The following is a 92,572-nucleotide window of genomic DNA, read 5'->3' as shown; positions in this document are numbered from 1 at the left end:
GAAGGGCTTCAGGCGCATCTTCTCTCGCTTCGAGAAGCTCGACGCGATGTTCCTCGGCTTCCTCAGCTTCGTGCTGGTCGCCGACGGTCTTCGCGGTTTGTGTTAACAGGCCCTAGTCCAGTTTCGCGCCCGAAACCCGGATCGCCTCACCGTAGCGCTTGGCCTCGCGCTCCAAATGCTCAGCGAGCTCGGCGGAACTGCCTCCGATCACGTCCAGACCCGCGCCCTGCAACGCCGCGACAACCTCGGGGTCGCGCAGCGCTGCGTTGATTGCTTCGTTGAGCGCCTGCACAACTGGAGGCCCCGTGCCCGCCCGAGCCAGAACCGCGTGCCAAGACGCGGACGTGAAGCCCGCCAATCCGCTTTCAGCCAGCGTTGGCACGTGCGGCAGGGAGGCGGAGCGCGTGGTACTCGCCACCGCAATCGCCTTGATCTTCCCGGCCTTCACGTGCGGCACGGCCTGCGGCAGATCGGTGAGCATTGTGTCGACCTGACCCCCGAGCAAATCCTGCATCGCAGGTGCGCCCCCCTTGTAGGGGATATGCATCAGATCGATGCCGAGTTGGCGCCGCAAAAGTTCGAACCCCAGATGGCCCGAGGAGCCATTGCCGAACGAGGCGAAGCTGGCGTCACCTTTGCGCAACTTGGCCCAGGCGACGTACTCCTTGAGGTTAGAGGCGGGGACCTTGGGCGACGCGACCAGAAGGTGAGGATTCGCCGCGGCCAACGTGACCGGGACGAAATCGCGCACTGGGTCGTACCCTGGCTTGGCAAGCAACTGTGGCATGATGACGAAGCTCGCCGCCACCAGCAACAGGGTATTGCCATCCGCCGGTGCAGCGAGTGCGGCCTGACTGCCAATGACGGTGCCACCTCCCGGCTTGTTGTCGACGATGACCCGCCGGCCCAGACTGGTGTCGAGCCGCTCACCGACTTTGCGCGCGATCAGGTCGCTGGCTCCCCCGGCGCTGCAAGGGACGATGATGCGCAGAGGCGGTGTCTGCGCCAGCGCTGATTCCCCAACGCCGGCAAGCGACGCGGCAGAGAGCAACACTCGTCGGCGCGTGAATTTCATCATGTCCATTGGTCCATTTCCTTTGTTCATCGCTCAAACCTCGAAGTGATCGGTTCACAGAGACGTCCGCCGCGAAGCACGCGCGTCGCTACGGCTGGCACTAGAAGGATCGATGGCCGCTCATGTCGGTCTCACACATACGGTTGCGCAACTGCCCCTTGAAAATCGCGCATGCCAGCAGGTCGTCCACGCGCCTCGATCGTCGTGGCCTGGGAGAGGTGACCTTTGGGCTTGTCCAGCAGCGTGGAGGTGATTTGCTCTTTCATATCATTCCCCTCAGTGGCTTGTTTTCGGAGGTAACGCCCACGTTCAGCACGTGCGCATTGAGTCTTTCTAAGGCAGCTGCGAGCGAAAAATGCGCAGTTCAGTGCGACGAGTACGCATGAGTCAACCTTCGCCCTGATCGCGCCATCGACGGCGGCTCAGCTCTGTGGGGTGCGACGCTCTGCAGGCACTGTGGCGGACGGGTCGGCCTGCAGGACCGCAGCGACCGCGTTCGCACCTTGCTCGATCAGAACGTTCTTACCGAGCCCATCGGCAAATCGACTGGCGGTTCAAGAGCAGTTGCGGTACATGGTCGTCAATCGGCCTTCGCACCTGAAACGCGTACCACCTCCGCCCATTTTTGGGTTTCAGCGGCAATGTAGGCGGCGAACTCTGCTGGTGTGTCAGTAAGCACCGTCACTCCGACCTGAGCGAGGCGTGACTTGACAGCTTGCTCCTGGATGGCAGCCCGCATCACGGTATTCAGTTTGTCGATGACAGGCTTCGGCGTGCCAGCGGGAGCCACGACTCCGAACCAGGGTGTGGCTGCGAATCCGGGAACGCCGGACTCCGCTACCGTCGGCACATCCGGTACCGCATTGATGCGTTGCATCTCCGCGACAGCGATTGCGCGCAAGGCGCCCGAGCGCACGTGCGGCAGACTGGTCGTGGTGTTGTCAAACATGAAAGCAATGTGCCCAGCCAATAAATCGTTCAATGCCGGCGCACTGCCTTTGTAAGGCGCGTGAGTCGCTTGCAGACCAGTTCGTTGCTTGAGCAGTTCCATCGCCAAGTGCCCGCTCGACGCGTTGCCTTGCGATCCGAAGCTCGCCTTGCTCGGATTGGCCTTGAGGTAGGCCAGCAAATCCTGCAAGTTCTTCACCGGCAGACTGGGATGAACGACCAACAGCAGCGGTGCCGCCGCAAGGCGCGTGACCGGCGCGAAGGCCGTCTTCGGATCGAATGGCAATGAGGCATACAACGCGCCATTCACCGCCACGGGCCCCGGCGCCGTTACCAGCAGCGTGTAGCCATCGGGAACGGTCTTCGCAACGAGATCGGCTGCAAAGTTGCCATTGGCGCCAGGGCGATTCTCCACGACGATGGGCTGGGCAAGTGCCTGCTGCGCGCTCTCGGCTACTGCCCGGGCCAATTGGTCGGCCGTGCCACCTGCAGGGTAGCTGACGATCAGGCGGATAGGCCGCGTCGGGAATGTCGGTGATTGTCCGTATGCCAAAGACGTCTCCAACACGCCACAGGCCCCTGACAGCGCGAAGAGAACGGCTCGGCGCGTGGCCGACGCAACGGAGGGTGCGCGGGGCGCAGTTTTGTGCATGAGCTTTCCTTCCTTCAATGATGTGGGGCGGGCCGCACCTTGGATCGATCCCCCACGTTGCTCTCTTGAAAAATCAGACTGCGCCCGCACGCCGGGAGTCCCACCAATTGAGCTGGATGCATCAGGGCAACGCCCCCAGATGAAGCGACCAAGTACTTCGAGCCTTTATATATCTTGTACTATATCACCGTCAATATCAAGGCAGTCACACCGTCGCGCAAGCTTCCGACGCGGCGGACTGCATGTTTTAGCGATCAGCCAGCGTTGGCATACAGATCGATCTACTCCACTTTGCGCACGGACCCGGCCCTGCAGCATCCAGGCGAGGGTGCGTCGAAGCGGTTGACGACCGCAGTGCTTCGAGACGCCCCCTGCCACACAGATCCCGCGTCACGCGACGGCGGCAAACTCCATCCATTACCCTGCGCCCGGCTCGCCTTTCACATAGAGCCCAGGAGGCGACGACGCGGCGGACAACCAACCATCACTTCCTCGAAGCGAGGGGGATGAACATCTTGCGGCGGGCATCTCATCTTGGAGCCTGCAGCAACGAAAAATCACTTCCTAGCGCCCCTGCCCAAGGCCATGGCCACGGCGTGTCGCCTTTCCCTGGGTCGCCCGGACCCGATGCGAATCCAGCGGGTCTGAGCGAATGCACCGGCTTTTATTTCGTGCAGCAGCGGCGCGGCAAATGGTTCATGGGGGTCACGTAGTCCGTGTCGCTACAAAGAGCGTAGAGGCTCATTCAGACAAGCCGTCGCCCGATGTCACAACACTCTGACTAGTGTGCCGGTGAAGGAGGCGGCAACCAGGATGCTATGGCTTTTTCGGCGAGCACGACCATAAGGTATGTCGCCATGCCAAGCACCGACAAGGCGAACAGCGCCGCGAACGCGAGCGGTGTATTGATCTGTGACGTTGCGCTTAGCAACAGGAATCCGAGCCCCTCGCTCGATCCAACGAACTCTCCTATCACCGCTCCGATTACCGCCAGCGTGACCGCCACCTTTGCACCGGTCATCACGAAGGGCAGCGAGGCGGGGAAGCGGACCTTCGCGAAGACCTGCCAACGCGACGCACGCAGGCTACGCGCCAATTCGAGCAATTCCTTGGGTGTGGACTGAAGGCCGGCGGCCGTATCGACAAGAATGGGAAAGAACGCCACAAGCCAAGCGATAGCCAGTTTCGATTCCATTCCGGTGCCGAGCCACACCAGCAGCACGGGCGCTAGCGCAACCTTCGGCACCGACTGCAGAGCCACCAGCAACGGATAGAACATCAGGTTCACCCAGCGGAAAGTCGATACAGCCACTGCCAGAGGTATACCGAACAGCAGTGCAAGGCCAAAGCCGTAGAGCGTCGCCTTCAAGGTCACCCAACCTTCCTCGGCCAGCGTGCTCCAATGTTGTGCGACCGAGGCGGCGACTTGCAGCGGAGTAGGTAGAACGGCAACAGGCAGTGACCAAGTGACGCATATGCCGTGCCAAATCAGAATTACCGCGAGAATGCCGATGAGCGGGTACACCATGCGCTGGATCGACAGCGTATTCAGCGACATCACATGCCCCCCGTCACCAGTGCCAACGTCGGCGCTTCTTCATCCTCGATCACCCCAAGTGCGAGACCTGCCTCGCGCTCCGCCCGCAGAAAGGGCTCGTCGAAGCGCATACTACGCTTTCGACTCCTGCCCAGCGCTGGCCTGATCTGACATGCCACGCGCGCCGGACGTCGACTAAAGACAAGGACTTTGTCTGCTAGATAGACGGCTTCTGAGATCGAGTGCGTCACGAAAAGCACGGCGGCTCCAGTCTCCTTTCGCACATCGAGCAGGAGATCGTTCATGTCAAGACGCGTCAGTTCGTCGAGCGCGCCAAACGGCTCGTCCATCAAAAGCAGCTTCGGCTGATGGATGAGCGCGCGGCAGAGCGAAACGCGCTGCTGCATGCCTCCGGACAGTTGATGAGGACGTGCGTTCTCAAAGCCGGACAAACCAACGAGGCTCAACAATTCACCGGCGCGCCTCTTGGCTTGCGCATCGTTGGCGTGCAGGATTTCCATCGGGAACAGAACGTTATCCATCACGTTGCGCCAGGGCATGAGGCCTGGCGCCTGAAAAACGAAGCCGTAGTCTCCGTAAGGGCCGTCCACCTCCCGCCCAGCCACGCAGATGCGTCCCGAAGTCTTAGGAATCAGGCCGGCGACGATGCGCAGCAACGTCGTCTTACCGCAACCGCTTGGGCCCAGGAGAGATACGAACTCACCCTCGTCAAAGGTAAAACTGGCCTCGTCTAGCGCGACAAGGTCCTCGCGGGCCGACGGGCCCAACTCCTTGGCAGGAAAGACTTTCCGTGCCCTTTCGATCACTCCGAATGTCACAAACACCTCCAATGTTGATCAGCCCGAGTACGTCCGTGAACGCCCGGGTTACCCCGGTAGACCTACTGCGATACCTAGTGATATATTAACAACTATCAAACAGATGGCAAGCAAAACTCGTTCCAACTAAGGGCTGAGAGCGCTTTTTCTTGAGCTCGCGACAGGCGCGGCACTGAAGCCACCATCTGCCCTGTCGTTTCTGGTGAAGCGCATGGCGACAGCACTTGGGTGAGAGATCTTTCTCGCCTTCAGCCAGTTGTCGAGCAGCGCTCGGACCGCAGGAGTTCTCTCAACAGCCGCATTCACGACGAAGGAAAATCATGAAGATCTATGCAGCCATCCTGACCGCAGCGCTCTTGTATGCCGCGCCGGTTCATGCCCAAACTCTCGCAGCCGCCGCGGACAAAGAGGTCAAGTTCGCGCTCGACTTCATTCCGTTGGGCCGACATGCTCCCTGGTACGTCGCGCTGTCGAAAGGCTACTTCAAGGAGGAGAAACTCAACGTCACCATCCTTCCCACTAAAGGCACCGCGGATGCGGTTCGCTACGTTGAGTCAGGCTTGGCGGAACTCGGCTTCATCGACATACCCAGCTTGGTGGCCGCTGGCAGCGGTGCATCCTCGGTCAGGATCGTTGCGGGCGTCTATCAGAAGGCACCTTACTGTGTCTTCACGCTTGATCCGGGCGCCAATGTGACTTCGCCGAAGGGAATGGTCGGGTTGGAGATCGGCTCCAGCAGCGCTTCGTTCATGCCGCGCCTGTTTTCAGCATTCATGAAGCTGAACAATCTTGACCCAACGACGCTGAAGATCGTCAACATCGATGGCGCGGCACGCGTCCCAATGCTCGTATCACGCAAGGTTCAGGCGATCGATCAGTTTGCGATGGGTGAGCCTTCGATCCGGCGAGCTGCGAACGGTGCGACTCCCAAATGCTTGCTGCTGGCCGATCACGGGCTTGACATCTACGCGAACAGCATCGGGGTGAAGGCGGAGTTCCTCAAGAGCAACCCTGAAGCAGTGCGTGGTTTCGTTCGCGCGGCGTTGCGCGGGTGGAAGGACGCCCTGGCCAATCCCGAAGAGGCAGCGCGCATTCAAACGCAATACCTCAAGGCGCTGGATCCGACCGTCATCGTCGGGGAGTTGAAGATCCTCCGATCGATCGCGATCTCCCCAGAGGTCCATCAACGTGGCTTCGGCACGATCTCGCCTGAAAAGCTCAAGCGTTCGGTCGACTTCATCAATCAGAACATCGACGTACCGGGCGGGCCCGTGAATGCGGATCGGATCTTCGTCGACGGCTTCCTGCCCCGCACCCCGATCATGCCCTGATTGCGTAGGACAAGCACTGTTCGTCCTGCACTTGAAGGCAGCCCAAGTCTGGTGCAGAACGGCCGTCCGCCGCTGCTGAAGCTGGCCCGCTTACGTTGACTAGTGCATCTATGTAGGTCTTAACAGGATGAGGCGTCAGGCGTCGGCGCAGCCATGCCGCATCGACTGGATTTGTTACCCCGAAGGCCTCTGGCGCGAAGGGGCGAAAGCAACGTACGCCGCGATGCTCAAAGGTGAGTTTCATCCGTTCGGCGACCAGCTCTTTGGGGAATTGACCGAAGACACTTTCGCCCGGCTCCGGAACAAGCGCATCTAGGTAAACAGCGTGACGAATGCGATCGGACATCCGATCGGCCGCACCCGATGTCGTGAGGCCGCCGAAGCTGTGGCCGACCAGGATGATGTCAGACAGCTCTTCACATTCGATCACACGCACGATGTCGTCGACGAATGTGGCAATACCGGTCTCGGGTGTGAGGAGGTGCTCGCGCTCACCCATGCCGGTTTGCGTTGGAGTGAACACCGCGTGGCCCTCGGCGCGCAGGCGGCGAGCCACTTCGCGCCAACACCAGCCGCCGTGGAACCCACCGTGTACCAGCACATAGGTCTTCGCCTTGGCACCACCTGACTGGTCCGTGGTTGCGCACCCTGCAGCCAACGCCGCTGAAGACGCTATAAAAGCTCTCCGATCTACCATGTCTGCCTCCTTGCTCTCTGCCCTCGCGGGCGTCTAGATAACTCTCTTGCTCGCCAGTGCTGTTCGCTCAGCGTCACCGAGGCCGAGCAACCCGCCGAAGACTTCATCGTTGTGCTCGCCCAGTGCCGCCCCCAGCCACTGGATGTCGCCGGGTGTTTCGGACAGCTTGGGAAAAACGCCTGGCACCGACAGCGGCCCGATCCTGGACGGCAGCTTGCGGATCGCCTCCCGTGCCTGGTACTGCGGATCGCCGAAGATGTCCTCGATGCTGTAGATGAGACCAGCTGGCACGCCTGCGGCGGTGCAGCGCTCGACCACTTGGCGTGCATCCAAGCCACCAGTCCAGGCCGCGACGATTCCGTTGACGTCGTCGCGCGCCGCCACACGCTGCGCCATCGTGGCGAGCCGATCCGGCGCCATGAGTTCCGTCTGCTCCATCGCGCTGGCCAGACGCTCGAACATGGCGTCGTTCGAGCAGGCAATGGCGACCCACTGCCCATCCCTGGACCGGTAATGGCTGTGCGGACAGATGTAGACGGTATCCGCACCGTTGCGCTCGCGCACGGTACCGAACTGCTCGTATGCTGGGACGATCTCGTCCAGCGCGCGAAAGACGGATTCGAACAGCGCAAGGTCGACCACCTGCCCCTCGCCCGTGCGCTCGCGAGCGTGCAGAGCGATCAGCGCTCCGATGGCCGCCTGCATGCCGGACATATAGTCGGCTAACGAGGTCGAACCGGGAACGACCGGGACACGCCCCGGCTCGCCGGCAAGATAGGCCAGTCCGGAGAATGCGTGCGCGATGCGGGCGAAGCCCGGGTGGTTGCGCATGGGACCGTCCTGGCCATAGGCCGAGATGCGAACCAGTACGATCCCAGGTTTGAGCTTGTGCAGTTCCTCGTAGCCCAACCCCCACTTCTCCAGGGTGCCCGGACGGAAGTTCTCGACCACCACGTCGCACTTCGCAGCCAGCGCGCGTAGCAGGTCGCGGCCAGCCTGCTGGCGCAGGTCCAGCGTGACGCACTTCTTGTTGCGGCTCTCGGAGAGCCAGACGAGCGTATCGCCGCAGTCCGTGCGGGTGCCTAGCCGCCGCAGGGAATCCCCGGCGCCTGGCGGCTCCACCTTGATCACCTCCGCACCGAACTCACCGAGGATCGTTGCGCAGTGTGGACCTGCAACGAAGGTTCCCAGATCGAGGACGCGGATGCCTTCAAGTGCTTTCATGGGTGCCCCAAGGTTCAAGCTGCGACACGCGCCAGGATTTCGTTGGCGAGGTTCACATGCATGATGTCGATCATGTCGCCGCGCGCGTCCTTCACTGCGCCCTTGCCCGCACTTGCGGCATTCGCCGTCAGTTGCAGAACCTCGCGCGCCCATGTCACCTGCTCCGCAGATGGAGAGAACACCTCGGTGATCGCCGCGAGCTGGTCCGGATGAATGGCCATCTTCCCGGCGAACCCGAGGGCGAGCGCCCGCCGCGCGGCGGCTCGCAGGCCTTCACTGTCCTTGATGGCGGTGAACGGCCCATCCACCGGCGTCAGGCCATAGGCCCGGCTGGCATTGGCGATGCGCGCCATCGCGAAATGCCACTGATCATTCCAATGCACCTGCCTGTGGCCGTCGGCACCGGCGTCCGTCAGCACGGCGTAGTCGGCCGAAGGTGCGCCCACGACCCGCTGGAACTTGCCCAGGTCGCGCTGGTAGTCCCCCGCGCCGAACACCAGCGAGCACAGGCGCTCGCTCGCGCCTGCGATGTCCTCGACATGGGCCAAACCGCGGGCGGTCTCGATGAGTGCATCGATGCGCACCGGGCGCTCGCGTCCGCTGGCCTTCTCGGCGGCGCGAAGGAGCACCTCCGCGGCGCGCACGTCGTCGGCCGATGAGCATTTCGGCACGAGGATGCTGTCTAGCCGCGGACAGGACTCGACGAGGTCCAGAATCTCGCGACAGCCCCATGAGGTGTCCAGCCCGTTGACACGGACGGCCACCTTCCGGGCTCCCCAGTCGAGCCCGTTCAGGGCCTGGATTGCCAGCGCACGCGCCTGCTGCTTGAACTCCGGCGCCACCGCGTCCTCCAGGTCGAGAAAGACCGCATCTGCCGACGATTGCGCTGCCTTTTCCAGATAGCGCGCGGTGGTGGCGGGCGCGGCGAGCAGCGTACGCTCGCGTTTGTGTGGTTGATCCAGCTTCATGAGTAGACGTTTGCTCCATGTCGTGAGGACTGCATTACCTGCGGCCGTGTGGCGCCGCTGGCGCGGTGGCTGCGCGGTTCGATGCCCAGGATGCCGGCGATCTCGATGGACGCGGCGATGATGTCGTCGGAATCGACGCCGGTTTCGACCTGCATCTCGGCCAGCATGCCGATCAGGTCCTCGGTCGGGTAGTTGCCGATCGCGCCGAGCGCGGCCGGCATGGCAATACCCCCACCGATGCCGCAGATGGCGCTTTCCAGCCAGGTCACGCCGGCGTCGAGTGCGGCCAGGACGTTGGCCGTCGCCATGCCCGAGAGGTTGTGCACGTGATAGCCGAACTGCGCATCGGGGAAGCGCTCGATCAGGCGCCGGAACAACCGGTTCACATGGACTGGGTCCTCCATGCCCAGGGAACCTGCCAGGTAGTACCGACGGATGCCCCCGGCATGCAGCCGGGCGACGATGGCCATCACTTCGTCCTCGGCAATCAGCCCCTCGTAGGCGCACCAGAAAGCCATGCCCAGGGCCATGAGGAACGGGATGCCCGCTCGCTCGGCCACCCGAAAGCTCAGCAGCGCCTGCTCGACCACCTGCTGCATGTCCATGTTCTGGTTCTTGCGCGTGTAGGTGGCGCTAACCGTGAGCAACCCCAGCATCTCGCCTACACCGGCCTTGGCAGCGCGCTCTGCGCCGCGCGCATTGGGCACCAGCCCACGGTAGACCACGCCGGGCTTGCGCCGGATGCGGCTGAAGACTTCCTCCGCGTCTTGCAGGAACGGCACGACCCTGGGGCTGGTGAAGCTCGACACCTCGATGATCGGCAGCCCGGTCTCGCTCAGCCGGTCGATGATGCGCACCTTGTCAGCGGTATCGACCCAGCGCGCGAATCCCTGCAGGCCGTCACGGGGGCCGACCTCCGCAATGCGAATGTTCTTCGGCAGATCAAGCATGGGTGTGAGGTCCGCTGAGGTCGGTGGCGAGATTGCGAGGGGCAGGATCAGGCATTGCCTTGCTCCTCCAGCGCGAATTCCTCACCTTCGGGCAGTTCGCCCAAGAAGATGCGCTTGACGTTCTCGTTGTCCAGCAAGTCCGATGCCCTGCCCATGTACGCCACACGGCCCAGGTGCATGACGTAGCCGAAGTCGGACACGTTCAGCGCCCGCGAGGCCTTCTGCTCGACCATGACGGTGGTCATGCCCTGGCTGCGCAGCGTCAGCAGGCGCTCGAACACGATCTCGACGTACTTGGGCGACAGGCCCAGCGAAGGCTCGTCCAGCAGGATCACTTTGGGCGAGGTCATCAGCGCGCGCCCGATGGCCAGCATCTGCTGCTCCCCGCCGCTCATCGTCCCGGCCGCCTGCTTCATGCGCTGCGCCAGCACCGGGAAGAGCGTGGTCACGCGGTCCAGCGCCTCCTCAATCACGGCGCGCTTGCCATGCAGCGTGTGGGCGCCGACCGCCAGGTTGTCGGCCACCGTCATCTCCGGCACGACGATGCGCCCCTGAGGTACGTAGGCAATACCGCGGCTGATCCGCGTGTAGGCGGGCTCGGCCGTGATATCCACGCCGCCGGCCCAGATGCTGCCCTCCCAGCACCGCAGCAGCCCGGTGGCCGCCTTGATGGCCGTGGACTTGCCAGCGCCGTTGGAGCCGATGATGGTTGTCAGAGCGCCGGGGCTGAATGCCATCGTCGCCGACTTGAGCACGGGGATGTCCCCGTAGCCGGTGACGACACTGCGCAACTCAAGGGGTGATGCGGAGGTTGCAGTCACGTCGCGGACCTCAGCGCTTGTCCCACGCCGGGGCGGGCAGTTTGGACTCGGCCGTCTTCAGCTCCTCGGGCCAGATGATCTCGCGCTTGCCGTTCTGGACTTGCACCAGCAGACCCCGCACGCCGACCTGCATATAGGTTTTCGGATCGACCTTGTGGTGCCCCATGACGGTGTCCAGCTCCAGCGTCGTGAGCTTCTCGCGCACCTTCTCCGTTGCGGTGGAGCCGGCGGCCTTGACCGCCGCCTCCAACACCGTGCCGGCGACGAAGCCGAAGGCCGAGTAGTAGCCCGGCTGCGCGCCGTACTTGGCCAGGTAGGCTTTGACGAACTCGGCGTTGCCTGCGGTGCGCAGCGACGACTCGTATAGCGACAGGCCCAGCGCGTACTCGGCGTCCTTGCCGGCGGATTTGATGAAGTCGTCCTGGGACACTCCGTTGGCGACGAAGAACTTCGGGCTGTAGTTCGCGGCGTGGAACTGCTTGACCGTCTCGATGGCCTCATTGGGATACAGCAGGCCGACCCACAGGTCAGGCTGCACTTGCCTCCCTTTGGCGATCTGGCTGGAGAAGTCCGTGGTGCCTGCGGGGAAGTATTCGGACAGCACGACCTTCACGCCGCTGCGCTCGGCCTCCGCGCGCAGGACCTTGTCGATGTCGCGCGCGGCCGCGTAGTCGCGCGAGACCAGCGCCATGGTCTTGATGTTGTACTTCTTAAGCAGCGGCGTCACGCCGTCGGCGTAGGAGGAGATGCGCGCCGCGGTCTGGAACACATACTGGAAGCCGCGCGACTGGATGGCTTCGGCGGCGCCGCCTCCATTGATCATGACGATCTTGTGCTTCTCCGCCACTGCCGAGCCCGCGGCCGCCTGCGCGGAGCCGAGCGAGGACATCACGAAGTCGACCTTGTCGTTGGTGATCAGGCGCTCGTACAGGCGCGCCGACGTGGCCGGGTCGGAGCGGTCGTCGTACACCACGAATTCGATCTTCTTGCCCTGCAGTCCGCCGCGAGCATTGGCCTGCTCGCGCCAAACCTCCAGGGCCTTGAAGTACGGGTCGGCGGATTCCGCGAGGTTGCCCGTTTGGGACAGGGCGACGCCGATCTTGACCACTCCCTGCGACCATGCGGAAGTACATAGAGAGGCCGCCATGGCGGCGGCGGCCGCAATCACAAAGCGCTTCATCTTTCGTCTCCTTTGCCTGCTCAGGCTTGTTGAAAACTAGAAATACGCCTCGAGCACCTTCGGCTCGTTGCGCACGGCTTGGGGGTCGCCCCCTGCGATCAACGCGCCTTCCGCGAGGACGAACACGTGCTGGCACTCGGACATCACGATCCGCATCTCGTGGTCGATGAAAAAGACGGTGATACCCTGCGCGCACAGGGACTTCAGATGGTCCACGATACGGTTCTGCAGCCGCGGGTTGATGCCCGCGAAGGGTTCGTCCAGCAGCAGGATCTTCGGATCGAGCATCAGCGCGCGCGCGATCTCCACGAGCTTGCGCTGGCCATAGGACAACTCGGAGCCCCACTTGCCCGCGATCGGCGTGATCTCCAGGAATTCCATCAGCTCCTGTGCTAGCGCGATCGCCGCACGGTCGTCGATGCCGCGGGCAACCGCCACCAGGTTCTCCAGCACGGTCATTTCCGAGAACAGCCGGCTGATCTGGAACGTGCGCGCCACGCCAATGCCACAGATGGCGGCCGCGGACAGGCCCGCGATATCCCGACCGTCCACGAAAACCCTGCCCTCATCGGGCCGCAACACCCCGGCGATGATGTTGAATAGCGTCGACTTGCCGGACCCGTTGGGCCCGATGACGCCGGTGATGGAACCACGCTGGACGCTCAGGCTGACGTCGCTGAGCGCGATGCGCCCGGCGAAGCGCTTGCTGACGCCCTCGACACGAAGAATCGGCTCGGTGCTCATGCTGCCTCTCCCTTGGCCTGCGCCGGCCTCTGTGCCTGGGCCTCTGCTCTCGATTCCACCTGAATCTTGGCCTGGGACTGGGCCAGCCGGCGGAACAGCGAACGACCGGGTGCCAGCCAGCCGCGCTTCATGCCCAAGCTCACGAACCCGCGCGGCGAGTACAGCACCGACGCGAGGATCACCACGCCGATGGCCGCCAGGTAGATCTGCGGGTAGCTGGCCCATAGCAGCTCGCTGACAACCGACAGCACGATCGCGCCGAACAAAGGCCCGAGAACCGTGCCCATGCCGCCCAGCAGCACGATCGCGATGGTCGTGAGCTCGATGTTGGGCGAGAAGGCCGTTGGCGGGTCGATCAGGCCCAGGTATGTGGCATACAGGCTGCCGACGAGGGTCGGCGCGAATGCGGACGCCACGAATGCGCCGACCTTCAGCTGGGTCGTCCGGATGCCCAGCGCCTGCGCCGCGTCCTCATCCTCCCGGATCGACAGCAGCTTGAGGCCGAGCCTGGAGTTGTCCAAGCGCCACGTCGCCAGAATCATGGCCGCTCCGAGCGCCAGCAGCACAAAATACAGCGGCCGCTGGTCGTCCATCGGTGCCAGATAGATTCCGGTACCACCTCCGGTGATGGAATCGAAGCCGAGGGCAAACGCTTCCAGCACGCGCGCCAGGCCGAACATGCCGATCGCGAAGTACGGTCCCTTGAGACGCAGCATCGCGCCGCCCAGCGGCAGAGCGAGCAGCACGCCAGATATTCCCGCTATGCCCGCAGCCGCATACCAAGGCATACCCCACTTCGTCATGAGCAGGCTTCCCACGTAGGCGCCCACGCCGAAGAAGCTGACCTGCCCGAAATGCGTATAGCCCGCATAGCCGCCGATGAGGTTCCACGAATACGCCAGCACCATGAAGACCAATAGCTGGATCGTGAACGAGACGGCGTAGCTCGAGCCCAGGAAAGGGATCGCCAGGGCTGCCGCAGCGATCGCGACGAGAACGGCGGGCAGAAGATGCCTTTTCATACGCGCACCCCCGCACCGAAGAGTCCCCGCGGCCTGAACAGCAGCATGCCCAGCATGATGAGGAACAACAGCGCGGAGCCGATCACCGCCCCCGAGAAATAGCCGCCGAAGACCTCGACCAGGCCGAGCAGTAGCGCGGCCAACAGCGCGCCGGGATAACTGCCCATGCCGCCGACGATCACCACGGCAAAGCCCTTGATGAGAAAGCGCGTACCCAGTTGCGCATCGACAGCGAACGTCGGAGCGATCAGCACGCCAGCCAGACCTGCCATGCCCGCGCCAAGCGCGAAGGTCGCAAGCCGCACCTTCTTCACGTCGATGCCTGAGATCTCCGCCAGTTCAGGCGCCTGCGAGACCGTTCGAACCGCCCGCCCGAACCGCGTGGCTGAGAGAAACCACCAGATCGCGAGGCTGACGCCCAGGGCAACGACGAACGACACCAGGCGCGACAACGAAACGTTGTGCCCAAGTAGCGTGATGGAGCCACTCAAGACGCCAGGCATGCCTATGTAGCCACCGCCCCACACCAGGATGGCGGCATTCACCAGAATGGTCGAGATTGCGTAGGTGGCCAGCAGTGACATGATCGGCGGCATGCCCTCGAGCTTGCGCAAAACCATGTTCTGCATCAGCCATCCCAGCATCGCCATCGCAAAGGGCAAGGTCACCACAGCAGCCCAGAAAGGCAGCTTCAGTGTCGTGACCATGCTCACGGCCGCCAGCGCGGAGATCGCCACCAGCTCACCGTGGGCGAAGTTGATCACCCGCATCACGCCGAAGATCAGATTCAGGCCGCATGCGATGAGGGCGTAGATCCCGCCCAGCAGAATGCCGCCGACCAACAACTCTATGACTGGCATCAAAGCCTCCTTAGGCCCTTGCGCTGATCACCCAGCGTTGCATCGCAGCGCGGGACACAACGGCGAGGCGCAATACGGACCAAAACTATTTCGCGCGTCACGGTATGCGCGCTCCCAACATCAGCTGGACAGGCGAATGCCCGCGCGGGCCGCGGCCGCAATCCCATGCATTGCCGCTCGGGCCGGCGTTGCCACGCAGCCGCAGGCCGCAGCGAAGTGCCAGATCGCGCTTGCACTCTTGCGCGGAGGTACGCGGACACAGTGCGCCGATCCAGGAAGTCTTCTTCGATCACAGGCCTCTCTCAGCCTGCTTAGTCCACCTTCGCACCGGACAACTTGACGGCGCGCGCGAACTTCACGGTCTCTTCCTGGATGAGCCGACCAAAGGCTGCGGGCTGCATCGTCTTGGCTTCGCCACCCAGCGTCGCGAGCTGGCTGCGAATCTCAGGCTTGTGCCACGCGTTGTCGATGGCCTTGTGAAGGATCGCGATGACGTCCGCTGGCGTCCCCTTGGGAGCCACGATGCCGACCCAGGCCCGGACATCGAAGCTGGTCTTGGTCTGCTCGGCGATCGTGGGAATCTGTGGGGTGAGTGCCGAACGCTCACCGGTCGTCACGCCCAGTACGCGCAGCTTGCCCGCCTGGGCCATCGGCAGCACGGCAGGTCCCGTGTCGATGGTCATAGGAACCTGACCGGCCATGACGTCGTTGATTGCAGGACTGCTGCCCCGGTACGGCACATGGACGAGAAACAAGCCGAACTGGTTCTTGATCAGCTCCATCGTGAGATGGCTTGTGACACCGTTGCCCGCAGAGGCGTATTCGTACTTGCCCGGCGACCTTTTCACGATCTGCATGAGCCCGTTGAAGTCCTGAGCTTCGAACGACGGATTGACGGCCAGGTACAGCGGCAGCGACGCCAGCAGCGTGACCGGGTCGAAGTCGCGCTCCACGCTGTAGGGCAGCTTGGGATACAGACTCGGGTTGACGGCCAGGGGCCCACTGGAGCTCACTAACAGCGTGTAGCCGTCGGCCGGCGACCGTGCCACCTCCTGCGTGCCGTTGATACCGCCCGCCCCGGGCTTGTTGTCCACGATGACGGCTTGCCCCAGCGAGTCCTGCAATTGCTTTGCGACGATGCGGGCGATGACGTCGGTCGCCTGTCCCGGCGGAAAGCCCACGACCAGACGGATCGGCTTAGTTGGGTATCCAGCCGACATCGCAGCCTGAGGCACCAAAGCGCAGGCGGCGATCGCAATGCCGCCTAGCATTCCCATGAGCCGGGAAGCGCGTTTGAAGAAATCCATGTTCTTGTCTCCTTTTCAATCTTGGGTATCAGTCGTCGATGGCGTGACCCCACTTGGGCACGAGCACCGTTCGCTCGAAACTGATGACTTCGGTTCCGTCGCTCTTCAGTCCCACCGTGCGCACGGTCACAATGCCCTGCGTGGGTCGCGAGGCCGACTCGCGCTTGCCGAGAACCGTGGACTCCGCATACAGCGTGTCGCCGACGAACACCGGAGCGGTGAGCTTGATGTCGTTCCAGCCCAGGTTGCCGATGGCCTTCTGACTGACGTCGCTCACGCTCATGCCTACCACCACCGACAGCGTCAGGCAGCTGTTGACGAGCGCCTTGCCGAATTCGGATTTCGCCGCATAGGCGTTGTCAAAATGCAGCGGATGGGTGTTCATCGTCAGCAGGGTGAACCAGATGTTGTCGTTCTCGGTCAGCGTCCGTCCCGGCCGGTGCTCGTAGACGTGGCCAACCTCGAAGTCCTCGTAGTAGCGGCCGAAGCTCTCGCGGAAGCGGTTGGGCGCGATCTGTTGAGCGGTCTTGCTCATGGGTTTCCTTTCGAAGATGAAGAGAGGGTGTCGCCTCGGACAAGCAGGTCCTGGTGCTCGCCAAGGTCCGGCGGCTGCAAGACAGGACGACTGGGCTCGTCGGCGAAGTGGATGGGTGAGCCCACGTGCAACAGCCCGCGCTCGTCGTGCAGCAACATGCCGCGTTCGCGCGCGCCGGGGTCCGCGTAGGCCTCCGGCAGGGTTCGCACGGCGCCGAAGCACACGTCCAGCGTCGCCAGGTGCGCTTCCCAGTCAGCCAGCGTGCGGCTCGCGAAGGCGGCCTGCAGGAACTCGACGACCGGCGCCTGGTGCGGCCCAGGTCCGCCGAGGGCCGTGGCCGCCAGGTCGTCGCGGCCCAGGTCGCGCAGCAGCGCGTGCACGAACTTGTCTTCCTGACCGGCCAGCGAGATGTACCGGCCATCCCGGGTTCCATAGACCCGGTAGAACGCCGAGCCGCCGGTCGTGCGCTCGTGCGCCGGGACCGGTTGCCGGGCTTCGGCGAAGGTCGGGCCGAGAACGTTCAGACAAGCGCCCATCATGGAATCGAGCATGGCGATGTCCAGGTAGTCGCCGCGGCCCGTCTGCTCGCGCCGCAGCAACGCCATCAGAACGCCGCTCAGCCCATGCAATCCGGCGAGCACATCGGCGACCGGAATCGCCGGCATTGCCGGGCGGCCTTGAGCATCCGTGGAAAGGCTCAGAGCGCCGCTCATGGCCTCCACAGCCAGGTCGTGCGCTGGTCGTGTGGCGTACTCGCCCGTCTGGCCGAAGGCACTGATGGAGCAGTAGACCAGCCGCGGATTGCGCGCCCGCAGCGTCGCCGCATCAAAGCCCAGGCGCTGCATCACGCCAGGCCGAAACGACTCGACGAAGACGTCGGCCGTATCGCACAGCGCCAGCAGCTCATCCCTGCCCCGATCCGTCTTGAGATCGAGGCAAACGCTGCGCTTACCGCGGTTCAGGTTGCGGAAGAAAACCGTGTGGCCATCCTGTTGCAAGCCGATGCCACGACCCGGATCGCCGCCCGGCGCTTCGACCTTGATGACCTCGGCGCCGTGGTCGGCCAGGGCCAGCGTCAGGTACGGCCCCGGCAGAAAGGACGAGAGGTCCAGGACGCGAAGGCCTTCAAGCTTCATGGTCCTTGCGCTCCACCGAGACTGACGGCACGAGGTCGGCGTTGTCCGCACCGAGCGGGGAACACACCCGCTGATCAAGACGCTCGCCATTGAACCGCAGCGGATTAGCCAACATTCGCAGGTCGGGTCGCTCGGGGTGTGGCACGGCGCGCACCATGCCCGAGGCGCGCACCTCGGGGCTGTCCAGCGCTTCATTCAGCGTTCGCACCGCGGCCACCGGCAGCACGCCGCCCAAGCGCTGGAGCCAGCTCGCGGTCGTGGCCTTACGGAACTCCACATCCAACTCAGCCGTGAGCTGCTCCCGGTGTTCGAAGCGCCTGCCGGGCGTGGCGAACTCGTCGCGCTCAGCCAAATCCCGGCGACCCATCTCGTCGAGCAGGGCAAGCCAGAACTTCTGCGTCATGCACATCACGAACACCCAGCCGTCCGTCGTGGGAAACGTCTGCACGGGCGCCACCGAGTAGTGCGCGCTGCGCGGCTGGCGCTGGGACACGGCACCCTCGTTGAGGTACCACGTGGCCGCGTAGCCCAGCTGGTGGAGCGCAACGTCGAACAGGCACGTATCGACATCGCAGCCCTTGCCCGTCTGCTTCGCATGCACCAGAGCGCCCAGCAAGCCCACCGTCATCGTGAGACCCGTCACGTGGTCGACCATCGATGGCGCACCGAAGCGCGATGGCGGACCATCCGGCTCGCCGGTCAGGTGCATCAGGCCGGTTTCCGCCTGCATCAGGTAGTCGTAGCCAGGCCACGCGGCACGGTCGCTGTCGCGGCCATAGGCCGAGATGTGCGCGCAGACGAGAGTCGGCTTGATCTTGCCCAGCGAGGCGTAGTCCAACCCCAGGGCGGCCGGCAGGTCGCCACGCAGGTTGTTGACCACCACGTCAGTGGTGGCGACGAGGGACTCGAAGGCGCGGCGGCCCGCTTCGGACTTCAGGTCCAGCGCGATGCTTCGCTTGTTGAGGTTCCAGGTCTCGAAGTACTGGCTGTCGCCGCTGCCAAGATGGTAGGGCCCCGTGTGGCGCGCGGGGTCGCCCCCGATGGTGGCGTTCTCCACCTTGATGACGTCGGCCCCCATGTCCGCCAGGAACATGGTCCCGTAGGGACCGGCGCCGAACTGCTCGACCGCGAGGACGCGGATACCTGCAAGTGGCTTCATGCTCATGCAACCAGATTGCGCTTGATCCACTGCTTGGCGATGATGATGCGCTGCATCTCGTTCGTGCCTTCGCCGATGCACGTCAGCGGCGCATCGCGGTACAGGCGCTCGATGTCGTATTCCTTGGAGTAGCCGTAGGCGCCGTGGATGCGCATCGACTCGATGCTGTTCTCCAGTGCGGCCTCCGAGGCGAAGTACTTGGCCATGCCCGCTTCCATCTCGCAGCGCTCGCCGCGGTCGAACGCCGCCGCCGCGTCCAGCGTCAGCAGACGGGCCGCTCGGGCGCGGGTCGCCATCTCGCCGAGCTTCAATGCGATCGCCTGGTGCTCGTGGATCGGCTTGCCAAAGGTCTTGCGCACCTGCGCGTACTCGCCCCCCAGGCGCAGCGCCCCCTCGGCGATTCCGACGCCGCGCGAGGCGACGTTGATGCGGCCCAACTCCAGCCCGCCGGTGGCTTGAAAAAAGCCCTGCCCCTCGACACCGCCGATCAGGTGGTCGGCGGAGATGCGGTAGTTGTCGAAGACCAGCTCGGCCGAATCGATGGCCTTGTATCCGAGCTTCTCCAGCTTGCGGCCCACCGTGAAGCCGTCGCGCTTGGGCGCGATGAACAGGCTCATGCCCTTGTAGCGCGGCTGCGCCTCGGAATCGGTCTTGACCAGCAGCGCGAAGCACGAGCCCTCGATGCCGTTGCTGATCCAGGTCTTTGTGCCGTTGATCACGTAGTGGTCACCGTCGCGGCGCGCCGTCATGCGAATGCCTTGTAGGTCCGTTCCGGCATCGGGCTCGGTCAGCGCCAAACCACCGCGCACCTCGCCGCTCGCCAGCTTCGGCAGCCACTCCTGTTTCTGGTCTTCGGTGCCGAACTTCTCGATCGCCAGCGCCAGCATCAGATGCGAGTTGAAGATGCCCGTGATCGACATCCAGTACGACGAGATGTGCATCACGATCTTGGCGTAGGTGCTGGCCGACAGGCCCAGACCACCGTATCCCTGGCTGACCGTCGCTCCGAACAGTCCGAGCGCCTTCATCTCCTCGACGATCTCCGCGGGCCATTCGTCTGCGTGGTCGAACTTTTTCACGTTGGGGATCACGGACTTCTTGACCCAGCGGTCGATGGCGTCCAGGAGTTGCGCTTCGTCAGCGGTATCGATCGAGCTCATGCTTCACCTATAAAAACTAAAACAGCCGCGATTATTGTCCGTACAACTTTTCATGTCCAGAGCTTCTCCATAAGTAGTTATCCGTAGAGATCAGTGTAAGCCGTTGCTATACTTGTACGCATATCTAGGAGACGACTTTCCGATGAAAGCACTGCCGACCCAAGTAGATGACGAGCTCGCCTTCCTTGCCAGCCTTGTCCCGCTGGAAGGTGCCAACGTGGTGGAGGTGGGCTGCGGGGCCGCGGACTTCGCGCGCAAGCTCGTCGCGAGCTATGCACACGCGCATGTCACGGGCGTCGAGATCGACGAACGTCAGCATGCAAAGAACCTTGCGCAGGAAACACCGCACCTGCGTTTCGTTCTGGGCGGTGGCCAGCAGTTGCCGCTGCCGTCGGAAAAGTTCGGTGTGGGGTTGATGCTCAAGTCACTGCACCATGTGCCGCACGACTCCATGGACCGCGCCCTGCAGGAGATGGCCCGCGTCCTGGAGCCGCATGGCGTCCTGTACGTTTCCGAACCTGTGTTCGAAGGCCCGTTCAACGAGATCGTGCGTCTTTTTCACGACGAGCAGGTAGTGCGCGCGCAGGCGCAGGCCGCGCTCGACCGCGCGGCTGCAGCACCCGAATGGGAGCAAGTCGTGGACCACCGGTTCATGACGCCTCTGTTCTTCCTCGACTTCGAGAGCTTCGAGCGCAGGATCATCGCGGCGACCTACCAGGACCACCGGCTGGCTCCTGACCTGCTCGCCCTGGTACGCCAGCGCTTCGAGGCCCACATGACCCCCGACGGCGCCCGCTTCGTACGACCGATGCGGGTGCGCCTGCTTCGCAAGACCGCTGTTGGGTGAGCAGCTTCGCAGCGGCGCCGGCCCTGCCAGGCGCAGGCGCAGGCGCCCAGATCACAACCTGGGGCATGGTGCGGCCATGCCCCAGCTCGACATTCAAGGAGAATATCAATGCAGCATCTCGAAGGAAAAGTCGCAGTGATCACCGGCGCGACCGGGGGCATCGGACTCGGTGTGGCGCGCCAGTACGTCGCCGAGGGAGCGACGGTGGTCGTGAGCGGACGGGACGAAGCCAAGTGCGCGCAGGTCGCCGAGGAGCTGCGCGCTCTGGGCGGCACGGCTAGCTTCTTTAGGGGAAACGTGCTCTCGCGCGACGACATGGTCGCGCTCGCGGAGCATGCCGTGAATACGCACGGCAAGCTGGACATCATGGTGGCCAGCGCGGCAGGCATTCCGCCACGAGAGACCGCGGCTCCTCACGTGCGCGGCATCTTCAACGAGCTGCAGGTCGATGGCGTGATCGACGTGGTGTCCAAGTCGATCGCCGCGAAGCTCAACCCGCTCCACGCTGCCCTGCCCCACATGATCGAGCACCAGACCGGCAGTTGCATCTTCATCACCTCCGAGGGCGGCCGCTCGCCGACGGCTGGGCAAACCGCCGTGGCCCTGCACAGCGGTGGTCTCGTCATGGCCACCAAGGTGCTCGGCAAGGAGATGGGGAGATACAAGATCCGGGTGAACTGCATCGCCGTCACGCTCGTCGGCGACTCGCCCTCGTGGGACGCGTTCGAGGGCAAGACCCCGCTGACGGATCTCCATCGCGCCCAGTACGAGCGCATCGGCGCCCGGGCACCGCTGGGCATCGCGAATCCGCAGGACATCGGCGCCGTCGCCGTCTTCCTGGGCTCCGACGGCGCAAATTTCATCACCGGGTCGACAGTCAGCCCGACCGGCGGGCTCACGTTCCATTGATGCCGGCAGCCAGTGGCGCAGCATGGAAGCGGCGCCGTTCCTGCCTGCCGAAGCACAGCCACCAGGACTCCTTCAGCGCCTCGCCCTGCGGTGAAGGGCTGGCGCCAAGTCCGGGAACTCGCGAGAGCGGACCCAGAGCCTCTGTTGCGGCGGCCCCACCCGCCGCGGAGCCTCAGCGCCAGCCTGACGCGCACCCGTGGGTGACCCTGTGCGTGACTACGGCGATCCAGGCGCTGGTCAGCATGGCAGCCCTGGCCATGCCAGTTCTCGCAGCGCTGGTCGGATTGTCCGTGGGCGGCATGCCCAGCATCCTGGCCGGAGTGTTCGCCGCAGCGATGTACCTGGGGGCCACCATCGCCACGCTCGTGGCGGGTCCACTGATCGCTCGCTGGGGCGCGATCCGTGTCAACCAGGTCGGCCTGGGCCTGTGTGCGGCCGGCTTGGCGCTGGGTGCCGTGGGAATCCTGCCGGGTATGCTAGCCGGGGCCTTCATCATCGGGCTCGGGTACGGCCCGATCACGCCCGCGAGTTCGCACCTGCGCGTTCGGTCGGCCCCGCCGGCACGGATGTCGCTCGTCTTCTCAATCAAGCAGACGGGCGTGCCATTGGGTGGGCTGCTGGCCGGCGCGATCGCACCCAGCCTGGGGCTTGCAACCTTGCAACCGACTGGGGGGGGGCGCCTGTCGCGCCGGCGGGACCTTGCGTCCTGCTTGCCGCCATCTCGCAGCCGCTGCACCGCCGGCTGGCTGGCGACAAAGCTGTGGGCTCGCGCATTCAGTGGCGCGCGGTCCTCGACCCGATCGCGATAGTCATCCGGCACACCACACTCCGGCGGCTGGCCTTGTGCTCGCAGTTGTTCACGGTCGCCCAGTTGCTGGTCGCGGCGTACTCCGTCACTTACCTGCACGAGACACTGGGCATGGACCTGGTCGTAGCAGGCGCCATTCTTTCCGCGGCCCAGGCCGGCGGGGTCGCCGGCCGCATCGCGTGGGGATACGTCTGCGACATCTGGCTGGGCGCGCGCAACACCATCATCACGCTGGCAGCGTTGATGGCGCTGGGCGCGTTCACCATGGCCGCACTGCAAACGACGCCCCCCTTCTGGTTCGTCGCCCTGGTCATGCTGGCATTTGGCACGGCCGCGATCGGCTGGAACGGTGTCTATCTGGCCGAGGTGGCCAGGGCGGCACCGCCCGGCGCAGCAGGTGTGGCCACGAGCGACACGCTAGGTTTCACGTTCCTGGCCAATGTGCTGGCGCCGATCGGGATAAGCCTGATCGCGCAGTACTTCGGCGGATTGAGAACGGCCTATGCGCTCCTGGGCGTTCCGCTACTGATCACCTGCGCTCTGTTCATTCGCATCAAGGTGGCGTCGTCCTCGGAGCTGTCGAAGCGCTGACAAGCAAGCGCCGTCGATGTCAGCGTCCGAGCCATCGCTGTGCAACTCCCGCAGGGACTGTCGGTCGTCTAGTTGCTCACCCGCATCGATCAATCTCCGAGCACCCACTGCGTCGAATTCTCTCGACGGGCGCACAACCACTTGTACGGATCAGAAGAGTAAACTGAGACAACACCCGTTCCGACGGGATGAATCCTTCGTGAGAACCATGACAACAAGCAAAAATCTCGAAACAGCAAGCCAGGACGAAACGATGCCGAAGAGGGCATCCGGTAGTCCGTTGTACATGCAAGTCCTGGAGACCTTGAGACGCAACATCCTCGACGGCGTTTTCGAAGTGGGCGGCACCTTGCCCACCGAAGCAGAGCTCAGCACGACGTTCGGGGTCAGCCGACACACGATCCGGGAAGCCCTGCGCCAACTGCGTGCGGACGGTCTTGTCACCTCACGGCAGGGCTCGGGGTCCACTGTCGCAAGCAGCGCATCTCCCGAAGCCTTCGTGCATGAGGTTGACGCGATTTCCGACCTCATCCAGTACGCGGCCTCAATGACCTTTCGCGTCGATGGCACTGAAGTCGTTGAAGCCGAGGGCGAACTCGCCGCAAGCCTGCAAACGCCTCCTGGAACAAAGTGGCTGCGCATCGAGGGCGTACGGCACGCCACCCTGGATGAGCATCTGGTGTGTGCCACGACAGTCTACGTTCCAATGGAATATGCGACGGTGAACCGGCTGGTGGGCCGCACCACCACGGCCATCTATGAGTTGATCGAGGGGTTGTTTGGCGTTCGCATCGTCGAGGTCGAGCAAACCGTTCGTGCGCGCACCATTCCCCAGGCGTTCGCGGCAGCACTTGAGGTCGACCCGGATAGCACGGTCATTGAAGTCGTTCGCATCTACCGCCTTCAGTCCGGCAAGATCGCCGAGGTCGCAGTGAACCTCTACCGCCCCGAACGCTTCAAGCTTTCCATGAAGCTGAGAAAGCGCGGCTAGGCGTCGGCGCTCACTTTGCCGATCCCATCCGCGCCTTTTATCTGCTCGGCGGCGCACCCACGCCGCCCGCGAGCGGTTGCGGCTAGACAATCGATTCGTCGGCAGACAGCAGCGACGGCGTGATCAACCGACGCGTAAACAGGAGCCGCTCCAGCAGCGTGTCCTTGTGCGACTGCATCTGGCGAAGCTTCTGCAGATCCTGCTCCAGCCGTGCCGGATCAGACGAGTGATAGATCAGCCGCTTGTTCTCACTCGCCTGCGGGGATGCGATCTCGACGAAGACCTTGCGACGGGCCTCGGAGTACTTGTCCAGAACGTCCGCCCCGACTGCGCCGCTCATCACGGCACCCAAGGCCTCATACAAGACGAAGGTGTCGAACAGCCCGGAGGTCAAGCCCAAGCCGCCTGTCGGGTTGGTTGCGTGCGCTGCATCTCCTGCCAGCAACACACGGCCGACGCGATAGCGTGGCGCCGAGCGTTGATGCATCCGATAGGGCGAGTGCTGGACAAGTTCGTAGTCCTTCGCCCCAGGAAGCAGCACACGCATCACCTCCGGCATGCGCTCCAACACCGATTCTTCCGGCAGGTCGGCGCCTTCACAGTAGGTGCATCGCCACAGGCCCGTGTCATCGATCTTCGCGATGATGGCGCCATAGACGTCGTCGATCAGCAGCGTGGATCGCGCATAGCCATGCTGCTCGAAGTCGTAGCGAATGTTCGTCGCCACAAAGCGCTCCGGCCATGTGGTGCCCTCAAAAGGCAGATCCAGAAGCGTTCGCACCGCACTCCGGGCGCCGTCGGCACCAATCAACCACGCACCCCGAAAACTGACGGCAGAGCCGGCCGTCTCGGCATGGACCGTGACGCCTGCGTCGTCCTGCTCCAGTCCCGAAACTGTCGTGTTCCAATGGATCTTGAAGTTCGGCATGGCCTGCAACCTAGCCAACACAATTTCGGCCAGCTTGTTCTGTCCAAGGTGCAGGTTGTAAGGATGCGCGGTGTAGTCCGCGAGGGGCTCCAGACTCCACTCGATTCGTTCGCGCGTCTTGTGCACGAGGTAACAGTAGTCCTGCTTCCTGAAGCCGATCTGCTCGGCCTCCTCGAGCACACCCAGGCGCTCGAGGCCGTTCAGCACAGACCAGTGATAAACCATCGCCCTCGGCGAAGCCGCGATCGCCGGCCCAGCCTCCAGGAGCTCAACCTGAATTCCCTGCTTTGCCAGGCCCAGCGCATTCAGCAGGCCAACAGGCCCTGCGCCCACGACTAGTACTCGATCTCTGTCCACTGTCATCTCCAGAAGAATATGGCCGATCGACTCTCGGCCCTTGCCACACCATCAACGCTACCAAGCCCCAATGCGATCCAGAAACTCCGGTGCATCGGAGCCCTTCTCTCAGCCCTCAATCGCGAAACCGCGCTTGGGCACCAGAACCGTTCGTTCAAAACTGATGACAGGCGTGCCATCTGCCTTCATGCCGACGGTCTTTACCGTCACGATGCCCTGGGTTGGGCGAGATGCTGATTCCCGTTTCGAAAGCACGGTCGACTCCGCGTGGAGAGTGTCTCCGACGAAGACAGATGCGACGAGCTTGATATCGTTCCAGCCCAGGTTGCCAATCGCCTTCTGACTGACATCGCTGACACTCATAGCCATAGGCACCATGGACTTGCATCGACTCGATGCTGTTCTCAAGCGCCGCTTCGGAGGAGAAGTACTTGGCCATGCCTGCTTCCATGTCGCATCGCTCGCCGCGGTCGAAGGAGGCCGCAGCATCCAGCGTCAGCAGCCGCACTGCCCGCGCTCGGGTTGCCATCTCACCCAGCTTCAGTGCGATCGCCTGGTGCTCGTGAATCGCCTTGCCAAAGGTCTTCCACTGCTGCGCATATTCCGTTGCCAAGCGAAGCGCGCCTTCCGCGATGCCAACACCGCGCGAGGCAACGTTGATGCGACCAAGCTCGAGACCACCCGTTGCCTGATAGAAGCCCTGCCCCTCGATGCCGCCGATCAGATGCTCGACGCCAAGACGGTAGTCCTCCGCCACGAGCTCGCCGAAGTCTATGGCCTTGTAGCCCAGCTTTTCCAGCTTACGGGTGGACTTGAAGCCTTCACCCTTGGGCGCGATGAACAGGCTCATGCCCTTGTGGCGGGGATCGGCCCGAGGATTGGTCTTGACCAGCAGCGCAAAGCACGAGCCGTGCACGGAGTTCGTGATCCAAGTTTTCGTGTCATTGATGACGAACTCGTCGCCTTCACGACGGGCCGTCATGCGGATGCCCTGCAGGTCCGTGCCGGCATCCGGTTCGGTGAGAGCCAGACCGCCACGAATTTCGCCCGAAGCGAGCTTGGGCAGCCAGTGCTGCTTCTGCGCTTCGGTGCCGAACTTCTCGATCGCCAATGCCAGCATCAGATGCGAGTTGAAGATGCCGGTGATCGCCATCCAGTACGACGAGATCCGCATCACGATCTTCGCGTAAGTGCTTGCGGGCAGACCGAGCCCACCGTACTCCTGGCTCACCGTGGCCCCGAAGAGGCCCAGCTCCTTCATCTCCTCGACGATCCTTTCCGGCCAGACATCTGCGTGGTCGAACTCCTTCGCAGCAGGCGCCACCGAACGCTCGATCCAGCGATCGATTGCATCCAGCAGTTCAGCTTCTTCCGTGGGAGTCGGGTGGGTCATGGGTTCAAAGATGTCAAAGAAGGCAGCAGCATCGAGAACCATCTCTCGGTCTCTACCTGCCTTTGTCGATATTTTGTACGTACATCTTCTCAATGTCCACCTAAACAACCACGGAATTACCCTATTTTTGAAAGAGACTGGTCCATCAAGCCGTCGACAAGTTGTACGTAGTACTATTCACGCCGTATGACTGAATCCACGGCATCAGAATTGACTTGGGATCGCGCCTGGCGCCGCCGCGCCGCTCACGCCGGCGGATGCAACCCACAAGTCGTCACCGGCCCATGTGTTGACTGGGATGCGCCGACCGTTGGACTTTTCCCGCGACATATGGCGCTGCCAAGATGAGCGCGCCAACAGTCGTTACCGCCGAAGACCTGGACCTGACTCGATGGATACGAGCCGGCGACACCGTGTGGTGCGGGCAAGGCGTCGCTGAGCCTTTGACGCTGACCCGCGCTCTGGTGAGCCAGGCCTGGCGCATCGGCCCCTCGAGCGCAGTTCTGGGCATGCTCAACAGCACAACCTTTGAGGATGCTGACCCGCAATTCCTGCGCCTGCAGGGCTACGGAGGAATCGGAAACGCGAGAGGCCTGGTGGATCGCGGCCGACTGGACGTCATTCCAGCTCACTACTCGCAACTTGCACCCCTGGTCGACGCCGGCATCCTGCGCTGCGATGTGGTGCTCCTGCAGCTCTCGCCAGCAGGCCCAAATGGGGCATACAGCCTTGGGGTGGCACACGATCACCTGGCGCTGCTGGCCAGTCGCGCGAGAGTCGTCATTGCCGAAATCAACGACCAGATGCCCTGGACGTTCGGGAGTGAAGCTGCGATGTCCCGCATTCCGCTCACGGCCATCGTCAGAACGTCACGCGGCCTCCCGACGGTGAGCAGCGCGCCTGTTGGCCACATCGAAAGAGAGATCGCCAGGCATGCCGCAGGTTTCATCGGCGATCGTGCGGTTGTCCAGCCCGGCGTCGGCAACGTCCCCAACGCCATTCTTGAGAGGCTCCGTGATCGCAAGGACCTCGGCATACACGCCGGCTTGATTGGCGATGCCGTTCTCGAGCTGATGCAGGCCGGCGCCGTCACCAATGCGTTCAAGGAGATCGACATCGGGCGGACCACAACGGGCCTCGCAGCAGGAAGCGCTGAGCTTTACAGGCAGATTCACATGAACGACCGGTTCGTGCTGCGCGACCCGTCTCACACACACAAGCACTGCGCCCTTGCCCGCCTCTCGCGACTGCATGCCGTCAACTCGGCCGTGGAAGTCGATCTCACCGGCCAGATCAACGCCGAAGTGGCGGCGTCCTCCTACGTAGGAGCTGTTGGAGGTCAGGTCGACTTCGCGCGAGCCGCGCTGGCATCAGCGGGCGGGCGATCTATCATCGCGCTGGGGTCGCGCACGCGAACCGGGCGCAGCCGGATCGTTGTTCGACTGACCGACTCGGCCGTCACGACACCGAGAAGCGATGCCGATGTCATCGTCACCGAATGGGGCGCGGCGCAGTTGCGCGGTCAGCCGATTCGCGCGCGGATGCAACGCATGATCGATATCGCCCATCCCGATGACCGCGAACGCCTGGCGCAGGAAGCTCAGTTGTAGCGCCATACCCCCCTCCCTACTCCTTGTCATTCCAAGCTGTCGTCTCATGCCCCTCTCCCAACCCGCCTCGCTCTCCGCCGTCCGCTGTCTTCTTTTCGTTCCGGGCCATCGCCCCGATCGCTATCCAAAGGCCGTGGCCTCAGGCGCCGATGCGATCTGTATCGACTTGGAGGACGCCGTTGCGCCCGCACTCAAGGACGAGGCTCGCAACTCAGCGCTTGAGTTCATAGCGAACCGCTCTGCCACGAGCCCCTTTGTGTATCTGCGCATCAACGGACTTCGCACTGCCGCAGGCCTGCGCGATCTGCTGACGCTGGCCACCTGCAGCAGGCTTCCCGATGCCGTGCTCCTGCCTAAGACTCAAGGGGTCGACGAGATCCGGCTTGCAAACGAAGTCGTCAATGAAGTGCGCGCGGGTCGCTCCGCTTCGTGGATTCCGCTGTTTGAAAGCGCAATCGGCATGGCTCAAGCCGGTGCAATCGCGCAAGCCGCACCAGGCGTCGGCGCCCTCATGTTCGGCGGAGCCGACTACAGCGCGGACGTCGGCGCGTCCTTCGAGTGGGAACCGCTGTTGTTGGCACGTCAGCAGCTTGTTCAGGCGGCGGCAACTTCACAGTGCCCGGCCATTGACGTGCCTTACCTCGACATCAACGACTCGGACGGCCTGTCGCGCGAATCCCGCCGCGCAGCCGCTCTCGGATTCAGTTGCAAGGCCGCCATCCATCCCGCTCAGGTGAGTGTTATCCAGGCAGCATTCACGCCGACGGCCGAGCAAGTGGAGCGCGCGTCCCGCATTGTTCAGGCGGCCGCGAAGTCCGATGGCGGAGCGCTGTCTCTTGACGGGACCATGATCGACGCACCGGTGATCGCTTTGGCCCACCGTCTGCTGCTTCGCGCTCGGCAAGCGGCCGCGTAGCGCGCAAAAACTGCAGCCCTGTCCAAGGCCCCGCCGCGCTGCAGCGCGGGGCTTTGGACAGTTGCCGCAGTGGGCTTGCCTCCAGCCAACTAGCTGTTGGCTAGACTCTTTTGAACCAGCCAGCCGTGCAATGCCGCGGCGACCTCATCGCTGTTCTTCTCCAGCATCATTGCATGCCCGTTTCCACGCAGGCCAACCCACTCCAACCGGAGATGCTCGGCCTGCGCGCCTGCCTGCAACAGAAAGTCGACGGCGCCGTGGTTGTCGTGGGCCATCCACGACGCTTCGCCCGTAACCACCACGATAGGAAAGCCGCCCAGATTCGGCAGGCGGCGTGGAGGATCGGCCTGCACCTCACATGCGCGCAGGTCTGAGTCCCCCTGCTCGCGAAGCACGCGCTTCAGCTCAGACGCGCTCTGTGCCGGCGGGTCATAGGTCACCGGTGCGGCCGTCAGCCCCCATTTCAGATCGGTGAATCCACGCTTCACGAATGGCGGGCCAATGGGCTCGATGGCCACGATGCCCCGAATGAGCAATGGCCGCGCATCCGCGATCATCCATCCCGATGGGCCGCCGGCAGAGTGCGTCATGAGAATCGCGGGCCCAATGGCATCCAGCAGTTCAGCACCGCTTCGCCCCATCTCGCGATGGCTGCGTTCAGCGTCCATCATCGCGGGCCCGCCGCTGCACATGAACTGATCCAGCGATGGATCGCCGATGCGGCCGGTGCCGGGCCACTGCGTATGCAGATTCGCGCGTGGCCACCCGTTTGAATCCTTGGGCGCGCTGAAGTGGCTCTCGATGAACTCGTACGGCATCGGGTGCGTCATCGGCCCAAGCAGGTCTGGGTGATACGGTGCGCGTCCGTGGCCGTGCCGATCAACGAGGTACACCGCATAGCCTTGCGAGAGAAACCACCACACCCAGCCCGGTCGGCCATCGGGCGTCATCAGATAGTCCAGACCTTGCCCACCGCCGCCGTGGATCATGACGATCGGCCATGGCTGCGTCAGACGAGCGGGGATGCGGTACTCCACATAGATCTGCCCGTTGACCATCGTGCCTTGCGGCGTCTCGGTGCGGTAGGCGCCTACCCAGATGCCCCCCTCTGCAGCAATTTCAATGGGCCGCGTGGCAGCAGCCAGCAGGTCTTGAGGTTTGAGCGATCGAGTCATGGTGGAAGAAGGCGGCTTGCAATCAGCCTGTAGCATAGAAATAAATGGGTTCTGGCGACTGTGCGTCTCAATCGCAAGGGCCTTTGCCAGAAGCTGCGATCTACCGACTAGGCCTGAAGCCGTGACCAGGCCTGATTCAGCGCGATGCGCTCAAAGCGCTCGATCAGAGCTTGCGCGAAAACCTGAACTTTCGCCGGCTGATGCCGTCGGCTCTGATAGGCGAGATTGATGGTCAGCATCGGCAGGTTCCAGGCCGGCAGAACAGGTACAAGCCGGCCCGCGACGATATCCTCAAGAATGATGTACAGCGGCTGAACCAGTATTCCATGCCCCAGCCTTGCAGCGGTAAGCAGAATCTGCCCATCGTTCGCGTCCAGCACGCTTTCAACGTTTACGCAGACCTTCTCCTCCCCCTTGGAGAAGTGCAGTGCGCGTGGGTCCCTGGACAGCGTATATATCAGAAGATCATGCTTCTTCAACTCCTCCGGATGTCGGGGCACACCACGTCTTGAAAGATAACCAGGAGAAGCCGCCAGCACACGTGGTGTGTCTGCTATCGGGCGCACAGTGATACTGGAGTCGGGCTCGACCTCCCGGGTTCTCACCGCCACATCGATGCCGCTCTCTATGAAGTCGGCATAGCGATTCGCCGCCACGATTTCCACCTGAAGCTTCGGATACTTCTGGCGAAGCATCGGAAGAACAGGCGCGATGTGATTGACGGCGAAGGACAGGGCACTTGTGATGCGCAGCAGACCGATCGGTTCACGGGCCGACGATCGAATCGATTCCTCCGCGTCGCGTACTTCCTCAAGAACGTGGGTGCAGCGCTGGAGAAAGGAATTTCCGGCCTCCGTCAACCAAAGTCGTCGCGTCGTCCGCTCCACAAGTCGTACGCCGAGTCTCTCCTCCAGGTCCACGAGACTTCGGCTTGCTGCGCCATTGGACACGCCGAGTCGTTCTGCCGCTTTTGACAAGCTGCCCAAAGCGGCAATCTCCGCAAACAACTCGAACTGAAACCACCTATCCATGGAACGCAATCCCTCTCACCGCGAACGCCTGAGGAGCCCTGTCACTAATGGATGACCTCGGTCGCCTTCTTTTTGCCCAAACGCGTCCAGAAGCGCCCGCAGCCTCGCAGCAGGTTCGCAAGCCCTTGGGGAAAGAGGTGCATCGCAACGATGAGCATCACGCCGTACACCGCCCACGGCGCAGACTTCGAGATCTGCTCCGAAATGTTCGGGATGAACTGAATGAAGATGGCCCCGAGGATTGCGCCAGGCACGGTTGCGATGCCGCCCACCACGCTGCCCACGAGAAAGCTGATCGACAGATAGACGGTAAAGGTGTCGGGCGCCAGGAACTGAGTGGCGATCGCCCCCAAGGCTCCGCCAATGCCGGCGAACGCGGCGCTGATGCCGAAAGCCACAGACTTGTACATGGCGACATTAACGCCCATCGCAGTAGCAGCCACAGGCTGGTCGCGAATGGCAATCAGCGCTCGTCCAACTCGCCCGTTCAGCAGGTTGATGCCCAGCCAGAACATCACGACTGTCACGGCCAGTGCGAAGACGAACAACCATTGATCCTCGTTCAGGGGCAGTCCGAACGGCACGTGAGGCTTGTCGAGTGCGAGACCCTGAACGCCACCGGTCCACGGCTCAAAGACTCGGTGCTTGAGGATCTGCGGCGTGCTCACGGCCAGCGCGAACGTGGCGAGTGCCAGGTAGAGCCCTTCCAATCGAAGTGCGGGGAGGCCAAACAGAAAGCCCACGACGAGACACACGACGCCCGCCAGAACAACTGCCAGCCAGTAGGGCGTTTGCCATTCGTTGATCATGATCGCGACCGCATAGGCGCCAACAGCGTAGAACGCGCCGTGGCCCAGCGAGATCTGGCCGTTGTATCCCGTCAGCAAGTTGAGGCCGAAAAGCGCGTTGGCGTATGCCAGAACCATCGTCAGCTGAAACAGCCTGTAGTTCGGAAGCGTGTACAGGCCTACTGCCAGTACCGCCAGTACGCATGCGGTCAGGGTCAGCCACTTGCGGGTTCGAGATACGGCTTGCTCTGCGCTGTTCAGCATGGGGACTTTGGATGCGTATGAAGAATTGGTCATAGGTGCCTCTCTCTCTCAGACGCGCGCGACCGAGCGGCGGCCGAAGATCCCTGCGGGTTTGATCATGAGCACTCCGATGATCAGCACCAGCGCAATCGTCAGTCGCAGTTCCGTGCCGATCACATACGCGCCGGCAAGAACCTCCACGATGCCAACTAGCAAGCCACCGCAGACAGCACCCCAGGGGTTCTCGATGCCGCCAAGCAGTGCGCCCGCGAACGCGTAGAGCAGCACGCCCGCCATCATGTTGGGCTCAAGATAGACCGCCGGCGCCATCATCATTCCGGCAACTGCGCCGATTGCGGCGGCCAATCCCCAACCAAGCGTTAGCATCCAGCCCACGCGAATGCCAACCAGGCGACTCGATGCAGGATTTAGCGCGGCGGCACGCAGAGATAGCCCAAGAGGCGTGAATCGCAGGAATGCATAGAGCGCGAGAAGGATGGTCATAGAGACCAATGCCGCGCCAAGTTGATGGCTCGAGATGAAGCGGTTCGCCGGGATCAGTCCTTCAAAGGGCGAAGCGAACTGCTTGACGTCATGCCCCCAGATCAACCCGATCGAGCTGTTGAAGATCACCATGATGCCGATGAAAACCACAACGACCGCCAGCATGGACTTGTCGCCCATGGGCCGAATGACAACCCGCTCGATAGTCGCGCCAAGAACGAAGGAGCCCGCTACCGTGATCACGAACGCCGCCCAGTACGGGACACCTGCGGCCATCAGCGACCACGCAACGTAAGTGCTGAACGTCGCCATTTCGCCCTGAGCAAAGTTGATGAGACGTGTGGCCTGGTAGATCATGACCAGGGCCAGCGCCACGCTGGCGTAGATGCACCCGTTTGCGATTCCAGAGACGATCTGGAGCCAGAAAACGTCGAATGAATTGATTGAACTTTCCATTTATTCTTCTCAATGTCCAAGGTACGAACGTTGGATGGCTTCATCCGAACGAAGCACGTCACTGGGTCCATGCGCGGCAATTTCGCCCGACTCGAGGAGGTAGCCGTATTGGCCAACCTCAAGAGCGATCTTTGCGTTCTGCTCCACCAGCAGCACGCTCACCCCGCGCTCTTTGCAAATGCGGCGGATGATCTCGTAGATCTCGTTCACGACGAGCGGCGCCAGCCCGAATGACGGCTCGTCAAGCAGCATGAGCGTGGGGCGCAGCATCAGTGCACGGCCGATCGCCAGCATCTGTTGCTCGCCGCCGGACAGCGTCCCGGCTTGTTGTCCGAGCCGCTCCTTGAGCCTGGGAAAGTACTGGAGCACGTCCTCCATATCGCGTTCCGCCATCGCCTTGTCGCGCCTCGTTATGCTGCCGAGGCGAAGGTTCTCCAGAACGGAGAGTTCCTTGAAGGTTCCTCGGCCATCGGGCACATGAGCGACGCCTCTGCGGGCGACATCCTCCGTCGAGCGCCCCGTCAGGTCGACGCCATCCAGCACGACCGTTCCCTGTCGGCGAACCATCGAGCAGATCGCGCGGAGGGTCGTCGTCTTGCCCGCACCATTGGCGCCAAGTAGGACGGTGACCGTGCCCTGATCAACGCGCAGGCTCAGGTCATGCAGGACCTTCGACTGACCGTACCAAGCCGAAAGTGCACTCACTTTAAGCAGGTGTGACATGACTTTCCACTCCAAGATACGCTTCAATGACGGCGCGGTCTTCGCGCACCTGGGCCGGTGCGCCCTCCGCGATCTTTTCGCCAAAGTTGAGTACGACGATGTGATCCGAAACGCGCATCAGTAGGCTCATGTGGTGCTCAACGAGAAGCACGGTGATGCCCATGCGCTCGGACACATCGCGAATGCTGTCCCCCAGCGCCTGGAGTTCTTCGTGGTTGAGACCCACGGCGGGTTCATCGAGCAGGAGCAACTGGGGCTTGCTGGCCAGCGCCCGCGCGAACTCCACGCGCTTCTTGAGCCCGAATGGCAGATCAGCGACCACACGGTCGGCATAGGCGCGAAGACCTACGAAGTCACAGAACTCAAGCGCCTGCTGTCGAGTGAGCTGTTCTTCCTTTCTCGCGCCCGGCAGACGAATCGCACTGGCGAGGAAACCAGCATGCGTGCGGCAGTGACTTCCCAACATGACGTTCTCGACAACCGTCAACGTTTCGAACAGAGCCAGGTTCTGAAAGGTGCGCCCGATGCCCAGCTTCGCCACCTCGTGCGGCGGAATCCGCGTCAGCTCACGGCCCTCGTAGAGGATGCTGCCCTCGGTCGGGGAGTACAGCCGCGATAGGCAGTTGAACAGCGTTGTCTTGCCCGCGCCATTGGGGCCAATCAAGCCGACGACCTTTCCCCTCTCGATATCAAAGCTGACATTCCGAAGGGCGTGGATCCCACCGAAACGCACAGATATGCCTCGTACCTGGACGAGCGCGGAGGAAGTCATTGAAGCTCCAGTCATGGCCATGGCTTCACTTGCGCGAGGCTGCCATTGACGGTGCGACCTCGATCACGTCGGAAAAGACAGCCCATTTCTTGCCATCAAATCGCGCCAGCCGAAGTTTGCTGAACCCAGCGTAGTTTTCCGCTGTGTAGTTGAGGGTCACGCCAGGCAGCATTACGGGGAGCTGGACATCCTTGAGCGAGGTCGCTTGTTTAAGAATGTTCGCCCGCGTGAGGTCATCTCCGGCATTCTTCAGGATGACTGCAGCCAACTGCGCGGTGGCGTATCCAGACAGCGTGTAGTAGTCATTCGGATTTTGGTCTGACCACCTCTTGATTACCGAAACGTACTCCATCATTCCAGGGTCGGTGTCCCAAGCGGGATCGCCCAACGACTTGAACGTCGCAATCGAGAGTAGACCGGTCGAGTTTTCCAGCCCCGCCGGCTCGAGCACCGTCGCGATCGATGTCGTGGTGCTGGCGAGGAACTGAGTGGGCTTCCAACCAACTTCTCTTGCTTTCCGAATGGCTTGCGCGGCGAACTTGGCCGTGGTCACATTCACGAAGGTATCAGCACCCGAACCGGCAAGCGCCAGCACCTGGGAGTCGACCGACGGATCGGTCACCTCGTAGCTGGCCTCCTTCACGATCATCTTGTCAGCAAGATCTCCGAGACCAAGCTTGAGGCCGCGCAGAAAGTCCTTGCCGAAATCGTCGTTCTGATACAGCACGGCAATCCGGGCCCCTGGCTTCGTTTCGAGGATGTACCTTGCGTAGACCGATGCCTCGACGTCGAATTGCGGATAGAAGGACGTGGTCCACGGAAATTCCTTCGGGTTGTTCCACTTGGCCGCTCCAGAGCCCACGAGAAGTTGGGGCACGCGTTTCTGATTCAGATAGCGTTGCACCGCAGACTGCGATGCCGTACCCACCGATCCCATCATGGCCAGCACGCCCTGTTGCTCAACCAGTTGACGAGTGGTTTCTGCCGCTTTCGGCGGGCTGTATCCGTCATCCAACGATACAAAATTGATCTTTCGCCCGTTGATTCCACCCTTGTCGTTCAGCGCCTTCCAGAAGGCCACCTGTCCTCGCCCTAGCCCACTCACCGCCGACGCTGGTCCGCTGTAGGGAGAGGTCTGCCCGATCTTGATCTCCGTATCGCTTGCTCCGGTGTCATAGCGCATCTGCGCCCATGCAGAACCGATCAGCAAGCCCACGACTGTCACGCAAAGAATCTTCTTCATCACACCACCGTTATCTGAGTTCGCCAATTTTGTACGTACAACAATAAACCACTCATAGGTGTTTACTCTATGACCCATCTGATGTTGTCCGTATGTTTAGTTCGACACCAGCATCGTTGGCGATGGAAAAGATGCGCCGTCAGGGCGTGCACCGTCGCTCTCAACCCATCGCGATCCGTAGCCGGCGTGCCTGCCCCGAGCCCGACAAACGCGCAGTCAAACCAGAAGCCAGGTGAACAGGCCGCCTGCCGCAAGCTGGCGACACCCAGCAGGTCTCGGCGTCGACCAAGCGCCCGCGCCTAGCGACCGATACCCTTCTCCGACCCGGTCAAGCAAAACATCAAGCTGGGTGCGTCGGCCTCGTCGATGAGACGGACAAGAAATGGACCCGATGCCGAATCAACGCGTGGCATCAGAAGTCACGCCCGCAACAGCCCTGTACGTAACGACCATGGCAGGGCGCCCTGGTATCGCTTTGCCCTACGCGGAAGCAGCAGCCTTGTGCATTGATGAACAGGCCGCAAGCCAGGCACTGCGCCGCATCGCCCCAGACGAGCACATCGGCGACGGCTTCGACACCGAAACTTTGCTTACAACTCCGGCGGCAGCGGAAGACCGTGTAGGCCACAGGCCGCCATGACCGTGTTGCGAAGCAGGCATGCGATGGTCATCGGCCCAACGCCGCCTGGCACGGGGGTGATCGCACCCGCAAGCTCTACCGCTTCATCGAATGCCACGTCGCCGGTCAAGGTCGAAGACCCGTCCGCCCGCGTGACGCGATTGATCCCGACATCAACAACACATGCGCCCGGCTTCAGCCATGAGCCGCGAACCAGTTCCGGATAGCCGACCGCGGCAACGACGATGTCCGCCTGCGAAACCAGTTCCGGGAGGTTCTTGCTGCGCGAATGTGCGATCGTCACCGTGCAGTCTTCCGCCAGCAGAAGCTGAGCCAACGGCTTGCCGACGATATTTGAACGACCGACGACTATGGCGTGAAGCCCAGCCATTGAGCCCAGCGCCTCGCGCAGGAGCCTGATCACGGCCCCCGGGGTGCATGGAATCATGCGAGGCACATCCATGCGAGAGGTGGCCGATGTTCGTGGGATGAAATCCATCCACGTCCTTGAATGGAGCCACCGCCTCGAGGACGACGCGTGAATCGACATGGGGCGGCAGCGGGAGTTGCACCAGAATTCCGTGCACCACCGCGTCGGCATTGAGCTCGGCCACTGTGCGAAGAATCTCTTCCTGACTCGTGTTGGCCGGCAGGCGTATTTCGAAAGAAGCCAGACCCACTTCGTGGGCCTTTCGGGCCTTGTTCCGAACATAGATTTCACTGGCCGGATCATTTCCGACGAGCACGACAGCAAGACCTGGCGTCAGGCCCTCCTGCTCAACAAGCCGACCGACAACGCTTTTGATGTCTGCGCGCAACCTCGCCGCGTGGGCGAGGCCATCGATGATCCTTGCCATCATCGGGCGGCAGGCACAGTACCGGCCAACGATGTCAGGTCAACCTTTCGCTTGTCGGTCTTGAATGGCGCAGGCGCAACGGTTGCGCGAATGGTCTTGGGGGCGCCGCCCGCACCACCATAGATGATGCTTACCTCGGTCCCAGGATCTGACAGCTCAGGATCCACCGTGCACAGCGAGATCATTTTTCGGAAGTGATAGCTGTAGCAGCGCGACGTGGTTGCGCCGACCAGTCGACCTTGGTGCTCGACTCGATCAGACTCCATGCCGCCCAGAAGACCACGCGGCAGCTCCATGTAGTCATGCGGCGTGCCTTGTCGGAACAGGGATGCGTACACATCGACCACGTCATCGTCGTTCCAGACCAGCGTCACCATCCTGCGATGCCCAAGCTCCAACTCCCGAGCGAGCGCTTCTCGGCCAACGAACCCATGGTCGAACTTGATGCTCTTCCCCCACCCAAGCTCTGCGGGACTGCGGTAGTAGGCGCTGATGTCGCCAGTCCAACAACTGCCCAATGGCCGAATGATGTTGAAGATGCTCGGCGCCTTCGCACACAGGAAATCGTGGAACCCCTTCTCGCGCTCGCCAAACAGGGCGGGAATGTAGTCAACCGTCGGCGTCGGAAAACATGCTTCGACATGGTTGACCATCTTGACCCGCCCGCCCAGGCGCTTGATTCCGTAGGCCGCGCCAACATCAAGGATTGCCTGATAGATCTGAACGGCATCTTCCATTCGCCCATGAAGTTCATACCCGACCTCGCCCGACATGCCCTGACGCAGCGCAAGCAGACTCATTCCCTCAATGGAAGTAGGGCGAAATCGCATGAAGCCAATGTCCCGCAGACTTTCTCCCGTCACTGCCTCCATCACGGCGATCGCATTCGGCCCCTGCACCTGCAGGATGAAGCGATCCGGGCCTTCGGAGCCAAAGGAAGCGTCATATGCCCCCTTCTCGAACATGTACTGAGCCCACAAAACACCTGGGCCGCTCGTGAACATGTACTCCTGCTCTGCCAGCTTCATGAGCACGCCTTCGCCCATGACTTTGCCGTCTTCATTGCAGAAGACCGCATGCTTCGCTTGCCCGACTTCAAATTTCGCAAAGCTGTTGATGGCAATGTCCGAGAAGAAGCGCAGAGCGTCCGGCCCTTTGACAATCAGCTTCCCAAGCGGAGACCAGTCGCCGATGTAGCATGTCGTCTTCCACGACATACTTTCGTCGACCCAGTTCGTGTATTCAGAAGGTTCGAATGAAGCGCCGAAGCGCGTGTAGTTGACGGTCTCGTTCCGAACGGGAACCGCAGTTGCGTGAGGCAGGCGATGGGAATCGGGTGGGGCAAACATCTTTATCTCCTTCAACGAAATACGACCGTCTTGCTGCCGTTGAGCAAGATCCGGCGTTCAGCATGCCAGCGCACTGCACGGGCAAGCACGACGCTCTCGACATCCCTACCGATGTTCGTCAGATCCTCCACCGTCATGGCGTGATCGGCGCGCTCGACGTCCTGCTCAATGATCGGGCCCTCATCCAGATCGCCGGTCACGTAGTGCGCGGTGGCGCCGATCAGCTTGACCCCGCGATCACGTGCCTGCTGATATGGGCGGGCACCCTTGAAGCTGGGCAGGAAGGAGTGGTGGATGTTGATCGCGCGCCCCGACATTCTTCGGCACAGTTCATCCGACAGGATTTGCATGTAACGGGCAAGGATCAGAAGCTGGGCCTCTTCCTGCTCGAAGATGCGCATCAGCTCCGATTCGGCAGACTCCTTTGTTTCAGGCCTGACGGGAATGTAGTGGAATGGAATCCCGTAGTTCGAAGCCAGGTCCTCGAAAGCTCGATGGTTCGAAACGATCGCGCGAATGTTGATCGGGAGCAGGCCTGACCGATACCGGAACAACAGATCGTTCAGGCAGTGCCCCAACTGGGAGACCATGATGATTGCCGGCATTCGATCCGTTTCCGGTGCGAAGTTTGCCGTCATCGAAAACTCTTTGCCTACGGCCTCAAAACGCTTGGAAATCTTATTGGGATCGCGATGATCGGTATCCAAAAGCTCGAACTTGATGCGCGAGAAGAAGAGCCCTGTCGACGCATCGTCAAACTGCGCGGCCTCCAATATGGTTGCCCGCTCGTCAAGCAGGAACGCCGTCACGGCGTGGACAATGCCCGGGCGGTCGGGACAGGATAACGTGAGGATGTACTTCATGAGTTCGATGCCGCAATGATTTCCAGAGGATTTGCAAAAAGGGGGCTGTCCAGCTGACCAGGCGATCCGCAGGCTTCGCGGCAGACAGGTCATTTGCATCAAAACGAAGCTGCTGCGTCATCGGAGATCGCTGCCATCCGGAAGCCCGCTGACGCGCGATTGCGGTTGAGCTCACATCCACTGTGGCAACTCGCTTTTGCTCGTTCGCGTTTGCCCAGCTAGATCGCTTTCCTGGGACTGGAATGCCTTGACGGCAAGGCTAATCGCAGAAGATCGACTCATTGATCGCCAAACGAGAAATCACTTTTCCGAGTTGAGGGGCAATGGGGTCGCGGACACTTCATGGCCGGCCGGCACTCTTCTTCCATCCTGCACGTTTTGTGGGGTGCAGCGCATTGCACAGGACGTCGCCTGCGACGCTCTGCCGACCCCCTTGATCCTTCTCGGGCGGCAAAAGGTGAAGCGCTTTCGACTGGTCTCGGGCACCCAACTCCGTGACAAAGTGTTGCCGCGCGCACACCGCCTGAGACTTTGCTCACTTCTACTTCGGCGCGGACACGTGCGCCATGCCACGTGCGTCCTTGCCGCCGTGCAACGCCCGTCCGACGCCACTCGAGCGCGCGTGCAAACAACTCGTCATCGGTGAACTCGCCAAAATCGGGCGCCGGTTGATGATGCCCAAGCGCCTGGTGCCGACAGTCGCTACGGCCCCACAAACCCGAGGCAAGATTCCCACAAAGGCGCCAGATGCTCCTGAAGGTCAGCATGTCACTCGCTACCAGAGGTCACGCCCGCGCGTTTCGCTGATGTAGCTTTGCGGTTCAGCTTATCCGCTAAACCGGGCTTCACTTCGGCGCGAACCGGCTCGCTGGTCAGCCCATTGTCGAAATCGTCGGGGAAGAACTCCTCGACCACGGACCCACCCGCTTCTTCGATTCCTCGAACGCACCCACGGCAAAAACTTGCGTCGCTGCTTCATCCAACGCGCCCTGATCGAAGCCGGAAGCCTGGCGACTCTCGGTTTCTGACCTCGCATTCCATCAGGGACAAGCGGATAAGCAGGCACATCGCCTGACATCAAGGTCCGGATGCATGCCTGCAATCTTCGCCTTCGAGCCGTCATGAAGCGAGAGCTTGGTAGACCGGGGGCGTCCATGCATGGACCTACGCCACGGAATGGGACGCGACCCGCTCCGATGCATCCGCGGGCCAGCGGGCTATGCGCAGACACCTCTGTTTTCACCCAGATCAGTCACGTCCTGCCAGCCCGACGAATGCCCCAGCCGCGTGAAGATGAACACTGCGCGCCCGGCTCTCCGCCCCTGCCGATCGCCCAGGTCCCTCGCGGGCATGAGGGTTCACTCTCTACGACGGGCAAGGGAGATCAAGCGACCTCTTGCGCCACTTGTCCGTACATTAAATCTCTTGAGAGAATGAGTGTCATGTGAATATTGACTTTACATTGCTTACACGCATAAACTTGTACGATCAACTTTTCACGAGGAGACCCCCCATGTCCGATCGAATCCACGGACTTCATCACATCACCCTCTGTACCGCCACGGCCCAGGCGGATACGCACTTGTTCCTGAAGGTGTTGGGAATGACGCTCGTCAAGCAGACCTTGCTATATGACGGCATGGAGCCCATCTACCACCTGTACTTCGCAAATGAGACGGGCACGCCGGGGACGATCACCACGGTCTTTCCCTGGCGCCGTACCGGGCGCAAAGCCCGGACGGGGACGGGTCAGATTTCACTGACCAGCTACTCCGTGCCCAAGGACTCTCTCGACTGGTGGCACGAGCGCCTGGTGAAATTCCAGGTCCCTGTGCAACAAGTCTACGAGCGCTTCGGCCAGAAGGTCCTGCAGTTCAGCCACCCCGAATGCTCGCTCACCTTTGAACTGATCGAAGACCCGACCGATACGCGCCCTGCGTTCCGCTCCAAGCACGTGCCGGCCCAGTTCGCGATCCGAGGCTTCCATTCGTGGACCGTTGCCCTGCGCGACGCCGAAGACATGCACTTCTTCATGAATGAGGGCTGGAACTACTCGCTGCTCGGCCGCGATGGCGCCTTCTCACGCTACCAAGTGGACGGCGGTAGTGCCGCGCACATCATCGACCTGCATCACCAGCCGGACCTTGCCCAAGGCAATTGGTCATATGGCGAGGGCATGGTGCACCACGGCGCCTTCGCCGTGAACAGCCTCGACATTCAAACGCAGGTCAAGGCAGAGGTCGAAGGCTTGGGCTTCACGGATTGCTCCGATCGCAAACACCGAGGCTACTTCGAATCCGTCTACATCCGCACACCCGGTGGTGCGCTCTTCGAGGCGACCCACAGCATCGGCTTCGACGCGGATGAGCCAACGAACAGCATCGGACAAGAACTGCAGGTGTCGCCGCAATTCCGACAACAGCGCGACGAACTCGTCAAGCGCCTCAACGATCCGTATGAAATCTACTAAGCTTGGGTGTGCTGCCGAGGCGTGACAACAAGACGCCACGGCCGCTGGCGCGCCAGAGCAATGAGTGACGAAGCTCAGTAGTGATAGTGATTTCACACGAGAGGCAAAAGCGATGACTTGCCGCACGGCCGGTCATCACGTCGTCGCACCTATTCCCTTCCCTTCTCTCAGTGGCGGCGTCGAGATGACGGCACAAACGGGGCTGTACGCCCCTGTAGCACGATGCCGACTGGAGCATTGCGCAGCCGCTGCGAACTCATCTGTTATGACCACGTTCATCGAATCCAGTTGCCTCGGGCGACCGTTGCGTTATCGCGCCTTGCAAGCGACAACCCCGGATGGATTGACCATCGCGGTTCAGGACTGGAACAAGGGTGGCCAGGGTCAGGACGTGTTGTTCCTACATGGCTTCTCCCAGGCCCATCTGGCATGGCTCAAGCAGGTGACGGGGCCCTTGGCAGAGGAGTTCCGCTTCGTCACCTATGACAATCGCGGCCACGGCCTCTCGGCGAAGCCCCAGGCGCCGGAGGCCTATCGCGACAGCGAGCTGTGGGCCGACGAAGTCCACACGGTCATTGAGAAAGCGGGACTCCAACGGCCCGTGCTGGTCGCCTGGTCCTACGCAGGACGCATCGTCATGGACTATCTGCGAAAGTATGGCGACAAGGGAATTTCCGGCCTGGTGATGGTCGCCGCCACAAGCACCAGTGACCCTGCGACACTTGGCCTCAGCGCCGGTGCGCTGCGTCGCATGGGCTCCGACGACCTCGCAACAAGTCTGGAAGCAACATGCGAACTGCTGCAGTCATGCGTGACATCTCCACTACCGGCAGACGAGTTCGCTGTGATGATGGGATACAACGCCATGACGCCGCCCAGCGTGCGCGCTGCGCTCGTTGGACGACCCGCCGACTATGACGAGGTCTTGCGCCGGCTCTCCGTACCCGTGTTGACCATTCACGGCGATGCAGACCGCGTCAATCTGCCGACGATGAGCGAGCACACCTGCTCTCTTGCACCGCAGCACACCCAACGCGTTTACGCAGGTGTGGGGCATCTTCCATTCTGGGAAGATGCGACGCGGTTCGACACAGACCTCGCGCAATTCCTGCGCGCGCTCCCCTGAAGGCCAAAAGAGGAAGATCCACATGCACAGCAGCCCTGCGACACTCCATGGTGCCCCTCGTGACTGGCCGCAAGCCCTGGTGCGTCGTGCAGCGCTGCAGGACTCGCTGCCATGTTGAAGACTCGGCTGAGCAGCGGGCGCCACGCCACCTAGCCATCTCAAGCCGCCCCTCCCGCACCACCGGGCGCGGAGGCGCCCCGTCCTGCTTCAATCCGGCCGCACCCCCTCAAACGCCCGCTGCAGCAGCTCGCGGACCTCACCACGCTGCGCCACACCAATGGGCCGCGGATTCCAATAGGGATTGCTCACCGCGATGTCCGCCGCGCGATCCAGGTCTTCGACCTTCATGCCAATGTCGCGCAGGGCCACGGGTGCACCGTGCCGGCGTGCCAGGTCAAAGAGGCCAGCAGCCGCGCTGGCCGATGCCTTGCCCAAGGCGCGCTGGATGCGCTGCATGGCCTGCGGTGCAGCCGACGCATTGAAGGCGATGGCCTGCGGCAGCACCACGGTGTGCACCTCGGCATGCGGTAAGTTGAAGCTACCGCCCAGCGTGTGACACAGCTTGTGGTGCAGGGCCATGCCCACATTGCCCAGCACGCTGCCGCACAGCCAGGCGCCGTACAGCGCCTGCGAGCGCCCCTCGATGTCCTGGCTGTCGCGGTACAGCAGAGGCAGGGCCTGCGCCAGGGCGCGGATGCCTTCCTCGGCCATGAGGTTCATCACTGGGTTGCTGTCCTGCGCATACAGGCCCTCGGCCGCATGCGCGATGGCATTGAGGCCGCTGGTCACGCTCAGGCCCAGCGGCAGGGTGCGGCTGAGTTCAGGGTCGTAGATCACCGTGCACGGCAGCACGCGTGGGTCCTTGCCCGTCTTCTTCAGGCCGCCTTCGGTGATGCCGTAGATGGGCGTCATCTCGCTTCCCGCGTAGGTTGTAGGGATGGCAAGGATGGGCATCCCCGAATCCAGCGCGATGGCCTTGCCTAGGCCCGTGGTCGAACCGCCGCCGATGGCGATGGCGCAATCGGCGCCCAGTTGCCGCGCCACCTCGCGCGCCTCCCGGGCCGTCTCGATGGGCACATGCATCACCGCGCGGTCGAAGATGCCGGCGGCGCGTGCGCCCAAGCGATCGGCCACACGCTCGGCTTGGCCGCGCTGCTCGGGCGTGGACAGCACCAGCGCGCGTCGCGCCCCCAGCAGATCGATCTCGCGCTCCAGGTGCTGCAGCGCATCAGCACCGAAGACCACGCGCGAGGGCTGGCCGTTGTAGACGAAATCAAGCATGTTCAACCCTTTGAGCCGGCTCCCGTTCAGCCACAGCGTAGTCCACCTGGTGCCGTGCGATACGCATCTCGCCCAGTTCCTGCTTCACCCGCAGGTGTTCGGGATGCACGGCATAGGCATCCAGCGCCGCCTGCGATTCAAAGCTGCTGAGCAGCACCACATCGCAAGCGTAGTCCACCCGGCTGTGGTCCACGCCGATCTCCAGTGCCGTCATGCCCGGAATGCGCCCGCGCAGACTTTCAAAGCGGCGCTTCAACAGCGCAAGGTTGGCGGCCTTCTGCGCGACGCTGTCGCCGCGCACCCGCCACATGACGATGTGCCGGATCATGTCACTTCACCGGATTCAGCACGAAGTCGTAGTCCAGCACATAGCTGCCATCGGGCTGCTGCTGCCAGCCGGCCACCAACGATTCACGCACGCCGAACACGGCATCGGAATCCAGGTAGTCGCTGTCGCGATTGAAGACGTGGGTCACCAGTCGCTCGTAGCCCGGCGCCGTGATCATGAAGTGCAGATGGGCCGGGCGCCAGGGGTGGCGCCCAGTGGCCGTCAGCATCGCGCCCACCGGACCGTCGTAGGGGATGGGATAGGGCACCGGCACGACGGAGCGGAAGTGAAAGCGCCCCTCGTCATCGGCACGCAACACGCCGCGCCCCTGGGCCTCCACCAGATCGGGGCGCTGCACGTCGTACACGCCTTCGTCGTCAGACTGCCAGACCTCCAGCACCGCGCCCGGCACCGGCTCGCCGTTCAGGCCGCGAATGCTGCCGCACACCAGGCAGGGTGTGCCCTTGGCGCCATTGGCGATGTCCTCGCCCAGTTCGTAGTGCGGCGCGTTGGGCACATGGAAGGGGCCGAACACAGTGGATTCGGTGCAGCCTGCGGGCTTGTCGTTGTTCATCGCCACCGTCAGCATCGACAGGCCCAACGCATCGGACCACAGGATGAACTCCTGGCGCTTGTCGTCGGTGATGTGCCCCGTGTGCGTGAGAAAGGCGATGCCCTGCTCCCACTCGGCCTCGGTCAGCCGCACGTCGCGCGCGAAGGCGTGCAAATGCTGCACTAGGCTGTTCATGATCTGCTTGAGCCGCGGGTCGGGCGTGTCCGCGAAGCGGGCAATCACGGCCTGGGTGATGTTGTCTTGGTTCAGGTTGCGCATCGCGGTGTTTATGAGTCGTATCAAGTTCAGCGCTTGAAGTGGTAGCGGATAGGTAACCGCTTCAGTCCGGACGCCTGAGTCGATTGTGCGAACTCCGGCTCGCCACCCAACTCAATGCCATCCAATCTCGTCACAAGCTCGTCAATGAATGCCTTTAGCTGCATTCGAGCCAACGCTTGCCCGATGCAGACGTGTCCACCCACCCCGAATGCGAGGTGATTATTCGGTTTCCGGCCAATTTCGAAGCGCTCCGGACTCTCAAATACATCCTCGTCGAAGTTGGCGGATTGATAAAATAACGTCAAGTGATCGCCGGCAGAGATTTTCTTTCCGCGTACGTGCATTTCCTCCTTCGCAGTTCGAACAAAATGCTTTACAGGAGAAACCCAACGAAACACCTCCTCAACGGCAGGTGCGACCATGCTCTTATCGCGCAAAATGGTAGAAAATTGATCTGGAAAATCAACCAGCGCAAGCACAGCGCCTGACAAAGCATAACTTGTCGTATCGTGGCCTGCGGTTGACAATTGAACGAAAAACGAGTTCAACTCCAATTGCGGAAAGTATTCATCTGATATTTTTGCATTCGCCAATACAGTAGCCAAATAGTTTTGACCATGTTGGCGTCGATCACTGATTAGATCGGAATAAAACTCCGCAAAGCTCTGAAACACTTGATTGCGCGTCAGACCCAGTGGATTCAAGGTTGGATCTTGAAATGCGAAAAAGGCCTGAGTCAACCCAAGAAGATGCTCATGATTCGACTCTGGAACACCAAGAATCGACATGATGACACGTATTGGCAGTCAAGCCCCAATGTCATTTGTGAAATCACATCGCCCCCCAAGCTCTTCCATTCTATCAACCAATCGCTTCGTTTCCTTTTGAATGCGCGACTCAATTAACTGGAGTGCACCTGGAGTAAAATATGGTTGAGCGATTTTTCTGTAGTTTGTATGATCGGGTTTACCCATATGCGTTATGGTCCGCAAATGGGCGCCTCTCCCGCTTGACTGGCGAATTTCTTGCAATTCTGCGCTCTTTATCAGCGTTGTCAGCGGCGAATTAAGAAAAACATCATTTCGCCGACTGGTTTCAAAGATATCGGCATGCTTTGTTATTGCCCAGAACGGAGGATATTCCTGCGACTTGGTCCAATGCACCGGATTTTCTTGACGCAGTTTCTTCAAAATACCACGCAGACCCAATCTACTCGAGTAGACAGTTGGATCCACCAATGCCTCGTCAATTTCGCTCACAGCGGCTCCTAGCAATCAGATGTCGAGAACCAACGTTGATGATCTTGAACGCGAGCAGCAGATCATGATGGCATCATTTTTTTCCTTTTCCGCTGGTGGGAGGAAAAAATCCTGATGATCTGGGATGCCATCAATAACAGTGGTCCGACAGGTCCCACAGACGCCCTGTTCACACATCATCTCCACATCAATACCGGCTTGCATCAGCGCAGCGCCAATACTGATATCTGCCGGTATCAGTATCTTTCTATCTGAGCGCGAACAGTAGACCTCGAAACTATTCGCAGTTGCTTCGTTGACGAGCATTCCCGAAAAATGCTCATAGTGGATGCGCTCCGAAGGCAGCTCAGGTGCGCTGTGAGTCTGCACAGCCTGCAAAAGACCTGGTGGCCCACAAACGTAAAAATGCCCCAATTCATTCATTTCAGAAAATATTCCCTTCAATTTTTGAGAAATATCTTCAGGCTGAACTCCGAAATGGAAGACTACATTATCCCCCCACTCTGGCGACATGAGGGTTTCACGGAAAGCCACGTCATGCGAAGTGCGGGCAAAATAATGTAAAAGAAAATCCTTCTTTTGATCCTTAAGTGCAGTCGCCATTGAAAACAATGGCGTCACGCCAATACCACCAGCGATCAGAAAAACCGGTTCGTTATTGGAAGCGAGCCTGAAATTGTTTCTCGGTTCACTCACTTCCAGTACATCATTTACCCAGACCTGCTCAAACATGTAAGCAGATCCTCCGCGAGAGTTATTTTCTCTTTTGACTGCGATGATGTATCTATCCAACGTCGTTGGCTTATTACAAAAGGAGTACTGACGAATCAATCCATTTGCTAGAAAAAGATCAATGTGCGCTCCTGGCTCGATCTTTTTGACTTCCCCATCACAGGGGATGAGCTCAAACCGTTTGATATCAGTCGTCTCGGATTCAATTCGCGCAACGATGCATTTTTGCTTTATTGATTTCGAGGACATGATATTACGTAGGCCCCGTAGGGCTGGCTTGAGATTTTTGATTCATGATAGACACTTCAAAAGGATCGCAACAGCACAATGCAGGAATTGACTTTTGTTTAAATCGACTTAATCGCGCAGTGAAATGATCGACTCGCGGCGATGGCGAGGCACGACGCGACCCACTCAAAGTGATCCTGTCGATGAATCGAAAAAGCGTTCTCGCGTGAAAGAACTGTTGGGCACAAGCGCCCCTCACGAGGAATCGGCGTTCGCAACGCGGGTCCGCGCGAGTTGCCAGTCTGTTCATTGCGCACATCGGTTGAGCAGACTGGCGCAATGGACTGCGCGGAGTTGACACGGTCCAGCCCTTGCTTGCCGGAGCCTGCCGGGCGGTAGCGAGAAAGCCATCCGCAGAACGGATGACTCGAGCCGAAGGGCTTGCGATCGTGAAGCAGCGAGGTGCTCGCCCGTCTCAACTACCGATCAAAGAACGCAAAGGCCCGAATCTCAAAGCTGGCTCTCGGCTTCGCGTCCGGGAGACTCGTGGGGTCGTCGAAGGCGCTGTGCGCGGCCAGATCCGGCTTGGCCTGGCGACTGTCGTACAGACGAAACAGCAGTGCCTCATCCGGCTTCATGTACGGGTAGTAGTACCACCGGTGTTCCAGTTGGTACGTGAGGTTTCGACCGACAACTTGCGGCACGTGAGGTTCGGAGGGGCGCAGCCAGATCGGGACATTGATGAAGTCGGCGTCGCGAACCGTCCGGCCATCAATCACCGCAAGCGGCGCGGACTCCACAGTGCGCAGTCCGCGCCAGACATTCAGCGCCTCGAAGGGCCGCTGCAACCAATAGTCGGCCTCATCGCCCAACGCCTCGCGCGCCCATGCGCGAAACGAGTCCGGAGTGTAATCCAAGTGGGCATTGCGAGCCGGACGGCGTCCAGCGCGCTGATCAGGCCCTTCATCACGCAGCGTTGCGTGATAGATCAGCACCTTGTCAGCGCCGGTCCGCTCTCGCACCAGTTCGATGATCTCGGCTTTGTAGACATCATCGACCTGCTGTTCGTCATGTAAGTCCTTCACCGCAGTCGAGTGCTGAATCAGTTCAACGCCGTTCACATCCAACTTCAGGGGATGGGTGAGCTTGCGCGCGTTCCGAATGAGGATCTCATGCTGCACGAACGTGCACGTCGAGCTTGCATGCTCCAGTGCGTAGAACATACCCGGCGGGTTCTCCGGGTTCGCAAATCGGACAGCGACCTTCACCGAATCGTGTGTTATGTCAGTAGTCATTTCAGAAATTTGAGTAGCGATTGCGGAAGACTCGTCATCAAACGACACCTTGGCCGTTAAACCGATCGAGCACGGCTTGGTCATAGAAAGCTTATGTTGTACGTACAATATCAAGCAACTTCATGCATAGTAGATGGTATTTTCCCTAGTCGATTGTTCTTGACCTTCTTCTTAGAGTTGTACGGATAATCAAAGCCACATCAACCACCTACTGACCATGACCGCGAGCCGATACGAACGCCCGCACGGCAGCTAGTGGCGAACTCAACCTATTGGACAAAAAATGGAACCCAATCAGATGTTCTCGGTCGCAAGCCGCTCAGCGATCGTTACCGGCGCCGCCAGCGGAATCGGCCTTGCCGTCGCCGAGACACTCGCCGAAGGCGGCGCCCGTGTGACCATGCTCGACATGGACGAACGACGTCTGGTTCAGCAAGTCGAGCGGCTACGGTCGGCGGGCCATCAGGTGCGTGGACGAACCTTGGACGTCACGGACAAGGTCAACCTCAATGCGGCCTTCGACGAGGCCGCTGCACTGCAAGGCGGACTGGACATCGTCTTCGCGAACGCAGGAATTGATCCGGGCCCGGGGTTCGTCAGCTTCTCCGATCGCTCACAGCGTCTGCCCGCACACGCGATCGAGAACTATGAACAAGCGCGCTGGGACAGGGTGGTGGACATCAGCCTGAACGCGGTTCTCTACAGCATTCAGGCGTCTGCGCGCCTCATGAAGCCCAAGGGCAAAGGGCGCGTCATCGTCACGACATCCACAGCGGCAGTGCGTGTTTCACCTGGCGTAGGAGCCGCGTACATGGCCGCCAAGTGCGGCGCGACCCACCTGGTGCGGACTGCCGCGCTCGAACTTGCCCGCTACGGCATCCTAATCAATGCGATTGCCCCCGGCCCGTTCGTCACCAACATTGCGGGCGGGCATATGTCCGATCCGTCGATTCAAAAGGCCTTGGCTGAGCACATCCCCCTCAAGCGGGTCGCCAGCACTGAAGAGATCAAGGGACTCGCGCTTCTTCTCGCTTCAGATGCGGGCAGCTTCATCACGGGTCAGCAGATCGTTATCGACGGCGGCTACACGGTCGGTCGCGCGGATTGAGCGTCCAACACCCATTCGACCTACGCGCCATAGCAATGCGGCGATTCGCCCGTCTCCACACGACTGATAGCACAAGGACCAAGAACCATGAGTCTTAGCACTCCGAACCTCGCGATGCGTGACGTGAGCTCCCACAGGTCAAACGACATCAAACTGTCGACGGGACGGTACTTCAACAGCTGCTGGTATGTCGCCGAGTGGGCTGAAGACCTCAAACCTGGTGCCTTGGCCGCGCGCACGATTGCCGGCGAGCCGATCGTGATCTGGCGCACGGAGTCCGGCGGACTCAACGCGCTGGCGGATCGCTGCTGCCACAGACTTGCGCCTCTCTCCTGCGGCCGCATTGAAGGCAATGCGGTGCGTTGCGGCTATCACGGCGCCGTGTTCGAAGGCAGTGGACGCTGCACCGAATTCCCCGGCGTCGAGCGCGTGTCCGAGAAGTTCCGCGTTTCGGCGTACCCGGTCGTAGAGCGTCATCGCTGGATCTGGGTATGGATCGGCGATCCAGACCTTGCTGATCCATCGCTGATTCCGTTGGCGCACTATCACGACCGTTCGGACATGGTGATCAGCAAAGGCCACATGACGCACGCGGCGAACCATCTCCTGGTGAGCGACAACCTGCTCGACTTCTCCCATCTCGCCTACGTCCATTCAAACTCGTTTGGCGCCGGGGAAGATTGGGGCAAGGTGCGCGCAACGGTGACCGAGTTGCCGCGTGGTGTACGAGTCGAGCGCTGGCTGATCGACCAACCGCCTTGGCCGTTCTTGCCTGACTCCGGGCGGATCGATGTCCACAATACCTATGACTACCTCTGGCCAGGCATCCTCGTATTGGCTGGAAAGAACTTCCCCACGGGCAGCGCAGCGGCCCACGACTACAAGCTGCCGCCGGAATACCTGATGCTCTCGATGGGCGCGACCTGCCAGGCCGTCACGCCCATTGACTCCGAAAACACCGAGTACCGCTTTTCTTCCATCACCCCAGAACGAGACGCGACCAAGGAGGTGGTGGAGAATCGCCACCGGGCGACCTTGAAAGCGTTCGACGAAGACAAGCACATGCTGGAAGCGCAGCACCACATGATCCGGCTGAGCCCAGAGATTTCGATGATGCCGATGGCCCACGACAGGGCGTCGACCATCTTCCGCCATCAGCTCGAGCGCCAGCAGACCTAGCCAGGCGCGACGGGCTGCCTCGCGCCTTCGAGAGCGCTGTGCAGCCTGCGCCGCCTTCAGGTGCCTACGCGAAGTCGTGCCTCCGCAACAGTCGACGCGCAGGACACGGCCACTAATCGACCGCTCGCACTTGCGGTCATAGCGCGCGCCCTCCTTCTGGAGAAATTGTCAGCGCGGCGTCGTGGTGCGCGCATGCCTGCGCGATCGCGCCACCGATACTCATGCTCACTGCAGTCATGCCCAGAAGGATGCGCCGACGCTAGTCGCCACTGACAGGGTTGCCAAAGAGCTCCCAACGCTCGCCGTTGAAGCGACCCAACTGCAGTCGCGTAAAGCCAGAGTAGTTCTGCTCGGACAGGGACAACGAGATGCCAGGAAGCAGCAGCGGAAGTGTGTGATCCTTCAGGGACAAGGTCTGCTTGCGTAAGTTCTCCCGCGTCACAACATCGCCGGTCCTGCGCAGGACCGCTTCCGTAAGCTGAAGCATCGCCACCGTGGAGACCGCTGTAAAGTCATAGGGATTCACATCGGGCGCCCACCTCTTCATGTTGGCCAGGTAGTCTTTCACGCCCGGATCATTGGCCCATGTCGGATCAGACGGCTCCTTGAAAGCAAACGCAGTCATGACGCCCTTGGCGTTTTCGAGACCTGCCGATTCCAGCACACTCTTGACCGAGCTGAACGAGTTCAGCATGTACTGGGTCGGCTTCCAGTTGATCTCAGCGGACTTGCGAATGGCCTGCGACGCGAATTTTCCAGAGGCGATGTTCACGAACACGTCTGCGCCTGATCCAGCAAGCGCGACGATCTGGGCGTCGATCGACGGGTCCGTGGGCTCATAGCTGGCCACCTTCACCATCATGGTTGCAGCCCGAGCACCAAGTCCGCGACGCAGCCCTTCCAGATAGTCTTTGCCCACATCATCGTTCTGATACAGGACTGCGATCTTGGCATTCGGCTTCGTCTGCAAAACGTGGCGCGCATACACGGTGCCTTCAAGCACGTAGCTGGGGAAGAGCCCGACCGTCCAAGGCGCAGCGTTCGCGTCCTGAAAACGCGTCGACCCCGACAAAACCAATAGATGCGGGACCTTCTTGCTATTCAAGTAGCGAAGCTTGGCAACATTGGTTGGCGTTCCCACTGATCCGAAGTCAGCCAACACCATATCCTCTTCAACGAGCTTGCGCGTGGCTTCGATCGCCTTGGGTGGACTGTAGCCATCGTCCCTCGTCAGCATGGTCACCTTACGCCCATTGATGCCCCCGCGCTCATTGACCTCCTTCCAGTAGCCCTGGCCGATCTTGCTAATCGTGATTCCAACGAACGCGATAGGTCCACTCATCGGTGCGGTCTGACCGATTCGCACCTCCTTGTCGGATGCACCGGGATCGTAGGATGCAGCGTGCGCGGGCAAGACCCAGGATGCGGCGCCAATGCAGACCGCGGCGAAAGTGAAGTGATACATTTCATCTCCTTAAGTGGTACGTACAACTAGTGTCAACTTCACAGGAAGACGGCGACAGTGGCATTTACCCGCAGGAGAAGTCACTCCATCGACTCTCGAACAATTTCGATGTTTGTGGCCCCAGAAATCGCAGTTATTCTGATTATTTTGTCCGCACATTTAAATGACATGACAGTCCCATAAAGCCGCCATCGTCCTGTCGATCGCGGATCAGGCTGCTGTGCACAGCCGGCAAGAGGACCAGCGCTCTCTTTGACCTGTTCGCCAGCGAACTGCCTGCCCGCGGCCCTACTTCCTCGTCCCTGAGTGCGTTGGCCAGCTCGCGAGCCCGTATCTCCGCGATCTCAAGAGGAACCTCGGGTGCAACCAGACGCCAGCGGTTCAGGCATTCGGACAACTTTGGCTGGGCGATTGACCTTGCCCCTGGAATCCGTACCCCATAGCCGAGTTCATGAGTTGGCTGTCTTGGTTGATTGGCAAGCCAGTCCTGCTCGAACTGCATCGGGCTGACGTAGGCCAGCGTCGAGTGAAGTCGAGTGCGGTTGTACCAGAGCAGCCATGCAACCGTTTCGTCCTTGGCCTCGCGTCTGGTTTTGAAGCGTTGCCCATGCAGCCGCTCCACTTTCAATGACCCGAACAGCGTCTCGCTGCAGGCGTGTCCCAGCAGTTGCCTTTGCGGCTCATCGAACTCGTGATGCCGTACTCGCCGAGCACATTCCTGAAGTCGTGGCTGGCGTACTGGGTGAATTCAACCCATCGTTGCAACACGTCCTATTCGGAGGTGTTGATGAATGTGAAGAAGACAAAGGCGAACGCGCCGCTGCGCGCAAAGCTGCGCTCGCCAGGACGACCACCGGTTGTGCATCGAGCGGCGCGATGGCCGTTCTGGCGGGCGATCGCACGTGGGCTCAGCAGTGAGGACGCGGCGACTGTTGCCGGCGTGTCCATGGCTGTTGGAGCCCGGTGGTTCCGACAATGCGGCGGTATGCCGCCTTCGCATCTAGCATCGTCCGCCCCGCAGCCCTCCGGCCGCTATTTGTCGTTTGCCGAGCGTGAGGAGATCGCGTTGGCGCGCGCCCGCGGCGAGGGCGTGCGAGAGATCGCCCGTCAGCTCGGGCGTGCCGCCTCAACGATCTCCCGTGAGCTGCGGCGCAATGCGGCGACGCGTGGCGGCAATCTGGAGTACCGTTCACATACGGCGCAATGGCATGCTGACCGTGCAGCGAGAAGGCCCAAGGTGGTCAAGCTGGTGAGAAACCAAGCGCTGCGCAAGTACGTTCAAGATCGTCTTGCCGGGAACATCACGACGCCAGGAGGGCGCCCGATTGCCGGGCCGCAGGTGCAATGGAACGGTCGAAGGCAGGGGCGCCGACAAGCGCGCCGATGGTCGCGCGCGTGGAGCCCTCAACAGATCTCCAATAGGCTACCAATCGACTTCCCCAAGGACACTTCGATGCGCATCAGCCACGAGGCGAGCCGCGCGGTGTAGACCTCGCCACGCGCGAGCGCGTCGAGATCGTTGGCTTCACCGACACGCACCCAGGCTTCGGCCTGCGGGTTGGCCGGCGGCCGTGCGCCAATGGGTACGCGCTGCACGCGCTTGCCGTTCTTCATGGCCGGCCGCTCCGCAGCACTTCGACGGCCAGCGCGGCGATCTCGCGCGCAGCCGGGCCGTCGTCGTTGAGTTCACGCACCAGCCGGCCGGCCGCCACGCTGTCGGCGAAAGCGATGCGCTGGCGCACCTCGGACGACAGCGCGGGCAGCGGCTGGTCGGCCAGCGCGCCGCGTGCCTCGCGGCCGATCACCGTGGTGCTTACGCGCCGGTTGATGACGAAGGCCGCGCGCAGCGCCGGCCGGAACACCCACGCTTCGCGGATCAGCGCCACCATCTCCGCGCTGGCCCACACGTCGTAAGGGCTGAGTTGCACCGGGATCAGCACGAGGTCGGCCGCAAGCAACGCCGAGCGCGCGAGCGCCGCGATGCGCGGCGGCCCGTCGATGACGACGTGATCGGCGCGCCGGGCGAATTCTGGCGCTTCCTGGTGCAGCGTCTCGCGCGCCAGTCCGACGGCGCCGAACAGGCGCGGCAGGCCGCTCTGGCTGCGCCGCTGCGTCCAGTCCAATGCCGAACCCTGCGGATCTGCATCGAGCAGCAGGACGTTCTTGCCAAGCAGGGCCAGCTCGCCGGCCAGATGCGTGGCGAGCGTCGTCTTCCCGACCCCGCCTTTCTGGTTGAGCAGCGCGATGATCATGGCGCGCTCCTCGCAAGCATGTTTGCAGATCTGTCTTCTGCCTTCGTGCTCATGAGCCTTGCGGCATCCTTCGCGCGGTGCGTGCCGGATGCGTGCTGTGCGCCGCTGCGGCTTTTCCACAGCGCGCGGCCGCCTCTTATCGTTAGGTTTTTATTGAATACGTTAGATACGTTAGGCGGCGCGCAAGTCCGCGCGGTGCAAGGATTTTTCGACCATCGGCACGCCTGATAGCACGAGTCCGCTGCGCCCGATAGCACGAGTCGGGGCACGCCTGATAGCACGAGCCCGTTCACCGGCTGTCCACAGGCCACGCACCGTCGCGGAAGCTGCCGCCGGGGCGAAGCGGTGCCGTGGACGGCACGGGACGGAAGGCCAGCACTTCCGGGCCGCGCCACGAGCGCAGGATGGCGAGCGCATAGCCCGGCAGGGGTTGGCGCGCCACGATGCGCCGCAGGTCGCAGGCGAAGTCCGCGAAGCGGGCCAGGCTGCCGGACTTGCGGTGCAGGTGGACGAAGTCGAATCGCCAACCCTCCGGCTGCCAGCCCGCGTGCTTGCGCACCAGGCGGTACAGCCAGCGCTCGATGCCGCCCGAGAGGCGAAAGTAGTTCGCGTCGATGGTCAGCACCAGGCTGTCGTCCATCACGCTGGCGTAGAACCAGTCGGGCAGGATCAGCTCCACGCCCAGCGGCCGCCCCTGCCCATCCGCGCGCTCCTTCCATTCGTTGATCCACGAGAAGCGGTGCAGGCGCCGCGCATTGGGCTGGCGGATGGAGGTGGCCACGCTGGTGGACTGCAGGCGGTCGAGCGCGGCTTTCAGGCGCTGGTAGTCGCGTAGCGATGTGCCACGGCCCACGAAGCGCAAGATCTCGTGCGGCGTCGCGGCCATCAGCCGCGAGCTGCGCAGGCCGGCGTCGCGTGCCTCGATGATCTGGCTGGCGGCCCAGATCAGGATGTCGGCATCCCAGATCGTCGCGATGCCGTGCTCGGCCGTTCCCTCCACGCGCACCGTCACCGGCCCCGCGCGGAAGTCGATCGGCACCGTGCGCCGGCTCTTGGCCAGCGAGAGGAACGGGTAGGCCATCAGGTCCTGCACGTCGCGCGCGGGCATCTCGCCCGGCATGGCATGGAACAGTTCGAGCTGCTCGCGCTGCGGGTCGCGCGGGGCGGCCATTGGCTGCGGTGTCCATGATCGTCAGCGCCCGCCGTCGCGGCGGACAGGACGGCGTTCTGTGCGCAGCTCGACGTACTCAGGGTCGCAGGTGGCCTCGAAGCTGCGGGCGTCTGCCCAGGCTTCGAGATCGGACAGCGCATACATCACGCGCCGACCGAACTTGCGAAAGCGCGGCCCCCCGCCGATCACGCGCAGCTTCTCCAGCGTGCGCGGCGACAGCCGCAGGAAGGCCGCCGCCTCGTCGTTGGTGAGATAGCGCGGCTGCGCCGAGGCGATGGCGCTGGTCGTGTCTGTCGGCCCTGGCTGGGGCGTTGAAGAAGGTGTGGCCTGCGGCCGCAGCGCAGCGGGTCTCATGGAATGGGCCTCCGTCGGTGCTGGTCGCCGACGGGCGAAGCGCCGCCGGATGGAGGCAGTCTCAGGAAAGTCCGGCGTCCTCGGGACGGACGTTCAGGCGTCAGGCCAAACGTCCGTCCCTGCCCGCTTCGATCTGGAGTAAGCGCCGGTAGCCGCCGTCCACCAGCGCCTGGCCGCGGCGCGCGAGCCGGCGCACCTGAGCGCGCAGTTCGCCCAGGTCGTGCCAGCGCTCGGCGACTACAGCCGCACCGAACATCGCCTGGGCGATCTCCCGCTGCGTGGCGCCCGCGGCCAAACCGTCCAGCGTCTGCAGGCTGCGCATGTGCAGCAGCGCGATGCGGTTGGGCCGCCCATGCGCATGGGCGTGGGCGTGGACATCCGGACGCGCGGCGTTGCGCCCGTAGAAGGCGTCCAAGCGTTCCATCGTGGCTGCCGCGGCGCCCCAGCGCTCGCGCAGCCGCGCGCCGCTGGCCAAGCCATGGGCGTAGGCCATGCCGTGCTCCAGTGTGGGTGAGAACGCGGCGCGCAGCGTGCCTTCGGGCCGGTAGGCCGTCAGCAACAGTCGCTGGCCATCGTGCGCAAGTTGCTTGCGGCCGGGCATGCGCCACAGCGCGAAGACCGGCGCATCGGCCGCAGCGGCCGCGTCCGGATGGAGCTGTGACAGACCGTCGGGATCGGGCAGCCAGGCCGGCTGCGCGTCACGCGCATCGCGCGCGGGGTCTTCCAGCAAGCGCAGGCACCAGGGGGCCGCATGCGCGGCTTCGTCGGCGCTGCCGCCCGCGTGCCGGCCGTAAGCGGCTCGGTAGTGCGGGTTGCGCCGCAGGTACTCCCAGGCCAGCGCCGGCCCGTCGAGCGTCAGGGCGTAGAGGTACGCGGCGGCAGGATGCCAGTCGTTCGCACGTGCTTCCATGACGAAACCTCCTTCTTGCAGGTGATGCCATGGGCAGCGGGCCGGTCAGTGCGGAAGCGTGCTTGTCTCGGGGTTGGAGTCGGAATTGGAATGGCAGGCGAAGCCGCGTGCGGCCGCCCTTGCGCCGCTACCGCCATGATATCGGGCGCGCGGGGATCCCGCCGATGCCCGCTTCAGTCGTTGATCGACCCGTCGGCCTCGGCGCGGCGCACGTATTCCGACAGCGGACGTTTAGGCACGAAGTGCGTGTCGCGCAGCACCCGTAGGTTGCGCGGACCGCGGATGCTCTGCAGGTCCGACAGGCGCACGTGGTCCAGCCGGGGCGAGCCCATCCCAAGGTCGCACAGGCCGTAGGCCGTGTCCTCGTCGCCCGGATCGAGCTGCACCAGCAGCCAGGTGGCGTGGGCATCGGGCGTGAATAGCTTGACCACCGGCCAGGGATCGGCTTGAGCGCCGCTGGCCGCGGCATTGCCGTTGTGGAGCAGCGCACGGCGCTGCTCTTCGGTGATCAGCTCAGTCACCAACACCCTCTCCAGGCTGAACAACCGCGCGGAATCGGTGGGAAGGCTGGCCGCCGCGTGCGCGCGGCGGCCGCCGGACAAGGCAGTGTGCGGACCATCATGTGCTGGATTCAAAGGGCAGCATAAAGCGGGCCGACGGGATTTCAAGCGGACCAACCCTCGAAAATGAGCCCTATAGATTGTAGCCCTATAGGTGTCCATGCGATGTCATCTTGGACTTGTCCCAAGTCCATTGATGATTCCGAAGAACTCATTTCCAACTGCTCTGCGTACCCTCCGAAAATCCCACGGCCTGAGCCAGGAAGCATTTTCGGAGGTATCGAGCCGTACGTACATGAGTTCGCTCGAACGGGGCTTGAAGAACCCGACGCTCAGCAAGGTGGACGAGCTGTGCGAGGTCATGCAGGTGCATCCGCTGACCTTGCTGGCCTTGGCCTATGGGCTCGACGCCAAGGGCGCGGACAAGCTGCTCGCCCGCGTGCAGCGCGAACTGGCCGCCCTGCAGGACGGCCAGGACGCCTGATCCGGGGAACAGCAGCGGGGCGCCGCCGAGCGGCGACGCCCGAAGCGCCTTCTACGTCACGATCCGCCCGGCCAGCCGCGCTTCGCGCGCGTAGGCGCTCAGCCGCTTCTCGGCACGGAAGTACAAGTCACGCTCGACCGGCAGGCCCAGCTGGCCGCGCACTGCCGCCAGCTCGGCCAGGCTCAGCCAGCCCATCTCGGGGCTGGCCAGGCCAAGGTCGCAAAGACCGAACGCATGGTCCGGCTCGTCTGGATCGATGTGCGTCAGCAGCCAGGTCGCGCCTGCGTCGGGTGTGAACAGCTTGACCACCGGAGCGGGGTCGAATCCCGCCTCTTTCAGGGCTTGCCGGCCGTTGGCCAGCAGCGCGGTGCGTTGATCGTCGGTGATGAGTGCGGTCATGGTCTTCTCCTTGGAAGGAATGCCGGGCGGGATTGCCCGGTACCGCGGAGAAGCACGGCGCAGCGCAGCCGTCAGGGTTCGGCAGACGGCCGCAGGCCGCCAGCGTGCGCAGCATGCGCAGACCTTGACGGCGAGACCGGCGTGATACGGTGGGCGGACCCACAAGCCCAGCCCTGTTACCAATACTCGCCTGCACCCTGCCTTGGCACGCGCGCCGCGCGAGCGCGTCAGCGATGGAAGCCGAAGGGGCGAGACGCCCGCAGCGCAGCGAGGACGGCTCGATGCGCAGCACGACAGCGCGACCCGGCCCCGCCGGGGGACGCCCGGCTTCACGACTCCGTGCAGAAACTCGAACGCTCGAAGCCGTATCCGCTGAAAGACACGGAGAAGCGAATCCGCTTTCTCCCAAATCCACGCAAGCACGAAGACGCCTTGGCGATTCCACGGACATGCTGAGAAGCGGAAAGGAACAGAAGCGGCTTCCCGTACAGCATCGAAGCCACGAAGCCGCTTTTACGGAATGCCGCCGATACGGCGGCGATGCAGCGACGACGCTGAAGACACCGCGCTGGCAGACATGCCAGCGCCCCGCCGGTGGGCGGGGCGCCGGGGGTGGACGCCGGTCAGTCGCCCTTGCTGCGCGACCAGATCAGGTTGTGCGTGCCGTCCTCGGCCTCGACCAGGCGGGCGTAGATGGTCGCCGGGAACGACGGGTCATCGAGCGTCACCGACAGGTAGGGCCGGTCCGCCTTGCTGATCTTCTTCCACGCCGCGCCGATCTCGAAGTTGCCGGCGACGATGCGGTAGTCGGGAGCGTTCTCGCTCTCCTTGTCGTTGGGGACGAACTTGACCTTGACGTTGAGCGTCAGGGTGCGGACGGTGCCGGTGAAGCCGTTGTTCTGTGCGGTGAAGGTGCCGATGTTGGCCATGATGAAACTCCTTGCAGTGGTTGACTGGTCGCGCCCATCGCGGCCTTGTCGGTGATCCGAAGGGCGAGGCACGGGCGGGCTGCACCACGTAGCGAAGCACCGCGGAGCGAAGGGGCCGCAACAGCGTGGAGGGCCGGGAGTGCCCGAAGAAATTTGTCTCGCGAGGAAGCCGCCGAACGCAGTGACAAAGGCGGGGAAACTTGTTCGGGCCGGACGGTTGCTGCCATGAAGCCCGAGGCTTTAGCCGCTGCCTCGCCAGGATTCACGACAAGCCAAGGCCGCCCTGGGCGCGACTGCCACCGCAAGGGGTCATGGCCAACGCACCGCCCCCACGAACACCACCGGCACCGTCCGTGCCCTGCCGCCGTCACGGTCGGTCCCCAGCGCGAGCGAGCCGCTCCCGGGGATCGGCGCCGGCAACGCCGGCGCGGCGTGGAAGGGCATGGCGGACCGGCCCGGCGCGAGAACCCGGCCTCGGCGTCATCGGACGCTGCTGGTACGGGGACCGGGAACGCCGCAACCTGATCTGGACGGGCGGCCCCCGGCACGGCGGCACACCCCGGCGCGCGCCACCCGGCATGGGCTCAGGACTCCGGTTCGCGCAGCGCGCTGACCTTGGCCGTGATGCGCGACTCGAGGGTCTGGCGCGACGTCGCCACCAGGGTCACGACGGCTTCGCAGACGACTTCATGCGCGTCGTGGGCGCGCACGCGGAAGGTGACGCTGCGGTCGCTCAGGCGTTCCACCCATCCACGCAGCCGCAGCGGCGAGCCCGGCGGGATCGGCCCCAGGTGGTCGATGCGGATGGACCGCCCGACCACCACTTCCAACTCGGCGTCCGTCAGCCGCTGCACCTCGCGGATGCACACCGATTCGATGACCGCGACCAGGTAGCCGGTGGCCAGGCATTCGATCAGCTGCTCCGCGTAGTCGCGGCCGTGCGGCAGGCGCGAGAAAAGCGAGCGCGCCGTCTGGTCGGCCGGGACGATGTAGGACTCCTCGAAGAAGACCGCGCTGACTGCTTCATGGTTCATGGTTGTGGGTGCGGTGATGACCGGAGGAGCGAATGCCTCCGACCCACCGATGCTCCCGTGCAGCGGCCCCGCCGCAAACCCGCCGCAGCGTGCCCTGGCGCGCTGCGGCGGGTTTGCGGCAGTCTTGGATGTGAAAACGCTCGGCAGACCTGCCGCGCGCGTCGCGCTTTCGAAAAAGCCCCGGCCCGCAGGCCGGGGCATGTCGTGTCAGGCGGCCTCGGCCAATGCCTGCGCTTCTTCGGCGCCTTCGTCGTCGTCAACCGCTGCCGCCGTCTACTGGGCCTCGCCCTGCGGCCCCGGCTCCTGAGTCACGGCCTCCGCCGGGTGGAATATCGCGGGCAGCCACCCGCTGCCTGCCGCCAGCCGCTCGGCCTCGGCGGCGATCTGCACCTTCTTAAGCTTGGCGAGCCGGTGCACTTCACCCGGGGCGAACACCTGCACGGCTTCCAGTGCCTTGGCCTTGGACACGTGCTCGAAGTAGCCCGCAGCGGTCGGCGTCCACCACTGCCCCATGTCCAGGCCCACGGCCTGCGCCAGCAGCGCGGCGGGCCGGTCGCCTTCGCGCGACGTGATGGCGCTCACCGTGTAGCCGACGCACACCGCCAGCAGAGACAGCAGTTCGGCCTGCGGCATCGCCAGCAACTCGGCGAACAGCGCCTCCGGGTCTTCGGGCAACCGTTGGCCTCAGGCCTCCCGCACCTTGCGCATGCCCACGGCGGCCGGGGCCTCGGCCACGTCCGGCGCGTGCTGCTCCAGCCGGTCCTGCGGGTCGGCGCTGAGGTTCAGCGGCGAGCCCTGGTAGCCGTCCAGCACGATGCGTTGCGCGAGCCGGTGCACGACGGCCACCAGCGCGACGTGCGGATGCCGGGCCACTTCGGCCTGCTAGGCGGCGGTGCGGTGCGCCGACAGGCGCCGCGCCAGCTTTTCGGAGATCGTCAGCGCCGGCGGCTCGCCCTCGGCCTGCTCCTGCGTGCCAGCCTCGCGCGCATCGTCCGCGGGTTCTGCGCCGCGCTGCTGCGCGCGCAGCGCCTTGGCCTCGTCTTCGCGCAGCAGGCCGCGATGCACCACCACCGCACCTTCGGAATCGAGCGAGACCACGGCCCCGGCCATCGGCACCACGCCCACGGGATAGACGAGCAGCTTGCGCTCGATGGCGTCCAGGTCGTTGCCGATCGCGTCCATCGCGTCCTGCAGCGCCTGCGCCTCGTCGTCGCCGATGGCCTCGTTCTCGTCGTCCAGCCGCTCCTGCAGCTTGGCTTGCTCGGCTTCGAGCTTGGCGATGCGCTTGGCCTCGGCCTTGCGCGGTTCGCGGCGCGAAGCGCGCACGCGCTGGAAGCCATGGAGGTCGGCGTAGGTGGCGCGCGGCACGGCCTCCACCCAGCCCCAGCCTTCGGCGCGCACTTCTTCCGCCACGGCAGCGATTTTGTCGCGGGCCAGCGCGTCCAGCAGCGTGGCATCGGCCAGGAACACGCCACTGTGCTCGTCGGCGAACAGGTCGCGGCGCGTCTCCCCGCCCGCCTGCTCGTAAGCGTCCAACCCGACGAAGCGCGCCACCGGGTCGCGGCCCGCGTCGATTTCCTCCTGCGTCAGGTCATCGCGCAGCGCATCGGGGCTGCGCTGCCACTGCGGCGCGTCGTAGAAGGCGCTTTCCTGCGCCGCGTGATCGTCCGTGATCGCCAGCGCCATCAACTGGTCGAGCGTCACGGCGTCGGCGCGGTAGTCGGCCAGCAGTCGGGGCGAGACGTTGCCGAGCTTGAGGCGGCGCTGCACCACCAGCGGCGTCACGCCGAAATCGGCAGCCACGTCCTCGAGGGGACGGCCTTCCTTGATGAGCGCGGCGAACGCATCGAACTGGTCGGCCGGGTGCATGGCCTCACGCTGCACGTTCTCGGTCAGACTCACGGTGCGCGCCGTCGCATCGGGCACCAGCAGGCACGGCACCTCATGGTCCTTGGCGAGCTTGCGGCGCTTCACCAGCAGCTTGAGCGCGGCGAGGCGCCGCCGGCCGGCGACCACTTCGTAATGCTCGCCATCGGGCGACAGCACCACGGTGAGGTTTTGCAGCAGGCCCACGCGCGCGATGCTCGCGGCCAGTTCGGGGATCGACGTGCCGCCGCTCTTGCGCACGTTGCGCGAGGACGGGCGCAGCCGCGACAGCGGAATCAGCAGCAGGTCCTGGCCCGCGCCGATGGCGGCCACGGTCTGCCCGGCGGCAGCGATGGCGGTGGTTTCGTGAAGGGTTACGGTATTCATGATGAAACTCCTATCAAGTGAAGAAAAGGACAAGCCAACGGGAGGAAGAAACGGAAGGGCCTTGTTGGCGTGAAGCCCCTCCGCGTGGGGTCGGGGGTCAGGCCTTGAGGCGCCGCATGCCATCGGCGAGCAGCCACAGCGCGCGATTCAGGCGCAGGTTCTGGTCGATGCCCTGCACGGGGCGGGTGCTCTGGCGGCGGCCATTGGTGGCGCGGCCCTGCAATCCGCCCTTGATGAGGTTTTCCTGCGTGCGGTTGAACACGCTCCACAGGTCGGGGTGGCGGTCGTCGAAGCGGCGCGGCGTCAGCACCTGTGTTTCGGTGATGGGCGCGGGCTTGCTCTCGTCGTCGTACTTCAGGGCCAGCGCGGCGCGGGCGAACACCTGGGATTCGCCATCGTCCAGCATTACGGCCTGCATGGCTTCGCGGGACTCCAGCGCGCGGTCGAAGCCGTCCAGGACTTCATAAGCGCCCTCGATGACGTGCCCGGCCACGTCGCCCTTGTGGGGCACGCGCACATCGGCCACGGTGTCGCCGCACACCAGCCCGTTCTGGCAAACGAATCTGAAGGCGCCTGCCAGCATCTGATAGCTGCTGGTGCCATCGTGCGAATTGAGCAGGATGATTTCGTTGGCGACGCCTCGGGCGGTGATCTGGCTGGCGTGGCGCAGCCGCAGCATGTGCTTGGTGAAGTCGCGCCTTCCCTCCTGCCGCACGCGGGTCTGGCACACCATGAAAGGCTGGAACCCGTCTCCGCGCAGCTTGTGCAATACCGTGGCGGTGGGGATGTAGCTGTAGCGCTCGGAGCGGCTTTCGTGAGGCGCGTCCACGAAGATGGATGGGGCCACGGCCCTGATCTGGTCGTCCGACAGGGGATGTTCGGAGCGCAGCACCGGCGAACGCGGTGCGAAACAGGATGCGAGTTGCATGTCTTTCTCCAATGAAGTTGGCTGTTGAAGAACCCCCACCGGATTCCTAGATTCAGAGCCCTCTTCGGACTCCGGTGGGGTCGGCGCGAAGAACCAGGTCGGCCTCGTTGCCACCGTCTTTCCTGAGTTCATCGCCCGCGACGAAAGGGAGCCCGTGGACGGGGGCCGTCAAGGAAACAAGCGCCGGGTGTGGGGCGGCCCGCAGGCGCTAGCCGAAGACACGGCCCGGCGCGCCTTGACGGCCCCCGGCCGCGGGCTACAGTCGCGGACAAGGTGATGGGCTCAGGAAAGACGGTGACCGCGGCAACGGCCGCTGTCGGCGCCGGCACCACGCAAGCGAAGCGCGCAGCGCCGCCAGGCGCGAAGGCCGATCAGGCGCAGCCTGTTCGGCGGTCTCGCAGGGGCGCCAAGCGCAGCGCGGCGGGGATGGGCCGCATGGCCGATCCCCTGGAGGCAAGCGCAGCGCGCAGGCCCGCCAGGGCCGAAGACTTCGACAAGAGGCGCAGCAAAGAACAAGCGCCGCACCCGCAGCGAGCGGGAGCGGCGCGCGACGCCTCAGTGCGCGATCAACTCGTCGCCGGCGGCACCATCGCCTGCAGTTGCTCGATGACCCCCGGCTCGACGAAGACGCAAGGCTGGCTGGCCTCGATCGGCACGTTGAACACCTGGGTGAACACGTGGCGCTTGATGTGCGCCAACCGGCCCGTGCGATAGGCCTGCTCGGGCTTCAGGCGGCCACTGGGCGAGCCGCTGCGCTGCGGATCGCACTCGACCAACGCGACGAAGCCCTCGTCGGCCAGCTTCTGGTGTTCGGCGCACAGGCCCCAGCCCGTCGTCGTGTGGCGCTCCATGCTCGCGCGCAGGCGCTTGTCCAGCAGGATGGCGCCAGTGTCGAAAGCCACGCCGCAGATCAGGCAGACGTGTTGCTCCATCGAAACATGCGATTTGTCGTTCATGACGATCTCCGGTTGCTCGGGCGGAATTGCCCGGAACCGTCGCCAGCACGGCGCAGCGCAAGCAGTCAGGGGTCGCAGACGGCCATGGGCCGCAAGCGCCATCGGCGCGCAGCCCTTGACGGCGAGAACGCCGTGGTACGGTGAAGGGGACAGCAAGACCGCCCACCGCCCTCCAACGAAGGTAAGGACGGGCAAGCGCAGCGCGCAGGCCCTCAAGGGCCGGAGGCGTCAGGGATCAAAGCCGGATGGCCGCGATTCGGCACGAAGCGCGGGGCGCAGCCCGCGAGCCCGACGGCGGCACGCCGGGACGCGCATGCCTGCAGGTTGCCGCCACACTGGCATGCTGCGCGTAGATCAACGCTCTTCAAGAACAACCATGTCGACCATTGACCTCTGCAATTGGCGTTTTTCGCTCGGAGGTGGTCCTGCTCAGCTTGCCGGAACCGAGCACTACCGGGCGCCGGACACCGTCGAGATCGGTATGCCAATCGACCTGCTGAAACGACTGTCCAACGACGCGACGCACGAAACGGCGATTCAACGCCAGATCCAACAGCGCCTGAAGAACGATCCCACGGCCAGGGAGTGGCATGCGCAGCGCACCAGGATCGGCGCGACAGCCCACTTCAAGGCCTATCGACAGAATCCGCACTATGAGCAGTACCACGTCGCGGCGCGCGCCGTCGCCGCCGGGAACGCCACGAGCGATCAGCAGGGAATGGCGAGCGGGCTCGGCGGCGAGATCGGCGCGAGCAAGATCGTCGTCCCGGCCGGCCAGGTTCTGTTCCATGGGCGCGGGGACATGCATCTGCACGAGCAACAGCCCTACCCTTCATTCGTATCGGCCTCGCTCGATCCCACCGTTTGCAGCTACCACGCGACAAAGCGCAAGCTACACAACGGCACGAACGCTAAGGCGGTGATCTATTTGCTGACGCTTCGAGACGCGCTGCCGGCCATGTGGGGAAACGGCGGCGGCCTCGATGAATGGGAACTCCTTCTTCAGAGCGGACTGACTTGCACCATGACGGCAGTGCACGACGGGCAGCGATTCGACATCGTCGAAGCGACCATTGGGGTCTGACGAGCGCCCCGGCACCGGTCGCTGACGCCGCTCCCCTTCTATGCTCATCTGCGCTCATGCACGCTCACGCGGGTTTCGCGCTCATCCTGTCGATCGGACAATTCGATTCAGACAAGGCCGTCCCCCCTGCGCCGATGGCCTGCGTTGAACGGAGGTCATCATGGGCAGCGCCAGCAAGTGGGTGCTCGTAAAGTGTTTTTCTGAGGTCACGGGCTACAACGAAAACGCTGTGCACCACCAAGTCGAGAACGGCCCGGGCGGCGGCGTTACGGTGTTTGACGATCGGCGAGGCGGTGCGGCATGACCGATGAAACGATCAACGCCGAACAGTGCGCCGAACTGCTGCACTGCACCGAGCAGCGCATCGAGGAACTCACGCGCACCGGCGAGTTGCCGGGGATGAAATTCGGTCGCGGCTGGATCTACGTGAAGGCCGACCTGCTGGCCTACATCGCCGAGCGCGCGCGGAAAGAGGCGGAAGAGCGGCGCCAGGATCTCAATGCAAGAAGGTCGGTCCCGCGCTTGGACATCCCGCTCAAGCCTCGACGGCAGACGCCTCCACCGTTGCCGGTGCCGTTGCTGGCCAAAGCCGTTGTGCAAGGTCCACGCCCCTGAAGCTGGCATAGCGCTGGGCCATCACCGAGCCCGGCTTCCATCCCATGATCTTGTTCAGTTCCTCCAGACGGAACAGATCGCGCCCGTCCGCGTCCTTCAGCTCCAGCCACCGGCAGGTCGCTTCGTGTCTCAGATCGTGTTCGTGGAGGCCAACGATGTCCATGTATTCGAAGGCGATCCTGAAGCGGAACGACAGCCGCTGGCTGGTCCGCGCCAAGCCCTTTTTCCCATCCTCAATTCCTTCCTCATGGAGGAACGGGAAGATGTGCGCGCGAGGCTCAACGAGCGGCCGCGTTGCAAAGTATGAGGAAAGCGGGTGGTGCACTTCTGGGCGCATGGGCACATCCCGAAAAGAAATCTTGCCCCGCCACTGCTTCGTCTCCTGGACGTGAATGACCTTGTTCGCCATGTCCACCTGCCCCCTGGTCAGCGTGTACGCTTCCCTCAGCCGCAGTCCGGTGTTCAGGATCAACAGATACAAGGTCAGCAGCGCATCGCCGCCCTTGAGTTCCAGGCCGCGCGCACGGTCCGGCCGCTCATAGCCCGACAGCACCGCCACGATCTTTTCGTGTTCCCCTGGCAGGAGGCGCCTGTCGCGCGCGACATTCACCTTCACCTTGCCACCCTTGGCCTGCACTATCTGGGCATCCACATCGGAATAGGTCGAGTAGCCCTTGGGGAGCAACTTCACCGGATTGCTAATCTTCACGTCCACGTTATGACGCAGGTACTCGTCGATGGCGCGGCCGAGTGCCTGGATGCGATGCTTGATGGACGCAGGCGACAGGTTCTTGTCCACCTTCAGGATGCGCAGATAGCCGGTCAGCCACTTGTAGTTGGCATCCGAGAACCGTACCGACCCTACTTCGCGCGTCACCGTCTTGAGGGTGAGGATCTGCGAAGGCGCCGCGAAGCCGCTGTCCGACCACGCGCCAAGAATGCGCGACAAGCGCACGCCCTCGCCAGGGGACGTAGGAACGGTCAGTTCCGCCGGCGGCGGGATGTCCGCGTGCTTCATCAGCTTCCACTGCTGCCCGTAGGCAATGGCTTCGGCTTCCGTGTCGAAGGTGAAGTATTTGCGCCCTTTCGGGAGCGATGGGTGCCTAAGCCCTATCTCCCACTTCCCGGAAGGCTTGAGTCGAGGTTTTGCCATGCCACAATCTCCATCGTGTCAACAAGATGGATCATCGCATGATCTGATCGAGTTTCAGCCGCCATTTTGTGGCGTCTTCGGGCGGTTCTGAGGCGTTTCTCGCGTGTCGGAGATTACCTAAACTATTGATTTATAAGGATTTCTAAAATGGCCACGAGCACATCAATCAGCTACAAGATCGAACTCATCCAGCGCGACGAAAGTGCCGCTGGCGGCGGCCTTCGCTGAGCCACGACCGGCAGCAGCGTCCATGGCGAGCCCCAAGAAGCAGACGGCCACACGCCATGTCGCGCTGCTGCGCGGCGTGAACGTCAACGGCATCACGATCAAGAGCGTCGACCTGAAGGCGCTGTTTGTGGAGCTTGGCTTCGGCGCGGTGCGTACCGTGCTGGCCAGCGGCAACGTGCTGTTCGACAGCGACGAAAGCGACGCCGCCGCGCTGCGAACGCGCATCGAGCAGGCGCTGCGCAAGCGCTTCGGCTATGACGCGTGGATCGTGCTGCTCACGCAGAAGACCGTGGCCGACATGGCTGCGGCCTATCCCTTCGAGCGCATCGACGAAGAACGGCATCCCTATCTCGTGTTCGGCTCCGACGCCGCGATGCTCGATGAAATCATCGAGAAGGCCGGCGCGGTCGATGCAAAGCTCGAGCGCCTGAAACGCGGCAAGGGCGTGCTCTATTGGGAATGCCCGCGCGGCGAGAGCACCGACACGCCGGTCGCCAAGCTGCTGGCGAAGACCCGCTACAAGTCGAGCACGACCGCGCGCAACCTGCGCACGGTCGAGAAGCTGCTCACGGACTGATCCATCCGATCAGCAGCCGAGCAGATCGGCCAGTTCGTTGATGTCGCGCGCATGCAGGTTGTTGTCCGGCTGCGGCGACACGTCTTTCGGCTTGGCCCGACCGAACTCATGGGGCCGCTCGATGTAGCCTGTCTTCAGGCCGCACCCGCGCGCGGCCGCCAGGTCGTCGTGATGGGCCGCGGCCAGCATCACCTGGCCGGGCGTGGCGTCGAACACGCCCGCCACACCCAGGTAGGTGCGCGGATCGGGCTTGTAGGCCTTGAACACCTCGGCCGACAGCACGCAGTCCCAGGGCAGGCTGGCGCGCTTGGCCATTTCGGTGAGCAGGCCGATGTTGCCGTTGGAGAGCGTGCAGATCGTGAACTTCTTCTTGAGCCGCGTGAGACCCTCAACCGAATCGGGCCACGCGGGCAGGCGATGCCACGCGCGGCTCAGGTCGCGCCGGGCAGCGGTGTCGAGCCGATCGCTCAGGCCGAAATCGCGCAGCACCTGCTCCAGCATGCTCAGGTGCAGTTCGTCGAGCAGCGTGAAGCCGCCCTCGCCCGCTGCAATGCGTTCCATCACGGCCTTCATCGCGGGCTGGTAGCCCGCACGCCACGCCAGCGCGAAGGCGGCGCCATCGACACCCGGCAGCGCGCTTTCGGCTTCTGCGGCAATGCCGCTGTGCCAGTCGACCACGGTGCCGAAGACGTCGAAGGCTATGACCTTCAGGTCGCTCGCATCGAAGTCGGCGCGCATGGCGGTCATCAGCGCGGCAGCTGGCTCGCGACGCGCGCCAGCTGCTCGATCAGCGCCCAGTTGCCTTCGCGGATGGCATCGGCCGGCACGATCCACGAACCACCCACGCAGGCCACGTTCGACAGCGCGAGAAACTCGGCCGCGTTGCCCGCATGGATGCCGCCCGTCGGGCAGAAGGTGACGTCGCCGAACGGACCTTGCCAGGCCTTGAGCATCGGTAGGCCTCCGGCCTGCAGCGCGGGAAAGAACTTGAGCTGGGTGTAGCCGTCTTCCTGCGCCGTCATGATCTCGCTGCCGGTGGCCACGCCGGGCAGCAGCGGCAGGCCGAGGTCGTGGCAGGCCTTGCCGACCGAGCGCGTGTAGCCCGGGCTCACGCCGAACTTTGCGCCCGCCAGTGCCGATGCTTGCGCATCCGCAGCGCTGCGGATGGTGCCGGCGCCGGCCACGGCTTCGGGCACTTCCTTGGCGATGGCCTCGATGCATTGCAGCGCCTGCGGCGTGCGCAACGTCACTTCGAGCATGCGGATGCCGCCGGCGACCAGTGCGCGCGCCAGGGGAATGGCATCTTTCACGTCATTCAGCACGATGACCGGGATGACGGGGGCGTCGCGCATCACTTCGAGCGCAGTGAGTTTGTCTGTCATTTCATTTCTCCAATACGTTGCGCATGGCCTCGGGGGCGATGCATTTTCACAGCCAGGAGCAGGCGCCCTCTTCGGCGGTCAGTGCATTGCGGCGCATGCCGGCGAACAGCTCGCGACCCAGGCCGTGTCCGTCGGCAATGCGCTGCGCTTCGGGCAGCGTCGCGGTTTCGCGCGCGGCCCATTCGTCTTCGGGCAGCAATACCGCGAGCGTACCCGCGACGGCATCGAGACGGATCAGGTCGCCGTCGCGCACCTTGGCGAGCGGGCCGCCCGCAGCTGCTTCGGGCGAAACGTGGATCGCGGCCGGTATCTTGCCCGACGCGCCGCTCATGCGGCCGTCGGTGACCAGCGCCACGCGGAAACCCTTGCCTTGGAGCACCGACAACGGCGGCGTGAGCTTGTGCAGCTCGGGCATGCCGTTGGCCTGCGGGCCCTGCCAGCGCACGACGCAGACCACGTCGCGCTCCAGCTCGCCGGCGGTGAAGGCCTTCTGCAATGCGGCCTGCGAATCGAACACGCGTGCGGGCGCTTCGATCACATGGCGGTCGTCGGGCACCGACGACACCTTGATCACGCTGCGGCCCAGGTTGCCGCTGAGCAGCTTGAGGCCGCCGGTGGCGCTGAACGGCTCGGCCACCGTGCGCGCGACCGCATCGTTCTTCGAGGGCGCGGCGGCGTGCCATGCCAGGCGTTGTTCGCCGCCTTCCACCAGCGTGGGGATATTGGCGAATTCGCGGATGCCGCCGGCGCGCACCGTGAGCACATCGCCGTGCATCAGGCCCGCATCGACCAGTTCGCCGATCACGAAACCTGGGCCGCCCGCGGCCTGGAACTCGTTCACGTCGGCGCTGCCGTTGGGGTACACGCGGGTCAGCAGCGGAATGATGTCGGAGAGCTTCGAGAAGTCGTCCCAGTCGATCACGATGCCGGCCGCGCGGGCCACTGCAACCCAGTGGATCAGGTGGTTGGTGGAGCCGCCCGTGGCCAGCAGCGCGACCATGGCGTTGACGATGCAGCGCTCGTCGACCATCTCGCCGATGGGCGGGCAACTGAATGCGGCTTCGTTCGCGCGGCCCAGCACCGTACGCACTGCCTCGCGCGTGAGCGTCTCGCGCATCGCATCGCCGGGCTGGATGAAGGCCGTGCCGGGCACATGCAGGCCCATGGCTTCGAGCAGCATCTGGTTGCTGTTGGCAGTGCCATAGAAAGTGCAGGTGCCCACCGTGTGATAGGCCGCCATCTCGGCGTCGAGCAGGCCCTGCCGACCCACGAGGCCTTGCGCAGCCTGCTCTCGCACCTTCGACTTGGCGTTGTTCGACAGGCCCGAGGGCATCGGGCCGGCCGGCACGAACACGGTCGGCAGATGCCCGAAGTGCAGCGCGCCGATCAGGAGGCCGGGCACGATCTTGTCGCACACGCCGAGCAACAGCGCGCCGTCGAACATGTCGTGCGTGAGCGCGATGGCGGTGCTCATCGCGATCACGTCGCGGCTGAACAGGCTCAGCTCCATGCCGGGCGTGCCCTGCGTGACGCCGTCGCACATGGCAGGCACGCCGCCGGCCACCTGCGCGGTGGCGCCGAGGCGGCGGGCTTCGTTCTTGATGATGTCCGGGTAGCCTTGGTACGGCGCGTGGGCCGACAGCATGTCGTTGTAGGCGGTGACGATGCCGATGTTGGGCGCGCGCTCGGTCACCACCCTGAACTTGTCGTTGGCCGGAATGCCGGCCACCGCATGCGCCACGTTGGCGCAGCCCATGCGGTCGGAGCCGCGGTCGCGTCCGCGGATTTCGGCCAGCCTGGAGAGGTACGCGCTGCGCTGCGCATGGCTGCGCTCGCGAATGCGATCGGTGACGTCGCGAACGGTGGGGTGTGTGCTGCTCATGGGGGTCTGTGGCTCTTGCTGTGTGTCGCCGGTGCGACTGGAGGCCTGGAGGCCCATCGTACCAAGCTGACGGAAAAGAGCTGATGAAATCCGGGCGCCGAACAATACGAATTTACTCAGGCGTGGCCCCCTTGTACGGCAGGCACAAAAAAGCCCGGCATCGCCGGGCTTGTTCTGCAGGCAAAGGCGGATGGCGCTCAGTCCACCAGCTTGACTTCGACGCGGCGCGCCTCGGCGTTGTTGCCCGTGCCGGCGGTCACGGCCGGCTTCTGCAGGTCGATCTTGTCGGCCGGCACGCCCAGGCCGGCGAGCACGTCGCGCACCATCTGGGCGCGCTTCTTGGCGAGTTCTTCGTTGATGGCGGCGTCGCCGGTGGCATCGTGGAAGCCCGAGACCACCGCCTTGTGGCCGCTCTCCACGCCCTTGATGACCGCAGCCAGCGCTTCGGCGGCGCCCGGTGCGAGGTCGGCGCTGCCGGTCGCAAAGTAGAAGTTCACCACGCCGTCGACCACGCGGATGCTGGCGCCATCGGGGATGGTGACCGTGACCGTCTCGGTCACTTCGGCCAGCTTGACCTCCTGGCCGGGAGCCGGCGATGAGATCACCACTGCGGGCTTGGCCGGAACGGCCGCCACGCTGTGACCCTTGTGCCAGAGCACGATGCCGATCACGAAAAAGATCACCAGAGCGATCAATGCCATCAGGAATCCGAGGATGAAATTTTGCTGGCTGTCGTCGTCGCTCATTGCAGGTCTTGCTCCGTAGGAAAGGGGTCGGTAAATAATGGTGCGGTGAACCATGATCACGAAATTGTAGGCGCCGTCCCTGACACCCCCGTGTCGGACCCCGCGCCGGATCCCGGCCCGCCGGGACTGGACCCGATGCCCAAGCCCCTGCGCGATCCGCAGCCGATGCTGGAGCGTGCCATCGCCGACTGGGGCGGGCACGACGATCTCTGGCTGTTCGGCTACGGCTCGCTGATCTGGCGGCCGGACTTCGGTTTTGTCGAACGGCGACCGGCCTGGGTGCACGGCTGGCACCGGGCGCTGAAGATGTGGAGCCGCGTCAACCGCGGCAGCGTCCAGACGCCGGGCCTCGTGTTCGGGCTGCTCTCGGGCGGCAGTTGCCGGGGCATGGTGTTCCGCGTGCCGAAGGCCGAAGGGCTGGAAACGCTGAAGCGGCTCTGGCTGCGCGAGATGCCGACCGGCGTGTACGACCCCAAGTGGTTGCGCTGCGGCACGGCCGAAGGCAATGTGCATGCGCTGGCCTTCACGCTGTCGCGCCGCAGCCCCAACTACACGGGCGAGCTGAGCGAAGAGCGCTACCGCCACATCTTCACCCACGCGGTCGGCCGCTACGGCAGCTCGCTCGACTATGCGCAGCAGACACTGCTGGAGCTGCAGCGGCATTCGATCCACGATGCCGCGCTGGCCCGGCTGGTGGCGCTGGCGCCCACGCCTGCGCAGTCAAAGACGCAGCCATCCGAGGCCGCCGCCGATTGCGGTGCGCCGCCGGCTCCGGTATATGTTCCGGGGTCTGCCGATACTTCTACCGACACTTCTTCCCAACCTCCCGGACCGTCCAAGGAAAACACATGAACCATCGTCGTCTCATCGCCACCGGCGCCGCCCTCCTCGCCACCGCCGTCCTGGCCGCCTGCGGCAGCATGGGCGGCAAGCCGAGCACGGCCGTCGAGCTGGTGCCGACCGCCGCGATCACGCCCAACCCGACGCGCGGCACGGTGACCTTCACCGCGCTGGAGCACGGCGTGCGCGTGTCGGGCGAAGTGCGCGGCCTCGTGCCGGGCAGCGAGCACGGTTTCCACATCCACGAAAAGGGCGACTGCGGCGACAACGGCAATGCCTCGGGCGGCCACTTCAACCCCACCGGCGGCACGCACGGCAAGTTCGCCGCGCCGGGCAGCCATGCCGGCGAACTGCCGAGCCTCGTGGCCGATGCCGGTGGCGTGGCGCGCTTCAGCGTGGAAGACCACTCGATCTCGCTGACCGACGGCGCCGCCAACAGCGTGGTGGGCCGCGCGCTGGTGGTGCACCGCGACCGCGACGACTTCACGACGCAGCCGGCCGGCAACTCCGGCCCGCGCATCGCCTGCGCGGTGATTCCGAAGGCCTGATGAGTTGATTGACTGGCTGGCTGGCTAACGGCCAGCGCGCGCCAGCCAGAGCGCTTCGGCGCGCGCCAGGGCCTCGGGCGTGTCGATGTCGGTCACCACACCGACATCGTCCACCACCAGGTCCGCTACCGAATCGATAGCGCGCATCGACCGCAGGATGGACGATGCGCCCAGATTCCCCTCCAGCGTCGCAAGCTGCGCACGGCAGCCGGCCGCAAAGCCGACCGGATGGCCGCGTTCGCCCTGGTACTGCGGCTGCACCGCGTTCACCCGCCCGCTGAGCGCGGCGGCCACCGCCTGCAGCGTCTCGGGCTGCACCAGCGGCAGGTCGCCCGGCAGGATCAGCCAGCCCACGGCGTCAGGCGTGGCCCGCACGGCAGCGGCGATGGAGTCGCCCATGCCGGGATGGCCGATGTCTTCCAGATGCCAGGGCAGCCCGCTCGCGCGCACCGCATCGAGCGTGCGCTCCAGCACCGGCTTGCCCGCGAGCATCGCCTTCAGCTTGGAGCCCGTGCCGCCGGCCGCAATGAAGCGTTCGCCCCGGCCCGAAGCCAGCACGATCACCACCGGGGAATTCGCCTTGGTCGTCATGGGCCGAGTATGTGCGCAACAATTCGGTCATGACTTCCTCTCCCCCCAACGAAACGCTGGCCGCGCTGCGCAAGAGCTATGAGCGCGCCGAACTCGGCGAGGCCCACAGCGCCGGCGATCCGCTCAAGCAGTTCGAGCGCTGGCTCACCGAGGCCATCGATTCGCAAGTGCCCGAGCCCAACGCCATGACGCTGTGCACCGTGGGCAGCGACCTGCGGCCGTCGAGCCGCATCGTGCTGATCAAGGGTTACGACGCGCGCGGCATCGTCTGGTACACCAACTACGAAAGCCGCAAGGGCCAGGAACTGTCGGGCAACCCGTATGCCGCGCTGCAGTTCCACTGGGTCGAGCTTGAGCGCGTGGTGCGCATCGAAGGCCGTGTCGAGAAAGCCGGCGCCGACGAAAGCGACGCCTACTTCGCCAGCCGTCCGCTCGATTCACGCATCGGCGCCTGGGCCAGCCCGCAGAGCGAGGTCATCAGCGGACGCGACGTGCTGGTGAAGAACGCCGCCGTGGCCGCCGCCAAGCACCTGCTGTCGCCGCCGCGCCCGCCGCATTGGGGCGGCTTTAGGCTGGTGCCCGACCGCTGGGAGTTCTGGCAGGGCCGCAAGAGCCGGCTGCACGACCGGCTGCGCTACCGGCTCGAAGGCGCGGACTGGGTGCGCGAGCGGCTCGCGCCCTGAACCTTGCTCGGCGTCAAGCCTCGCAACCGATCACCTTAAATTCGACGCGCCTGTCCAGCGCGTCGCTCGCATCGTCGGCCCCGGTGCCGACGATGTTCTCGCGATAGCCCTTGCCCGATTCGCGCAGCTTCTTCGACAGCGGCGGCGCCTCGGTCACCAGCCGCGACTTGACGCTGACCGCGCGCTGCAGCGACAGCCGCTCGTTGGCCGCCTCCGAACCCGTGCGGCTGGTGTGCCCCGTCACCACCACGCATGAATCGATCTGCGCCGCCTGCCGCGCGATCTGGCGCAGCCACATCGGGTAGGCCGCGCTGATCTTCGGGTCCGAAAGAAAGTCCGTCGAGCCCGGCTTGAACAGGAACTTGACGCTCAGGTTGTTGGTTTCGAGCCCCAGGCGCGCGATGGTGCCGAAGGTTTTTTCCGCATCCGCCGTGCGCCCCAGTTGCGACTGCGCCAGGTACAGGCCGCTGTAGATGCGCAACTGCTGCCCGTCGGGCCGCTTCGATGCCGCCTCGTAGCGGCTCAGCGCCTCGCTCATGCGGCCGGCCTCGTAGGCGGCGGTGGCTTCCTGCAGCACGGTCGAGGTCGGCAGGCGTTCGAGGTACAGCGCATCGGCCGCCTGGCCCGGCTGGGTTTCCGCGGTGCGGATGTAGCCCTCGACGCCACGGTCCTTGCCGTTCACCGGGCTGTCGCGAAAGAAGGCGGTGGGCCGCGTGTCCAGCGATGCGTCGCTGATGCGCGCCACCGACTGCGCGATCACCACGCCGCTCTTGATCTCTGTCAGCGCGAGGTTCAAGCGGTATGGGCCACCCGACGCGTCCTTGTCCCGCACCAGCGTGCCGTTGAGCACGTACTGCGCATTGCCGATCTCGGTGGCGTTGAACGGCGTCACGGTGAACTGCTTGAACTGGGCCTGCATGCGCTGCACGATGTGCTGCTCGGCCACGCGGGTCACTTCGGTCTGCTGGCCGCTCGCGCCTTCGAGCAGCGGGTCGATCACGATGCGGCTCTGCTTGAGCGACGACTCCACTTTCGCCAGGAAGGCCGGCAGTTTCTGCGTCTGAACCATCAGGTCGTCCACCGCCTGGTTGACGGCCTGGTCGAAAGGCATGGCGTTGCCGGGCACGGGGCGGTGCGCGCAGGCAGTGGCCAGCACGACGGTGGCGCACAGCGCCAGCATGCGCAGCGACGCGCGGATGCGGTGGGAGGTGTTCGTCATCAGCATTGGTTCCTCAATGTCTTCATGTCCTGGTCCGACAGCGGCTCGCCGACGGCGGCGCGCATGTTGATCTCGCTGCAGCGCTTCGAGGGCGCGGGCCTTCTCGCGATGGGCTCCCTCTGCGCGTCCTGCGATGCCGTCGAGGCCTGTGCCGTGGTTTGCGGCCGAGGCTTCGGGGCCGGCCGTGCTGCTGCAGCCGCAGGCGGGGCCTTGGGCTCCGGCTCCGGTGCTTTCTCGACCGGCTTGTCCGCCGGCTCGCGTGGCACGTTGACGGACAGGCACGGCGTCCTGCAGGGCTTCGCATCGGCGGCAGCGGCCCGCGCGGGCGCGCATTGCAGCGCGATCACCATCGCGACCAACGCCATCACAGGAGGGGCCGAAGAGCGCGCCGGGTAAATCATCAGCCGGCAAATGTAGGGCCGCGAGCGCCGCGCGCCATCCCACCAAACGGCCACCCTGCCGAACGGCATAGGGCGCGCGAAGGACCACGCTAGGGCGAAAGTTCGCGACGCGCTACGAAGAGAGAACCGAAGGGCTCAGGGCAGCCACTGCACCCAGACCATGACCAGCGTGAGCGTGCCCAGCGCCAGCACGGTCGACACCGCGACGCTGGCCGTCACCAGGTCTTCGGCGGTGCGGTAGCGCTGCGAGAACAGGAACACGTTGGCGCCGATCGGCAGTGCTGCCGCCACCACCATCACGGTGAGCGGCATGCCGCGCACGCCGAGCAGCCAGCCGATGCCGGCCACCAGCAGCGGATGCAGCAGGTTCTTGACCAGCGCCTGCACCAGCGCGCCACGCCAGTGCCGCCCGATGGGCGTGAGCGCAAGCGTGATGCCCACCATCACCAGCGCCACCGGTCCGAAGGCCTGGCCGAGGAGCTGGATCGGCTTGTCGATGACTTCGGGCATCGTGAGCCCGGTCTGTGCGAACAGCAGGCCCGCGATGATCGGCAGCGGCACGGGATGGATGATGGCGTTGCGCAAGGCGCGCAGCACGGTGTGGGCCATCGAGCGCTTTTCCGCGCCGCTGACCACTGCATGTTCGCGCGCGACGGCCAATTCGAGCACGACGGTGGCGCTGGTCAGCAGCACCAGCGAGTGCAGCGAGATCAATGTGAGCAGCACCACCATGCCTTCTTCACCATAGGCCAGGCCGATGAGGGCAATGCCGATCATCACGGTGTTGCTGTAGGTATTGGCCAGCGCGATCACGGCCGCCGTGCGGTTGAAGCCGCGCAACGCGAGCGTGCCCGCGAACAGCAGGCCCGAGGCGATGAAGTACGCCGCGACCGGCTTGAGGCTCAGTTGCTCGACGTGCACCGTGCTCATGGCACGGAACAGCAATGCGGGTGCGAGCAGCAGGAAGATGAGGTTCGACAGGTCCTTGACCGCATTGCCGCTGATCCAACGGCGCCTGCCTGCGAGGTAGCCCGCTGCGATGAGAAGGACGACGGGCAGGAGCGAGGAGATGACGAAGGAATTCACCCGGCGAGGATAGTCGAGGGGTGTCTTGCTCCTGGGTGCGTTCGGGGCGCCTGTTCGGCGCTCTTGTTCGATTTGCGGCTGCTGTTCAGGGTGTGTGCGAATGACACCGGGTGCTCCCCTCCGCGAATGTCCCCCGGGGCGCTGCGCGCCCCTCCTCCTTTATTTCGCTGCGGGGAGCACCCGGCGTCACTCGCACAGGGCATGCTGCTGGTGATCGCTGATCAACCAGTGCTCTGAGCGCTCGCGCCGATACGGGGCTCTTTTTCGCGAAATAAAGGAGGAGCGAAGCGGGGGACATTCGCGAAAAAGAGCACCGTGTCGGCGTGAGCGACGCCCTGAACGGCAGCGCTCACAAAACACAGATCAGAACGTCACGCGCAACCCGACCTTCAGCGACCGCCCCTGCAACGGCGCATTCGGATACACAGTCGTCGTCAGAATCGACGTCGGGCTGTACGCCAGCTTGTTCGTGATGTTGTCCATGCGCGCATACCAGGTCAGGTTGGCGCGCTGCACCTTCATGCGGTAGGTGATCGCCGCATTCCACAGCGTGTACGCATCCGTCTCCCGTGCGCCGACAGACGGCACGCGATGCTGCGCCGCGTTGTAGTCGAAGCCGAAGCGCGCGCCCCACGGGCCGTTGCCATAAACCAGCGTCGCACCCACACGCAGCGGCGCGATGCGCGGCAGTGGCTCGCCGGTGTCGAGGTTCTTCGCGCGCACGATGTCGCCGCGCCATTCCAGATCGAGCGTGGACGCGTCGCCCATCCGCGCGAAACCTTCGGTGCCCAGCAGCCGCAGATTGCCGCTGGCCTCGATGCCGGTGAAGCGCGCACGCACGCCGCTGTAGAGGTACTCGGCCAGCGTGTCGGTCACCTCGGGGTCGTTCACCACCTGGCCTTCCTTGTCAAGCGTGCGGCCCGATGCGGTCAGGCCGATGTAGTTGCTGAAGCGCGTGACGTACGCGTTGACGCGGGCCGTGTTGGCGCCCGACTTCCACTGCGCCCCGAGGTCGAAGCCTGTGGACTTTTCCTTCTTCAGGTTCGGGTCGCCCACTTCCCATGCGGCCGTGGCCACGTGCGGGCCGTTGGCGAGCAGTTCGTAGTCCTTGGGTGCGCGCTCGGTGTAGGCAAGGTTCGAGGTCAGTTGCCACTGCGGCGCAAGGTTGACCAACGCACCAAAAGCCGCGCTGTGCGGATTGAAGGTGCGCTCGCCAATCGCGAAGCGCGTGACGGTCGGATCGTCCGGGTAGCCCAGCGAGCGGATGCGGACCTTCTCGGTGCGCGCACCGAAGCTCAGCCGACCCCACGAGGTGCCGTACTCCTCGTACAGGAACAGCGCGTTCGAGCGCGTGCGGCTGTGCGGCGCAAAGGCCTCCTCGCCGTCGGCGGCGAAGCGGTTGGTCTCGCTGCTGAAGCCGACCAGGCCTTCGAAGTTGCCGATCTTCTCGTGGCGCGCCTCGATGCGCAGGTCGTTGCTCATGTTCGAGAACTTCGTGCCGGGCTGGCTGCCCTCGAACTCGGTGTGGCGGTAGTTGGTGTGGCTGAGCTTGGCGTGGACGCTGCGGATGATGCCGCCCGGGCGCCACTCACCTTCCAGCGCGTAGCGGTCGGACTTCATGCCGATGGTCACGTCGTCCTCGGCCACGGTGCCGTAGGTGCTGCGGTAGGTGGCGACCGATGCGCCGATGTAGCCCTGGTCGAAGAACAGCGTGCCGCCGATCGCGCCGCCGTGCGCCTCGTTGGCCGAGTTGCAGATCTTGCGTGCGCGCCAGGGCGAGCCGGGCTTCTCGCAGTTCAGGTCGATGGGCACCGACGCGTCTTTCGAGTCGCGCTTGAAGGCGTCGACGTGCACTGCGAAGCGGTCGTTGCCGCCTTCGAGCACCACGCCGCCGTTCTTCTCCTTGTTGCCGGTGGCATAGCCCAGGTCGGCGCGGCCGCCGAAGCCGTTGATCGGTTCGGTCGGAATGCGGTTGTCGATCACGTTGACCACGCCGCCGACCGCGCTGCCGCCGTACTGCAGCGCCGAGGGGCCGCGCAGCACTTCGATGCGCTCGGTGACCAGTGCATCGACCGGCACCGCATGGTCGTAGCTCAGCGCCGAGGCGTCGGGTGCGCCGCCGCCGTTCTGCAGGATGCGGATGCGGTCGCCGTCCTGTCCGCGAATGATCGGGCGGCTCGCGTTGGGGCCGAAGTAGCTGCTGCTCACGCCGGGCAGGTTGTTGAGCGTTTCGCCGAGCGTCGATTCGGAGCGCAGCAGCAGCTTGTCGCCCGACAGCGTGGTGGTCGGCGCGATCAGTTCGCTGGCGCCGAGCGGGTTGCCGGTGACGGTGACCTCGCGCAGGCTCGACGAAGCGTCAGCGGGCTGGGCCTGGGCCTGGGCAGCGCCCTGGGTCTGCGCATGGGAAACGCTCGCGAAAGCAGCGAGCGAAAGAACGGCAACGCCGATGGCGTTGCGACGGAAATTGGGAATCATGAATGGACACTCGTTGAATCGATGGGCGATCCACCGCCCCCGTGCAAGACGGGTTCGGCAGTCGGAACACAAAGGAAGAAATTCAGCGAGCGGCAGGCGGACCGCGTGCGTCGAACAGCACGATCCAACGAGAAACGGCTTCGCCCTGCAGGTAGGCGAAGGTGGCCGACGGCAGCAGCATCGGCAACACCACCAGCGGCACGCCCGGCGCGCTGAAGCCGTGCGCCAACTGGTCGTACAGCCGGCATTCGGCATCGGTCTTGTCGCCGAACAGCGCATACAACCCGTCATGCCGTTGCAGGGAGGCCGTGGCCTTGGCGGCCACGGCCGTGCGCCCGGCCGCCACGGCCCAGCCGCGGTCGCCCGGCATGTGCAGCGTGGCATGCACGAGGCCGAGCGTCGACGCCATCCACACCGCGACAAGCAGTGCGAAGGCGACGGTGCGCGACAGCCTCGGGTTCATCATCATGCGGTGGGTCAGAAGTGCGTGGTCATGCTCACGTACAGGCTGCGCCGCGTGCCGTACTGCGGCGCGCCCACGCCGACGCCCGTGCCGTCGCGCAGCAGGTAGCTCTTGTCGAACAGGTTCAACACGGCGATGCGCCCGACGATGTCACCGCCCGACGCATCCTTCCAGGTGTGCGAATAGGCGGCATTGACCACCGCGTAGTGCGGCAGCGCGGCGCTGTTGGGCGCGCCGCCGTCGGGCGTGCGGCGCAGGCCGCTGCCGAAGATCAGGTCGCCGCTGACCTGGTTGTCGCCGAAGCGGTAGCTGGCGCCGCCCGACAGCGTGTAGGTCTGGTCGTGGTCCAGGTACACATAGTGGTTGGCGATGTAGGCCAGCTCGTCGGTGCCGAACAGCGACTGGCTCGACACGATGTCCTTGCCCATCGCCTTCTGGTAGGCGAAGTTGGCGTAGGCCGACCAGTGCTCGTCGTTGTAGCGCGCCGACAGCTCCAGCCCGCGCGCGAAGCCCTTGTCGTAGTTGAAGGGCGACAGGATCAGCGCCTGGCCGAACTGGCCTTCGTCGAGCAGGTTGGTGATGTTCTTGTAGTAGACATCGGCCGACAGCGACAGGTTGGCGTTCACCTTGTGGTCCACGCCCAGGTCGAAGTAGTGGGTGCGCTCCGCCTTTACCGGGTCAGAAGTCGGCACCGCGGGCTGGTTGGTGGTGCCCGCGTACAGGTTGATGCTCTGCTGCGACGCCAGCTCCTGCGGCGGCGGCGTGAAGTAGCGCGCATAGCCCGCGTGCAGCGCGGTGTCGTCCGACAGCTTGTACGCGAGGTTCAGGCGCGGGCTCCACTGGTGCTCCTTGGTGAACGCATCGACGCTGTCGTAGCGCAGGCCGTAGTTGAAGGTCAGCTTCGGATCGATGCGCCATTCGTCCTGCACATACAGGCTGGCAAGCTGGCCGACCTTGCTGGAGTTGTCGTTGATCAGCATCGGCGTGTTGCCGACCTGCGCGCCGCTGTCGTCGACCGGGAACACGTTCACCGCATTGATGCTGCGCGTGGTCTGCCGCGTGTAGGCGCCGCCGAAGCGCAGCGTGTGGCTGTCGCTGGCCTTGTACGACGCATCGGCCTGCAGGCCGTTCGACGAGTTGGAGCGCAGGGTGTCGGAGGCCACGCCGTTGTAGATCAGGTCGCCCGCTCCGTCGGGGATGTAGTGCAGGTTCGAGTACTGGTGGAAGGCCGAGACCTGGTAGTCCAGTGCGCCCACCGTCTTCTGGAACGACAGCGCCACGAAGCGGGTGGCCTCGGTCTGGCGCTCGCGCACGTTGGACGAAGGCAGCGCATTGAAGCCCGTGCCCAGGTCGCTGTAGCCGGCCAGCGAGAAAGCCGGCGCCTGGTTCGGATTCGTCGGGATCTGGAACTTGCCGTTGTAGGTGCCGAACATCAGGCCCACGCGCGTGTCCGCATCGAGGTAATAGGACAGGTTGCCGAAGGTCTTGCCCTGCCGCGTGCGGTCGTTCTGCGCATTCAGCGTCGGCTGCGGGTTCTCGATGCCGTTGGTGTTGGAGACCAGGCTGCCCGACAGGTAATAACTGAGGTTGCCCTTGGTGCCGTAGATCGATCCGTTTTCTTCCAGCGTGTTGTGGCTGCCGAAGGTGAAGCCGAGCGAGCCGCCGGGTTTGCCGAAGCCCTGCTTGGTCTGGATGTCGACCACGCCCGCGGTGCGCAGGCCGTACTGCGCGGGCAAGGCGCCGGTGAGGAAGTTGACCGAGTCGATGTAGCGCGTGTCCAGCGACTGGCCGAAGCCCGAGATGCCCTCGGGCAGTTGCACGCCGTTGACGCGGTACTGCACGTTGCCGTGGTCGTCGCGCACATGCAGCGAGCCGGAGGCCTTGGAGTCCTTGGCCACGCCGGGCAGCGTGAGCAGCACGTCGTCGAGCGGGGTGGCGTCACCCTTGCCGAGTGCGTCGATGGCTGCGCGGTCGATGCGGTAGACGGTGGCGCCGACCTCGGGCGAAAGCTCCATGCGCGCTTTCTTCAGGCGCTCGGACTGGATTTCCACCGTCGACAGCGTGCCGAGCGCGGTGGCCGGCTCGACCGTGGTGGTGGTGTCGGCGGTGGGCGCGGAAACCGGGGGGCTTGCATCCTGGGCGAAGGCCGGCCAGGACAGTAGCGAAAGAACGGCAATGCCAACGGCATTGCGACGGAAATTGGGAATCATGATGGGCACTCGTTGAATCGATGAACGATCTGCCTCCGCCCGCGCAAAGCGGACGTGGCAGCCGGAACACGGGGGGATTCAGCGAGTGGAAGGCGGACCGCGCGCGTCGAACAGCGCGATCCAGCGGGCGATGGCCTCGCCCTGCAGATAGGCGAAGGTGGCCGACGGCAGCAGGATCGGCAGCACCACCAGCGGCACGCCGGGTGCGGTGGAGCCGTGCTCGAGTTGGTCGTACAGGCGGCATTCGGCGTCGGTGTGTTCGCCGAACAGGCTGCCCAGGCCGTGGTCCGCATGCTTGTGCACGCCGCCTGGCGACGTCGCCTGCACAGCCGCCGCAGCCTTGGCAAGGCCGGGAACGTGCAGCGACCGGTGCATCACCCCCAGCGTGCCGGCGATCCACAGCGCGAGCGCCAGCGCGATGATGAACGCGCGCGACGAACGGGTGGAGGCTGGACGGGCGATGTGCACGGGATGCAGGGCCGAAGGCTCAGCTCTTCTTGACGCGCGAGGCGAAGGTCTTCTGGAACTTCTCGACCTTGGGGCCCACGACGAATGCGCAGTAGCCCTGGTTCGGGTTGTTCAGGAAGTAGTCCTGGTGGTAGGCCTCGGCGGTGGAGTAGTTGGCGAGCGGCGCCACCTCGGTCACCACGGGCGAGTGGTAGGTCTTGCTGGCCTCGATCTCGCGGATGACGTCTTGCGCCACCTGCTTTTGCGCATCGCTCGTGTAGTAGATGCCGCTGCGGTACTGGGTGCCGGCGTCGTTGCCCTGGCGGTTGAGCGTTGTGGGGTCGTGCACGACGAAGAAGATTTCGAGAATCTCGCGCAGGCTGATCTGCGCGGGATCGAATTCGAGCTTCACCACCTCGGCATGTCCGGTGCGGCCGGTGCAGACCTGTTCGTAGGTCGGGTTGACGACTTGGCCGTTGCAATAGCCCGATTCGACGTCGACCACGCCCTGCACCCGGTCGAACACCGCTTCGGTGCACCAGAAGCAGCCACCACCGATCACGATGGTTTCGTTGGGCGACGATGAGGGGGTCATGGCACGGCTCCGGAGGTTGGAAAAAAGCGAACCCGATATTGTCGCGGCTTGACGTGCCGGATGCCGGTCACTACATTACTAACCCGCCAGTCATTAAAAACATGCCCACGCCCCGCTCCTTCGTCGACAAGATCTGCCCGGTCCGCGCCAAGCGCGAGCGCCGCAAAGAGGCGCGCCCCGGCGAATTGCTCGCGGCCGCGCTCGACCTGTTCGTGGAAAAAGGCTTTGCCGCCACCCGCTCCGAGGAAGTAGCGGCCCGCGCCGGCGTGTCCAAGGGCACCCTCTTTCTGTACTTTCCGAGCAAGGAAGAGCTGTTCAAGGCGGTGGTGATGGAAAGCCTCGGCGGCCGTTTCACCGAGTGGAACGCCGAATTCGAGGCCTTCGAGGGCACATCGGCCGAAATGCTGCGCTACTGCATGAAAGTCTGGTGGGAACGCGTCGGCATGACCAAGGCTTCGGGCCTGACCAAGCTGATGGTGTGCGAAGGCGCCAATTTCCCCGAGCTGGCGGAGTTCTACCGGCAGCAGGTGGTGCGCCCCGGCCACGTGCTGCTGCGGCGCATCCTGCAGCGCGGCATCGACCGCGGCGAATTCGCTCCGGTCGACGTCGACCACGCCATCTACTCGGTGGTGGCACCCATGGTCTTTCTCATGCTCTGGAAGCATTCGGCCATGGTCTGCGTCGACGGCGACAGCGCCCTCGACCCTGAAAAGTACCTCGCCACGCAGGCGGAAACGGTGCTTTACGGGCTCAGCGTGCGCGCCGGGGACAAGGCATGAAAGGCCGTGGATGGCCGACCGGGCGGCGGGTGTCATCGGCGCAACCTAAAATTGAAGGTTTGTCCTGAGCCCACAAGGAAAGCCACGCCATGAACCCCACCCCTACCCTCGAGCGCTTGCGCTTCAACATGATCGAACAGCAGATCCGCCCCTGGGATGTGCTGGAGACGGACATCCTCGAACTGCTGGCCGAAATCCACCGCGAGGACTACGTGCCGGAAGAACACCGCACGCTGTCGTTCTTCGACATGGAACTGCCCCTGCTCGACGGCTCCGTGCCCGGCGAGTTCATGCTCTCGCCCAAGGTCGAAGCCCGCACGCTGCAAGACCTGCATATTCAAAAGCACGAGTCGGTGCTTGAAATCGGCACCGGTTCCGGCTTCATGGCCGCCCTGCTCGGCGCCCGCGCCGCCCAGGTGCTGTCGCTTGAAATCAACCCCGTGCTGGCCGCCCGCGCCGCGCAGACGCTGCGCGAGAACGGCGTGACCAACGTCGAAGTGCGCCATGCCGACGGCGCCGTGCCCCTGGCCAGCGGCCCCAGCTTCGACGTGATCGTGCTGAGCGGCTCGGTTGCCCGCATTCCGCAGAACCTGCTGGGTTCGCTCAAGGTCGGCGGCCGCCTGTCGGCCATCGTCGGCGAAGAGCCGATGATGCGCGCCCACTTCGTCACCCGCGTGAGCGAAAGCAAGTGGGAAACCATCCAGCCCTGGGACATCGTGGCACCGCGCCTGCTGAACTTCCCCGAGCCTTCGCGCTTCTCGTTCTGAGCGGGCGGTCCACCGAATGATCGACCAAGTCCGCCCCGCCGACCTTGCCGCCTGGTTCGCCCAGGACGCCGACGCCGCCCCCGTGCTGCTCGACGTGCGCGAGCCCTGGGAACTGCAGACGGCGAGCGTCGTGCCCCAGGGCTTCACGCTGGTCGCGATCCCGATGAACGAGATTCCCGGGCGGCTGGCCGAACTGGGCGAGGGCCATCGCATCGCCTGCCTGTGCCACCACGGCGCGCGCAGCCAGCGCGTGGCCGCCTTCCTGAACCAGAACGGCTTTGACCAGCTCGCCAACGTGGCGGGCGGCATCGACGCCTGGTCTTCGCAGCACGACCCTTCCGTGCCGCGCTACTAGCTTCTCTCTTCAAGGACGTTCAATGCCTCCAAGGCTCCGGCTTCTGCCCCTTTCCGCAGCACTCGCAAGCGCCATCGCTTCACTGCTCGCACTGCCGGCCCAGGGCCAGACACTGAACGCACTCTATGAAGCCGCCCGCGGCTACGACGCCACCTACCAGGGCGCGCGGGCCCAGTACGAAGCGAACGTGGCGCGCGCCGCGCAGGCCAAGGCCGGCATCCTGCCCGCCGTGGGGCTCACCGCCGGCGTGACGCGCACCGACCTCGAAATCGACACCCTCACGGGCAACAACCGGGGCACCACGCCGCGCGACTTCAACACGCAGAACGTGGGCATCAACGCCACGCAGCCGCTGTATCGCCCTGCCAACTGGGCCACCTACGAGCAGGGCAAGCGACAGGCCGATATTGCGCAGGCAGTGCTCACCATCGCCGAGCAGGACCTGATCGTGCGCGTGAGCCAGGCCTACTTCGACGTGCTCGCGAGCCAGGACAGCCTGGCGCTGGTGCGCGCGCAAAAAGTTGCCGTGGCGGAGCAGCTTGCGTCGGCCAAGCGCAACTTCGAGGTCGGCACCTCGACCATCACCGATTCGCGCGAGGCCCAGGCCCGCTACGACCTCGTGATCGCCCAAGAGATCGCGGCCGAGAACGACCTGCAGGTCAAGAAGATCGTGCTCGACCAACTGGTCGGCCGCCCCGGCAGCGTGCCGGTGCCGCTGGCGGTGCCGGTCGTGCTGCCGACCGCGCTGCCGGCGGACATCAACGCCTGGGTCGCGCAGGCCAACGACGTGCATCCGGCGATCCGGCAAGCCCGCCTTGGCCTCGATGTGGCCGGGCTCGAAGTGCAGAAGGCCCAGGCCGGGCACAAGCCCACGCTCGACGCGAACCTGGGCTACAACGTCACGCGCAATCCCACGGGCACCAGCACCAGCGCGGTCGGCACGCGCGTCAACGCGGCCACCGTGGGCGTGACCTTCAACCTGCCGCTGTTCGCCGGCTTCGCCACCGAGAACCGCATCAAGGAAACGCTGGCACTCGAAGACCAGTCGCGCAGCGTGCTCGACGGCACCCAGCGCAGCGTGGCGCAGGCCACGCGCGCGGCCTACCTCGGGCTGGTGTCGGGCGCGGGGCAGGTCAAGGCGCTGGAAGCGGCCGAGGCTTCGAGCCAGAGCGCGCTCGATGCCAACAAGCTGGGCTACCAGGTGGGCGTGCGCATCAACATCGACGTGCTGAATTCGCAGAGCCAGTTGTTCCAGACCAAGCGCGACCTTGCGCAGGCGCGCTACAACGTGCTGCTGGGCAACCTGAAGCTGCGCCAGGCCAACGGCACGCTGACGACCGACGACATGAATGCAATCAACGCGACACTGGCAAGCAATGGCAGCACGCCGGCTGTGCCTGCGGCGATCACGTCGACGCCGGACCGCGTGCCTGCGCCTTACGTGCCGGTCACGCCACCGAGCATTCCGGTGATTCCGCCGGTGCCGGTGCAGCCGTTCAATCCGCCTGCGCCTGTGATGCCTTCGGCGCCTGTGCCGCCGGTGATCCTGAATCCGCCGGTGCGCTGAGGCTCGGTTTTCTCCCTCCCCTTCCGGGGGAGGGCCGGGGTGGGGGCCAGCGGTGTTTCCATCGCCAGCGCCGTCGAGCCCCCATCCCAACCTTCCCCCGGAAGGGGAAGGAGCAAAGACAAGGGCCGATCAGTCCAGCGTGGGTTCTGCTCTGGGTGGCTCGTTTTCAAGCGGTGCGCTGGCAGTTGCCACCGGCTCGGCGGCCTGCGCAATCGCCAGCACCGCAGCAGCGGTACGTTCCGCCGCCCCGCGGTTCGACGACGAAAACGCCAGCGCGGCCTGCGCCATCACAGCGCGCCGCTCGGGGTTCTCGACCAGCTTCAGCGCCGCCGTCACCGCCTGCTCCATGCCTTCGACACGCAGCGATGCGCCCGCAGCGAGCGACAGTTGCGCCGCCTCCGCGAAGTTGAAGGTCGACGGCCCCATGATCACGGGACAGCCGCAGGCCGCCGGCTCGATCAGGTTCTGGCCACCCAGCGGCTCGAAGCTGCCACCCAGCAGCGCCACGTCGGCCAGGCCGTAGTACAGCGCCATTTCACCGAGCGAGTCGCCCAGCCAGATCTCGGCATCGTTCGGCTGGCCCGCCGCGCTGCGGCGCGCGACCGCGAAGCCTTCGGCCTCGATCAGCGCCGCCACTTCATCGAAACGTTGCGGATGGCGCGGCACGATCATCCATTGCACGTCGTGCACCCGCTTGGCGATCGAGCGGATCGCGCCCTGCTCGGGCGGCACGGGCGAGGTCGCACCGAAGCGCTTGAGCACTTCGAGCAGCATCCGCTCTTCACCGTCGCGCGAGCTGGCAAGAACGACCATCGGCCGGGGCAGGTGCTCGCGCAGCGACACCGCCGTGGCCAGTTGCCGCGTGTCGGGCGTGGCGTCGAACTTCAGGTTGCCGTAGATGCCGGCCACCTTGGCACCGAGCGACACCAGACGGTGCGCGTCGGCTTCGGTCTGCGCCCACACGGCGGTGAGCGCCGAATACGCGGGCCGCGCCAACCATGCAAGCCGCTCGGCCGCAGCCAGCGATTTTTCGTTGAGCCGCGCGTTGGCCAGCACCAGCGGGATGCGGCGTTCGGCACAGGCCGCGGCCATCTCGGGCCAGACCTCGGTTTCCATCAGCACGCCGATCTGCGGCTGGAACTTGTCGAGAAAACGCGCCACGGCACCGGGCGTGTCCCACGGCTGCCAGACCTGCGTGTCGCCCGGCTCGAGCAGCTTGGCGCCCTCTTCCCGGCCGGTCGCGGTGCCATGCGTGAGCAGGATCGGCACGCCCGGGTACTGCCGACGCAACTCGGCGATCAGGATGGCGGCGGCGCGCGTTTCGCCGAGCGAGACGGCGTGCACCCAGCATTGGGCATTGCCCGTGATGCTCTCGTCGTAATGGCCGAAGCGCTCCTCGACGGCGACGCCATAGCCGGGCTCGGCCTGCGCCCTGCGCCGCAACTTGCGGCGCACCAGGGGTTGCACAACGGTGGTGAAGGCGCCGTACAGGCGCAACAAGATAGAACGCACGGGCTTAACGCTCCATCACGCGATGGCGAAGCTCGCAACGCGTGAAACCGGAGCGGCCCTCTGCGCCAGGGATACCGTGGAACCGGCTTTGCCGGGCCACTGGTATCGCCCCCTGGAAGGGGGTTGGCGTAGCGACACGAAGTGCGCGAAGACTGGGGGTCATCCTGTTCAGTGTGAAGCTTCGGCCAGCTTGGCGTCGGGCTTGACCGTTCGCAGCAGCGCCAGCATCTCGGTTTCGATGCGCTTGAGCGCCGCGTCGGTCTGGCCTTCGAAGCGCAGCACCAGCACGGGTGTGGTGTTGGAAGCGCGGATCAGGCCGAAACCATCGGGCCAATCCACGCGCAGGCCGTCGATGGTCGAGACCTTGGCGGGGGCCGCGAAGCTCGCGCCCTTGACGAGCTTGTCGACGACCGCATGCGGCTCGCCTTCGGCGCAGGCCACGTTGAGTTCGGGCGTCGAGAAGCTGGTGGGCAGCGCGTTGAGCACGGCGCTCGCATCCGGGCTCTTGCTCAGGATTTCGAGCAGGCGGCAGCCCGCATAGGTGCCGTCGTCGAAGCCGAACCAGCGCTCCTTGAAGAAGATGTGGCCGCTCATCTCGCCGCCCAGCGGCGAATCGATTTCCTTCATCTTCGCCTTGATGAGCGAATGGCCGGTCTTGAAGATCATCGGCACGCCGCCCGCGGCCTCGATGGCCGGTGCCAGGCGCTGCGAGCACTTCACGTCGAAGATGATGGTGCCGCCCGGCACGCGCGACAGCACATCCTGTGCAAAGAGTTGCATCTGGCGATCGGGGAAGATGTTCTGGCCGTCCTTGGTGACGATGCCCAGGCGGTCGCCGTCGCCGTCGAAGGCCAGGCCCAGCTCGGCGTCGCCCGATGCCAGCGCGGCCATCAGGTCCTTGAGGTTCTCGGGCTTGCTCGGATCGGGATGGTGGTTGGGGAAGTCGCCGTCGACTTCGCTGAACAGCTCGGTCACCTCGCAGCCGATGGCGCGGAAGATGGCTGGGGCCGTGGCGCCCGCGATGCCGTTGCCGGAATCGACCACGATCTTCATGGGTCGGGCCAGCTTGATGTCGCCGGCAATGCGCTTGACATAGGCATCGGTCACGTCGACCTTGCGCACGCTGCCGCCGGGGGCGAGCTTGGCGCTGCCGTCTTCCATGGTCCTGCGCAGGCCCTGGATCTCGTCGCCGTAGATCGCGCGGCCGGCCAGCACCATCTTGAAGCCGTTGTAGTCCTTGGGGTTGTGGCTGCCCGTGACCTGGATACCGCTGGAGGCCAGCGTGTGGGCCGCGAAGTACAGCAGCGGGGTGGTGACCGCGCCCACGTCGATCACTTCGATGCCGGTGGCCACCAGGCCCTTGATCAGTGCTTCGACCAGCGCGGGGCCCGACAGGCGGCCATCGCGCCCCACGGCCACGGACTTTTCGCCGGCGGCGCGTGCAGCGCTGCCGAACGCCCGCCCGAGTGCTTCAGCAACCTCGGCGTCGAGGGTGACGGGCACGACGCCACGAATGTCATAGGCCTTGAAGATCGACGCGCTGAGCTGCATGAAGGGCGTTTCCCTGTTGTATTTGGAACGGGGCATTGTAGGCAACGCTCTACGGGCCCACATGTCCGAAAACGGCCAGTTGAAACGAGTCGAAACCGTATCATTTGCCCATGCCTACCACCCACGCCCCCACTGAAGCGCTCGAGAGCGACGCCTGCTACCTGGCGATGAAGACGCACGATGCGCGCTTCGACGGGTCGTTCTTCACCGCCGTGACTTCCACCGGCATCTATTGCCGGCCGGTCTGCCGCGTGAAGCTGCCGCGGCGCGAGAACTGCCGGTTCTTCCGCCACGCGGCCCAGGCCGAGGCAGCGGGCTTTCGTCCCTGCCTGCGCTGCCGGCCCGAACTGGCGCCGCGCGCGGCCAGTTGGTCGACCGAAGACGCCTCGCGCATCCTGGCGCTGCAGGCGGCCCGGCTGATCGACGAACCCGATGCGTGGTCCGAAGACGGCCCCGGCGCTGCGCAGATCGCGGCGCGGCTGGGCGTGAGCGACCGCCATCTGCGGCGCATCTTCGAGGCCCAGTTCGGCGTGTCCCCATTGCAGTACCTGCAGACGCGCCGCCTGCTGGCCGCCAAGCAGCTCATCGCCGACACACGGCTGCCGATGACCCAGGTGGCCCTGGCCAGCGGCTTCGCCAGCGTGCGCCGTTTCAATGCGGCCTTTGTCGAGCACTACGGGCTCAACCCGAGCGCGCTGCGTCGCGCCGGCGGCACCACCGCCGAGGGTGGCGAAGGCAAGGCAATCGAGGTGCGGCTGGGCTTTCGTCCGCCCTACGACACCCACGCCATGCTCGCCTTCTTCGCGCGCCGGGCGCTGCGCGGTGTCGAAGTCGCCTCGACAGCGGACGGCAAGGAGCCCGCCAAGGGCAGCACGCCCACCTATGTAAAGCTCGCCCGCACCCTGCGCGTGCAGCAAGGCGGACAGACGCACGCCGGCTGGCTGCAACTGCGCTTCGACATCGAGCGCGAGCAGATGCTGCTGTCGGTGAGCGATTCGCTCGCGGCGGTGCTGCCCATCGTGATCAGCCGCGCACGCGCCATGTTCGACCTCGATGCCGAGCCGATGGCGATCAACGCCGCGCTGCATGCGGCCTTTCCGCACGGTGACGGGCTGCGCGTGCCGGGCACGGTCGACGGCTTCGAGTTGGCGGTGCGCGCGGTGCT

The 92,572-nt window shown here is 64.0% G+C and carries 90 protein-coding genes and 6 pseudogenes (1 of these 96 running past the window's edge); 27 read left to right on the top strand and 69 right to left on the bottom strand.

The genetic code is table 11. The annotated features are described in order from the left end of the window. A pseudogene (locus ACSFB7_RS33190) lies at positions 1-106 on the top strand (IS5-like element ISCARN85 family transposase); the annotation flags it as partial. Between the two features lie 6 nt (positions 107-112). Here the strand turns inward: ACSFB7_RS33190 and ACSFB7_RS33185 are convergent. The 5 genes from ACSFB7_RS33185 to ACSFB7_RS33165 form a co-directional block, all read right to left on the bottom strand. Continuing rightward, on the bottom strand, positions 113-1,084 hold the full coding sequence (locus ACSFB7_RS33185; RefSeq protein ID WP_435476585.1) for a Bug family tripartite tricarboxylate transporter substrate binding protein: 972 nt from the start codon (positions 1,082-1,084) through the stop codon (positions 113-115). Between the two features lie 122 nt (positions 1,085-1,206). Further along, a complete protein-coding gene (locus ACSFB7_RS33180; RefSeq protein WP_435476584.1) occupies positions 1,207-1,341 on the bottom strand; it encodes a hypothetical protein in 135 nt (44 codons plus the stop codon). Positions 1,342-1,655: 314 nt separating this feature from the next. Continuing rightward, positions 1,656-2,675: a Bug family tripartite tricarboxylate transporter substrate binding protein gene (locus ACSFB7_RS33175; protein WP_435476583.1), complete on the bottom strand. Its 1,020-nt coding sequence runs from the start codon at positions 2,673-2,675 to the stop codon at positions 1,656-1,658. 781 nt (positions 2,676-3,456) lie between these two features. Continuing rightward, complete coding sequence (locus tag ACSFB7_RS33170; protein ID WP_435476582.1) at positions 3,457-4,233, bottom strand: ABC transporter permease; 777 nt, start codon at positions 4,231-4,233, stop codon at positions 3,457-3,459. Next, positions 4,233-5,051, bottom strand: a complete 819-nt coding sequence (locus ACSFB7_RS33165) for an ABC transporter ATP-binding protein (protein ID WP_435476581.1) — start codon at positions 5,049-5,051, stop codon at positions 4,233-4,235. The genes ACSFB7_RS33170 and ACSFB7_RS33165 overlap by 1 nt, the downstream gene beginning before the upstream one ends. Positions 5,052-5,371: 320 nt before the next feature. Here ACSFB7_RS33165 and ACSFB7_RS33160 point away from each other — a divergent pair, with 320 nt between their 5' ends. Then, positions 5,372-6,382, top strand: a complete 1,011-nt coding sequence (locus ACSFB7_RS33160; protein ID WP_435476580.1) for an ABC transporter substrate-binding protein — start codon at positions 5,372-5,374, stop codon at positions 6,380-6,382. On the opposite strand, the gene ACSFB7_RS33155 is transcribed toward ACSFB7_RS33160, so the two are convergent. The 14 genes from ACSFB7_RS33155 to ACSFB7_RS33090 form a co-directional block, all read right to left on the bottom strand. Beyond that, entirely contained in the window at positions 6,372-7,079 is a 708-nt protein-coding gene (locus ACSFB7_RS33155) for an alpha/beta fold hydrolase (RefSeq protein ID WP_435476579.1), read from the bottom strand. The two genes, ACSFB7_RS33160 and ACSFB7_RS33155, sit on opposite strands and share 11 nt — an antisense overlap. A gap of 33 nt (positions 7,080-7,112) precedes the next feature. Next, the gene (locus tag ACSFB7_RS33150; RefSeq protein WP_435476578.1) at positions 7,113-8,303 is read right to left on the bottom strand and encodes a CaiB/BaiF CoA transferase family protein; all 1,191 of its coding nucleotides are present in this window, start codon (positions 8,301-8,303) and stop codon (positions 7,113-7,115) included. 14 nt (positions 8,304-8,317) lie between these two features. Beyond that, entirely contained in the window at positions 8,318-9,271 is a 954-nt protein-coding gene (locus tag ACSFB7_RS33145; RefSeq protein ID WP_435476577.1) for an HpcH/HpaI aldolase/citrate lyase family protein, read from the bottom strand. Beyond that, complete coding sequence (locus ACSFB7_RS33140; protein ID WP_435476576.1) at positions 9,268-10,221, bottom strand: hydroxymethylglutaryl-CoA lyase; 954 nt, start codon at positions 10,219-10,221, stop codon at positions 9,268-9,270. Before ACSFB7_RS33140 ends, ACSFB7_RS33145 begins: the two co-directional genes overlap by 4 nt. Positions 10,222-10,268: 47 nt before the next feature. Beyond that, positions 10,269-11,042, bottom strand: a complete 774-nt coding sequence (locus ACSFB7_RS33135; protein ID WP_435476575.1) for an ABC transporter ATP-binding protein — start codon at positions 11,040-11,042, stop codon at positions 10,269-10,271. 10 nt (positions 11,043-11,052) lie between these two features. Beyond that, positions 11,053-12,222, bottom strand: a complete 1,170-nt coding sequence (locus tag ACSFB7_RS33130) for an amino acid ABC transporter substrate-binding protein (protein ID WP_435476574.1) — start codon at positions 12,220-12,222, stop codon at positions 11,053-11,055. Between the two features lie 36 nt (positions 12,223-12,258). After that, positions 12,259-12,966, bottom strand: coding sequence for an ABC transporter ATP-binding protein (locus ACSFB7_RS33125; RefSeq protein ID WP_435476573.1), 708 nt, complete (start codon positions 12,964-12,966; stop codon positions 12,259-12,261). After that, positions 12,963-13,988 carry a branched-chain amino acid ABC transporter permease gene (locus ACSFB7_RS33120; RefSeq protein ID WP_435476572.1) on the bottom strand — a complete coding sequence of 342 codons (1,026 nt, stop codon included), beginning with the start codon at positions 13,986-13,988 and terminating at the stop codon, positions 12,963-12,965. Before ACSFB7_RS33120 ends, ACSFB7_RS33125 begins: the two co-directional genes overlap by 4 nt. After that, positions 13,985-14,848 (bottom strand): branched-chain amino acid ABC transporter permease, encoded by an 864-nt coding sequence (locus ACSFB7_RS33115; protein WP_435476571.1) that lies wholly within the window; start codon positions 14,846-14,848, stop codon positions 13,985-13,987. The genes ACSFB7_RS33120 and ACSFB7_RS33115 overlap by 4 nt, the downstream gene beginning before the upstream one ends. 311 nt (positions 14,849-15,159) lie before the next feature. Then, the gene (locus ACSFB7_RS33110) at positions 15,160-16,155 is read right to left on the bottom strand and encodes a Bug family tripartite tricarboxylate transporter substrate binding protein (RefSeq protein ID WP_435476570.1); all 996 of its coding nucleotides are present in this window, start codon (positions 16,153-16,155) and stop codon (positions 15,160-15,162) included. Positions 16,156-16,183: 28 nt separating this feature from the next. After that, positions 16,184-16,690 (bottom strand): MaoC family dehydratase, encoded by a 507-nt coding sequence (locus ACSFB7_RS33105; RefSeq protein ID WP_435476569.1) that lies wholly within the window; start codon positions 16,688-16,690, stop codon positions 16,184-16,186. Continuing rightward, positions 16,687-17,826, bottom strand: a complete 1,140-nt coding sequence (locus ACSFB7_RS33100; RefSeq protein WP_435476568.1) for a CaiB/BaiF CoA transferase family protein — start codon at positions 17,824-17,826, stop codon at positions 16,687-16,689. The genes ACSFB7_RS33105 and ACSFB7_RS33100 overlap by 4 nt, the downstream gene beginning before the upstream one ends. Then, complete coding sequence (locus tag ACSFB7_RS33095) at positions 17,816-18,991, bottom strand: CaiB/BaiF CoA transferase family protein (protein WP_435476567.1); 1,176 nt, start codon at positions 18,989-18,991, stop codon at positions 17,816-17,818. The genes ACSFB7_RS33100 and ACSFB7_RS33095 overlap by 11 nt, the downstream gene beginning before the upstream one ends. Further along, on the bottom strand, positions 18,988-20,145 hold the full coding sequence (locus ACSFB7_RS33090) for an acyl-CoA dehydrogenase family protein (protein WP_435476566.1): 1,158 nt from the start codon (positions 20,143-20,145) through the stop codon (positions 18,988-18,990). Before ACSFB7_RS33090 ends, ACSFB7_RS33095 begins: the two co-directional genes overlap by 4 nt. A gap of 142 nt (positions 20,146-20,287) precedes the next feature. Here ACSFB7_RS33090 and ACSFB7_RS33085 point away from each other — a divergent pair, with 142 nt between their 5' ends. From ACSFB7_RS33085 to ACSFB7_RS33065, 5 genes are all read left to right on the top strand, one after another. Then, positions 20,288-20,992 (top strand): class I SAM-dependent methyltransferase, encoded by a 705-nt coding sequence (locus ACSFB7_RS33085; protein ID WP_435476565.1) that lies wholly within the window; start codon positions 20,288-20,290, stop codon positions 20,990-20,992. A 108-nt stretch (positions 20,993-21,100) separates the two neighbouring features. After that, the gene (locus tag ACSFB7_RS33080; RefSeq protein ID WP_435476564.1) at positions 21,101-21,901 is read left to right on the top strand and encodes an SDR family NAD(P)-dependent oxidoreductase; all 801 of its coding nucleotides are present in this window, start codon (positions 21,101-21,103) and stop codon (positions 21,899-21,901) included. 242 nt (positions 21,902-22,143) lie between these two features. Further along, positions 22,144-22,710, top strand: coding sequence for an MFS transporter (locus ACSFB7_RS33075; RefSeq protein ID WP_435476590.1), 567 nt, complete (start codon positions 22,144-22,146; stop codon positions 22,708-22,710). Further along, complete coding sequence (locus ACSFB7_RS33070; RefSeq protein WP_435476589.1) at positions 22,608-23,300, top strand: MFS transporter; 693 nt, start codon at positions 22,608-22,610, stop codon at positions 23,298-23,300. The genes ACSFB7_RS33075 and ACSFB7_RS33070 overlap by 103 nt, the downstream gene beginning before the upstream one ends. Positions 23,301-23,508: 208 nt before the next feature. Then, positions 23,509-24,291, top strand: coding sequence for a GntR family transcriptional regulator (locus ACSFB7_RS33065; RefSeq protein WP_435476563.1), 783 nt, complete (start codon positions 23,509-23,511; stop codon positions 24,289-24,291). Positions 24,292-24,373: 82 nt separating this feature from the next. Here the strand turns inward: ACSFB7_RS33065 and ACSFB7_RS33060 are convergent, their stop codons facing one another. From ACSFB7_RS33060 to ACSFB7_RS33050, 3 genes and pseudogenes are all read right to left on the bottom strand, one after another. Continuing rightward, positions 24,374-25,552 (bottom strand): FAD-dependent oxidoreductase, encoded by a 1,179-nt coding sequence (locus ACSFB7_RS33060; protein ID WP_435476562.1) that lies wholly within the window; start codon positions 25,550-25,552, stop codon positions 24,374-24,376. Between the two features lie 132 nt (positions 25,553-25,684). Beyond that, positions 25,685-25,945, bottom strand: a complete 261-nt coding sequence (locus ACSFB7_RS33055; RefSeq protein WP_435476561.1) for a MaoC family dehydratase — start codon at positions 25,943-25,945, stop codon at positions 25,685-25,687. Next, positions 25,938-26,969: pseudogene (locus ACSFB7_RS33050) on the bottom strand (acyl-CoA dehydrogenase family protein); the annotation flags it as partial. The gene ACSFB7_RS33055 and the pseudogene ACSFB7_RS33050, both read right to left, overlap by 8 nt. Positions 26,970-27,313: 344 nt before the next feature. On the opposite strand from ACSFB7_RS33050, the gene ACSFB7_RS33045 reads away from it, so the two are divergent. After that, positions 27,314-28,579: an acetyl-CoA hydrolase/transferase family protein gene (locus ACSFB7_RS33045; protein ID WP_435476560.1), complete on the top strand. Its 1,266-nt coding sequence runs from the start codon at positions 27,314-27,316 to the stop codon at positions 28,577-28,579. 46 nt (positions 28,580-28,625) lie between these two features. Continuing rightward, positions 28,626-29,495, top strand: a complete 870-nt coding sequence (locus ACSFB7_RS33040; protein ID WP_435476559.1) for an HpcH/HpaI aldolase/citrate lyase family protein — start codon at positions 28,626-28,628, stop codon at positions 29,493-29,495. A gap of 89 nt (positions 29,496-29,584) precedes the next feature. Here the strand turns inward: ACSFB7_RS33040 and ACSFB7_RS33035 are convergent, their stop codons facing one another. From ACSFB7_RS33035 to ACSFB7_RS32985, 11 genes and pseudogenes are all read right to left on the bottom strand, one after another. Continuing rightward, entirely contained in the window at positions 29,585-30,670 is a 1,086-nt protein-coding gene (locus ACSFB7_RS33035; RefSeq protein ID WP_435476558.1) for an alpha/beta hydrolase, read from the bottom strand. A 107-nt stretch (positions 30,671-30,777) separates the two neighbouring features. After that, positions 30,778-31,701 (bottom strand): LysR family transcriptional regulator, encoded by a 924-nt coding sequence (locus ACSFB7_RS33030; RefSeq protein ID WP_435476557.1) that lies wholly within the window; start codon positions 31,699-31,701, stop codon positions 30,778-30,780. Between the two features lie 44 nt (positions 31,702-31,745). Next, positions 31,746-32,786 carry a branched-chain amino acid ABC transporter permease gene (locus ACSFB7_RS33025; protein WP_435476556.1) on the bottom strand — a complete coding sequence of 347 codons (1,041 nt, stop codon included), beginning with the start codon at positions 32,784-32,786 and terminating at the stop codon, positions 31,746-31,748. A gap of 15 nt (positions 32,787-32,801) precedes the next feature. Further along, positions 32,802-33,692, bottom strand: a complete 891-nt coding sequence (locus ACSFB7_RS33020; RefSeq protein WP_435476555.1) for a branched-chain amino acid ABC transporter permease — start codon at positions 33,690-33,692, stop codon at positions 32,802-32,804. A gap of 9 nt (positions 33,693-33,701) precedes the next feature. Beyond that, on the bottom strand, positions 33,702-34,415 hold the full coding sequence (locus tag ACSFB7_RS33015; protein WP_435476554.1) for an ABC transporter ATP-binding protein: 714 nt from the start codon (positions 34,413-34,415) through the stop codon (positions 33,702-33,704). Continuing rightward, complete coding sequence (locus ACSFB7_RS33010; protein WP_435476553.1) at positions 34,399-35,187, bottom strand: ABC transporter ATP-binding protein; 789 nt, start codon at positions 35,185-35,187, stop codon at positions 34,399-34,401. The genes ACSFB7_RS33015 and ACSFB7_RS33010 overlap by 17 nt, the downstream gene beginning before the upstream one ends. A 25-nt stretch (positions 35,188-35,212) precedes the next feature. Further along, the gene (locus tag ACSFB7_RS33005) at positions 35,213-36,430 is read right to left on the bottom strand and encodes an ABC transporter substrate-binding protein (protein WP_435476552.1); all 1,218 of its coding nucleotides are present in this window, start codon (positions 36,428-36,430) and stop codon (positions 35,213-35,215) included. Between the two features lie 590 nt (positions 36,431-37,020). After that, a pseudogene (gene folD / locus ACSFB7_RS33000) lies at positions 37,021-37,909 on the bottom strand (bifunctional methylenetetrahydrofolate dehydrogenase/methenyltetrahydrofolate cyclohydrolase FolD). Next, positions 37,906-39,255, bottom strand: a complete 1,350-nt coding sequence (locus ACSFB7_RS32995) for a glycine cleavage T C-terminal barrel domain-containing protein (RefSeq protein WP_435476551.1) — start codon at positions 39,253-39,255, stop codon at positions 37,906-37,908. The pseudogene folD and the gene ACSFB7_RS32995 overlap by 4 nt, the downstream one beginning before the upstream one ends. A gap of 11 nt (positions 39,256-39,266) precedes the next feature. Further along, positions 39,267-40,118, bottom strand: coding sequence for a formyltetrahydrofolate deformylase (gene purU / locus ACSFB7_RS32990; RefSeq protein WP_435476550.1), 852 nt, complete (start codon positions 40,116-40,118; stop codon positions 39,267-39,269). 768 nt (positions 40,119-40,886) lie between these two features. Then, the gene (locus tag ACSFB7_RS32985; protein WP_435476549.1) at positions 40,887-41,033 is read right to left on the bottom strand and encodes a hypothetical protein; all 147 of its coding nucleotides are present in this window, start codon (positions 41,031-41,033) and stop codon (positions 40,887-40,889) included. A 598-nt stretch (positions 41,034-41,631) separates the two neighbouring features. Here ACSFB7_RS32985 and ACSFB7_RS32980 point away from each other — a divergent pair. Both ACSFB7_RS32980 and ACSFB7_RS32975 read left to right on the top strand, forming a co-directional pair. Continuing rightward, positions 41,632-42,588: a VOC family protein gene (locus ACSFB7_RS32980; protein ID WP_435476548.1), complete on the top strand. Its 957-nt coding sequence runs from the start codon at positions 41,632-41,634 to the stop codon at positions 42,586-42,588. A gap of 265 nt (positions 42,589-42,853) precedes the next feature. Then, entirely contained in the window at positions 42,854-43,714 is an 861-nt protein-coding gene (locus ACSFB7_RS32975) for an alpha/beta fold hydrolase (RefSeq protein ID WP_435476547.1), read from the top strand. Between the two features lie 207 nt (positions 43,715-43,921). Here ACSFB7_RS32975 and ACSFB7_RS32970 read toward each other — a convergent pair whose 3' ends face one another. The 7 genes from ACSFB7_RS32970 to ACSFB7_RS32940 all read right to left on the bottom strand — a co-directional run bounded on the left by ACSFB7_RS32970 (position 43,922) and on the right by ACSFB7_RS32940 (position 49,753). Further along, positions 43,922-44,995, bottom strand: a complete 1,074-nt coding sequence (locus ACSFB7_RS32970; protein WP_435476546.1) for a maleylacetate reductase — start codon at positions 44,993-44,995, stop codon at positions 43,922-43,924. After that, positions 44,988-45,323 carry a Dabb family protein gene (locus ACSFB7_RS32965; RefSeq protein ID WP_435476545.1) on the bottom strand — a complete coding sequence of 112 codons (336 nt, stop codon included), beginning with the start codon at positions 45,321-45,323 and terminating at the stop codon, positions 44,988-44,990. Before ACSFB7_RS32965 ends, ACSFB7_RS32970 begins: the two co-directional genes overlap by 8 nt. 1 nt (position 45,324) lies before the next feature. After that, a complete protein-coding gene (locus tag ACSFB7_RS32960; protein WP_435476544.1) occupies positions 45,325-46,155 on the bottom strand; it encodes an intradiol ring-cleavage dioxygenase in 831 nt (276 codons plus the stop codon). Between the two features lie 26 nt (positions 46,156-46,181). Continuing rightward, positions 46,182-46,943: a cytochrome P450 gene (locus ACSFB7_RS32955; RefSeq protein WP_435476543.1), complete on the bottom strand. Its 762-nt coding sequence runs from the start codon at positions 46,941-46,943 to the stop codon at positions 46,182-46,184. Positions 46,944-46,961: 18 nt separating this feature from the next. After that, positions 46,962-47,414, bottom strand: a complete 453-nt coding sequence (locus tag ACSFB7_RS32950) for a cytochrome P450 family protein (protein ID WP_435476542.1) — start codon at positions 47,412-47,414, stop codon at positions 46,962-46,964. A gap of 15 nt (positions 47,415-47,429) precedes the next feature. After that, complete coding sequence (locus tag ACSFB7_RS32945) at positions 47,430-48,395, bottom strand: PDR/VanB family oxidoreductase (protein WP_435476541.1); 966 nt, start codon at positions 48,393-48,395, stop codon at positions 47,430-47,432. 458 nt (positions 48,396-48,853) lie between these two features. Next, a complete protein-coding gene (locus tag ACSFB7_RS32940; protein ID WP_435476540.1) occupies positions 48,854-49,753 on the bottom strand; it encodes a CmcJ/NvfI family oxidoreductase in 900 nt (299 codons plus the stop codon). Between the two features lie 199 nt (positions 49,754-49,952). On the opposite strand from ACSFB7_RS32940, the gene ACSFB7_RS32935 reads away from it, so the two are divergent. Beyond that, positions 49,953-50,777, top strand: a complete 825-nt coding sequence (locus ACSFB7_RS32935) for an SDR family NAD(P)-dependent oxidoreductase (protein WP_435476539.1) — start codon at positions 49,953-49,955, stop codon at positions 50,775-50,777. An 87-nt stretch (positions 50,778-50,864) separates the two neighbouring features. Further along, positions 50,865-51,956 (top strand): Rieske 2Fe-2S domain-containing protein, encoded by a 1,092-nt coding sequence (locus ACSFB7_RS32930; protein WP_435476538.1) that lies wholly within the window; start codon positions 50,865-50,867, stop codon positions 51,954-51,956. A gap of 259 nt (positions 51,957-52,215) precedes the next feature. Here ACSFB7_RS32930 and ACSFB7_RS32925 read toward each other — a convergent pair whose 3' ends face one another. Further along, a complete protein-coding gene (locus ACSFB7_RS32925; RefSeq protein WP_435476537.1) occupies positions 52,216-53,421 on the bottom strand; it encodes an ABC transporter substrate-binding protein in 1,206 nt (401 codons plus the stop codon). A gap of 469 nt (positions 53,422-53,890) precedes the next feature. Beyond that, positions 53,891-54,165 (bottom strand): annotated as a pseudogene (locus ACSFB7_RS32920) (IS3 family transposase); the annotation flags it as partial. A 43-nt stretch (positions 54,166-54,208) separates the two neighbouring features. Here ACSFB7_RS32920 and ACSFB7_RS32915 point away from each other — a divergent pair. Next, positions 54,209-54,895: pseudogene (locus ACSFB7_RS32915) on the top strand (transposase); the annotation flags it as partial. On the opposite strand, the gene ACSFB7_RS32910 reads toward ACSFB7_RS32915, so the two are convergent. The 6 genes from ACSFB7_RS32910 to ACSFB7_RS32885 all read right to left on the bottom strand — a co-directional run bounded on the left by ACSFB7_RS32910 (position 54,826) and on the right by ACSFB7_RS32885 (position 58,629). Beyond that, complete coding sequence (locus ACSFB7_RS32910; RefSeq protein ID WP_435476536.1) at positions 54,826-55,035, bottom strand: hypothetical protein; 210 nt, start codon at positions 55,033-55,035, stop codon at positions 54,826-54,828. The pseudogene ACSFB7_RS32915 and the gene ACSFB7_RS32910 sit on opposite strands and share 70 nt — an antisense overlap. Further along, on the bottom strand, positions 55,032-55,673 hold the full coding sequence (gene parA / locus ACSFB7_RS32905; RefSeq protein WP_435476534.1) for a ParA family partition ATPase: 642 nt from the start codon (positions 55,671-55,673) through the stop codon (positions 55,032-55,034). The genes ACSFB7_RS32910 and parA overlap by 4 nt, the downstream gene beginning before the upstream one ends. A gap of 289 nt (positions 55,674-55,962) precedes the next feature. Continuing rightward, entirely contained in the window at positions 55,963-56,844 is an 882-nt protein-coding gene (locus ACSFB7_RS32900; protein ID WP_435476533.1) for a replication initiator protein A, read from the bottom strand. A gap of 21 nt (positions 56,845-56,865) precedes the next feature. Then, on the bottom strand, positions 56,866-57,198 hold the full coding sequence (locus ACSFB7_RS32895) for a helix-turn-helix transcriptional regulator (RefSeq protein WP_435476532.1): 333 nt from the start codon (positions 57,196-57,198) through the stop codon (positions 56,866-56,868). 100 nt (positions 57,199-57,298) lie between these two features. Continuing rightward, positions 57,299-58,108, bottom strand: coding sequence for a DUF2285 domain-containing protein (locus ACSFB7_RS32890; protein WP_435476531.1), 810 nt, complete (start codon positions 58,106-58,108; stop codon positions 57,299-57,301). A gap of 173 nt (positions 58,109-58,281) precedes the next feature. Then, complete coding sequence (locus ACSFB7_RS32885) at positions 58,282-58,629, bottom strand: DUF2958 domain-containing protein (RefSeq protein ID WP_435476530.1); 348 nt, start codon at positions 58,627-58,629, stop codon at positions 58,282-58,284. Positions 58,630-58,864: 235 nt separating this feature from the next. On the opposite strand from ACSFB7_RS32885, the gene ACSFB7_RS32880 reads away from it, so the two are divergent. Further along, positions 58,865-59,152 carry a helix-turn-helix domain-containing protein gene (locus tag ACSFB7_RS32880; protein ID WP_435476529.1) on the top strand — a complete coding sequence of 96 codons (288 nt, stop codon included), beginning with the start codon at positions 58,865-58,867 and terminating at the stop codon, positions 59,150-59,152. Positions 59,153-59,203: 51 nt separating this feature from the next. Here ACSFB7_RS32880 and ACSFB7_RS32875 read toward each other — a convergent pair whose 3' ends face one another. The 6 genes and pseudogenes from ACSFB7_RS32875 to ACSFB7_RS32850 all read right to left on the bottom strand — a co-directional run bounded on the left by ACSFB7_RS32875 (position 59,204) and on the right by ACSFB7_RS32850 (position 65,651). Further along, positions 59,204-59,551 carry a DUF2958 domain-containing protein gene (locus tag ACSFB7_RS32875; RefSeq protein ID WP_435476528.1) on the bottom strand — a complete coding sequence of 116 codons (348 nt, stop codon included), beginning with the start codon at positions 59,549-59,551 and terminating at the stop codon, positions 59,204-59,206. 623 nt (positions 59,552-60,174) lie between these two features. Further along, positions 60,175-60,480 carry a DUF736 domain-containing protein gene (locus ACSFB7_RS32870; protein WP_435476527.1) on the bottom strand — a complete coding sequence of 102 codons (306 nt, stop codon included), beginning with the start codon at positions 60,478-60,480 and terminating at the stop codon, positions 60,175-60,177. Positions 60,481-61,064: 584 nt separating this feature from the next. After that, on the bottom strand, positions 61,065-61,514 hold the full coding sequence (locus ACSFB7_RS32865) for a thioesterase family protein (protein ID WP_435476526.1): 450 nt from the start codon (positions 61,512-61,514) through the stop codon (positions 61,065-61,067). 273 nt (positions 61,515-61,787) lie between these two features. Then, a pseudogene (locus ACSFB7_RS32860) lies at positions 61,788-63,767 on the bottom strand (ParB/RepB/Spo0J family partition protein). 97 nt (positions 63,768-63,864) lie between these two features. Further along, positions 63,865-64,695 (bottom strand): DUF932 domain-containing protein, encoded by an 831-nt coding sequence (locus ACSFB7_RS32855; protein WP_435476525.1) that lies wholly within the window; start codon positions 64,693-64,695, stop codon positions 63,865-63,867. 566 nt (positions 64,696-65,261) lie between these two features. Further along, positions 65,262-65,651, bottom strand: coding sequence for an ATPase (locus ACSFB7_RS32850; RefSeq protein WP_435476524.1), 390 nt, complete (start codon positions 65,649-65,651; stop codon positions 65,262-65,264). A 376-nt stretch (positions 65,652-66,027) separates the two neighbouring features. On the opposite strand from ACSFB7_RS32850, the gene ACSFB7_RS32845 reads away from it, so the two are divergent. Together ACSFB7_RS32845 and ACSFB7_RS32840 are read left to right on the top strand one after the other, a co-directional pair. Beyond that, on the top strand, positions 66,028-66,735 hold the full coding sequence (locus ACSFB7_RS32845) for a hypothetical protein (RefSeq protein WP_435476523.1): 708 nt from the start codon (positions 66,028-66,030) through the stop codon (positions 66,733-66,735). Positions 66,736-67,035: 300 nt separating this feature from the next. Then, the gene (locus ACSFB7_RS32840; protein WP_435476522.1) at positions 67,036-67,350 is read left to right on the top strand and encodes a helix-turn-helix domain-containing protein; all 315 of its coding nucleotides are present in this window, start codon (positions 67,036-67,038) and stop codon (positions 67,348-67,350) included. On the opposite strand, the gene ACSFB7_RS32835 is transcribed toward ACSFB7_RS32840, so the two are convergent. Continuing rightward, the gene (locus tag ACSFB7_RS32835) at positions 67,271-68,503 is read right to left on the bottom strand and encodes a tyrosine-type recombinase/integrase (protein ID WP_435476521.1); all 1,233 of its coding nucleotides are present in this window, start codon (positions 68,501-68,503) and stop codon (positions 67,271-67,273) included. The genes ACSFB7_RS32840 and ACSFB7_RS32835 overlap by 80 nt on opposite strands. 250 nt (positions 68,504-68,753) lie before the next feature. Between ACSFB7_RS32835 and ACSFB7_RS32830 the strand changes: the two genes are divergently transcribed. Next, complete coding sequence (locus tag ACSFB7_RS32830) at positions 68,754-69,308, top strand: DUF1697 domain-containing protein (RefSeq protein ID WP_435476520.1); 555 nt, start codon at positions 68,754-68,756, stop codon at positions 69,306-69,308. A 9-nt stretch (positions 69,309-69,317) separates the two neighbouring features. Here ACSFB7_RS32830 and ACSFB7_RS32825 read toward each other — a convergent pair whose 3' ends face one another. The 4 genes from ACSFB7_RS32825 to ACSFB7_RS32810 form a co-directional block, all read right to left on the bottom strand. After that, on the bottom strand, positions 69,318-70,046 hold the full coding sequence (locus ACSFB7_RS32825) for a haloacid dehalogenase type II (RefSeq protein WP_435476588.1): 729 nt from the start codon (positions 70,044-70,046) through the stop codon (positions 69,318-69,320). An 8-nt stretch (positions 70,047-70,054) separates the two neighbouring features. Then, positions 70,055-70,690 carry a bifunctional 4-hydroxy-2-oxoglutarate aldolase/2-dehydro-3-deoxy-phosphogluconate aldolase gene (gene eda / locus ACSFB7_RS32820; RefSeq protein WP_435476519.1) on the bottom strand — a complete coding sequence of 212 codons (636 nt, stop codon included), beginning with the start codon at positions 70,688-70,690 and terminating at the stop codon, positions 70,055-70,057. 46 nt (positions 70,691-70,736) lie between these two features. Next, a complete protein-coding gene (gene edd, locus ACSFB7_RS32815; RefSeq protein ID WP_435476518.1) occupies positions 70,737-72,572 on the bottom strand; it encodes a phosphogluconate dehydratase in 1,836 nt (611 codons plus the stop codon). 197 nt (positions 72,573-72,769) lie between these two features. Continuing rightward, complete coding sequence (locus ACSFB7_RS32810) at positions 72,770-73,318, bottom strand: OmpA family protein (protein WP_435476517.1); 549 nt, start codon at positions 73,316-73,318, stop codon at positions 72,770-72,772. A gap of 135 nt (positions 73,319-73,453) precedes the next feature. On the opposite strand from ACSFB7_RS32810, the gene ACSFB7_RS32805 reads away from it, so the two are divergent. Together ACSFB7_RS32805 and ACSFB7_RS32800 are read left to right on the top strand one after the other, a co-directional pair. Further along, entirely contained in the window at positions 73,454-74,170 is a 717-nt protein-coding gene (locus ACSFB7_RS32805) for a gamma-glutamylcyclotransferase (RefSeq protein ID WP_435476516.1), read from the top strand. Further along, positions 74,167-74,706: a superoxide dismutase family protein gene (locus tag ACSFB7_RS32800; protein WP_435476515.1), complete on the top strand. Its 540-nt coding sequence runs from the start codon at positions 74,167-74,169 to the stop codon at positions 74,704-74,706. Before ACSFB7_RS32805 ends, ACSFB7_RS32800 begins: the two co-directional genes overlap by 4 nt. 24 nt (positions 74,707-74,730) lie before the next feature. Here the strand turns inward: ACSFB7_RS32800 and ACSFB7_RS32795 are convergent, their stop codons facing one another. Next, on the bottom strand, positions 74,731-75,297 hold the full coding sequence (locus ACSFB7_RS32795) for a nucleotidyltransferase family protein (RefSeq protein ID WP_435476514.1): 567 nt from the start codon (positions 75,295-75,297) through the stop codon (positions 74,731-74,733). 29 nt (positions 75,298-75,326) lie between these two features. Here ACSFB7_RS32795 and pdxH point away from each other — a divergent pair, with 29 nt between their 5' ends. Next, positions 75,327-75,980 (top strand): pyridoxamine 5'-phosphate oxidase, encoded by a 654-nt coding sequence (gene pdxH / locus ACSFB7_RS32790; protein WP_435476513.1) that lies wholly within the window; start codon positions 75,327-75,329, stop codon positions 75,978-75,980. Between the two features lie 13 nt (positions 75,981-75,993). Here the strand turns inward: pdxH and ACSFB7_RS32785 are convergent, their stop codons facing one another. Then, positions 75,994-77,199, bottom strand: a complete 1,206-nt coding sequence (locus ACSFB7_RS32785; RefSeq protein WP_435476512.1) for an OmpA family protein — start codon at positions 77,197-77,199, stop codon at positions 75,994-75,996. 24 nt (positions 77,200-77,223) lie between these two features. Here ACSFB7_RS32785 and ACSFB7_RS32780 point away from each other — a divergent pair, with 24 nt between their 5' ends. Then, positions 77,224-77,595 carry a hypothetical protein gene (locus tag ACSFB7_RS32780; RefSeq protein ID WP_435476511.1) on the top strand — a complete coding sequence of 124 codons (372 nt, stop codon included), beginning with the start codon at positions 77,224-77,226 and terminating at the stop codon, positions 77,593-77,595. A gap of 140 nt (positions 77,596-77,735) precedes the next feature. Here ACSFB7_RS32780 and ACSFB7_RS32775 read toward each other — a convergent pair whose 3' ends face one another. The 6 genes from ACSFB7_RS32775 to msrA all read right to left on the bottom strand — a co-directional run bounded on the left by ACSFB7_RS32775 (position 77,736) and on the right by msrA (position 84,876). Further along, positions 77,736-78,686: an AEC family transporter gene (locus ACSFB7_RS32775; protein WP_435476510.1), complete on the bottom strand. Its 951-nt coding sequence runs from the start codon at positions 78,684-78,686 to the stop codon at positions 77,736-77,738. Between the two features lie 363 nt (positions 78,687-79,049). Then, entirely contained in the window at positions 79,050-81,161 is a 2,112-nt protein-coding gene (locus ACSFB7_RS32770; RefSeq protein WP_435476509.1) for a TonB-dependent receptor, read from the bottom strand. A gap of 82 nt (positions 81,162-81,243) precedes the next feature. After that, the gene (locus tag ACSFB7_RS32765) at positions 81,244-81,630 is read right to left on the bottom strand and encodes a hypothetical protein (RefSeq protein ID WP_435476508.1); all 387 of its coding nucleotides are present in this window, start codon (positions 81,628-81,630) and stop codon (positions 81,244-81,246) included. A gap of 8 nt (positions 81,631-81,638) precedes the next feature. Next, positions 81,639-83,834 carry a TonB-dependent receptor gene (locus tag ACSFB7_RS32760; RefSeq protein ID WP_435476507.1) on the bottom strand — a complete coding sequence of 732 codons (2,196 nt, stop codon included), beginning with the start codon at positions 83,832-83,834 and terminating at the stop codon, positions 81,639-81,641. A 78-nt stretch (positions 83,835-83,912) separates the two neighbouring features. Further along, a complete protein-coding gene (locus ACSFB7_RS32755) occupies positions 83,913-84,302 on the bottom strand; it encodes a hypothetical protein (protein ID WP_435476506.1) in 390 nt (129 codons plus the stop codon). A gap of 19 nt (positions 84,303-84,321) precedes the next feature. Further along, the gene (msrA, locus tag ACSFB7_RS32750) at positions 84,322-84,876 is read right to left on the bottom strand and encodes a peptide-methionine (S)-S-oxide reductase MsrA (protein ID WP_435476505.1); all 555 of its coding nucleotides are present in this window, start codon (positions 84,874-84,876) and stop codon (positions 84,322-84,324) included. A gap of 101 nt (positions 84,877-84,977) precedes the next feature. On the opposite strand from msrA, the gene ACSFB7_RS32745 reads away from it, so the two are divergent. The 4 genes from ACSFB7_RS32745 (at position 84,978) to ACSFB7_RS32730 (ending at position 88,344) form a co-directional block, all read left to right on the top strand. Continuing rightward, positions 84,978-85,655 carry a TetR/AcrR family transcriptional regulator gene (locus ACSFB7_RS32745; RefSeq protein ID WP_435476504.1) on the top strand — a complete coding sequence of 226 codons (678 nt, stop codon included), beginning with the start codon at positions 84,978-84,980 and terminating at the stop codon, positions 85,653-85,655. An 89-nt stretch (positions 85,656-85,744) separates the two neighbouring features. Next, positions 85,745-86,422, top strand: a complete 678-nt coding sequence (locus ACSFB7_RS32740; protein ID WP_435476503.1) for a protein-L-isoaspartate O-methyltransferase family protein — start codon at positions 85,745-85,747, stop codon at positions 86,420-86,422. A gap of 16 nt (positions 86,423-86,438) precedes the next feature. After that, positions 86,439-86,777: a rhodanese-like domain-containing protein gene (locus ACSFB7_RS32735; protein WP_435476502.1), complete on the top strand. Its 339-nt coding sequence runs from the start codon at positions 86,439-86,441 to the stop codon at positions 86,775-86,777. Positions 86,778-86,799: 22 nt separating this feature from the next. Beyond that, entirely contained in the window at positions 86,800-88,344 is a 1,545-nt protein-coding gene (locus ACSFB7_RS32730) for a TolC family outer membrane protein (protein WP_435476501.1), read from the top strand. Positions 88,345-88,473: 129 nt separating this feature from the next. Here the strand turns inward: ACSFB7_RS32730 and ACSFB7_RS32725 are convergent, their stop codons facing one another. Both ACSFB7_RS32725 and ACSFB7_RS32720 read right to left on the bottom strand, forming a co-directional pair. Next, positions 88,474-89,856: a 3-deoxy-D-manno-octulosonic acid transferase gene (locus ACSFB7_RS32725; RefSeq protein ID WP_435476500.1), complete on the bottom strand. Its 1,383-nt coding sequence runs from the start codon at positions 89,854-89,856 to the stop codon at positions 88,474-88,476. Between the two features lie 168 nt (positions 89,857-90,024). Next, a complete protein-coding gene (locus ACSFB7_RS32720) occupies positions 90,025-91,407 on the bottom strand; it encodes a phosphomannomutase/phosphoglucomutase (RefSeq protein ID WP_435476587.1) in 1,383 nt (460 codons plus the stop codon). A gap of 110 nt (positions 91,408-91,517) precedes the next feature. On the opposite strand from ACSFB7_RS32720, the gene ACSFB7_RS32715 reads away from it, so the two are divergent. Next, positions 91,518-92,572: the 5' portion of a DNA-3-methyladenine glycosylase 2 family protein gene (locus ACSFB7_RS32715; RefSeq protein WP_435476499.1), read on the top strand. Its footprint extends 544 nt past the window's final position; the window shows 1,055 of its 1,599 coding nt (coding positions 1-1,055); the start codon lies at positions 91,518-91,520; its stop codon lies off the right edge, out of view.

Source organism: Variovorax raffinosi, assembly GCF_051216615.1.
In the GTDB taxonomy this organism is placed as follows: Bacteria; Pseudomonadota; Gammaproteobacteria; order Burkholderiales; family Burkholderiaceae_C; genus Variovorax.
The sequence above is the reverse complement of the archived record's forward strand: the minus strand, read 5'-3'. Positions and strand labels throughout refer to the sequence as shown.

Excerpts from the sequence above, each read along its gene's own strand:
- ACSFB7_RS33075 (WP_435476590.1), top strand. The coding sequence starts at position 22,144 with ATGGCAGCCCTGGCCATGCCAGTTCTCGCAGCGCTGGTCGGATTGTCC.
- ACSFB7_RS32730 (WP_435476501.1), top strand. The coding sequence starts at position 86,800 with ATGCCTCCAAGGCTCCGGCTTCTGCCCCTTTCCGCAGCACTCGCAAGC.
- ACSFB7_RS33105 (WP_435476569.1), bottom strand. The coding sequence starts at position 16,690 with ATGAGCAAGACCGCTCAACAGATCGCGCCCAACCGCTTCCGCGAGAGC.
- ACSFB7_RS33120 (WP_435476572.1), bottom strand. The coding sequence starts at position 13,988 with ATGAAAAGGCATCTTCTGCCCGCCGTTCTCGTCGCGATCGCTGCGGCA.
- ACSFB7_RS33035 (WP_435476558.1), bottom strand. The coding sequence starts at position 30,670 with ATGACTCGATCGCTCAAACCTCAAGACCTGCTGGCTGCTGCCACGCGG.
- ACSFB7_RS33170 (WP_435476582.1), bottom strand. The coding sequence starts at position 4,233 with ATGTCGCTGAATACGCTGTCGATCCAGCGCATGGTGTACCCGCTCATC.
- ACSFB7_RS32780 (WP_435476511.1), top strand. The coding sequence starts at position 77,224 with ATGTCCTGGTCCGACAGCGGCTCGCCGACGGCGGCGCGCATGTTGATC.
- ACSFB7_RS33045 (WP_435476560.1), top strand. The coding sequence starts at position 27,314 with ATGAGCGCGCCAACAGTCGTTACCGCCGAAGACCTGGACCTGACTCGA.
- ACSFB7_RS32935 (WP_435476539.1), top strand. The coding sequence starts at position 49,953 with ATGGAACCCAATCAGATGTTCTCGGTCGCAAGCCGCTCAGCGATCGTT.
- ACSFB7_RS33130 (WP_435476574.1), bottom strand. The coding sequence starts at position 12,222 with ATGAAGCGCTTTGTGATTGCGGCCGCCGCCGCCATGGCGGCCTCTCTA.
- eda (WP_435476519.1), bottom strand. The coding sequence starts at position 70,690 with ATGACAGACAAACTCACTGCGCTCGAAGTGATGCGCGACGCCCCCGTC.
- parA (WP_435476534.1), bottom strand. The coding sequence starts at position 55,673 with ATGATCATCGCGCTGCTCAACCAGAAAGGCGGGGTCGGGAAGACGACG.
- ACSFB7_RS33180 (WP_435476584.1), bottom strand. The coding sequence starts at position 1,341 with ATGAAAGAGCAAATCACCTCCACGCTGCTGGACAAGCCCAAAGGTCAC.
- ACSFB7_RS32880 (WP_435476529.1), top strand. The coding sequence starts at position 58,865 with ATGATTCCGAAGAACTCATTTCCAACTGCTCTGCGTACCCTCCGAAAA.
- ACSFB7_RS32970 (WP_435476546.1), bottom strand. The coding sequence starts at position 44,995 with ATGCTTGATTTCGTCTACAACGGCCAGCCCTCGCGCGTGGTCTTCGGT.
- ACSFB7_RS32875 (WP_435476528.1), bottom strand. The coding sequence starts at position 59,551 with ATGACCGCACTCATCACCGACGATCAACGCACCGCGCTGCTGGCCAAC.
- ACSFB7_RS32940 (WP_435476540.1), bottom strand. The coding sequence starts at position 49,753 with ATGACCAAGCCGTGCTCGATCGGTTTAACGGCCAAGGTGTCGTTTGAT.
- ACSFB7_RS32805 (WP_435476516.1), top strand. The coding sequence starts at position 73,454 with ATGCCCAAGCCCCTGCGCGATCCGCAGCCGATGCTGGAGCGTGCCATC.
- ACSFB7_RS32960 (WP_435476544.1), bottom strand. The coding sequence starts at position 46,155 with ATGCGCAACCTGAACCAAGACAACATCACCCAGGCCGTGATTGCCCGC.
- ACSFB7_RS32745 (WP_435476504.1), top strand. The coding sequence starts at position 84,978 with ATGCCCACGCCCCGCTCCTTCGTCGACAAGATCTGCCCGGTCCGCGCC.
- ACSFB7_RS32925 (WP_435476537.1), bottom strand. The coding sequence starts at position 53,421 with ATGTATCACTTCACTTTCGCCGCGGTCTGCATTGGCGCCGCATCCTGG.
- ACSFB7_RS32930 (WP_435476538.1), top strand. The coding sequence starts at position 50,865 with ATGAGTCTTAGCACTCCGAACCTCGCGATGCGTGACGTGAGCTCCCAC.
- edd (WP_435476518.1), bottom strand. The coding sequence starts at position 72,572 with ATGAGCAGCACACACCCCACCGTTCGCGACGTCACCGATCGCATTCGC.
- ACSFB7_RS32845 (WP_435476523.1), top strand. The coding sequence starts at position 66,028 with ATGTCGACCATTGACCTCTGCAATTGGCGTTTTTCGCTCGGAGGTGGT.
- ACSFB7_RS32900 (WP_435476533.1), bottom strand. The coding sequence starts at position 56,844 with ATGGCCGCCCCGCGCGACCCGCAGCGCGAGCAGCTCGAACTGTTCCAT.
- ACSFB7_RS33115 (WP_435476571.1), bottom strand. The coding sequence starts at position 14,848 with ATGCCAGTCATAGAGTTGTTGGTCGGCGGCATTCTGCTGGGCGGGATC.
- ACSFB7_RS32735 (WP_435476502.1), top strand. The coding sequence starts at position 86,439 with ATGATCGACCAAGTCCGCCCCGCCGACCTTGCCGCCTGGTTCGCCCAG.
- ACSFB7_RS33155 (WP_435476579.1), bottom strand. The coding sequence starts at position 7,079 with ATGGTAGATCGGAGAGCTTTTATAGCGTCTTCAGCGGCGTTGGCTGCA.
- ACSFB7_RS33090 (WP_435476566.1), bottom strand. The coding sequence starts at position 20,145 with ATGAGCTCGATCGATACCGCTGACGAAGCGCAACTCCTGGACGCCATC.
- ACSFB7_RS33175 (WP_435476583.1), bottom strand. The coding sequence starts at position 2,675 with ATGCACAAAACTGCGCCCCGCGCACCCTCCGTTGCGTCGGCCACGCGC.
- ACSFB7_RS32865 (WP_435476526.1), bottom strand. The coding sequence starts at position 61,514 with ATGAACCATGAAGCAGTCAGCGCGGTCTTCTTCGAGGAGTCCTACATC.
- ACSFB7_RS33145 (WP_435476577.1), bottom strand. The coding sequence starts at position 9,271 with ATGAAGCTGGATCAACCACACAAACGCGAGCGTACGCTGCTCGCCGCG.
- ACSFB7_RS33065 (WP_435476563.1), top strand. The coding sequence starts at position 23,509 with ATGACAACAAGCAAAAATCTCGAAACAGCAAGCCAGGACGAAACGATG.
- ACSFB7_RS32895 (WP_435476532.1), bottom strand. The coding sequence starts at position 57,198 with ATGAGACCCGCTGCGCTGCGGCCGCAGGCCACACCTTCTTCAACGCCC.
- ACSFB7_RS32995 (WP_435476551.1), bottom strand. The coding sequence starts at position 39,255 with ATGTTTGCCCCACCCGATTCCCATCGCCTGCCTCACGCAACTGCGGTT.
- ACSFB7_RS33040 (WP_435476559.1), top strand. The coding sequence starts at position 28,626 with ATGCCCCTCTCCCAACCCGCCTCGCTCTCCGCCGTCCGCTGTCTTCTT.
- ACSFB7_RS32760 (WP_435476507.1), bottom strand. The coding sequence starts at position 83,834 with ATGATTCCCAATTTCCGTCGCAATGCCGTTGGCATTGCCGTTCTTTCG.
- ACSFB7_RS32740 (WP_435476503.1), top strand. The coding sequence starts at position 85,745 with ATGAACCCCACCCCTACCCTCGAGCGCTTGCGCTTCAACATGATCGAA.
- ACSFB7_RS33160 (WP_435476580.1), top strand. The coding sequence starts at position 5,372 with ATGAAGATCTATGCAGCCATCCTGACCGCAGCGCTCTTGTATGCCGCG.
- ACSFB7_RS32765 (WP_435476508.1), bottom strand. The coding sequence starts at position 81,630 with ATGATGATGAACCCGAGGCTGTCGCGCACCGTCGCCTTCGCACTGCTT.
- ACSFB7_RS32830 (WP_435476520.1), top strand. The coding sequence starts at position 68,754 with ATGGCGAGCCCCAAGAAGCAGACGGCCACACGCCATGTCGCGCTGCTG.
- ACSFB7_RS33005 (WP_435476552.1), bottom strand. The coding sequence starts at position 36,430 with ATGAAGAAGATTCTTTGCGTGACAGTCGTGGGCTTGCTGATCGGTTCT.
- ACSFB7_RS32855 (WP_435476525.1), bottom strand. The coding sequence starts at position 64,695 with ATGCAACTCGCATCCTGTTTCGCACCGCGTTCGCCGGTGCTGCGCTCC.
- ACSFB7_RS33080 (WP_435476564.1), top strand. The coding sequence starts at position 21,101 with ATGCAGCATCTCGAAGGAAAAGTCGCAGTGATCACCGGCGCGACCGGG.
- ACSFB7_RS32810 (WP_435476517.1), bottom strand. The coding sequence starts at position 73,318 with ATGAGCGACGACGACAGCCAGCAAAATTTCATCCTCGGATTCCTGATG.
- ACSFB7_RS32850 (WP_435476524.1), bottom strand. The coding sequence starts at position 65,651 with ATGAACGACAAATCGCATGTTTCGATGGAGCAACACGTCTGCCTGATC.
- ACSFB7_RS32980 (WP_435476548.1), top strand. The coding sequence starts at position 41,632 with ATGTCCGATCGAATCCACGGACTTCATCACATCACCCTCTGTACCGCC.
- ACSFB7_RS33015 (WP_435476554.1), bottom strand. The coding sequence starts at position 34,415 with ATGTCACACCTGCTTAAAGTGAGTGCACTTTCGGCTTGGTACGGTCAG.
- pdxH (WP_435476513.1), top strand. The coding sequence starts at position 75,327 with ATGACTTCCTCTCCCCCCAACGAAACGCTGGCCGCGCTGCGCAAGAGC.
- purU (WP_435476550.1), bottom strand. The coding sequence starts at position 40,118 with ATGAAGTACATCCTCACGTTATCCTGTCCCGACCGCCCGGGCATTGTC.
- ACSFB7_RS32890 (WP_435476531.1), bottom strand. The coding sequence starts at position 58,108 with ATGGAAGCACGTGCGAACGACTGGCATCCTGCCGCCGCGTACCTCTAC.
- ACSFB7_RS32770 (WP_435476509.1), bottom strand. The coding sequence starts at position 81,161 with ATGATTCCCAATTTCCGTCGCAACGCCATCGGCGTTGCCGTTCTTTCG.
- ACSFB7_RS33030 (WP_435476557.1), bottom strand. The coding sequence starts at position 31,701 with ATGGATAGGTGGTTTCAGTTCGAGTTGTTTGCGGAGATTGCCGCTTTG.
- ACSFB7_RS33095 (WP_435476567.1), bottom strand. The coding sequence starts at position 18,991 with ATGAGCATGAAGCCACTTGCAGGTATCCGCGTCCTCGCGGTCGAGCAG.
- ACSFB7_RS33085 (WP_435476565.1), top strand. The coding sequence starts at position 20,288 with ATGAAAGCACTGCCGACCCAAGTAGATGACGAGCTCGCCTTCCTTGCC.
- ACSFB7_RS32870 (WP_435476527.1), bottom strand. The coding sequence starts at position 60,480 with ATGGCCAACATCGGCACCTTCACCGCACAGAACAACGGCTTCACCGGC.
- ACSFB7_RS32945 (WP_435476541.1), bottom strand. The coding sequence starts at position 48,395 with ATGTCCTCGAAATCAATAAAGCAAAAATGCATCGTTGCGCGAATTGAA.
- msrA (WP_435476505.1), bottom strand. The coding sequence starts at position 84,876 with ATGACCCCCTCATCGTCGCCCAACGAAACCATCGTGATCGGTGGTGGC.
- ACSFB7_RS33185 (WP_435476585.1), bottom strand. The coding sequence starts at position 1,084 with ATGGACATGATGAAATTCACGCGCCGACGAGTGTTGCTCTCTGCCGCG.
- ACSFB7_RS32965 (WP_435476545.1), bottom strand. The coding sequence starts at position 45,323 with ATGATCCGGCACATCGTCATGTGGCGGGTGCGCGGCGACAGCGTCGCG.
- ACSFB7_RS33110 (WP_435476570.1), bottom strand. The coding sequence starts at position 16,155 with ATGGATTTCTTCAAACGCGCTTCCCGGCTCATGGGAATGCTAGGCGGC.
- ACSFB7_RS33140 (WP_435476576.1), bottom strand. The coding sequence starts at position 10,221 with ATGCTTGATCTGCCGAAGAACATTCGCATTGCGGAGGTCGGCCCCCGT.
- ACSFB7_RS32720 (WP_435476587.1), bottom strand. The coding sequence starts at position 91,407 with ATGCAGCTCAGCGCGTCGATCTTCAAGGCCTATGACATTCGTGGCGTC.
- ACSFB7_RS33055 (WP_435476561.1), bottom strand. The coding sequence starts at position 25,945 with ATGGCTATGAGTGTCAGCGATGTCAGTCAGAAGGCGATTGGCAACCTG.
- ACSFB7_RS33150 (WP_435476578.1), bottom strand. The coding sequence starts at position 8,303 with ATGAAAGCACTTGAAGGCATCCGCGTCCTCGATCTGGGAACCTTCGTT.
- ACSFB7_RS32910 (WP_435476536.1), bottom strand. The coding sequence starts at position 55,035 with ATGAAGAACGGCAAGCGCGTGCAGCGCGTACCCATTGGCGCACGGCCG.
- ACSFB7_RS33020 (WP_435476555.1), bottom strand. The coding sequence starts at position 33,692 with ATGGAAAGTTCAATCAATTCATTCGACGTTTTCTGGCTCCAGATCGTC.
- ACSFB7_RS32975 (WP_435476547.1), top strand. The coding sequence starts at position 42,854 with ATGACCACGTTCATCGAATCCAGTTGCCTCGGGCGACCGTTGCGTTAT.
- ACSFB7_RS32800 (WP_435476515.1), top strand. The coding sequence starts at position 74,167 with ATGAACCATCGTCGTCTCATCGCCACCGGCGCCGCCCTCCTCGCCACC.
- ACSFB7_RS33010 (WP_435476553.1), bottom strand. The coding sequence starts at position 35,187 with ATGACTTCCTCCGCGCTCGTCCAGGTACGAGGCATATCTGTGCGTTTC.
- ACSFB7_RS33100 (WP_435476568.1), bottom strand. The coding sequence starts at position 17,826 with ATGAAGCTTGAAGGCCTTCGCGTCCTGGACCTCTCGTCCTTTCTGCCG.
- ACSFB7_RS32795 (WP_435476514.1), bottom strand. The coding sequence starts at position 75,297 with ATGACGACCAAGGCGAATTCCCCGGTGGTGATCGTGCTGGCTTCGGGC.
- ACSFB7_RS33025 (WP_435476556.1), bottom strand. The coding sequence starts at position 32,786 with ATGACCAATTCTTCATACGCATCCAAAGTCCCCATGCTGAACAGCGCA.
- ACSFB7_RS32785 (WP_435476512.1), bottom strand. The coding sequence starts at position 77,199 with ATGACGAACACCTCCCACCGCATCCGCGCGTCGCTGCGCATGCTGGCG.
- ACSFB7_RS32835 (WP_435476521.1), bottom strand. The coding sequence starts at position 68,503 with ATGGCAAAACCTCGACTCAAGCCTTCCGGGAAGTGGGAGATAGGGCTT.
- ACSFB7_RS33125 (WP_435476573.1), bottom strand. The coding sequence starts at position 12,966 with ATGAGCACCGAGCCGATTCTTCGTGTCGAGGGCGTCAGCAAGCGCTTC.
- ACSFB7_RS32825 (WP_435476588.1), bottom strand. The coding sequence starts at position 70,046 with ATGCGCGCCGACTTCGATGCGAGCGACCTGAAGGTCATAGCCTTCGAC.
- ACSFB7_RS32840 (WP_435476522.1), top strand. The coding sequence starts at position 67,036 with ATGACCGATGAAACGATCAACGCCGAACAGTGCGCCGAACTGCTGCAC.
- ACSFB7_RS32955 (WP_435476543.1), bottom strand. The coding sequence starts at position 46,943 with ATGTCGATTCTTGGTGTTCCAGAGTCGAATCATGAGCATCTTCTTGGG.